Below are 113,562 nucleotides of genomic sequence, written 5' to 3'. Positions count from 1 at the left end.
GCAAAGCCGGTGCCCAGCAGGCTCATGATCAGGATGAACTCCTGCCCGCGCATGACTTCCTCGTTCAGCGGCAGCTTGCCGAAGGGGTGGTGGCCGCCGGTGATCAGCACGGCTACCGTCATGGCGACCAGGGCCACTCCCAGCGCCGACCAGGCGGGGTGGAAGCGGGTGGCCAGGTAAAGCAGCGAGGGCAGCAGGACAGCGGGGGTGACGGATACGCCCTGCAGGCTGCCGTTTTCGGCCGCAACCATGGCGGCGGCAACGGCCAGGGTAAAGACCAGCGCTACCAGATCGCCCTGCCGGTACTGGTAGCCGCAGCGGCTGGCGGGCTGGGCCAGGTAGAGCAGCAGGGGGGTCATGATCATATAGCCCAGCGCGTCGCCAAACCACCATACCCTGGTCATGCTGAGCAGGCCATTCTGGCTGACGCCCAGAGCATACAGGGTGAGCGCCCCCAGAGTGCCGCCAGCCAGTGCCGCCAGCACGGGGCCGGCCAGCATGAACTTGGCTAGGTCCTCTACCGTGCCCAACTGGGTGGACATACGGGCGCGGCGCATCAGCAGCCAGGCCAGGGTGGCCTCCAGCGTATCCACCAGGCCAAAGAAGAAGGATTGCTGCACGGGGTAGTAGGGCAGGTCGCCCAGCATTTCGGCAATGACGGCGAGCACGGCAAAGCGCAGATAGCCTTGGCCCTGGTAATACAGCAATACGGCCAGCAACACCGCATTGGGAGCCCAGATGATGCCCATGCCCTCAGGCGAGACGGTATACGCGCCACAAAAGCGGGCGGCGACGAAGTAAAGCAGGGGTAGCAGCAGGTAGGCGCCCAGGCCTGGGCGTGGCAGCTGCTGCTCGGTCATGGCTTTCCTCTCGCGATGCCGGCTGGGCCGGCGGGTGGGCGGGCATGCCATACATGCGGGGCGAGAACACCCGCGCATGGCATGACCATCCTATTGTAGAGAGGCGGCGCGGCCTTGCCATCCTGCAAATTAGGGATGGCGCCAGACCAGTTGGCCGTGGCAGGACTCGTTGAGTTGACGGACCAGCGCATCGGCCGCGCTGGCCGGGAGGCAAAATTGCATGTGTACCAGGCTGCCGTGCTCTACGCCCAGCAACTGCGCGCCAGCTACGCTGAGCTGGCGCCGCACATGGCCCTCCAGGGCGTAGGGTAGGCTGCAGTGCAGGCTGGTGAGGGTTTGCAAGGGGATGCGGGGGGCATCCAGCAAGGCTTGGGCGACGGCGTCGGTATACGCTCTTACCAGGCCACCGGCACCCAGCTTGACGCCGCCGTAGTAGCGCACCACGGTGGCCAGCACCCCTTCCAGATCCTGGTGGCGCAGCACATCAAGCATGGGGCGCCCGGCTGTGCCGCTGGGTTCACCGTCATCCACCGCAGCAGAATGCCCACTTGCCAGCAAGGCCCAGCAGACATGGGCCGCTGCTGGGTGGGCCTGCCGCAGGGCGGCTACGCGGGCCTGGGCGGCAGCGCGGTCGGCCATGGGTTCAACGCAACCGATAAAGCGGCTTTTCTTGATCAGCAGTTCGCTATGGCAAGGCCCGGTAAGGCAGTTGCTCATGCGCAGTGGGCGTTCCAGTCCTGTATGGCGGCCTTGCGGCTGCTGGCCTGGGCGCTGATGACATTGCAGTTGCCGTTGCGGCCGAACTTGGCACATTCCACCCACCAGCGATTGGAGCCGGCCTTCAATACTTCGCCTGGCGAGCCGCATTTCTTGCAGGGTTTGGGGGTGAGCGGGGTGGCATCGGTCATGGCAGGTCTCTCGGTACGGCAGGGGTGCGGGGCCGCGATGGTAGCGCTTACTGGCTGACTTCGGCTATCTGTGGTGCCAGCCACTGTGCCATGGTGCGGAACATCAGGTCGGGGTCTATCGGCTTGGTGATGGTGTCCTGCATGCCTTCGCGCAGGCAGCGCTCGCGTTCCTCCAGCAGGGCGTGGGCTGTCATGGCGATGACCGGCAAGCGGTTGTAGTGTGCGTCCCGCCGCAGGTTCAGCACGGCCTCGTGGCCATCCATCTCGGGCATCTGCAGGTCCATCAGTACCAGATGGTAGTAATCGGCCGGCTGGGCATGCAGCATGGCCAGTGCCTGGCGGCCATTCTGGGCTACCTCCACCGCATAGCCCTGGGCTTGCAGCAGCTCGACCGCAATCTGCTGGTTGATCTCGTTGTCTTCGGCCAGCAGCACCCGATAGCCGATACCTGGCTGGGCGGTGTCTACCGTGCTGGTGTCGCCAGGCGCGTGCAGCGCAAACAGGGGCAGCAGGGTGTTGAGCAGGCCGGCCTGGCTGATGGGCTTGGTCAGCACGGCATCCACCCCATGGCTGGCAGGCCGCTGCAGGGTGGATTCATGGCCGAAGGTCGTTACCAGTACGACCTTGGGCGGGTGGCGCAAACGGGCTGCCTGCAGCGCTTCGGCCAGCGCCACGCCATCCATGCCGGGCATATGCCAGTCGCACAGCACCAGGTCGTAGGGCGCGTGTGCATCGGCCAGCCTGATGCTGGCCAGGGCGGCCGCGCCGCTATCGGCGGTATCGGCACCGATGGAGAAATGCAGCAGCGCGTCGGCCAGTATCTCGCTGGCAGCACTGTTGTCATCTACCACCAGCGCGCTCTTACCCTGCAGGGTATCCAGCAGGCCGCGCAGGGTGGGCTGCGGGGTGACAGGCAGCTGGAAATCCACCGCGAAATGAAATGCCGACCCTACGCCGACATGGCTTTCCACCGAGATGTCGCCCCCCATCATGCTGACCAGCCGCTTGCTGATAGTCAGCCCCAGACCGGTGCCGCCGTACTTGCGGGTGGTGGAACCATCCGCCTGGGTAAATGGCTGGAACAGCGCGGCGACCTGTGCCTGGCTCATGCCTATGCCGCTGTCGCGCACGGTGAATTCCAGCCGTACCTGGCCGGTTTCCTCGCGCAGCAGCCGGCAATGCAGATCGATCTGGCCGTGTTCGGTGAATTTGATGGCGTTGTTGGCCAGATTGATCAGCACCTGACCCAGCCGCAGAGGGTCGCCTATCAGTTGGCGGGGGATATTGAGCGGCACATGGAACAGGTACTCCAGTCCCTTGTCCTGCGCTCGCTGGGCCGTCACGGTCGCTACATTGGCCAGCACCTCGTCGAGTGAGAACTCGATCCGCTCCATATCCAGCTTGCCGGCCTCGATCTTGGTGAAGTCCAGCACGTCGTTGATGATGGCCAACAAGGAGTTACCGGCTTTGTGGATCTTGCTGACATAGTCACGCTGCTTCGGTGTCAGTTCGGTCTTGAGCGCCAGATAGGCCATGCCGATGACGGCATTCATGGGTGTGCGTATCTCGTGGCTCATATTGGCCAGGAACTCGCTCTTAAGACGGGAGGCGTTTTCGGCCACCTGGGTGGCCTCACGCAGCGCATCGTAGGCCTGCTTGCGTTCGATGGCGCTGCTGATATGGTTTGCCACAAAGGACAGGACGTCGGCATCGGCGGCGTCATAGAGGTGGTCGGCCTCATAGCTCTGGATGGTCAGCACCCCGCCCAGGCTGCCGCGTATCTGCATGGGCACGCCCAGCCAGCTGTAGAAGGTCAGGTCGCCGGTGGCCTCGGTGATCTCGCCGGCCTGGCTCAGTGCCTGCATGCGGTCACGGTCTATCAGCTGCGGCGTGCCGCTGCGCAATACATATTCGGTCAGCCCGCGCCGCATGGGCACGTCGTATTCCTGCATGGTGTCGCCGTCGCGCTCGTCCACATAGTAGGGGAAGTTAAGCACGCCCTTGGCGGCGTCATACAGGCAGACATAGCAATTGCGGGCATACAGCAACTCACCCAGCAGGTGGTGTACGGCCTGCAGGAAGTCATAGAACGAATCCCCCGCCGTGGCGCGTTCGGCTATCTGGTAGAACACCCGGTTAAGGGTCTCGCCCTTGCGCCGCTCATGGGCTTCGCGCGCCAGTTCGCGGGTACGCTCGTCCACCAGCTGGTCCATCCACTGCTGGTGCATCACCCTCTCCAGCGCGACCGCCACATGGCTGGCCATCACGCCAAAGATTTCCTGGTCTTCCTTGCTGTAGTGATAGCCAGGTAGATAGGTCTGGGTCACCAGCGCGCCAATGACGCGATCATTGCTGCCACGCAGCGGCATGCCCATCCAGTGCTCGGCCACCTTGCCGTCGCCCCAGGGCTGTCCGGTGGCTGTGCGGTTGCGGTCTTCCTCGGCCGTCATCAGCAAGGGCTGGCCCTGGCGGATCACCCAGGCGGTGGGGCCGCTTTCGGCATCGCCCAGCCCCTCCCAGGCTTCGGGCTCCGGCGCCGGCTCGCACTGGTCCGAGAAGTAGGCATAGCGTATGCGTTCATTGGTCGGGTCGCACACCGCGATATAGCAGTTCTCCGCCATCATCAGGCTATTGAGCTGGCCATGCACCAGGGCGGCGAAACCAGCTAGGTCATGGCCGGCATTGGCCTGGCGGCTCACCGTGAGGATGGCCTGCTGGATGGCTTGCAGGCGTTGCAGCTGGCGCTTGAGATCGTCGTCGGAGGGCGGCATATCGGGATAGTGCCTTGCGGGTCAGATATACAGTGTGGCGCAGGGGAGCGTGTAACGAAAGCCCGGGAAGGGCGTAAATATGCCGGCTGGCCGACGAAGGTTCCGCATCAGCTGGCCAGGCGCAGGCCTGGCGCCAGATCGGCAGCATCCATGCGCAGTTCTATCAGCGCGGGCTTGCCGGTCTGGCGGCGATGAGCCAGTGCCTGAGACAGGGCAGGGCCGAACTGGGCCGTGGTTTCCACCACCAGGCCCAGGGCGCCAAAGCTCTCGGCATAGCGGGCAAAGTCCGGGTTGTGCAGCTGGGTGCCGTAGACGCGGCCGGGGAAGTGCTTCTCCTGGTGCATGCGTATGGTGCCGTACTGGCTGTTGTTGAACAGCAGCACGATAGGGGCGCCACCATATTGCAGTGCGGTCGCCAGCTCCTGCCCATTCATCAGGAAATCGCCGTCACCGGCAAACACCAGTACCGTGCGTTCGGGTGCCACGATGCTGGCCATCACGCCGGCGGGCAGGCCATAGCCCATGGCGCCTGAGGTCGGTGCCAGCTGGCAGCGGGCTTGTTCCTGGCTGCCATAGCGCCAGAAGCGATGGGCCCAGCTGGCAAAGTTACCGGCGCCGTTGCAGACCAGGGTGTCGGCTGGGAGCTGCTGGCGTGCTTCCATCACCACCTGCCATAAGTCCAGCCTGGCCTGCCTACCCAGATAGATGGGCGGTATGCCCTGCCAGGCTTCGTAGTCGGCCCGCGCCTCGGCGGCCCCGGCGGCATAGCCCGCATGGCGGCAGGGTATCAGTCGCAGCGCGGCGGCCATCTCGGCCATGCCGGCATTGATCATCAGCGCTGCCTGGTAGACCCGCCCCAGCTCCTCCACCCCGGCATGCACATGCACCAGCTGCTGGCTTGGGATGGGGATATCAAACAGGCTGTAGCCTGAGCTGGTCATTTCACCCAGGCGGGCACCCAGGCACAGCACCAGATCGGCCTGCCGCAGGCGCTCGGCCAGCCTGGGGTTGATGCCTATGCCGACATCGCCAGCATAGAGCGGGTGCTGGTTGTCGAACAGATCCTGAAAACGGAAGGCACAGGCCACCGGCAACTGCCAGGCCTCGGCAAACAGGCGCAGGTCGGTGCAAGCTTGGCGGCTCCAGCCCGAGCCGCCGACGATGACGATAGGCTGCCGGGCGGCCTCCAGCATGCGGGTGAGCTGCGCTAGTTGGGCCGCCGAAGGGCTGGCCTGCAGCGGCTGATGCGGGTGGGCATCAGCCACGTCGGTGCTGGCGGCCAGCATGTCCTCGGGCAGGGCCAGCACCACGGGGCCGGGCCGGCCTGAGGTAGCCAGCTGGAAGGCATGGGCAAGCATCTCGGGTACCCGCTCGGCCTGATCTATCTGGGCGACCCACTTGGCCATACTGCCGAACATGCGGCGGTAGTCGATCTCCTGGAAGGCCTCGCGTTCCACCACATCCTGCCCTACCTGGCCGACCAGCAGCACCAGCGGGGTGGAATCCTGCTGGGCCGTGTGTATGCCTATGGCTGCATTGGTAGCGCCCGGCCCGCGCGTCACCAGGCAGACACCGGGCTTGCCGGTGAGCTTGGCGTAGGCATCTGCCATGAAGGCGGCCCCGCCCTCATGCCGGGTGACGATGAACCGGAAGTCGGCATGGCGATAGAGACCATCCAGCACCGACAGATAGCTCTCGCCCGGCACCCCAAAAGCCAGGCTGACGCCCTGGCTCACCAGGGCATCGGCAACCAGATGGCCACCCAGGCGGGCTGTAGCCTGACTCACGGCGTCGCGGGGCAGGTAAGCAGGTTTTCCACCTGGGACAGGCGCGCGCGCTCCAGCGGTTCGGAGGCGGCGCGGGCGCCCAGCCGTTCGTCATTGGTGGGCCGGACGCTGAGCCGCACCAGACTGCCTTCCTCATAAAAAGCCAGCGTGGTGTGGCCGGAGGGGGGCGATTCAATCCGGTAGTCTATGCCCAGGTTGAGGCAGCGTATCTCTACCGACTTGTCGTCATCGGTGTAGACCACCAGGTTGATGTCAGAATGCGGCCCAGCCAGGCCGGACAGGACCGAACCGACCAGATAGGGCTTGAACTCGGTGAACAGCCGCATGGCCGAGAGGGCTTTCTTGCGTAGCTCGGTCACCACGTCGGCATGGTTGGGGGTGAACAGGCTGCGGTATTCGCGCAGGGCGGCCTCGATCTCGTCGTTGCCGGGCAGGTTCTTGCCCTCGGGTAAGCCCAGCCGTTTGATGGCCTTGCGCTTTGCCAGGGCAAAGTCGTCGATGTGCTCTTCGGCCATCAGACGGGCTGCGAGGTGGATGATCTGTTCGCGCGCGCCGCGCGGTGATCTGTCGTGGTGGCCCATGTCGTCCTCGCTGGCTTGGATGTGGCGTGCTTGTTGCCCGCCGCACATTGGGAACCGCCAAAACCGGCCAGGTTCCCTGGCCGTGTTTCACTGCCCCCTATGCGTTATATGGAGACAGGCCCCGGTTCGCAAGTGCTGCTTCCGGAGTTGGCGTATCGTAGCGCAGCCTTGCCTTGACTACTTGTCTTGCTGCCTACCGGTTGGAATACCACAAAGATGTTGCCAGAAATACGACAAACCAACGCTGTTGCCGATTTGCACTGGCTGCTGACCTCGCCCTCGCTATTGGCACCGGCTTGGCTGCCGGCCGATGCGCTCGCTGGCGATGCCGTCTTGGGTGAGGCCTGGTGGCGGGCGCTGGACAGGACGGCGCTGTTGCCAGGGCTGGCGGCCCTGCAAACGGTGGGCCAGGGCTACAGGCTGGGACGCTACGCCGAGGATCTGATGCGGCAGGCCTTGCTCCACCTGCCCGGCCACGACCTGCTGGCCAGCCAGTTGGCCGTGCGGGAAGCCGGCCGCAGCCTGGGCGAGTACGATTTCCTGCTACGCCCACCCACCGGGCGGGTATGGCATATTGAACTGGCGGTAAAGTTCTATCTGGCCCTGCCCGACCCGCAAGGCTTGTTCCTGGTGGGGCCGGGCCTGCACGATGCACTCAGCCTCAAGTTGGCACGCCTGCTGCACCACCAGTTGCAACTACCACATACGCCTGCCGGGCTGGCGGCGCTGCATGGTCTGGGGCCGGTCCAGGCCATGCCCTGGCTGCGTGGGCGCATGTTCTATCGCGAGCCTTCGTCACCCGCCCCCGCCATGCTGGCTGGCGACCACCTGCGTGGCTGGTGGCGCTGCTGGGGTGAGGCATGGCCGCAAACCCGGCCAGACAGCCTGTGGTGCTGCCTGCCCAAGCGCCTGTGGCTGGCGCCGCAGCTGGCCTATGGCGAAGCGCCAGATTTGGGTGCTGTACAGGCCCTGCTGGCACGACACTTTGCGGCCAGCGCCAGGCCGGTCATGGTGGCCGAGTATGCGCCCCTGGCGGCAGGCGGGCAGGAACTGGCTCGCGGCATGGTGCTGCCTGCAGGCTGGCCCGACGCTGATAGCTTGCGCCAGCTGCGCCGCAAGGTGGCGGAGACACCGGGCGCGGCCGCCTTGGGGTTATAAGAGCGGCTAACAAAACCCTTCTGGCGTAGTTGTGCGGGCTTGCCGTACCCACGTACTGTCAGCTGCGCGCGCCTGCGCTCGCACGCCTAGCCAGAACCGCTACGCTGGGTTTTGTTAGCCGCTCTAAGCATACGTTCATGGCGCATTGGCACCGGGTACGGATCGTGCGCGGAGGTTGCTGGGTGAGCGGTGCCGGGCGACGTAGCCTGGGACAATTTGCTGTGGCGGCTCGATGTCCACTCACCGCCCGACATGCCGCAAGGTGTACCATGCGCCCCCGCCATTAACGCTATAGTCCCTGGATATTGTCACCAGGGGTCGTCCCCGAGCCATGTCTGATATCGCGATTGCCTCCTCTCCTGCCATAGCCATCATCGGTGGCGGCCCTGCCGGCCTGATGGCGGCCGAGGTGCTGGTGCAGGCCGGCATGGCGGTGGATGTCTACGACGCCATGCCCTCGGTTGGCCGCAAGTTCCTGCTGGCCGGCGTGGGTGGCATGAACATTACCCACTCCGAACCCTTGGCGCCTTTTCTCAGCCGCTATGGCGAGCGGGAGCGCGAGCTGGGCCAGTTGCTGGCGGACTTCGGCCCCGACGCACTGTGCGACTGGATACATGGCTTGGGCATTGCCACCTTTGTGGGCAGCTCAGGGCGGGTCTTCCCCACTGATATGAAGGCTGCACCCCTGCTGCGCGCCTGGCTGCACCGGCTCAAGGGCATGGGCGTGCGCATCCATGTGCGGCACCGTTGGCTGGGGTGGACGGCGGATGGCAGCCTGCGGCTGGCTACGGCCGAAGGCGAAAAGCACTGCAAGGCCAGCGCCACCGTACTGGCCTTGGGCGGCGCCAGCTGGCCCAGGTTGGGGTCGGATGGTGCCTGGCAGCCAATGCTGGCAGCGCAGGGGGTGGATATTGCGCCGCTCAGACCGGCCAACTGCGGCTTTGAGGTGGCCTGGAGCGAGCATTTCCGGGAAAAATTCGCCGGCGCCCCACTGAAATCAGTGGTGCTGTCGTTTGCCGATGGCAGCGGCAAGGAATACCGCAAGCAAGGCGAGTTCGTGGTCAGCGATGCCGGGGTGGAGGGCAGCCTGATCTACGCCCATGCGGCCGCCTTGCGTGAAGAGGTGGCCAGGCAGGGGCATGCCACCATCCATATCGACCTGGCGCCAGGGCGTGATCTGGCGCGGGTGCGGGCCGAAGTGGCCCATCCAAGGGGCTCGCGTTCGCTGTCCAGCCATCTGCAGAGCAAGCTGGGTATCACCGGCGTCAAGGCCGGCCTGCTGCGCGAGTGTCTGAGCAAGGAGTCATTCAATGACCCCGTGCGTCTGGCAGAGGGCATCAAGGCCCTACCCATCACCCTGGGCGAGCCGCGCCCCTTGGCAGAGGCCATCAGCACGGCCGGTGGCGTGCGGTTCGAGGCCTTGGAGGGTGGCCTGATGCTGCGCCAACTGCCCGGTGTATTCTGTGCAGGCGAGATGCTGGATTGGGAGGCGCCCACCGGCGGCTACCTGCTCACCGCCTGCTTTGCCAGCGGCCGCAAGGCGGGGCAGGGGGTGCTCGATTGGTTGGCGCGAGTGCGCTGACCGGCCCTGCTGCCTGCAACATAATGCACGCACCTGTCCCTTGCCTTGCAGTCTGCCGCCATCGCCCCCATCTGGCTGGTTGATTCCCTCTAACGCCGAGCCCGCCATGCACCAACCCGTCGACCTCGCCAAGGCTTATCGCCTGCTCAACCATGGCCCTACCGTGCTGGTTTCCAGCGCGCACGGCGAGCGCCGCAATGTGATGGCAGCAGCCTGGAGCATGCCGCTGGATTTCTCGCCACCCAAGATTACGGTGGTCATAGACAAGCACACCCTGACTCGTGAGCTTGTCGAGGCGTCGGGAGAGTTCGTGCTCAATATCCCAGGCCGCAGTCTGGCTCAGGCCACCGTGGCGGTGGGCAACCAGAGCGGCAGGGAGCTGGACAAGTTTGCCGAATACCAGCTGGCGACCTTTGCCGGCAGCCAGGTTGCGGCACCGCTGCTGGCAGGCTGCGTGGGCTGGCTGGAGTGCAGGGTGATGGCCGAGCCGCATATCCAGCAGGCTTACGATCTGTTCATTGCCGAAGTGGTCGCCGCCTGGGCAGACCCGCGCGACTTCAGCCAGGGACATTGGCATTTCGCACCGGGCCGTGAGCGCTCCATCCACTATGTGGCTGGCGGCACCTTCTTTGAGACCGGGGAGGCATTCCAGGTGCCCATGCCTTGAGGTCACTGCCGGCAACTCCGTATGCCGTGCAATACGGTGTTGTTGCTGGCCTCGTGAGGGCGGGGTGTGCGGACTAAATCGGGGGAAGCCTGCTGTATCAGGCTGCATTGGCGCTTAGCGCCAGGATTTTCCTGGCGCCAGCACAACCTGATATCAACAGTGAATGACTTGAGTCCATAACTAGGCGCTTAGGGCTGGGCCGCCCGTATCTGCTTGACCACGCTGTCGGCCAGCGCATTCGGTACTGGGATGGTCAGGTGGTACTGGGCGATCTTCCACTGGCCCGCTTCCTTGCGCAGTACCCCAGTACCCCGGCAGCGGCCCAGGTTGGCATTGTCCAGCAGCTCGTCAAAGAAGGCGTGGCTGCCGTCCGGTGCCAGGCTGATATGCCGCTCGGCCTGGGTGTAGGTCCAGCCACGACCCTTGTCGAAATGCGGTTTGGCGTAGGCTTTGAACTGCGCCACCGTCCAGCGCTCGCTGGCATCGGTGCCGATAAATACGCCATCTGCGGTAAACAGCGCGAAATAAGGCTCGAACTGTGCCTTGGCGGCAGCGCCGTGAAAACGATCCAGTACGGCACCGACATCTGCACGGTCATCGGCATGGGCCAGCGGGGCAATCAGCATAAGCAGGGTCAGTAGCAAATGGCGCAGCGAGGGCATGGCAGTTATCCAGGGTGATCAGGCTCTTAAACGCGTAGCAGTACCATCTTCAGCGGGTGCTTGCCATCATGGCTGGGGAAGTCGCCTTCCGGGGTGATCCATTCCACCTCGCGCACCGTGCGGCCGGCCTTGGCGGCGCTACGTTGCAGCAGGTCCAGCCAGGCATCGGCATCCACCTGGGCTACATTGTTGCAGCAGATGAGGGTGCCGCCTTCGGCGGTGGCCAGCAGGGCAGGCTTGAAAACCGAGGAGTAGTCGTTGACCAGATCCACCACGCCGAACAGGCTCTTGGCATAGCGGGGCGGATCCAGGAATACCAGGTCGAACTGCTTGGCTTCCAATTTGGGGAAGGGGGGCATGCGCTTGCCGCGCACCATGGTGGGCTGTCCCAGGCCCGACAGCTGGCGCACGGCGGGGAAGACATCGCTCTGCACAAAACGGGGGCGTATGGGCAGGTTGTTCAGGCGGGCATTCTGCTTGCCCACGCGCAGGCTGGATTCAGCGAAGTCCACATTCACCACGTGGCTGGCGCCGGCCTTGGCGGCGGCGATGCCGATGCCGCAGGTGTAGGCAAACAGATTCAGCACAGACTTGCCCTCGGCCTCCTGCATCACCCGACGGCGGCCGGCGCGCATGTCCAGGAACAGCCAGGGGTCCTGGCCGCCATGACGAGCCTGCACATGGTAGCTCACGCCCAGCTCCTGGAACTCGCGCGGCAGCATGGCGGCTTCCAGTTCATCCTCGGGCAGGGGGTTGCCTATGCGCGAGTTGGCGCCGCTGCGATCGTTGTAGACCATGGCGAGACCGGGGCTGGCGTGCTCGTAGAAGTCCTCGATCTCGTCCAGCTGGGCTGGGCTCAGGCTGCTGTGGAAAGTCTGCACCAGCAGCAGGCTGCCATAGCGGTCTATGGTGAGGCCGGCTTCACCTTCCACGCTGCCATGGAACAGTCGGTAGGCATCGGTGGCTTCACCGTGCAGGCGGGCCAGCAGCTCGGTACGGGCATCAAAGGCGGCTTGCAGCAGCGGGGTCAGGGTGGTGCTGGACATGAATACTCCGGGTCAAGCGCTGATACGCCGCATGGCGGGCCAGACGCTTCAATTAGATCAATCGATCATTTTAACCTGTCCGGCGCGGCTAACCACTTAATAATGTGGCGGAATCTCATGCTGGGGGCCGCCCTTGCTGCCGTCGGGCGTGCGCATCTGGTCGTTCAGGCGGCGTAGTTCCTGTGCCAGCCACTCCATTTGCTGCTGCTGGCGGGCGACCACGCGGTTCAGCTCATCCAGCAGGTCGTCCTGCAACGCCAGGCGGATTTCCAGTTCGGTAATGCGATCTTCCATGACCTACTCGCTTTCAAAAGACGGGCGGAGCTTACCGATTTTTGCTTAGCCGCGTAGCATTCCGGTCTTGATAGGTGAAAAGCATCGTTATGACCGAGAAGTACGACATCCGCCCCGACCAGTCCGTTGAGTTGCTCAAGGCGCTGCACATCCTGACCCGCGACGGCAAGCTCAACCAGGACAGCCGGCGCAAGCTCAAGCAGGTCTACCACCTGTTCCACTTCATCGAGCCCCTGCTGCAGGCGGCGCTGGCCGTTCATCCCGATATCCGGCTGGTGGATCACGGTGCCGGCAAGTCCTATCTGGGTTTTATCCTGTACGACCTGTTCTTCAAGGCACAGGCGCCCGACGGCCTGATCTACGGCATCGAGACCCGCGACGAGCTGGTAAGCCGCTCGCGCGAGCTGGCCGACAAGGCGGGCTTCAAGGGCATGCGCTTTCTCAATCTGTCGGTGGCCGATTCGATCAGCTCCAGCGAGCTGCCTGAGCGCATAGACGTGGTGACGGCCCTGCACGCCTGCAATACCGCGACCGACGATGCCATCCGCTTTGCCCTGGCCAAGGGGGCGCAGAGCATCGTCCTGGTGCCTTGCTGCCAGGCCGAGGTGGCGGCTGCGCTGCGCAAGCACAAGGGCAGCATGCTGGCCAATCCGCTGACCGAGATATGGCGGCATCCCATCCACACCCGTGAGTTCGGCAGCCAGCTCACCAATGTATTGCGCTGCCTGCAGCTGGAGGCCCATGGCTACCAGGTGACGGTGACCGAGCTGGTGGGCTGGGAGCATTCGATGAAGAACGAACTGATCATTGCCCAATACCAGAACCGGCCGCGCAAGCAAGCCGCCCAGCGGCTCAACGCTGTGCTGGCCGAGGTGGGCCTGCAGGACATGCAGGAGCGCTTCTTCGTGCCGGCGCTGTAGCTGGGCAGGTGACGGTACCGCTACGGAGCGGGCAGGCTGCGGCCATGGTGCAGGCGGCTGATCTCCATCCGTCGCGGCTTTGGGCACTTTATCGCAGCAGTGGGCGAGTGGCCGGTCCGCACAGTAGAATGGTTAGCTCCTGACAAGCTCGGAAGCCGCCGCAATGAATGACGCACTGCGCGATACACTCGCCATCAACCCGCTGCTGCAAGATTGGCACACGCCCTATGGCCTGCCCCCGTTCGATCAGGTCAATGCCGGGCATTTCATTCCAGCCTTTGATCTGGCCATGCCGGCCCACTTGGCCGAACTGGATGCCATCGCCAGCCAGGCTGCGCCCGCCAGTTTCGACAATACCGTGGTGGCTTTCGACGCTGCAGGTCGTCTGCTCACTCGCATAGAGCTGCTGTTCGACAATCTTTCCTCCAGTGAGACCTCGCCGGCCCTGCAGGAGGTGGAATTGATCATGGCGCCGCGTATTGCGGCGCATAAGAACGCCATCTATATGCATGCCGCGCTGTTCAGCCGCATAGACGCGCTATACGGCCAGCGTGCCGAATTGGGCCTGGATAGCGAGCAGCTGCGCCTGCTGGAGCGCATCCACCTGGATTTCGTCCGTGCCGGCGCCAAACTGCCCGAGGACAAGCGCCAGCGCTATGGCGAGGTGATGGAGGCGCTGGCCGGCCTGTGCACCCGCTTTACCCAGAATGTGCTGGCCGACGAAGCCGGTTTCTCGCTGCAGCTCAAGGATGCCGCTGATCTGGCTGGCCTGCCGGATTTCTTGCTGGCGTCGGCCCAGGGCGCCGCCCGCCAACTGGGCCTGCCCGAAGGCAGCCATGCCATCACCCTGTCGCCTTCGCTGGCAGAACCCTTCCTGACGTTCTCCTCGCGCCGCGATCTGCGTGAGACTGTCTGGCGCGAACGGGTGGCCCGTGGCGCCCATGCCGGCGAGCACGATAATCGCCCCCTGGCCGCCCAGATCATGGTGCTACGGCAGGAGCAGGCTGCGCTGCATGGCTATGCTAGTTATGCCGACTATGAGCTGGTGGACCGCATGGCCGGCAAGCCGGCCGCCGTGCACGATCTACTGAGCCGCGCCTGGGAGCCAGCCAAACGCAAGGCTGAGCAGGACCGTCTGGCGCTGACCGAGATGGCCCGCTCGCTGGGTGAGCCGACCCCGATCGCAGCCTGGGACTGGCGCTATCTGGCGGAGAAGGTCAGGCAGCAGCGCTACGATCTGGACGATGCCGAGATCAAGCCCTACTTTGCGCTGGAGAACATGATCACCGCCATGTTCGACTGTGCCGGCAAATTGTTCGGCGTACGTTTCGTGGAACAGAAGGGCATACCGCTTTACCACGCCGATGCCCGCCTGTGGGAAGTGCGCGACCGCGCTGATCAACTGGTTGGCCTGTTCATTGGCGACAACTACGCACGGCCCAGCAAGCGCAGTGGCGCCTGGATGAGCATCTTCCGCAGCCAGAGCGGTATCGCTGGCGGCACACTGCCCATCGTCATCAACAACAACAACTTTGCCAAGGCCGATACCACGCTGCTGAGCGCGGATGACCTGCGTACCCTGTTCCATGAATTCGGCCACGGCCTGCATGGCCTGCTGTCGCAGGTGCGCTATGAGCATCTGGCCGGTACCCAGGTGCTAAGCGATTTTGTCGAGCTGCCCTCGCAGATATTCGAGAACTGGGCCGACGAAGAGTCCGTGCTCAAGCAGCATGCCCGGCACTACCAGACCGGCGAAGCCATTCCCGCCGCGCTGCTGCAGAAACTCAAGGCGGCACGCCAGTTCAACCAGGCCTGGGCCACCATCCAGTATGTCGCGCCGGCCCTGATAGACATGGCGCTGCATTCGCTGCCCAATGGCACCGAGGTGGACGTTGCCGCCTTCGAGGCCGAGCAATGCGCGGCGCTGGGGGTGCCCGAGGACATCGGCCTGCGCCACTACCTGTCGCATTTCCAGCACTTGTTTGCCGGCCCCGGCTATGCCGCTGGCTACTATGTCTACATGTGGGCCGAGGTGCTGGATGCCGATGGCTACGACGCCTTTGTCGAAGCCGGCGACCCCTTCCATGCCGAGACGGCGGAGCGGCTGTACCGCCATATCTACAGCGCAGGCAACAAGCAGGAGCCTGCCGCCGCCTACCGGGCCTTCCGCGGTCGCGACCCCAAGGTAGAGCCCATGCTGGCCAAGCGTGGCCTGATCTGATGATGCGGCCGGCCGATTACGCCCAGGCGCAGCTCGATTGCTACAACCAGCTCGACCTGGAAGGCTTTCTGGCCCTCTATGCCGATGATGTGGTGGTGCATGAGTTTCCCGCTACGCCGGTGCTGGAGGGCAAGGCTGCCCTGCGCGAACGCTATGGCCGCATCTTGTTCCCGGGTTCCACCGTGCATGCCGTGGTGACCCAGCGCATAGTGGTGGGCAATCGCGTCATCGACCATGAGCAGATCACTGGTCACCCCATCATGGGTGAGGCTGCGCTGGTGGTGATCTACCAGGTGGGGGCGCAGGGTATAGAGCGGGTCTGGTTCATGCGCTGAGAGGCTGGATTGCACTCAAGCCATAGCGGGGCGTGACGGACAGCGCAGACGCCAGGGCGACCCTGGCGCTGCCTGATACGGCGGCGCTCCCTTGATGGTATTGCCCATCCTCCGCCCTTGGTTAGTCCGGCGCCGGCGCACTACACTGGGCGGATAGGTTTGCCGTCGGGGAATGCCATGAACGCTGAATCACCCTTGCACAAGCTGCTGGCTGCCGTGCCGTTATTCCATGAGCTGACGCCTGACGAGCTGGCTACCTTTCTGAGCCATTGCCGGCAGGAGGAAGTGCCGGCCGGCTATGTGCTGATCGAACAGGGTGAGCGTGGCCGGCATCTCTATGCGGTGATGAGTGGCGGCCTCAAGGTCAGCCGCAAGGCGGGCGAGGCCGAGCCGGTGCAACTGGCGGTACTCCGGGCCGGCGATGTGTTCGGTGAGCTGGCCCTGGTGGATTTCGGCGAGCGCTCGGCTTCGGTGACCACGACCGAGCCCTGCCGCCTACTGCGTTTTGATCGACTGGACGTGGTCAAGCTGCCACCCATGCTGCTGGCCAAGCTGTACCGCAATGTGGGCACGCTGATGGCCGGCCGCCTGCGGGAGACCAACAGCCTAGTCAGCGTACTGCTGGCGGAGAAGGCACCTGCTGCGGTGGCGGCGGACGATGAGACTCAGGGCAGCGGCTTTGCACTGCCCCAGCAGCGCACAGTCATTCGTCGCTGAAACACCCGGCCTGCCACGGATAGGTCTACCTTATCGGCATGGACATGCAGGCATGGGAGGTGTGGCATGAAAACCGTTTTCCTGGGCGGAATGGCCCTGCTGGTACTGTGGCAGTCCGACGTGCAGGCGGCCAGCGTGGACAACGGCCGCCATGTGTTCGAGGGCAACTGCGCCGTGTGCCATGGCACACCGCCCGATAATCTGATACGGCCCAAGGTGATGATAGCGGCGGATAATCCCAACGCCATACGCAATGCCTTCAATATCCAGCCGCAGATGAGCTTTCTCAATGGTGCCTTCACCGACAGCGAATTGCGCGACATTGCCAAGTATCTTGCCAAGCCCACCACCACGGATTCCGATCGCTTGTTCGATTGGGGGCAGGCAACCTATCCCGAGCTGCTGAGTGGCGTACCGCTGGTTGGTACCGCACTGGGCTACTACTATCGGTATTATCCGATCACCAATGTCTATGTGGGCACGCAGAACCGTGACGTTTTTTTCTATGACCCCAGCCAGCCTGGCGACCCGCTCAACTTGGGCAGCATGGACAGCTTCCTGCTGCTGGCTGAGCCGGCGGGTTACTGAGGTTGGGCTTGCAAGCCTCACCTGCCTGTTGTTGACCCTGGCCTGGGTACCAGCCCGCGCCGCCGACACCGGTGTACCCGCGCCTGCGCTCCGGCTGCTGGATGGCCAGGGACGCCAGCATGATCTGGCGGGCTTGCGTGGCAAGGTGGTCTACCTGGATTTCTGGGCCTCCTGGTGCGGGCCCTGCCGTCAGTCCTTTCCCTGGATGAATCAGCTGCAGCAACGGCATGCCAAGGACGGCCTGGCGGTAGTAGCCGTCAATCTCGATACGGAAGCCAAGGATGCAGCGACCTTTCTGGCGCGCTACCCGGCCAGCTTCAGCGTGCTGTACGACGCCGCCGGCGCCAGTGCCAAGGCCTGGGGCGTCAAGGCCATGCCCAGCAGTTACCTGATCGATAGGCAGGGGGCCATTCGTAGCCGCCATATTGGTTTCCGCCCCAGCAGCGCCGCTGAACTCGACGCCCAAATCGCAGCCCTGCTGCAAACCCCCTGAGGACCTTGCATGCGTATCTGCCTGTTACTGAGCATGACCCTGCTGGCTGGCTGCGCCACCGTGCAGCCCTGGGAGAAAGGCCACCTGGCCAAGCCCATCATGGCATTTGACCCCGATCCGCTGACGGCACGCCAGCACAAGCAGATCTACACCAGCAAGGAAGCCGCCAGCGGCGGCCAGGGCGTGGGCACGGGGGGCTGTGGATGCAACTGACACCAGACCTGCAGACCGACCATGCCATCAGCCATCCGCTGGGCTTGTTGACGGCCGCAGCCCTGGCCCTGATGCCGGCCACAGCCCAGGCAGTGGCGCCACCTGATAGCACTAGCGTGACGGTGAGCTACCTCAGCTACCAGGATTACGATGCCCAGCGTGATCGCATGCAGGTGCATGCCCCGCAGCTGCACCTGCGTACTGCGCTGGGCGAGCGTTTTGGCCTGGAGATGGCGGCCACGGTGGAGACCATGTCGGGTGCTTCCCCGGAGTTCCACAATGCGCTCAGTGGTGCCTCCGGTAAGGGCATAGCCGACCGTCGGCGCGCTGCCGATGCCAAGCTCAGCCACTATTTCGACAGGGTGGTGCTGGGCTTGGGCCTGGCCTATTCGGATGAAGACGACTACCGCTCACGCGGAGCCGGCTTGGATGTGCAGTGGCTGAGCGAGGACCAGAACACCACCCTGGTGGCAGGGCTGGGTAGCAGCAGCGACCATATCAGTGCTACCGACCGGCCGCTGATACAGCAGCGGCGCCATGGCAAAGAGGCCATGCTGGGGCTGACCCAGGTGTTGTCGCCGGTGGCCATCGTGCAAAGCAATCTCACCTACAGCCGTGGCCATGGTTATTTTTCGGACTCCTACAAGGCGCTGGACCGACGGCCCGACAGCCGCCACCAGCTGGCCTGGCTAACCCGATACCGGCATTACCTGCCGGCTCTGCAGGCTGCCGTGCATCTGGACTACCGTTACTATCGCGACAGCTGGGGTGTCAGGGCGCACAGCCTGGAGACCAGCTGGTACCAGCCGGTAGGCGAGCGCTGGCTGTTGCAGCCCAGTCTGCGTTACCACAGCCAGGCTGCTGCCCGCTTCTACAGCGATCGTTTCCCGCCTGCACGCTTCAATACGCTGTATTCGGCCGACAGCCGGCTAGGCGCGTTGGGCGCCGTCACGGTGGGCCTCAAAGCCAGCTGGCACTACAGCGCGCAGACCACCGTGGCACTGCTGGCCGAGCACTACCAGCAGCGTGCCAGCTGGCATGCCGGCGGGCAGGGCAGCACCGCAATGATGCCGTTCAAGGCCAACTGGCTATCGCTGGGGGTGGGCCATCGCTTTGAGTGAAGCCGACGCCTGCCACCGCTTTATCTTCCGGGCCATGGCCTGTGACAACGAGCTGCAACTGGTGGGTGAGGCTGCTGCCGCTGCCCGTATGGCCGAGCAGGCCATGGCCGAGGTCCGCCGCATCGAGGCCAAGTACTCGCGCTACCGTGCCGACAGCGTGGTGGCGCGCATCAACGGCGGTGCCGGTGGCGAGCCGGTGGCCATAGATCTGGAGACCGAGCGCCTGCTGGACTATGCCCATGCAGCCTGGCTGCAAAGCAGCGGGCGATTCGATATCACCTCGGGTGTGCTCAGGCAGGTGTGGGATTTTCGTAGCGCCCGGCTGCCCAACGGGGCGCGGCTGGCCCAAGCATTGCAGCGCATAGGCTGGGACAGGGTGGAGCGCGGCCCCGGCTGGGTGCGCCTGCCCGAGGCCGGCATGGAACTGGATTTTGGTGGCTTCGGCAAGGAATATGCTGTCGATAGCGCCGCCGACCTTTGTCTGGCGGCGGGCTGGCGCCAGGGGCTGGTCAACCTGGGCGGCGATCTGCGGGTGTTGGGGCCGCAAGCCGATGGCAGGCCTTGGCGCATCGGCCTGCGACACCCGCGTGCGCCTGAGCAAGTCTTGGCAACCGTGCTGCTAAGCGAGGGCGGCCTGGCCAGCAGCGGCGATTATGAGCGCTACATGGATGTGGCAGGCCGCCGCTATTGCCATATTCTGGACCCGCATACCGGTTATCCCTCGCAGGGCTGGCAGGCGATCAGTGTGACAGCCGCGCGCTGTCTGCTGGCGGGTACGGTCAGTACGGTGGCCATGCTGCATGATGCTGCTGGCGGCCTGGATTGGCTGGAGCGCTGTGGCCAGCCCTATCTGGCCGTGGCGGGCGATGGCAGCGTGCATGATGGCTTTCCGGTGCGGCAGAATGTGCACGAAGGCCCCTCTAAACCGCTGCCAGCCACGCAAAGCTGAGACGGCCACCTTGTTTGGGTACTACACTACCGCTACAGATCCTCCATTGGGGACATCCATCACCTGCGGCTTCGCCGTGCGCTACCGCGATAATGCGGGCCGGCGGGCACTGCGCCAATTCTTAAGGAGTACGCTTACATGCGCCTGAACCGCACCCTGCTGCTAGGCTGCCTATCTGGTTTGTTGATGACGTCCACGGTATTGGCCGATGTGCTTGACCGGGTCAAGAGCAAGGGCGTGCTGACGGTAGGCGTGGTCATCGACCCGCCATTTGGCATCAAGAACAAGAATGGCACGCTCTCAGGCTACGACGTGGATTTCGCCATCGCCATTGCCAAGAAGCTGGGCGTCAAGCCGGTGATCCTGGAGCTGGACACGGATGAGCGTGTCAACGCCCTCAATACCAACAAGATCGACATCCTGACCGCCTACACCAAGACGGCCGAGCGGGAAAAGCAGGTCAGTTTCAGCTACGGCTATTTTGTGACCGGCCAGAAGTTCGTGGCCAAGCTGCGCAAGATACAGACGCTGGACGACGTCAAGTCCCTGTCGGTGGGCGCCATCCGCGACACTACCTCGGAGAAGCTGGCCAAGAAGGAACTGGCCGGCACCACCATCATCAGCTTCACCGATGTGGACGAGGCCTTTCGCTTCCTGCAGCAAGGCAAGATCGATGCCATCACCTATGACGAGCCCATCCTGGCCGCCAAGCTGTTTGCCATGCCAGGCAAGCAGCAGTATGAGATCAGCCCGGTATCACTCTCCACCAAGGCCTATGGCCTGGCAGTGGTCAAGGGAGAGAAGCGGCTGGTTGGGGTGATCAACGACACCCTGTCCGAGCTGGAAGACAGCGGCGAAGCCGCCCGTATTTTCGAGCGCTGGTTCGGCCCGACCTCCAGCGCGCCGCTGCAGCGCATATTCAAGATACAGAGCTGATCCAGTCACGCTGGGCCGGGATGGCGGGAGAGTGCCGGATTGCTTATCACAACGAGCTTGCCAGGTGCTAGACCGCCTAGTCTCTATTCGGTGGGTAAACCGCGAGGGTACCGTGCTGCGCCAGCAAATAGGTGTGCCACCGCCGACTCGGGATGAATTTGCGGCTGAGCTCATCCACCTCGTAGGCGCTCATGGGGCCAATGGCACCGCGTTCAAACGGTGCGTAGGCGAAGACATGGTTGGCCAAATCTGTTAACCAAGCGTGAACCTCGCTTTCCCAGGCAATCATGCCGGGGTCCGTGTTGTCGGGGTAAGCACCTACTGGATAGACTTGTCCAAGTGAGCCTATCGGTAGGCCGGCGTAAACCCAACTTCCAGCCTCATCATTTACGGTGTAGGTTGAGAAGGCTATTCGTGTGTCAGCAGCAGGAAGCTGAGCCACACCAAACCGGGCTAAGGGCTCGGTAGCGGTAGATACAGCCTGCTGATCGGGTTCTATATCGTTACGTGTATAAGGCCCAGTCAGCCGGGGCCATCGCCAGATGATCCCCTGTACTTCGGCAAATACGATGGTATTGGCTGGCCAATACATCAGCAGATCCAGACTGCCGCCGCACCATGCTTCCGGATGGGTGAAAATGGCTGAAGCGGGGGGCGATGGCATCAAGCAACCTGCTTCAACTTCTCGCCTTCCACCAGCACGGTATTCGTGCCATCGCTGAGCCACAGCTGACCATCCTGCAGGGTTGCCTGCAGCTGCATGCCGCGCTGATTCATGGCGGCCAATTCCGCCAGGGTTTCCGGGCTGATGCTGATCACGCTGAGATTGTCCAGTCGACCCAGCTTGCCCTCCATGCCTTTCCACCAGATATCGGCAGCACGGCCGCCGTAGCTGTAGACCCATACCTGATCGGCACGGCCGCAGGACTGGCGCAGCCTGCGCTCGTCCGGCTCGCCCAGGTCTATCCACAGTTCGATCTCGTCGGCATAGCTTTTCTGCCAGAGCGCGGGTTCGTCATTGTCGCTGGCGATATCACGGGTAAAGGTCAGCCGTTCGCTCGCGTGCAGCACAAACACGGCCAGGCGCAGCATCAGCCGCTCCAGTGTTTCGGATGGATGCTGAGCCAGGGTCAGGCTGTGGTTGGCGTAGTAGCCGCGATCCATGTCGCTGATGGAGATGTCGGCTTTATGTATGGTGGCCTTGAGTGCCATGGCAGGTATGCAGTCGATTTGAGAAAGGCGCGAGTTTAGCCCTAGTGGGTGCCAAAGTCGCAAAGCTGGCCCAGATATTTTGTACTGCCAGGCCGCTAGGCACTAGCCGGCAGCAGTAAGCGGCTTTGCTGCTGCATGGCGGGTATGGGCGCGGTGGCCGCCTGCATCGTAGGCATCAGATTGCGATGGAAGAACCCAATTCAATCAGATGCTTATGTTATGTATGCCTATGGCATAATGATATTGGCATGGTATTATCCGGTTTTCGGCAGCAGTCTGCTGCCAGCCACATTCATACGGCATGCCCTGTAAGGCAGGGGGCCGTACACAGAAGGATGACATCATGTTGAATACTGGAAACAAGCGTCGCGCTATGGTGATGGCCGGCTGGATGCTGTTGTCGCTGGCGGTGGAAGCGGCACCTGCAGCACCTGCACCGACGCCCGAGGCTGGCGTGGTAGTCATGCCCCTGACCCAACCCCCTCTCCGCGCCGATGCGGTATACCTGCCCGGCACCAAGCTGGCTGCCACGCTGCCTGCACCCGCCCCCAAGCTGGGTACCTGGTCCTACGAAGTGGAAGAGCTGGCGCGTACCCAAGGCTGCAAGGGCAGCGGCGCCTGGCTGACCGGCGGCGACAGCAGCGAACAGTACTATCGTATCCAGTGCGAGACCGGCACTGTGCTGCAGGCTACCTGCACGGCTTCCGGCCAGTGCTTGGTGGACTAACGACCACGCGGTTTACTGGGCGACTTGCCCTTGCCGCCACGTAGGTTGGGTTGCCTTGGCGGTGCAATACGGCCCACCGTGCCAGGGCCACCACCACCACGGGCATTGCCGCGAGGCGCCTGCAACTGGCGCTCCTCGGCCGTGGGATGGGGTACCAGATGCTGGCTGCCATTGCCTATCAGGTCAGCCCGTCCCATATTGCTCAGGGCTTCGCGCAGAATGGGCCAGTGCTTGGGATCGTGGTAGCGCAAAAAGGCCTTGTGCAGCTTGCGGCGGTAGGCATCGCGGACGATATCGACCTTTTCCGAGCTGCGGCTCAGCTTCTTCAGCGGATTGCGGCGGGTATGCCACATGGTGGTGGCCAGGGCCATCGGCGTGGGGGTAAAGGCCTGCACCTGGTCTGGGCGGAAGTTGTTCTTCTTCAGCCATAGCGCCAGGTTCAGCATGTCCTCATCGCTGGTGCCTGGGTGGGCGGCGATAAAGTAGGGGATCAGATACTGTTCCTTGCCAGCCTGCTTGCTGAAGCGATCAAACAGCTCGCGGAAGCGCTCGAAGGCATCCACCCCGGGCTTCATCATCTTGCTCAGCGCACCTTCCTCGGTATGCTCGGGCGCGATCTTGAGATAGCCGCTGACGTGATGGGTGACCAGCTCCTTGATGTACTCGGGCGAACGCACGGCAATGTCGTAGCGCAGGCCAGAGCCTATGGTGATCTTCTTCACCCCCGGTATGGCGCGTGCCTTGCGGTAGAGCTGTATCAGAGGTGCGTGATCGGTATTGAGGTTCTCGCAGATGCCCGGGTAGACGCAACTGAGGCGTCGGCAGGCCGATTCTATCTTGGTGTCCTTGCAGGCCAGCCGGTACATATTGGCGGTGGGGCCACCAATGTCGGTGATATGGCCTTTGAAGCCGCGGGTCTTGTCGCGAATTTCCTCGATCTCGGCCAGGATGGATTCTTCGGAGCGGCTCTGGATGATGCGGCCCTCGTGCTCGGTAATCGAACAGAAGGTGCAGCCGCCAAAGCAGCCGCGCATGATGTTGACCGAGAACCGTATCATCTCCCACGCCGGGATATGGGCGTTGCCATAGGCCGGATGCGGGTTGCGCGCATAGTAGAGGCCGTAGACGTGATCCATCTCCGGAGTGGTGAGGGGGATGGGAGGCGGATTGATCCAGACCTCGCGTTCACCATGCTGTTGCACCAGCGCGCGGGCATTGCCGGGGTTGGATTCCAGGTGCAGCACCCGGCTGGCGTGGGCGTAGAGTACTGGGTCGTGGGCCACTGCCTCGTAGGCCGGTATGCGCACCACGGTCTTGAGGCGGGCCTCCAGCTTGGCACGCACCCGCTCGGATTTGCTGACTATGCGTATGGCCTGGGTGCCCTCGGGCAGCACTTCGCCGGCAATCTGCTTGGGCTGTTCGGGCTCCATGGCATAGGGGTCGATGTGGGCGTCCACCCGGCCCGGGGTATCTACCGTGCTGGAATCTTCCTCGCGCCAGCTGGCGTCGGGCTTCCAGCCCAGTGGCGCCATGAAGGCGGTGCCGCGTATATCGCGCATGTCGCGCAGCTTCTCGCCTCGGCCTGCGCGCTGGGCGATCTCGACCAAGGCCCGTTCGGCGTTGCCGTAGAGCAGGATGTCGGCCTTGGCGTAGACCAGGGCGGACTGGCGTACCTTGTCGCTCCAGTAGTCATACTGGGCAATGCGGCGCAGGCTGGCCTCGATACCGCCTATCATGATCTGCACGCCGGGGTAGGCCTCGCGGCAGCGCTGTGAATAGATGGTGACGGCACGATCCGGGCGTTTGTCGGGCGCGCCGTGCGGCGTGTAGGCGTCGTCCGAGCGCGGCTTCTTGTCCGCCGTGTAGCGGTTGATCATCGAGTCCATATTGCCGGCAGTGACGCCAAAGAACAGCCTTGGCTTGCCCAGCGCCTTGAAGGCATCGGCCGAGTGCCAGTCCGGCTGGGCGATCACCCCTACCCGGAATCCCTGCTGCTCCAGCAGCCGGCCTATCAGCGCCATGCCGAAACTGGGATGGTCGATATAGCAATCGCCTGATACCAGGATGATGTCGCATTCGTCCCAGCCCAGCTCATCCATCTCGGCCCGGCTCATGGGCAGGAAGGGCGCAATGCGTCCCTGCGTGCCCCAGTAGCTGGGGTATTGATGGAGCGGAGTGGGTGTTGCGGTAACGGTCATTATGCGTAGTGCCGAGCTAGGTCAATCGACCATTGTCGCAGATTTGCGTATTTTTTTGAAAAACTTCTTTTTTTTCATCGAGATAGGGGTGCTTCGGTGTATGTGGTCCACATCAACGCGATTCGACTTTGCAACAGACACGACCAGTGGGCTGGGCATCTTGACAGCTTCAAGTGTAGTATCGCGCCCCGATCCAGTCGTGGGGCCGGGTTTTTATCTTAAACGCCAAATAAACCAATGACATAACGTCAAAGTCAGAGAGTGATTTTTCCTATGAAACGCCTATTTGTCCTAGCTGCCGCGCTGTTGTTGACTGCCTGCGCTACCCAAACTCCGGTCTATCAGCCGTCGATCGCCAATGTGCAAAAATTGAACGCCTTGCAGCCGCTTAAAGTGGGTGAATTCCGGGTTGCTGATCCCAAGCTCGACAGCATAGGTCTGCGTGGTTCATCCATGCGTTCGTCGGTGGGTAGCAACTACGGTGACTACATCAAGCAGGCGTTGGGCCAGGATCTGGCGCTGGCAAAGAAGCTGGAGCCCGCTGCTTCGACCGAGATCAGTGGCGAGTTGTTGGCACATGACATTGATATCTCCGGGTTCTCCACCGGCAATGGCAAGATCAAGGTCCAGTTTGTGGTCAAAAAGAACGCTCAGGAAGCCTTCCGCAAGCAGATATCCGCCGAGTCACAGTGGGAGTCGTCCTTTGTTGGTGCCGTGGCCATTCCTCGCGGCATAGAAAACTATGCGCTGCTGCTGCAGCGCCTGTTTGCCAACCTGTATGACGACGCTGATTTTATTGCTGCGACCAAATAAGGAGAGACCAAGCATGACCTTGTTTACCCGTACCAAGTCGTTGTTGATCGCGGGCCTGGGCCTGTTGCTGGGTGCCTGTGCCCACCCTATCGTCCTGGTGCCCAACGACGCTACTACCCTCCCTGCGGTCAGCAAGATCAACAAGCAGATCGCTTATGTGATTACCCCTGCACAGCGTACCTTGGAAGTCACCACGCCAGGCGGCGGCGGCGACAAGGTCCGTTACGTCCCCTACCGCGATCTGGAAGTACCTATCTACAAAGCATTGTCCGACGTGTTCCCCAAGGTGCAGGTAGCCGCTTCCGTTGAAGAGGCAAACAAGTTGGCGGGTGTGGATTACGTACTGGTGCCTACGCTGCAGACGACCTCCTCTTCGAACAGCGCCTTCACTTGGCCTCCTACGGACTTCTCGGTCACCATTTCGTCCAAAGTGGCCGATATCCATGGTCAAGCGGTGTGGGAGGGCAGCGTGACCGGCAATGGCCACGCCGAGTTCAGCGAGTTCAAGCGCGATTTTCCGCTGGCCGCCCGCCGTGCCTCGGCTGATGCACTGCAGAAGTTCCGTGCGCAGCTGGCCGCGGCGGCAGCGCTGCGTGATGGTGCGGCAATGCCTGTCGCCGCCGCTGTGCAGGTCAGCCCGCTGGCCGCCGAGACCCAGCAGCCGGTTGCTCCTGCTGCCGTAGCAGCGCCGGCACCTGCTGCTGTACTTGCTAAGCCAGTGGAAGCAGAGGCCGCGTCTGAACAGCAACTGGCCAACTTGGCCAAGCTGGAGGAGTCCAAGTTGCGCCAGGGGCCCGCGTCGTACGAAGTGGAGCAGATGGCCAAGGCGGCTGGTTGCGAAGGTAGTGGAGCCTGGGTGGTCAGCAGCGATGCATCGGGCGAGACCTACAAGGTCAGTTGCAAGACCGGCAAGCCTTACCTTGCTGCTTGTGCCAAAGGTAGCAACTGCTTGGCGCTATAAGGTATTCGACCGGCCCGTTTGAATGATAGGGTCGGTCTTTGGCTAGCCAGCAAGGGCGGACCAAGGTCCGCCCTTTTCTATGGCTGCGCCTACCTGCGACAGGGGTGTGATGCAAGTTCAGGCTGGGCGAATGGATGCGAGCTGCTTGGCAATAGCTGGGTACTCCAGCATATTGCGGGCTGGTCATCTACCTGTTCCTCAGAAATTCATGAGCCTGCATCTATCCCTCACGGCCGCCCGCAACCTTCATCTGGCAGCACAGGGCCTGCTAACGCCCAATCGGCGCAAGGCCAGCAAGGCGGATGTGCTGGCGGCCATCCAGCGCATGGCGTTGCTGCAGATTGATACCATCAATGTGGTGGCCCGCAGCCCCTATCTGGTGCTGTTCAGCCGGCTGGGGCAGTACGATCCGGCCTGGCTGGAGCAACTGCTGGCCGAAGGCCGGCTGTACGAATATTGGGCGCATGAAGCCTGCTTCGTGCCGACCGAGGATTACGGTCTGCTGCGCCACCGCATGCTGGATCCGGCCGGCATGGGCTGGAAATTCTCGGTGCGCTGGATGGAGACCCACAAGGCCGAGATTGAAGCCTTGCTGGCGCATATTGCGGCGCAGGGGCCGGTGCGCTCGGCTGATTTCGAACGCAAGGGGGGCGGCAAGGGTACGGGCTGGTGGGATTGGAAGCCGGAAAAGCGCCATCTCGAGGTGTTGTTCACTGCGGGCCGCTTGATGGTGGCAGAGCGGCGCAATTTCCAGCGGGTCTACGACCTGGCCGATCGGGTGCTCCCCGATTGGGACGACGCCCGCGACCTGCCTACGCCGGAGGCGGCACAGGCGCGCATGGTAAGCCGCAGCTGCCAGGCATTGGGCGTGGTCAAAGCCGGTTGGGTGGCCGATTACTACCGCTTGAAGCGCGGCAAATACGAGCAGGCCCTGCATGGCCTGGCCGACGCCGGGGAGCTGATTCCGGTGCGCTTGGAGGACAGCCGGCACGATGCCTATGTGCACCAAAGCCTTGCCCACCTGCTGGACGATGCCGTTGCCGGGCGCTTGCAATCCACGGTCACCACGCTGCTGTCGCCGTTCGACCCGGTGGTATGGGATCGCAAGCGGGCAGCAGAGTTGTTCGATTTCGACTACCGCATCGAGTGCTATACCCCGGCAGCCAAGCGCAAGTACGGCTATTTTGTGTTGCCCCTGCTCAGCCGGGGGCGGCTGGTGGGGCGTGTAGATGCCAAGGCCCATCGCAAGGACGGGGCGTTCGAGGTCAAGGCCTTGTTCATCGAACCTGGCGTGCGTATCAGCCAGCGCCTGCTGGGCGATATCGGTACGGCCTTGCAGCGATGCGCCACCTGGCATGGTACGCCCCGGGTACAGGTGCAGGATGCGCCCCTGGGCTTGGCAGAAGCATTGGGGGCCTGTATGGATACTCATCACTGATGGTGGGCGCTTCTCTGGCGCTCCCTGGCTGTATCCACACATCCCAACCTCACAGAAGCTTGAGTTATTGGTTTGTTCTGCCCAACACCGAGTACACCACCATGATACGTATTTACACAGGCCTGTCGGCCGCACTGCTGTCCATGGCCACCCAGGCCGCTACACTGGAGCTGGGCGTCGGTGCCAGCGCCATCAGCCTGCCGGACTACCGTGGTAGCGATGAGCAGCGTGCCTATCTGCTGCCGGTTCCCTATATCAGCTACCGCAGTGAGCATCTGGAGGTGTCGCGCACCGGTCTGCGGGGCAAGCTGGCGCTGAGCGAGCGGGCCGAGCTGGATCTCAGCTTCGGCGCTACGCCACCGGTGCGGGCAGGCCGCAACCAGGCTCGGCTGGGCATGCCGGAGCTGGACCCGATGCTGGAGGTTGGCCCCTCGCTGCGCTATCGACTGAGCGCCACGGATGCGGCTGTCCGTACTGAGTTGGTACTGCCGGTCAGAGCAGTCATCGGCTTTGACGACTGGCGTACCCGGCATCGCGGCAATCTGCTCAACCCCCGCCTGGCGGCCGACTGGAAGCTGGGGCAGGGTGACGAAGCCTGGAAGCTGGGCGGCTCACTCGGTGTGCTGGTGGGTGACCGCGATCTGCACCAGTATGTTTACGGGGTTGCACCGCAGTATGTTCGCCCGGGCCGCGCCGCTTATGATGCGCGCGGTGGCTACGGCGGTACGCAGCTGACCTTCAGTGCCAGCCGTGACCTGGGTGATTATTGGCTGGGGGCCTTTCTGCGCACCGATCACCTGGCTGGCGCCCGGTTTGCCGATAGCCCTTTAGTGCGCCGGGATAACAATGTCAGCGCGGGTATCACCTTGGTCTGGCGTTTCTATCGCCGCAACTGAGCCGGTGCCGACTGCTGCGCTGCACATTTGCAAGCGGCCAGTGGCCGGTTAGGATGCGGGATTCCAACCCGCACGAGCAGCACATGGCCAAGGACGAAAGCAAGCAGGCCGCATTGGCCCAGGCGCAGCAGTGGCTGCAGCAGCACCAGGTGAAATACCTGTTGGCGCAGTTTGTGGATATCCACGGTGCGGCCAAGACCAAGGTGGTTCCCGCCCGCCATCTGGACATGATCACCCATACCGGCGCCGGCTTCTCTGGCTATGCCATATGGGGAACCGGCATCGCCCGCAACGGCGGTGACTACTACGCTCGGGCCGATCTCGACACCCTGGCGCTGGTGCCCTGGCAGCCCGGTTATGCCCGGGTGGTAGGGGACGGCCATGTGCACGGCCAGCCGCATCCCCTGTGTTCGCGGGTGCTGCTCAAGCAACAGCTGGCCAGGCTGGCGGTACGTGGCTGGACACTCAACACTGGGCTGGAGCCGGAGTTCATCCTGCTGCGCCGGACTGCCGATGGCGACTACCGGCCGGCCGACGAGCTCGATGTGCTGGACAAGGCCAGCTATGACTACAAGGGCCTGTCGCGCGAGGCCAACCGGGTGTTCCTCGAACGGGTGACCGAAGCCATGGCAGCCGTTGGCGCTGACGTCTACCAAATAGACCACGAGGATGCGCCAGGACAGTACGAAATCAATTACGTCTATTCGGACGCGCTGACCAGCGCCGATCGCTATATCTACTTCAAGATGGCAGCCAGCCATGCGGCCGAGCAGTTGGGCATGCTGTGCAGCTTCATGCCCAAGCCGTTTGCCGACAGGGCCGGCTCAGGCCTGCATTTCCATCTTTCTATCGCTGATGCGACGGGCCGCAATCTGTTCGAGGATACGAGCGATCCGCAGGGGTATGGTCTCAGCTCACTGGGCTATCACTTCCTGGCCGGCATATTGCAGCATGCCCCGGCGCTCACCGCCATTTGTGCGCCCACCGTCAATAGCTACAAGCGGCTGGTGGTCGGCAACTCGCTGTCCGGCGCCACCTGGGCGCCAGCCTATGTGGCCTACGGCGACAATCGCACCGTGCTGGCACGCTGCCCGGGGGGACGCATAGAGTGGCGCCTGGCCGATGCTGGCGCCAACCCCTATCTGGTGACTGCCGCCCTGATTGCTGCCGGGCTGGACGGTATCAGCCGGCAGTTGCAGCCGGGCCGCAAGGTGGACGACGATCTGTATGAATACGATGAAGGCCAGCTCGAACGCGCGGGCATACGTCCTGTGCCGCAGAATCTGGGCGAGGCAGTCGCCGCCCTGGAGGCTGACCAGGTCATGCTGGAGGCGCTGGGGGCCGATTTTGTTGCCGAGTTCGCCAGGATCAAGCGCATGGAGTGGGTGGAGTACTCCCGCCATGTATCGGACTGGGAGCGTAAGCGCTATGCCGATTTCTTTTGAGGTAAGGCCCTATGCGGTATAGCAAGTACGGCCGTCAGGCTGGCAGGCCGGCGCTGGCCGTGGCATGGCTGCTGGCCACCAGCCTGGCTGCCCAGGCCGCCTGCCCCGATTACGATGGCCTGGCGGCTGCGCCAGCGGCGCCGCTGCCTGCCAAGCAGAGTTTCCGCCATGTGCGCAGCAGCGTGCTGGCCAGCGTGTATCGCCCCTGGCATATGGTGCACGACAGCCTGGTGGCGCAAGGCCAAGCGGCCACTGTGGTAGCCAAGTTCGACTACGACGCTGCGCTGCACAAGGATCTTGAGGACGAGCGTGTGCACGCCTACCTCTACGGTAGCGGCATGGCCGCCTGGGAATATCTGGGCAGCTGGCTGACGGACGACGATGGCAAGATCTCGATCGGTCTGGATGCCCGCCCGGTGGGGGAATACCGCTTACGCATGGTGGTGGAGGGCGATGGCTCGGTGGCAGAGGGCAACCTCAGTGTGGTGCAGCCAGGACGTGATGCGGTGCTGTTCGATGTGGATGGCACCTTGACGCTGAGCGACTTCGAGGCCTATGCCGATTACGCCGGCCTGGCCATGGCCGAGGCCTATGCACAGTCACCCCAGACTGTGCAGGCCTACCGGCAGAAGGGCTACCAGATCATCTACCTGACGGCACGCCCCTATTGGGTGACGCCCAAGGCCCGTAGCTGGTTTGCCAGCCACGGCCTGCTCGACGGACATTACCGCAGCAATGTCTACAGCAGTGGCCCTATCCCACCCAATACCGAGCAGCATAAGGCCGACTATGTGCGCTACCTGCGCGAGACGGTGGGGTTGAACATAGTGCGAGCCTACGGCAATGCGCTGACCGATATTGCCGCCTATGCCAGTGCCGGGCTGCCCAAGGCTGAAACCTGGATCATAGGCCCGCACGCAGGCAAGGAGCAGACCCGCGCGGTGGGCAAGGATTACCAGGCACACCACCGCACGGTGGTGGCGGCGACACCGCTGGCAGCCTGCAAGCGGTGATGCGCGACCTTAGAGCTTGTTCACGATTTTTCACCCTGTGGCGAGAAGATTGTGAACAGGCTCTAAGGTTTACCGAGCGCGACTAAGCCTGGCCGGATTTCGTCGCCACCCGCGCCCGTGCCGTGTGCAGTTTCTTGTAGCTGTCGAGCAGGCGCTGGTGCCGATCCAAGCCCTCCAGTTGCAGGCTCGTCGGCGTCAGGCCGTAGAAGCGTACGCTGCCGTCCACCGAGCCCAGCGCCGCGTCCATGCGCGCCGCGCCAAACATGCGGCGGAAATTGACCACGTAGTCGTCCAGTTCCAGCTCATCGTCCAGCAGCACTTCCAGCACGACATTGAGGGCCTGGTAGAACAGACCGCGCTCAACCGTGTTGTCGTTGTATTGCAGGAAGGCGCCCACCAGTTCCTGTGCCGCTTCAAACTGCTGCAAGGCGAGATGAATCAGCAGCTTCAACTCCAGCACAGTCAACTGGCCCCAGGCCGTATTCTCGTCGAACTCGATGCCGATCAAGGTGGCGATATCGCCGTATTCATCCAGTTCGTTGTTTTCCAGGCGCTCCAGCAGGTCGGCCAGGCTGGCATCATCCAGCTGATGCAGGTTCAGCACATCGGTGCGGAACAGTAGCGCCTTGTTGGTGTTGTCCCACACCAGGTCCTCTACCGGAAAAACTTCCGAATAGCCTGGCACCAGGATGCGGCAGGCTGTCGCACCCAGATGCTCGTACACTGCCATGTACACTTCCTGATCCATGTCTTCGAGTATGCCGAACAAGGTCGCGGCTTCCTCGGCATTGGAATCGTCTCCCTGGCCGGAGAAATCCCACTCCACAAAGGCGTAATCTGCCTTGGCGCTGAAAAAGCGCCAGGACACCACGCCACTGGAATCAATGAAGTGTTCCACAAAGTTGTTTGGCTCTGTCACCGCCTGGCTTTCGAAGGTGGGCTGAGGCAAGTCGTTCAGGCCTTCAAAGCTGCGCCCCTGTAGCAGTTCCGTCAGGCTGCGCTCCAGCGCTACCTCCAGGCTGGGGTGCGCGCCGAACGAAGCAAACACACCGCCGGTACGCGGGTTCATCAAGGTGACGCACATCACGGGATACACCCCGCCCAGCGAGGCATCCTTCACCAACACCGGAAAACCCTGCTCTTCCAGGCCCTGTATGCCGGCCACGATGCCGGGGTACTTTGCCAGCACGTCTTGCGGCACATCGGGCAGTGCGATTTCGCCTTCCAGAATTTCGCGTTTGACGGCCCGTTCAAAGATTTCCGACAGGCACTGTACCTGCGCTTCGGCCAGGGTATTGCCAGCGCTCATGCCATTGCTGCCGTACAGGTTCTCCACCAGATTGGAGGGGAAGTACACTACTTCGCCATCCGACTGCCGCACAAAGGGCAGGGAGCAGATACCGCGTTGCATATTGCCGGAGTTGGTGTCGTACAGATGCGTGCCAAGTAGCTCGCCATCGGGGTTGTAGACCGCCAGGCAGTGCTCATCGAGGATTTCAGCCGGTATTGCATCGTCAGGGCCTGGCTTGAACCAGCGCTCGTTCGGGTAATGCACGAAGGGGGCGTTGGCGATGTCCTGGCCCAGAAAGCTACTGGCATAGAAATGATTGCAGTTCAGCCGCTCGATGAACTCGCCCAGCGCCGATGCCAGTGCGCTGTCCTTGGTTGCGCCCTTGCCATTGGTAAAGCACATGGGCGAGTGTGCGTCGCGTATATGCAGCGACCAGACGCCAGGAACGATATTGCGCCAGGAAGCGATTTCAATCTTCATGCCCAGGTCGGCCAGAATGCCCGACATATTGGCAATGGTCTGTTCCAACGGCAGATCCTTGCCCGCGATATACGTGCGCGCCTCCGAAGCCGAATTGGGCATCAACAGCGCCTGGGCATTGGCATCGAGATTGTCCACCTCTTCAATCACGAACTCGGGCCCGGCTTGCACGACTTTTTTCACTGTGCAGCGTTCGATCGACCGCAAGATGCCCTGGCGGTCTTTGGCGGAGATATCTTCCGGTAACTCGACCTGTATCTTGAAAATCTGCTGGTAGCGGTTCTCCGGATCAACAATGTTGTTTTGTGACAGGCGGATGTTTTCGGTAGAGATATTGCGTGTGACGCAATACAGCTTGACGAAGTAAGCGGCGCACAAAGCCGAAGAGGCCAGGAAGTAGTCGAACGGGCCTGGCGCCGAGCCATCGCCCTTGTAGCGGATGGGCTGATCGGCCACCACCGTGAAATCATCGAATTTGGCTTCAAGGCGAAGCTTGTCGAGAAAGTTGACCTTAATTTCCATGAGAGAACTCCAAAATAGCGCCCCAAAGCCCCACTGCTACTGCCTGCCCACGACAGCGACTGGACGCCGTGGGCATTGCGCGCATTTCATGGAGGCCAGATGCCCCCAAGGCCGAGTGACGGGGGAGAGCCTGTTGTGAACTTGATTCGTTGCAAAGCCGAAGCCCATGCAGGTGAAGACTGGCTTCAGTGAGCCGCCCTCTCGAAGGGCGGGAACTTGATCAAGGGAGAGCCCGCTGATCCAGGCTGCGCTGATGTCCAGCGCCGGTGTCTTCCTGATGCCTGCTCAGTCTGCCACCACCCCTCCATGGCTTGAATCCATGGCCGGCGCTAGACATTCGATATGCGTAAGAAGCTGGGGGGGCGAAACTAGCCCGTATTTTTTCATGGTACTGTGATTCGGCGTGGATTGCACTTGCGGCATCACCCGATGGCCGGGCCAGAGTGGGCATGCAGTGTGGCTTTTGGGCACAGCCAGCAGCCGCACTTTGCTTGCCTTACGGTGTTGCGGATAGAGAAATTCTCCTTGTATATCAACGGTATGTGGCGTGACGGTTTTTCTCTTACACCTTGTGCGGCCTGGACGCCGCAATTTCTGGGTGTCGCGTTTTCAGGTCGTCTGCATTCAAGCGCTTGCTTTCATGCTCGCGTCATCTATCTTCTCCACACTCACCTGCTTCACCGCAAGGGTGAGACATTCAAATACAAACGGAGACACATCGATGACACGCCGCATATCGCTGGCCGTAGCGCTGGCCCTGGCGGGCAGCCTCACCGCCCAGGCCGCCTGCCCCGACTACACAACACCGCAGCAGGCGCCTGCCGCGCCCAAGCCGGCCAAGAAGAGCTTCCGCCATCTCGGCAGCAAGATACTGTCGGGACTCTACCAGCCCTGGCACATGGTGCATGACACGCTGGTGGCGCAAGGCCAGTCCGCCACCCTGGTGGGTAAGTTCGACTACGACGCCGTACTACACAAGGATCTGGAAGACGAGCGCGTGCATGTCTACCTCTACGGTACCGGCATGGCGGCCTGGGAATACCTGGGTAGCCAGATGACCAATAGCGACGGCAAGATCTTCGTCACCCTGGGCCCCCGGCCGGCCGGTGAATACAAGGTACGCATGGTGGTGGAGGGCGATGGTTCTGCCGTGGAAGGCTATCTGAGCGTGGTCGAGCCCGGCCGCGACACCGTGCTGTTCGATATCGACGGCACCCTCACCATCAACGATTTCGAGGCCTATGCCGACTACGCCGGCCTGAAGACCGCCGCTGCCTATTACTACGCCCCCGAGACGGTGCGGGCCTACCAGCAGAAGGGCTACCAGATCATCTATCTGACCGCCCGGCCCTACTGGGTGACGCGCGATGCCCGCGAATGGTTTGGCAAGCAAAGCCTGCTGGGCTGGCACTATCGCAGCAATCCCTATGGCGACGGCCCCATCCCGCCCAATACCGAGGAACACAAGACCAACTATGTGCGCTACCTGCGCGAGACAGTCGGCCTCAACATCGTCCGCGCCTATGGCAATGCCACTACCGATATTGCGGCTTATGCCAACGGCGGCATAGCCAAGGCCGAAACCTGGATCATAGGCCAGCATGCCGGCAAGGAGGGCACCCGCAGCGTTGGCGCAGACTACAGCTATCACTACAGCAGCGTGGTGGCGGCAACGCCGCCGGCGGCCTGCAGGCGCTAGGCAACCCCCGGGCAGCGGGCGTAAGCCCGTTGCCCAAGCGTCTGAATCAGGCGAGGGGAGCTTGGGTAATGTCGCGGCCTAGCAAGCGGCTACTCAATCTTGCCAGGCGTGCGTTGGCACGGCATTCCGACTCCAGCATGTTGTTCTGGTAGAGCGAGAGCCATCGCTGATCTGTTTCGTCGTAAAGTTGGTCGCGGACATAGCCTTCCTGATGGAAACCCGGTGACAGCGTGTTGCCCTGTGCCCTAGGGATGTCTTCCTAGACATAGGACACCAGTTTTTTTCAGCCGCGCATGGTTGAATGCCAGATCCAGTGTCAACAAGGCGGCTTCCAGCACCCATTCCAAGGCAGTGCGGGTGGTAACGGTCGCCTGCAACTGCTGTCCAAGCTGGGTTTCCAGGGCCTCCCTGGCGCCAGGAACCGACCAGGTACGACCCATGCGGCGGAGAAACGACCGGTCATTGAAGGCGCGCTGGATGAAATCGGCGCGACCACAGCAGAAGGGCCGCAGCTGTATATGGGGTCCGGTTATCACACTTGTCAGCGCGGTGTCGCTGGCGGCCAGTCCGCGCCGTACCAGTGGGCTGTCGTTACCCAGATACAGTGTCTGCGCAAACAATGGGCGAGCCCCGGCAGCGAAACCCAGGTCCATGCGCGCAATGGCCAGGGCCAGGCGAGCATCCAGGCTGTTTGGGTGTTGATCTGCTGCCTGCTTTAGCAGCTTGAGCCCTTGCTCATAAGATTTTGCCCCGAGCATTGCCTGGCACAGGTTGAGGGATGCCTCCAGGAAGCCGGGCGCCAACACCAGCGCGCTTTGCAGGCAATCTATGGCACCGGCGATGTCGGAAGTGGTCAGCAAGGCGCTGCAGAGAGTGTTCAGCAGGGCGGGCTGCGATCGCAGCAAGGGCCAGGTCAGGGCTTGCATATGCGCGATGGCTTCGCCATTGCGCATATGCTCGCTCAGTCGTGGTTTTGGGACCCCTGTCCGCGTGTGCTTTATGGAGTCAGAATGGCCTGAGTGGCTTGCATGCGTAGCGTGAAAGGCGCCCAGCCGCTAGGTGGATCCCATTCTCCGCTGCCTTCTAGTTGCTCCCCGACGATGGCATGAACCAATACACCATCGATACCTAGTGCCTGTAGGTGCCATGCCACCTGCCCCGCTGGGTTGATGCATAGCAGCGCTGTTGCGGAGGTGACCAGAAAAGCAAAAGGCGTGGTGGCGTCCGGAAAGTCGCTGGCGGGATACAGGTGACCAAAATACCCATCCAGCCCGATTTGGGATGTGGCGTGCGTGGCGGGATCAATGACAAATACACTTTGCCCGTAGCCTATGGCAACCAGACCATGCGAGGCATGGGTGGCAGAAAAACAGGTATGCCCTGCCGCCGCATCTATGTCGATGCGCAGTAGCGGCCTGCCCTGGTGTGTTATCCCTACCTGGGCCACAACAGCGCCCTGTGCTGACATGCTGCCCACGCGCAGTGCGGGTACGTGCTTCCAGTGGAGATCTTGCGGCTGAAGGAACAGGCTGTGCATGAGTAGGCCTTGTCGCATCGGTGGGTGCCCGTGATTCAGGCCGTGGTAACTGCCATCATGGCTCTACCTGCACCAGCAGCCTGTCCAGCAGGGTGTTGATCTGCTGTGCTTCATCCAGGCTCAGCCCGGTGGCGGCCAGCAGGGCAGGGGGGACGCTTTCGGCCCGTTGCCGAAGATCCTGGCCGGCAGGAGTCAGCATGATGCGGACCTCGCGTTCATTCTCGGCCCGCCGCTCGCGGCGTATCAGCCCCCCTTGCTCCAACCGCTTGAGCAGGGGTGTGAGGGTGCCCGAGTCCAGCAGCAAGCGCTGGCCCAGGGCCTTGACCGTCAGATCGTCACGCTCCCATAGCACCAGCATGGCCAGGTACTGCGGATAGGTCAGCCCCAGCTCGGCCAGCAGCGGCTGGTAGCAGCGGGTGACGGTGCGGGAGGCGGCATAGAGGCGGAAGCAGAGCTGGGCATCCAGCCTGAGCCAGTCGGGTTGCGCGGTCATGGTGTGTACTCGTTGGCAATGGCGGTAGGCCGGCATGATGCCGGCCTAAGCAGATTGCTTGTGATTCTATCGCCTTGGCGCCAGACCGGGCCGCCCTATCCTGGCGGTGCCCGGCCGGGCATTGGGGCATCAGGCTACCGTGATCTGCACATCCACATTGCCGCGGGTAGCGTGCGAGTAGGGGCAGATGTCGCGGTGGGCAATCTCGGCCAGCTCGGTGGCCACGGCACGATCAAGGCCGGGCAGCGACACCGTCAGGGCGGCGGTGATGCCAAAGCCGCCAGCGGCGCGAGGGCCGACGCCAACCTGGGCCGTTACCGAGGCCTGTTCGATCTTGATGCCTTTTTGGCGAGCCACGAAGCGGACGGCACCTTCGAAGCAAGCCGCATAGCCGGCGGCAAACAGTTGCTCGGGATTGGTGGCTGCGCCGCCGGGGCCGCCCATTTCACGGGGCAGGGCCAGCTTGGCCTGCAGTACGCCGTCGGACGATTCGATCTGGCCTTCACGGCCGCCGGTGGCAGTGGCTTGGGCGGTATAGAGCACTTGTACGGACATGGTGTTTTCCTTGCTGGGTTATCGATGGCACTGGGTGCCGCTTGGTGAGATGGAATATAGCTAGCAATTAAATTGTACACAATTTGATTGTAACTATCGTTCCGATAGCCATGGGGTAAAGCCTGTCTTGTGACCATGGCGCAAGGGAGGGCGCATCGTGCTTGCCTGGAGGGGGCACAGTGAAAACTGCCAAACCGTACGTTCAGGAAGGATTCAGCGCTGCGGCAGCAAACTGCGCTTCACAGGCAGCCACTGCGGCTGCATCAACGGAGGCAAGATCATGTTCAAACCGATTTCCATCCTGATACTGGCTGTGGCTTTGAGTGGCACGGCTGCGCTGGCTGACAACTCTTCCCGCGTGATCGTCGGCGGTGCCCTGGGCGGCGCAGCCGGGTCGGCCATCGGTTACGAGCTGGACGGCCGCAACGGCGCCATCGTAGGCGCTGCACTGGGTGGCGCCGTAGGGGCTGCAGTGGCACACCGCTCAGACCGCCGCGAAGTGGTGGTGCATCGCACCGAGTACCGCAATGTCTACCCGGTCCGATACTATGACGAGCCCCGCGTGGTGTACCGCCCCGTGCAGCAGGTGGTCTACGTGCCGGTAGAGCGGCACCGTGGTCATGGCAAGCATTGGAAGCACCATCGCCGGCACGGCCACGGCCATCATCACGGCCACCACGGTCGTTGAGCCAGACCGATTAAGCTGAGTTTGTCTTCTTCCAGCGCCTAAACTCGGGCGGCGCCACAAGGACACAAACATCAGCAGAGCCCGGTATCATTCGGGCTCGGCCCCGCCGCTTGCGGCGGGGCTTCTTTGTTTCTGGTCCCGCCATGCCCGTATCGAATCGCCCCCAACCGCTGGAACGCATCCTGCAATCGCAAGGCTTTGGTAGCCGTAAGACGGCCCGCGCCCTGGTGCAGGCCGGCCGCGTGGCCGTCAACGGTCAGCCCTGCCACCAGCCCGACGCCAGTTTTGCTACTGATGGCCTGCTGCTGACGGTGGACGAGCAGCCCTGGCCCTATCGCGAACGGCTCTACCTGGCGCTGTACAAGCCGGCCAACTACGAGTGCTCGCGCACGCCACAGCACCATGCCTCGGTGTTCAGCCTGCTGCCCGAGCATTTCATTGAGCGTGGGGTGCAGCCCATAGGCCGGCTGGATGCCGACACCACCGGCCTGCTGCTGCTGACCGATGACGGCCCCTACAATCATGCACTGGCCTCGCCCAAGCGGCACGTACCCAAGACCTACCAGGTCAGCCTCAAGCATGCGGCCGATACCTCGCTGGTGGCGGCTTTGCTGGCCGGCGTGCAGCTGCATGACGAGCCTGCCCCATTAGCCGCCCGGGCCTGCTGCCTGCTGGATGAACACCAGTTGCTGCTGACCCTGGACCAGGGCAAATACCATCAGGTCAAGCGCATGGTGGCGGCCGCCGGCAACCGGGTGGTGGCACTGCACCGCGTAGCCATGGGGGGCTTGCGGCTTGATGCGCCGCCCTTGCAGCAGCTTGCCGAGGGTGCATGGTGTGAGCTGGATGCTGACGGCCTGGCCTTGATCCAGTCGTATTAGCGGAGAGGCTGGACGCCGCTGCAGATTCCGCGCGGTCTGCCAGGGCAGGCTCTACAATCCAGATCGACATCGTTACGCGAGCGCCATCCCCATGAATCTGGAAAAAGTCATCTTCGGCTTCTTCATCGTTTTTGCCTTTACACTGAACTTCGGTTTTTTCGTGGGCGAGATCGATGTACCGCACCAGCATGATGTGTTCGAGCTGTTTGCGGCCATTGTGGTTAACCTGATCGCCACTGTGCTCAAGTTCGGCGACCGCACCCAGGTGGGGGCGGTTCACCTGGCCACCAGCCTGGTGGCAGACTTGCAGCTGATCGCAGCCGCCTGTATCTGGGGCTATGCCGTGTATGTCTCCGGCCATGGCATGACACCAGGGGTCATGTCCAGCGTGGTTTCCTTCTCGGGCGGTGCGCTGATGGCCAATCTGGTATCGGTGGTGTTGCTGATAGGCGAAACCCTGCAACTGCGGCGCTAGCGGCATGCCGAATATCTTCTTTCTGGTATTGCGGCGCATGCGGGCGCCGTTGATCACCCTGATCCTGATCTATGCGATTTCGGTATTGGGCCTGGTGCTGATACCGGGCGAGGATGGCAATGGCCAGCCTTACAGCATGGATTTCTTTCATGCCTTTTATTTCATCAGCTATACCGCCACCACCATCGGCTTTGGCGAGGTGCCCTATCCCTTTACCTACCTGCAGCGTATGTGGGTGGTGGTCTGCATCTACCTGAGCGTGATCGGCTGGGCCTATGGCCTGGGTACCCTGTTTTCCATACTGCAGGACAAGCGCTTCCAGCAGGCGGTGCTGCTGGCGCGATTCAGCGGCGCTGTTCGGCGGCTGGGCGAACCCTTCTATCTCGTTTGCGGCTACGGCCAGACCGGCCGGCGGCTGTGCCAGGTGCTGGAAGAGCGCGGTATCCGCTTTGTGGTGCTGGAACCGCGTGAAGAGCGGGTGACTGATGTGATGCTGGCCGACTATCGCTTTGACGTGCCGGCTTACTCTGGCGATGCCGGCAACCCACAGATGCTGCAGACGGCCGGCATACTGAACCCCCACTGCAAGGGTGTGCTGGCGCTGACGGGAGACGAGGAGGTCAACCTGGCCATTGCCATTGCTGCCTATGTGCTCAGGCCACAGCTATTGTCGGTATGCCGTGCCAAGAGCCAGGCGGTGGCCGAGAACATGGCCAGCTTTGGTGCCAACCACGTGGTCAATATGTTCGAGGCGGTGGGCCGGCGCTTTCGCATGGCGCTGCATGCACCCCAGGCCAGCCGCCTGTGGAGCGTGCTGTCGGCCTTTGCCGGCGACCCCCTGCCGCCCTTGAGCCAGCCGCCGCGCGGTCATTGGGTCGTGGTGGGCTACGGCCGTATGGGCCATGCCATCCGGGCCGCCTTACTGGCAGAGGGATCCAGCGTTACGGTGATCGATCTGAGCATCCCGGCCGATCTGCAGGCAGGGGAGTATGTGGTGGGCCTGGGCGTGGATGCCCATACCCTGACCCTGGCAGGGCTGGAACAGGCGGTGGGTGTGGTGGCCTGCACTGATCACGATGCCAACAACCTGTCTGCCGTTGCCACCGCCAGGCAGATACGGCCCTCGCTGTTTGTGGTGGCGCGCCAGAATGCCTCATCCAACCGGGTGTTGTTCGAGGCATTCAAGCCCGATGCCACAGCGGTGCGCAGCGAAGTGGTGGCGCAGGAATGCCTGCGCGCCATGGTGTCGCCCACCTTGGCGCGCTTTCTGGAGCTGATCCAGACCCGCAGCGAAGTCTGGGCCGGCGCTGTGCTACGCGAGATGGAGGCGCTGTGCGGCGATCGGGTGCCGGAGAGCTGGGTGCTGACCTTGAACGGGCAAAACCAGGCGGCCTGCTACGCGCTGCTGCTCAACCCGCAGCCCAGGCTGGTGTTGCGGCATCTGCTGCTGGATCCGCAGGAGCCCACCTTGCAGTTACCCTGCCTGCCCTTATTGCTGATACAGGGCGGCGAGGAAATCCTGCTGCCGCCGCCCGAGACTCCGTTGATGTTCGATGCGCGCATCCTGTTCATAGGTCGGGGCGAGGCCCATCGGGCGCAGGAGGCAGTTATCAACCAGTACCGGCTGATCGATTACGTCCGTACCGGTAAGGTACAGCCGCAGAGTTGGCTGTTTCGCTGGTGGGCGGCACGCCGTAGCCAGGGTATGGCAAATGGTGACGATTAGTCCTCGGCCAGGCGACCGCGTTGCTGGAATGCCTGCAAAGCAGCTCGTGCGCAGGTAATCAGCCTTGCCCATTCAGGCCGCGTAACTGCTGCTTGCTGGTCGATAATATTACGCGGTGTGACCTTGCAGAAAGCCTCGATCGCCATATGGGTTTGTTGGAGTAGTGTCCATTCTTCGGGCGTATAGCAAGAGATATTTGCTGCATCCTGCCAGAGGGTTTCATCAACCCATTCACCCCAGATATTGATCAGGCCGTTGATATCAAAGCCGGGCTGATAGCTAGGGTAGCCACACCACAATTCGAGACACTCCAACTGGCGATTGCGTACCCGATTCGCTACGAGGTCGTGGTCAACAGCCTGGGCGTGCGTCATGTCAACCGGCTTGATTGGGATTGGCCACAACCTGTATCTCTTCATCGAACACCTTGACCACGCTGCCGGCATAGACCTTGCGGGTCTTGCGGAACTCGATCTCGCCATCCACTTCGACCAGGCCTTCGGCCACGATCATCTTGGCCTGCCCGCCCGAATCGGCAATGGCCAGGAATTTGAGCAGGTTATGCAGTTCGATGTACTCGCCCTTGAGCTCGACGGTGTGCTGATTCATGGTTGCGGTCCTTGTTGCGCCTTGCGCAATCGTTTGGCAAAGACGGTCATCTCGCGGGCGGCCTGCATATCGCCGCGTGTAGTGGCCGTCGCTATGCCCTGTTGATAGGTCGCCAGTGCCTCCTGGGGCTGGCCGGCCTGCTCCAGTGCCTTGCCCAGGCCCTTGTAGGCGGCGGAGTAGGCCGGGTCGCGCACCAAGGCGTCGCGGTAGTAGCTGGCCGCCTGCGCGGCCTGCCCTGCCTTGAGGTATTCATTGCCCAGCGAAAAGCGCAGCAGGGCGCCATCGCGGGGGCCGTCCAGCAGTTTTTCCAGCTGGGCGATCATTTCTGTGCCGCCTGCCAGCGGGCAATGGCTGCCCTGATGGCGGGCAGGGCGGCCTGGGCTGCCCGCTCGCCTTCCAGTATGGCGTTGTGCTTCTGCTCGAAATCGGCCGAGCCTATGCTGCCTACCCTGGGCCGTATCACTACGTCAGCCCGGGCCAGCTCCTGTTCGCCCAGTTTCTGACCCATGATGATGATGGTCTGGTTCAGGATGGCGAACATGCCTTCATTGGTCTTGCCGTAATCCGCCTTGGTGGAGATATCCACTGCGATGACGATATCCGCCCCGAGCTCGCGGGCAGTATCCACCGGCACCGGGCTCACCAGGCCACCGTCCACAAAGCGCTTGCCGTTGACCAGCGTAGGCTGGAACACCCCAGGGATGCTGCACGATGCCCGCACCGCCTGGCCGGTATTGCCGCGCTTGAAGGCGACCCGGCGACCGGTATCGAGCTCGGTGGCGACTGCCGCAAAGGGCTTGACCATCTTGTCCAGGGTGCGGTTCTTCACCAGTTCGTTGACATACTCCTGCAGCTTCTCACCCTTGACCAGGCCACCGGAGCCCAGCGTCAGGTCACGCACGCGGGCTTCGTCCAGGGCGAATGATTGCTCCTGCAGGCTGAAACCATTCATCCCGCTGGCGTAGAGCGCTCCCACCACGCTACCAGCGCTGGTGCCGGATACGACGGCGGGTGTCAGGCCTTGCCCTTCCAGTGTCTTGATCACGCCGATATGGGCAAAGCCCTTGGCGGCACCGCCGCCGAGCGCAATACCGATGCGCGGCAGCTTGAGTGGCTTGGGGGGCACGGGCGCCGCCACGGCCGGCGGGGCGTCGGGCGTGGTGGTACAGGCAGCCAGGAGCAGGGGCAGGGCGAGCAGCAATGAGCGGCGTTGCATGAGATACCGGGATAGTGGGACGGGTTGAAGGCGCGATAGTAAGTCAGTCGAAGTCGGATGGCACGACCTTCATGACTTCTTCCAGTGTGGTCAGACCAGCGGCAATCTTCTGCGCGCCCGCCAGTTTGAGCGGTTTGAGCCCATCCTTGATGGCTTGTTCCTTGATCAGCCCCGGATGCGCCACAGATGCCACCAGGCGGCGCAGCTCATTGCTGATGCTCAGCATCTCGTACAGGCCTATCCGGCCCAGAAACCCGGTATTGCGGCACTCCAAACAGCCCACGGCCTTGTAGGCGGTCTTGGGCAGGGCGGCTTTCCAGGGGGCCACCAGCGCATTCCACTCGGCCTCCAGCGGTGTGCCGGGCTGTTTGCAATGGGGGCAGAGCGTGCGCACCAGGCGCTGGGCCATCACGCCCACCAGGGTGGAGCTGACGAGATAGGGCGGCACACCCAGTTCCAACAGGCGGGTCACGGCACTGGGGGCATCGTTGGTGTGCAGTGTGGAGAGCACCAGGTGGCCGGTCAGGGCAGCCTGTATGGCCATGTCGGCAGTCTCCCGGTCACGGATTTCACCGACCATGATGATGTCCGGATCCTGCCGCAACAGGGTACGCACGCCTTCGGCAAAGGTCAGGTCTATCATCGGCTGCACCTGCATCTGGTTGAAGCTGGTCTCTATCATTTCGATGGGGTCTTCCACCGTGCAGACATTGACTTCTTCGGTCGCCAGCTGCTTTAGCGTGGTGTAGAGCGTGGTGGTCTTGCCCGAGCCGGTGGGGCCGGTCACCAGCACAATGCCGTGCGGCTGGCGCACATAGCCCTGCCAGCGTTGCTGCTCGTCCGGGCCGAAGCCCAGGGCGGCGAAGTCCCGTACCAGGATGGCCGGGTCGAAGATACGCATCACCAGCTTCTCACCAAAGGCGGTGGGCATGGTTGATAGCCGCAGCTCGATTTCGCGGCCATCGGGGGTCTTGGTCTTGACCCGGCCATCCTGCGGCCGGCGTTTCTCCGCCAGGTCCATCCGGCCCAGCACCTTGATGCGCGAGATCAGTGCGTTCATCACGGTGGGTGGCACCTGGTAGACGGCATGCAGCAGGCCATCGATACGGAAGCGCACATGGCCGGCCTCGCGGCGGGGTTCCAGGTGGATATCCGAGGCACGCTGGGTAAAGGCGTACTGGAACAGCCAGTCCACCAGCGCCACGATATGGTGGTCGTTGGCATCGACATTGCCGGTGCGGCCCAGCTGTACCAACTGCTCGAAGTTGGCCAGGTTGTTCTGCGTGCCAGACTGCGCCACCGCCTGCTTGACGAAGCGCGACAGGTTGTAGAACTCGGGCAGGAAGCGGGCGATGTCCTCCGGGTTGGCCATCACCCGCTTGATTTCGCGCTTGAGTATGCGGCTCAGCTCGTCTTCCCAGTCCCGCACAAAGGGCTCGGCCGTGGCCAGGGTGGCGGAGGTGGCATCTACCGCAATAGGCAGGATGCCGTAGCGGCTGGCATAGCCGTGGCTCAGTACGCCTGAGACGCTGGCCACGTCGATCTTCAGTGGGTCGATATGGAACCAGGCCAGCCCCACCTTGGCACCCAGCCAGTGTCCCAGCCATTCCACGTCGATCAGCTCGTCGTTGATCTGGCTGCGCCAGCCCTGTGGCGCAATGGCATTGAAAGGGTGGGTCTTGCCGTGGGCCGAGGTACGGGCCGGTATCAGAAAGGCCGCCGCCGTACCGGCAGGAATATGCCCCTCTTCCGTCAAGGTATCGACCAGGGCCTTGATGGACAGGCGGTGGTCGCCATGGCCACGCACGGGAAAGAACTTTTTCATGGGCAGAAATCTCGCGGTTGTTCCGGCATTCAAGTCGGCTTCAGTCTAATTGTCGCTTATGCCAAACGAATTGTCGGCAGCAATATGAGGTGGTCGCCATGCCATAGGGTTGTTAGCTGTTGAAATTGTTGGGTGTGGGCACCTATCCTGCCGCCTACCTGGCTTAAAATCCCCCCATGACTGAACTGATACGCGCCGACATACTGCTCACCGAACTGGGCTTCGCCCCCTCTCGTACCGCTGCCCAAAGCTATATCGCCGGGGGGCGGGTACACCTGCTGGAGGCCGGGCGCCGCACCTTGGTCAGCAAGCCCAGCCAGAAGTTGCTGGCCGATGCCCAGCTGGAGGTGGTGCCCGACCCGGCCGACCGCTTTGTCTCGCGCGGTGGCCTCAAGCTGGCCGGCGCGCTGGCCGAGACCAGGCTGGACGTATCCGGTTGGCGCTGCCTGGATGTGGGCATCTCGACCGGCGGCTTCTGCGACTGCCTGCTGCAGGCAGGCGCCGCCGCCGTGGTAGGGGTGGATGTTGGCCACGGCCAGCTGCACCCGGAGCTGCAGGACGACCCGCGTGTCAGCCTGTTCGAGGGGGTCAACGCCCGTGCGCTGGATGCCGCCGAGCTATTGGCGGCCAATGGCGGACAGGCGTATGACCTGGTGGTGGCGGATCTATCCTTTATCTCGCTGACCCTGGTACTGCCTGCCGTGGCGCCGCTGGTGCGGCCGGGTGGCCGCCTGCTCTGGCTGGTCAAGCCGCAGTTCGAGGTCGGCCGCGAAGGCATTGCCAAGGGGGGCATCGTCCGTGATGCGTCATTGTATGAAGGCGTCAGACTCAAGGTGACCCAGGCGGTGCAGGATCAAGGGTTGAGGTTGGATGCCTGGCTGGACAGCCCCATTGCGGGCGGCGATGGCAATCGTGAGTTCTTCATGCTGCTGACCAAGCTCTGAGGGGAACAAGGCGGGAGACCGGCAGACCAAAGGGTATGGAAAAAGCGTTAGCAATGGCTTATAAATCAGCCGATAAGCTGGTAAAAAAGCGTACCCGCATTCGGTGACCCATCAGTCATGATGGGCCATGCCTTGCAGCGGTAGATATGCCACGGACGAGGAAGGAAGCCATGGCTGCCCGGAAAGTGCTTTATCTGGAAGACAATCCGCTCGATGCCCAGCTGGCAGGCAATGCCCTGCAGCGCCTGGGGGTGATGGTGGATCTTCATGTGGTGGAGACGGCGGATGACTATCGCGGTGCCTTGGCGCGTGAAGCCTACGACCTGGTGATCTCCGACAGCGGGGTACCCGGCTGCGAGGGGCATGAGTCACTCTGGCTGGCGCAGCAGATACAGCCCGGCGTGCCGTTTCTCTATTTCAGCGGCCACGCCGATCAACTGGCTGCCGAAGCAGGCCTGGATGCAGGCGCCCAGGATTTTATCGACAAGCGCGACCTGTGGCGGCTCAAGCACACGGTGCGCATGCTGCTTGAGCGCCCGGACGGCAATAGCGACACCGCCCTGCTGCATGACTACAGCCGCCGCCAGGCCCAGTTGATACAGGCGGTGAAGCAGCTGGGACGTGCCCGCTGCCTGGATGACATCGACCATGTGGTGCGTACCGTTACCCGCGAGCTGGTGCTGGCCGATGGCGCCACCTTTGTGCTGCGCGAGGGCGAACAGTGCTACTACCTGGCCGAGGATGCCATCAGCCCGCTATGGCAGGGCAGGCGTTTTCCCATGTCGGCCTGCGTCAGTGGCTGGGCCATGCAGCACAAGCAGCAGGTGGTCATACCCGATATTTATCTGGATGACCGGGTGCCTCATGCCGCCTATCGCCCCACCTTTGTCAAAAGCATGGTGATGACGCCGGTGCGCCAAACCGACCCCATCGCCGCCATCGGCACCTACTGGGCGCAACCCTGCCTGCCCAGCCACGACGAGCTGGCCCTGCTGCAAGACCTGGCGGACAGCGTGGCGCTGGCACTGGAGAATGTCACCAGCTACGATAGCCTGCAGCAAAAGCTGAACAACCGGGCAGACCAGCTCAGGGCCGTCAACCACGAGCTGGAGGCCTTCTCCTATTCTCTCTCCCACGATCTGCGTGCGCCGCTGCGTGCCATCAACGGCTTTGGCAATATTCTGCTGGAAGAACACCTGCAATCCTTGTCACCCGATGGCCGGCACTACCTGTTGCGCATCTGTGCCGAAGCGGCCCGCATGAACGATCAGATCGACGATCTGCACAAGCTGTTCCTGCTATCAAGCCAGCCGGTACGGCGCAGCACCGTCAACCTGAGTCTGATGGCCAGCGGTGTGATGGGCCGTCTGCGGCAGCAGGACGGTCGCCGTACCGCTGCCGTCAGTATCGCCCCCAACCTGACCGTCAGCGCCGACCATGGGCTGCTGATGATCGCGCTGGAGCACCTGCTGGGCAACGCCTGGAAGTACACCAACCGCAGCCCAGGCGCTGTGATCGAAGTGGGTGTGCAACCCAGCGCCCATGCCGATGAGGTGTTCTATGTGCGCGATAATGGCGTGGGTTTTGACAGCAGCAGGGCCAGCAAGCTGTTCAGCCCCTTTCAGCGCTACCACAGCGACCGCGAGTTCAATGGCACCGGCATAGGCCTCGCCATGGCGCAACGCATCGTCCACCTGCATGGTGGGCGGATATGGGCGGAGTCGGCCGAGGGTGAGGGGGCGTGTTTTTACTTTACCTTGCCGGTGGCGGATTAGGCGCGGGGCAAGACGTCTTGTCATGGATAGCCTGTCGGCGGTTGTTGGACAGCAGACAGTAGTCGGGTAGGCCCGCCATCAAGGCGGGTTTTTCATGCGTGGACGCGCTCAGCGATATCTCGGTGATACGTTTCGTGTATTGGACGTTATTTATGTCCAGGCATGGGTCAATTTCCGATAGAGCAAGCAGATGAGGGAAACTGCAGGCCATGCCGCCCTCGAACTGAGTCATCTACCACACCGCTACCACTATTTCCCCATCGCAACCACATTGATGTATATGACATATGCTAGGTTATGTCTCTGGCATAACCATGTGCCCTGTCATCTTAAGGATTTTCCATGCACGTTCCGCACGCGTATTTCAAGCTATTGCCTCTTGCAGCGATCTTTGCTTTGTTCAGTACAACGGCCTCTGCCAAGGACTGGCCTAGTGGATATTCCAAGTGCGCTGATGAAGCCGGCGTCTGCCAAGTGGGCGATCAGCCCAGGCTGGTGTCGTTTGGTGCTAGGGATCAATGGGTGGTCAAACCGCAGAAAGGCGTGGTGACCTGTGACAAGGCGACCTTTGGTAGCGACCCGCTACCGAACAAGATCAAGAAGTGTGCGCTGGGACCCTTAGTGACCACCACGCCGCCGCCAGGTGGTGGTAATACGGGCGATGCTAGCAACGAAGCCGCGCCTGCCACCGGCTGGGCCGGCTACGGTAAGGGGACGACAGGTGGCCGAGGGGCTGGCGCCACGTCTATCTACACCGTCAGCTCGGCCTGGCAGTTGCAGGAAGCGCTTAAGCGCAGCGGCACCCAGCCACGCATTATCAAGGTCTATGGCAACATAGATATGGCGTCGGCCGATAATGGCGGCAAGTTCAAGAGTGCTTCGGATCAGTCGGCGCGCAACGCCATCGTGCTGCCGTCCAACACAACCTTGATTGGCTTGGGAGAGTCGGCCCAGATACGCAATGGCCGTATCGTGATCAAGAATGTGGAAAACGTCATTGTCCGCAACCTGCAGATAGTGAATCCCTGCGATATCGCGCCGGTGTGGGATCCTAACGATGGTTCGTCAGGCAACTGGAACTCGGAATACGATGGACTGGTGGTGGAGGGCGCCCGCCATGTCTGGATAGACCACAACAGCTTTACGGATTTTCCTGATACAGATGACCGCGCACCGGTGGAGAAGGGCAAAATCAAACAATGCCACGACGGTGCGCTGGACGTGAAGAAGGCCGCTGATTACATCACCGTGTCCAACAACCTGTTCGAGCTGCACAGCAAGAATAACCTTGTGGGCTCGTCCGATTCAGCCAGTGAGGATGAAGGGCACCTGACGGTGACCTTCAATAATAACTACTTCCGCAACGTGTCCGAGCGTTCGCCCCGCGTGCGCTTTGGCAAGGTGCATCTGTATAACAATTATTATGAAGGCACCAAGGGCAAGGGCATCTACCCTCACAAGTACAGCATAGGGGTGGGCTACAAGGCCAAGATACTGTCGCAAAACAATGTATTCGACGTAGCTGGCGCGGCAGCCTGCAAGGATGTGATCATCAATCCGGGTTCGGCCAGCAAGACCGGGGCTATGACCGATAGTGGCTCCCTGTTGAATGGGTCGGTACTGAGCGTGGGCCCAGGCAAGGACTGCGCTTTCAATTCCGCCATAGGCTGGCAGGTGCCCTATGCGGTCCAACCGCTGCCGGCCAGCAGTGTGCGTGATTCGGTTAAGCGTAACGCAGGCGCAGGCAAGCTGCAGGTCCGTTGATGGTAGGGCGCCGGCCGTTGCGCGGCGCCCGGCTGGCCGACCGTTATCAGCCTCAGGCCGGGTCGGTCTTGCGCTCGCTATGTCCCAACGCTTTGTCTGGGGCGATGACGTCCCTCACCCTCTGCTTTAGTTCGGCGGCTTCAGGGAAGCCGCCATCTGCCTTGCGCTCCCATACTGTATGGCCGTTGGCGCGGATCTCAAAAACGCCGCCGGTACCCGGTTGCAGGGCCACTTCGCCCAGTTCCTGTTCAAATGTCGACAGCAGCTCCTGGGCCAACCAGGCGGCCCGCAATAGCCAGCGGCATTGGGTGCAGTAGTGGATCTCGATGCGGGGGGCTGGCATGGTGGGGTTTCCTGTTGCAATGCAGCAGGCACTATAGTCAATCCGGCAGGGCTCAGGGAAGATGGCCGTACACACCAGACTGCGCCGCGCAGAACTTTTGCGTTAGTCTTTGCCTCAATAGTGATTTCGGTCCATCCCGCCCTGGTGCGTCGCCCGTGGCGGAGCAACCTTGGGGGAACCACCCTGACAGCGACTCGCATGGAGCCTTGCCTATGACCCAGAACGCCTCGCTCGAATCCGCCCTGCAGCGCATTACTGCCACTCAGGATGCCACGCCAGATGCTATGGCAGACCTGATTGCCGCCATACGCCCCAGACGGGCTGACGATGGCGAATATGCCGTCAATGTCCTTCGCTCCCTGGCTTTTCTGCTGTCGCAGCGGCCGGAGTTCCGGCGTGGCTTGCGTGACTATCTGATGAGGCTGATTGGCACTCGCCGGCAGCTGCACCTCTATACCGACACCGGCATTCTCTCCAACGAGGGGGTGTGGAGTGCCTTTCGCCGCCGCTTGGGCGAGAAGCTGCTGCCGGGTGAATACCGAGATGGTTACCTGAAGGATGTGTTTGGCCAGGTGTTCGCCCGCAAGGACGACCACCTGTGGGTCGGTGCCGTGCCCGATGCAGTCTGGCTGGAAGTATGGCAGGCCATGCAGTTTGGCGAGGGTCAGCATGAGCGCGATGCCCGCAATACCCGGCTGGAGTTGCTGGAGGCAGCCCAGGTGCTGTCCTACCGTATCTCGGCGATTGGGCTGGAACCGGAACTGGTCCGTAATCACCCGGCCATTGAGCAGTTCGAGTCGCCCTTCCTGACCCAGAATGTGGCACTGCGCGATTATCTGGAGCGCTACAAGGCCTGCCTGGTAGACCCGACGGTGGCGCACGAGGATGACAGCCATGTACGCATCCTGCTGAGCCAGTGCGAGGAGATCATCGGCAAGCTGCGCAAGACGGCGGCACAGGAGGGGGTCAGCGTCAGCCTCACCTATCTGATGGTGCGGCTGCAGCAGCATCTGGCCCGATTGCGGCTGGTGTTGGATTTGCTGGCGCCCGAACAGGCGCAACAACTGCCCGAACGGGCGGTGCGCTTTTTCAAGGTGCTGGTGGAGGCAGATAACCGCAAGACCAGCCTGCGCGACCTGTTTGCCACCAATACCGATTTGCTGGCACTGCAGATTACCGAGCATGCCGGCCGCACTGGCGAGCATTACATCGCCAGCAATCGCAGCGAGTGGAAGGCCATGGCCAAGTCAGCCATGGGCGCCGGCCTGATCGTCGGCTTCATGGCATTGCTCAAGATACTGACGACCAAGCTCAAGCTGGCACCGTTGATCGAGGCCTTTGCCTTCAGCATGAATTACTCGCTGGGCTTCATGCTGGTGCATGTGCTGCATTTCACCATTGCCACCAAGCAACCCGCCATGACGGCCGCCCGCATTGCCGCCACCATCGAGCAGCATGGTGTCGGCGGCAAGAACCGGCTGGACGCCTTGGTGGATTTGATAGAGGCGGTGGCACGCACCCAGTTCGTGGCCATCCTGGGTAATGTGGGGGTGGCCATTCCCACTGCCTTTGCCATTGCCCTGACGGTCAAATATGGTCTGGGCGAGGTGTGGGTCACACCGGAAAAAGCCCTGTACCTGCTGCATGACCTCGACCCCATACGCAGCCTGGCGTTACCGCATGCGGCCATCGCCGGCTGTTGTCTGTTCCTGTCGGGTTTGATCTCGGGTTACTACGACAACAAGGCGGTCTACAACCGCATTCCCGAGCGTTTGCTGCAACTGCGCTGGCCACGCCGGCTGTTCGGTTTCCCCCGCTGGCAGCGCATCTGCACCTATATCGAGAACAATCTCGGCGCACTGGCCGGTAACTTTTTCTTCGGCATCATGCTGGGGTCCATGGGCACGCTGGGCTTCCTGCTGGGCTTGCCGCTCGATATCCGCCACATCACCTTCTCGTCTGCCTACCTGGCCTACGCGGCGGTAGCGCTGGATTTCCAGTTGGGGTGGCAGCTATGGACCATGTCCATCATCGGCATCGCCCTGATCGGCCTTACCAACCTGGCAGTGAGTTTCAGCCTGGCGTTGTTTGTGGCCCTGCGCTCGCGGCGCATCCGCTTTGTGGATGGCAGCACGCTGGTGCTGAAGCTGCTGCAACGTTTCCTGCGGTCGCCGCAGCGCTTCTTTATCGCACCCAAGGACGCACCGGTCATCACGGCGGTGCAGCCTACGCAGGCAGGCTAACCGGCGGGTTTAAAGGCGGGGTCGTCGCGCCGCAGCTCGGCTTCTATCAGGGCGTAGACGCGGTCGCGCAGGGCGGGTACGTCGGCCTCGGTCATGCCGGTCGTGGGGATGGGGGGCAGCCAGCGAAAGATCACCTTGCCCGGCTGGAACAGCAGGGTGTTGAGCTGCTGCACGCTGCGCATATTCAGTTGCACGAAGGGCTGGATGGGCGCCTGGGCGCCGATGGCAAAGCGGAAAGGGCCGTCGCGGAAGTCCTGCAAAGGGGTACTGCCGCGGTTACGGGTGCCCTCGGGGAAGATGAATACCGGCCAGCCCTGGCCCAATGCCTTGCTCAGCGCGGCCACGCTGCGTTGCCGGCTCTCGGCCGAATCGCGTGCCACCAGCACGGCAAAACTCTTGAACAGGAAGCCCAGCAGCGGAATACGGGCAAACTCCTGCTTGGCCAGCACTTTCACTGCACGGGCGCATGCCATCGCACAGATGGGCATGTCCAGCATATTGCAATGGTTGCCGATGATGACAGGTGCAGGCTGCCAGGCGGCCTGGCCCTCAATCTGCAGCCGTATGCCGGTCAGCCACGACCAGCAGCGCATGGAGATACGATTGGCGGCGTACATGACAGCCAGCCGACGGTGTTCATCCAGCAGCAAGGCTGGCAAGTAAAAGGGGATGACGGCAGCGACGCCGATCAGGAACAGCAGGCCAACATAAACGCTGTAGATCGCCTTGATGAAACGCATTGCGGCAACTCGTGGTGGAACCGGACGGCATTCTGCGGCTTTCTGCGCTCAATGAACAGCTGTTCACTATCACAGCCGCCAGACGGTGGTGGGCTGATCGGTGCAAGCAGGGGCCCCCTGGCGCCTGCTCAGGCGTTACCCCCATCGATGCCCTCCGCACAAGATAAGCTCGACAACGAGCGTCAGCGAGGCTCCCGCGCGGCGGTGCGGGCGGGGGGAGTGGAATCAATCAAGGGGAGAGCCTATGGGTTCAGGCTGCGCTGATGTTTAGCGCCAGGGTCCCCCTGGCGCCTGCTTCTCACGTCATCACCTATCTATGCCTTCCGCTCATGAAAGGCTCGACAACGAGCGTCAGCGAGGCTCCCGCGCGGCGGCGCGGGCGGGGGGTGTGGATTCAATCAAGGGGAGAGCCTATGGGTTCAGGCTGCGCTGATGTTTAGCGCCAGGGTCCCTCTGGCGCCTGCTTCTCACGTCATCACCCGTCGATGCCCTCAGCCCATGAAAGGCTCGACAAACCAAGCAATGACCGGGTTCATCACAGGCTCTCAAATCTTGCCGTCCAGCCCCAGTTGCAAATACAGCTCGCAGACGCCCGCAGGTACCGGCTCGCTGAAATGGAAGCCCTGCATCAGCTCCACCCCAAGGCCTTGCAGGAAGCGGGCCGCCTCCAGGGTCTCCACCCCTTCCACCACGACGTCCAGCCCCAGGGCGTGTGACATTTGTACGATGGCCTGCATGATGCGGCGTCCCGATTCATTGTTGAGTCGGGCGGTAAAGCTCAGATCCACCTTGAGTATGTCGATGGGCATATCGTGCAGCTGCGACAGCGAGGAATAGCCGGTGCCGAAGTCGTCGATGGCGATCTTGAAGCCGGACTCGTGCAGTTGCTTGAGATGGCGTGACTGCCGGGCCTGATCGGTCAGGGCGAGACTCTCGGTGATCTCGACGATGACATCGGCCGGCCGCAGCTTGAATTCCTCGACCGTCTTGATGAGGTTGCGGACAAAGCGCGGCGAGAACAGCAGGTTGCGCGAGACGTTGAGTGCCAATGGCTGCATAAAGCCCCGGTCACGCCAGCCGCGCAGCTTGGTCAGCGCCTGTACGGTGATCTGCTCGGACAACTCGCTGATCAGACCCAGCTTCTCGGCCATGGGGATGAACAACTGCGGGGTGATCCAGCCCACGCTGTCATCATGCCAGCGCGCCAGTGCCTCGATGGAGCTGACCTGGCCGGTGCGTGCATTGACGATGGGCTGGTAGAACACCTGCAACTCATTGCCCAGCACCGCGTGGTTAAGGCGGGTCTGGATGGCCATGTGCTCGCGGCCTATGCTCTTCAGGTGCACGATGTCGCCATAGAACTGCACATTGTTACGGCCCATGGACTTGGCGTGGTACATGGTGCTGTCGGCTACCCGCAGCAGGGCCTCGGCGCTTTCTGCATTGTCGGGGTAGACCGCCATGCCGATGGAGATGGTAGGGCGGGTCTCTATGCCTTCCAGCACGATGCCCTGGCGGGCAATCTCGCGCAGGCGCTCGGCCACCTGGCTGAGGGTGGCCAGGTCGGGCAGGTCGGGCAGCATGACGATGAACTCATCGCCGCCCCAGCGAGCCAGCACATCTTCCTCGCGGAGCACCGAGCGTATCTGCCTGGCCAGGGTGGCCAGCACCTGGTCGCCGGCCTGGTGGCCAAAGGCGTCGTTGATCTGCTTGAAATGATCCAGGTCGATAAAGCCCAGCGCCACCCGGCCGCCGCTGCGCTTGGCGCGGGCCAGGGCCTGGTGCAGCAGGTCGTCCAGCAGTACCCGGTTGGGCAGGCCGGTCAGGCCGTCATACAGCGCCAGCTGGCGGATATGTTCCTCGCTCAGATGGGCGGCGGTGACATCGCGCAGCACGCCGCGCAGGCCGTGGCTCTGGCCATCGGCGCCCCAATTGGGCAGCAAGCGGGCTTCCAGCCACAGCGGCTCGGCGCCGTCGCGCAGCAAGCGGAAGCGCACTGACAGCGGTTCTCCCTGGCTTAGCACTTGGTTGTAGGCGTGCAGCAGGGGAGGGTGGTCGTTGCCGTCCACAAAGTCGGTCAGCATCTGCTCCAGGTCTTCGCGGCTGGCATTGTTGCGGCCACGCAGGGTGCTCCAGGCGGCAGAGAGGCGGGTCAGCCGGCCTTCCTGGGTCAGCTCGATCACAGCCTCTTCCAGTTGGTCCAGCGTGTCTATCATGGCGCGGCGACGCGCCTCCTCGCGCATCAGCTCGGTCACGTCGCGTATCAGCGCCACCGCATTGCGGCGGCCGCCATCCTCGCTGGGCACGGCCTGCAACCGGCCTATGCAGTAGATCACGCCCTCCAGCCTGGGCAGGGTGAATTCGAATTGCTCGCGGGCTTCGCTGGCCAGTGCACGCGGCAGGGCTTGGCCCAAGGCCCAGGCCATGTCCTGCGGAAAGGCCATGTCCAGCGGCAGGCCGATCAGGCTGGCGCTGGGCAGGGCCGGGTGGTGCGACCAGACGTTTACCACGATGCCATCAGCACTGAGTTCGAACACCATGTCTTCGGTGGCGCCCACCAGGGTCGCCAGCCGCAGTGCGTTGACGCCCATGCGCTGTTCAGCTTGTTGCCTGACCAGAGCCAAGGCCAGGTAGTTGGCCAGGGTGGCCAGAAAACGCGGCTCGCCCGATACGCGGCGGCGGGGCTGCTCCAGGTAGGCCAGGGCCAGAAAGCCGATCAGCTCGCCGGCATCCAGCAGTGGCACGCATAGCAGGTATTGCACGCCCGCTGGCCCCAGCATGACCTGGGTGGCCGGCAGTAACTCGCTGGCGCGACGCTCCAGCATCAGGCCGGCCGAGAGGGTCTCATGCAGATCGCGATAGAGGCGGTAATCGAGCCGGTTCAGCGATTCGGCCACGGCACGCGGTAGCACGATCTTGCCGCGCCAGGCACCCGCATTGTCGGCTCGCATGCTGCCTGCACCATGCCGGTACAGCGCTGCGGCATCAGCATCGGCGGCCCGGGCAATGGCCGCCAAGGCGCGCTCCAGTGCATCGGGGCTGGCATCGTTGATCAACTGTCCGGCAGCATCCAGTGCCTCGAGGTAGTCACGGGTGGTATTGCCTTGCGCGGGCGTAGCGTCGTCGAGATCGCGACGGGCATTCATGGGGTATCTCCTGCCCTCTGCGGGGCGAACAGCCATCTTACTCCCGAAATGACGTCAACATGTCAGCTGGCGCACACGGTTATTTTGCCGCCTGCCTTGTTCGCTGCCTAATTCCGTCGCCGGCGATGGGTGTTGGTGTCATCGAATAAACCAAGGCCATGATTTTATTCGCTATTCGTGCCGCTGCCTGTGCGGGTGGCGGTGGTGGTCCAGGCAGTCGGCACGGCTGATGCCCCACGCGACCAGCCACATGTCTTACCCGCATAGACTAAATCTACTACGCCTACCCCGGTCGCTACCGGCACCTGCCCAGCCCGGATGGCAGTGCCGGGCATCGCTGCCAGCTGCAAGGGCGGACACCGCCTGAGCGCAAAAAAGCCCGCCTACAGGCGGGCCTCTTTGGCCTGACCAGGCGCTCACTCGCTGCTCTCTGCCTGCGCCGCCAGCTGCTCCGGTGTCATCACCGTCTCGGCATGGCCGCACTCCTTCTGCGGACAGACTTTTTCCAGGCCGCGCCGCTTGGTGGTCTTCAGCGTCAACACCGGCCACTGGCACTTGGGGCAGGTCTCGGCGATGGGCGGATTCCAGGTGGCGTAGGTGCACTTGGGGTAGGTATTGCAACTATAGAACAGCTTGCCATAGCGCGACTTGCGTTCGATCAGCATGCCGGTGTTGCAGACAGGGCAGGTGACGCCGGTGTCCTTGGGTTTTTCCAGCGGCTCGATATGCTTGCACTTGGGGTAGTTGGCGCAGCCGATAAACTTGCCGTAGCGGCCGGACTTGACGATCAACTGACCGCCGTCATCGGGGCAGACGCGGTCTTCGATGACCTGCACCTGCTCCTCGGCCTTCTGCTCGGCCGTCTCGTTCATGTCGCGGGTGTAGTCGCACTCGGGGTAGCCGGTGCAGCCCACAAAGCGCCCACGCTTGCCCAGCCGCACGGTGAGCTGCTTGCTGCACTTGGGGCAGGCTTCATCCAGAGCCTCATGCGTGACTTCGCTGCGCTTGAGTGACTTCTTTTCTTCCACCTGCTGCGAGAAGCCGGTCCAGAACTCCTCCATCACCGGTATCCAGTCACGCTCGCCGTTTGAGATCTCATCGAGCTTGTCTTCGAGCTTGGAGGTGAACTGGTAATCGACGTACTGACCGAAATGGTCGGTCAGGAACTTGTTCACTACCTCGCCGGTATCGGTCGGCAGGAAGCGCTTCTTGTCCAGGTTGACGTACTCGCGATCCTTCAGCGTCTTGATGATGGAGGCGTAGGTGGAGGGGCGGCCTATGCCGAACTCTTCCAGCGCCTTCACCAGCGAGGCTTCCGAGTAACGGGGCGGTGGCTGGGTAAAGTGCTGCTCGCCGTAGAGCTTGTCTACCGGCAGGTCTTCACCGGCTTCCAGTACCGGCAGCTTGGCGTTGTCCTCATCCTCGGCGTCATCCACGTCTTCCTCGTAGACGGCAAGGAAGCCGGCAAACACCAGCACCTGGCCGCTGGCGCGGAAGATGGCCTCACCCATGGCGATATCCACACTGGTGGTATCGAACTTGGCGGGCGACATCTGGCTGGCCAGGGTGCGCTTCCAGATCATTTCATACAGCTTGAACTGCTCGGCTGACAGATAGGCCTTGACCGAAGCAGGCGTGCGCAGGATGGAGGTCGGCCGTATGGCTTCGTGCGCCTCCTGGGCATTCTTGGACTTGTTCTTGTAGACCACCGGGCTGGCCGGTAGCGACTCGGCATCGAACTGGCTGCCTATGTACTCGCGTATCTCGGCCACCGCTTCGTTGGCCAGGGCCACCGAGTCGGTACGCATATAGGTAATCAGACCGGCGGTGCCGTCACCCAGGGCAATACCTTCGTACAGCTGCTGGGCCGTGCGCATGGTGCGGTCGGTAGTCATGCCCAGCTTGCGCACCGCCTCCTGCTGCATGGTGGAGGTCGTGAAGGGCGCCGTGGGGTTGCGGCTCTTGCGCTTCTTTTCCACATTGCTGACGCTGGCCGGCTTGCCTGCCAGGGCGGCCAATATCTCGGCCTGGGTGGCCTCGTCCGGCACATCGAACTGTTCCAGCTTCTTGCCGCGCCATTCGTGCAGGCGGGCACCGAACTTGGTCTTGCCCTTGTGGCTGTCCAGATGGACCGACCAGTATTCCTGGGCAGTAAATGCCCGTATCTCGTTCTCGCGCTCGCAGATCAGGCGCAGCGCCGGGCTCTGCACGCGGCCGGCAGAGAGGCCGGAACGGACCTTGCGCCACAGCAGCGGCGACAGGTTGAAGCCCACCAGATAGTCCAGCGCGCTGCGTGCCTGCTGGGCATTCACCAGATGGCTGTCCACATCACGCGGGTTGGCCACGGCGGCCTTGACGGCGGTTTCGGTGATTTCGTGGAACACCACGCGCTTCACCAGTTTCTTGTCCAGAGCCTTCTTGCCGTTGAGTATCTCCAGCAGGTGCCAGGAGATGGCCTCGCCTTCGCGGTCCGGGTCAGTTGCCAGATAGACGTTCTTGGCGGCTTTGGCTGCGGTGACGATGGCGTCAACGTGCTTGGCGTTCTTGGCGATGACCTGGTACTTCATGGCAAAACCATGGTCCACATCGACCGAGCCATCCTTGCGCACCAGGCCGCGGACATGGCCGTACGACGCCAGGATTTCAAAATCGCTACCGAGGTACTTCTTCAGCGTTTTCGCCTTGGAGGGCGATTCGACGATCAACAGATTATCAGCCATGCGGGCTCCGCAAGAGGCGGTGAGTTGGAGTGCGTACAGCCCGGCTTGGCAAGCGGGCTGCAACGCGATATCTAGGGGTAATGTAGGTGCGGCAGCAGGAAAAGCCAATCCTGCCAGCGCATTGGACTAATGCATCTGACCGTCAGACTCGGCGAACAGCAGCTCTTCAATCAGCAGATTGGCGAGATCATCGCCCTGCCGCCAGAGCACCATCAGTGCCACACGCTTGACCGCTTCGGCATCGATGGACTGCGCGTTGCTCTGCATCAGCCGGTCTATCAGCTGTTCGCGTTTGCCCGCACTGAGGGCACCCGAACTCGACAGGTAGTGAAAAAACGCCTGCGCCTCTACGGTCAGGCGGCTTTCTTCCCTGGGGTGCAGCACGCGTGCCATGGCGATGCTGCGTTCATCAAGCAAGGCATAGGGGGCATTGTCGAGTTCATCGAACTCGCTCAGCCAGTCCAGTGCCTCACCAATTTCCTCGTCGTCAAAGCCCGCAGCCGACAACTGTTTGGCCAAGGTGCTGCGGTCCGGGCAGTTGTCCAGCGAGAAATATTGTTCGAAGAGAAAGGCGAGTACGTCGAACACGGGAGACCTCTGGTATTGCGGGTAACGGTTACATTCAGGCCAAGCGTTGATAGCGGCCTCCGGGTAGTTTGGCGACCTGTCCTGTCAACTCCAGCGTCAACAGCATCGCGTAGACCCGGTCGGGCGTCAAGTTGGCGCGCATGACCAGGCTGTCAATATCGAGGGGATCATGGCCCAAAGCCGCCAGCAAGCTGGCTTCTGCCGCATCGGCCGGTGCTGCCGGGTTTTTTGCCGTTGGTCGTAAAACAGTGGGTGCCGGCGCTGCCCCCAGCTCTTCCAAGATGTCGGCGGCGGTTTCCACCAGCTTGGCGCCGTGCTTGATCAGCTGATGGCAGCCCTTGGACAAGGTCGAATGGATGGAGCCGGGAATGGCGAACACCTCGCGCCCCTGTTCGGCAGCTTCGCGGGCGGTAATCAAAGAACCGCTCTGCAAGGCTGCCTCCACCACCAGCACGCCACGGGCCAGGCCGGAGATGATGCGGTTGCGGCGGGGGAAGTTGCCTGCACGGCCAGGCGTGCCCAGCGCGAACTCGGAGAGGATGAGGCCCTCCGCCGCGATCTGGTGTGCCAGCGCATGGTTGCGGGCTGGGTAGACGATATCCAGCCCGGTGCCGACCACGGCGATGGTGCTGCCGGGGCCGCTGAGCCCGCCACGATGGGCGGCGGTGTCGATGCCCAAGGCCAGGCCCGAGACGATGCACCAGCCGCGTTGCGACAGGTCACGGCTGAAGGCTTCGGCGTTCTGCACGCCCTGGGGGGTGGCATTGCGGCTGCCCACCACGCCCAGGCTGGCGCTGCCCAGCAGCCCGACCTGGCCCTTGGCATATAGCACGGGAGGCGGATCGCTGATTTCCAGCAGGCTGGACGGATAGTCGCTGTCGGCCAGGGTCAGCAGGCGGTTTTCGGGGGTGTCGAGCCAGGCCAGCGAGCGGGCCAGTTGCTCAGGGTCTGGCCCCTGCTTCAGCGCCTGTGCCAGCTTGTCGGGCACATGCCGCGCCAGGCTGGCCTGGCTGGCGGCCAATACCTGGGCTGGCGTACCAAAGGCGGCCAGCAGCCGGCAGGTATGCGCCGGGCCCATGCCGGGCGTCAGGCTGAGCCGTAACCAGTCTTCGCTATCGGTGTCCCGCATGGTCGCCTCCCCGGCGCCGCGGCACTGTCTCGTGCCGTCGTACTGCATTGGTATGGCAGCCTGGCGCCTGCCTGGCGCCAGCGATCTGCTTGGGCACAAACAACAGCGCGACCGGTTAGGTCGCGCCATGTTGTCCGGCTTTGCCGCAAAACTACGGGATCAGGGCTTGCGCACCACGTCCAGCAGGTTGAGCGGACGGGTGCCGTTCAGGGCCAGGCCGTACGACACCTTGGGGAAGACGCGATAGATAAAGACATAACCATTGCGTTCCGCCGGGGTCATCATGCCCTTCTCGGCCTTGCTGGCGGCCTTGATCGGGCGTGGTGCCTTGTAGGCGTTGAGTACGTGGCCCAGCTCCAGGCCGTCACGTTCGCCACGGTTGATCACCACCGTGGTGTACGGGCCGGCATCATTCACGCCACCGACGGTGGAGATGATCTTGCCCTCCACATCGCGGGTGGGGATATGCGGCACGTAATTGGGATAGGCCATGCGGGGCTTGGGGATCAGGCGATCGCCAAGCGCCAGTTCCCTGGCGACCTTGGTGACGCTGATGGTGCTGACGTCAGCCACCTGACGCGTCACGGCATCGCCCACATACAGCACTTCGTAGCCCAGCACTTCCTTGGTGTCGGGGTCGCGCAACAGCTTGCCGCCGTTGAATACCTGCCACTGGTCGCCAGGGTTGCCGGTAACGCCGACGGCATAGGCCGTGTCGCCCGTGGTCAGGGTAACCCGGTCATCGGCGTTCTGCGCAATGCGGGGCGCCTGCAGGAACTCGCTTTCCTCGACCACCAGCGGCTGGGTCAGGAAGGGCACAATGGCGCTAGTGGGGATGGGGGGCGACGACATATTGTCGAACTGGGTGACCCGCACCTTGGGGTTCAGCTTGTCGCGGCTGCGACGGGCATCGTTGGCGTCGTTGCCCAGCAGGCGCAGGCGCGGGTTGCCGCTGCTCATGTCGAGCACGATCACGTCACCGGGGTAAATCCAGTGCGGATCCTTGATTTCGTCCTTGTTCATGTTCCAGATTTCTGGCCACTTCCAAGGGTGTTTGAGAAACTTCCCGGAGATGTCCCAGAGGGTATCGCCCTTGACCACGACATAGCGGTCTGGGGCATTTTCCTGCAGGGTCAGCTCATCGGCCGCAGCCGGCAAGATCGCTGCCAGCGTTATAATGACGGCTGGAGCGATACGGGAAATGAGTTTGGCGCGGATACTGGACGGGCGCATGACTGGCTTCCTTGTTTGGTCGGGGCCTGGACGCTGATGGCAACGTGGCATAATGCCACTAAGTATATGCTAAGGTCATTTAAAACCAATTGCTCAAATTCTGCATCCAAATAGATAGGCTAGCAAGAAAATATGGCGATCCTGAATATCCTGCATTATCCGGACGCGCGTTTGCATAAGGTTGCAACGCCGGTTGAAAAAGTCGATGACGATATTCGTCGATTAATCGATGACATGGCCGAGACCATGTATGAAGCCCCTGGCATCGGCCTAGCGGCCACCCAGGTGGACGTGCATAAACGGGTGGTGGTCATTGATGTGAGCGAGGATAAAAGCGGTTTGCTGGCTTTGATCAACCCGCGCATAGTCAGTGCCGATGGCTACACGGTTTTTGAAGAAGGCTGCCTGTCGGTGCCCGGTATCTATGAAGAGGTGGAGCGGGCCGAGCATGTGGTGGTCGAGGCGCTGGACCGCGATGGCAAGCCCTTCAAGCTGGAAGCAGAGGGCCTGTTGGCTATCTGCATACAGCATGAAATGGATCATCTGGAGGGTAGGGTTTTTGTGGAAAAACTCTCCCGTCTGAAGCAAACCCGCATTTTGTCGCGCCTGAAAAAGAACCAGCGCAAGACACTCTAAAGCGATCTGGCAAGCGCGGTATTAGGCGCCCTTGCCGGTTTTGGCGGTGTGGTATTTGTGCTGGCCTGCGGTGGCTTGGCCTGGTGCCGCGCTGGCCGATATGGGCATTTTCTCTCCTGGCCAGGGCGCCGTGCGTTGCGCGCCACATTGCCCTGGCACCTTGTCATCTGCGCCTGCAGATAGAGTAGAACCGATGAAGCTGATTTTTGCCGGCACACCTGAATTTGCCGCTACCGCCATGCAGGCCCTGATCGATGCGGGCCACGAGATCGTGCTGGTATTGACCCAGCCTGACAGGCCGGCTGGAAGAGGTATGAAATTGCTGGCTTCGCCGGTCAAGCAACTGGCCGAGCGCCATGGCTTGCCGGTCTACCAACCCGAGAAGCTGCGTACTGCCGAGCAGCAGGCGCCGGTGGCGGCGATGGCGGCCGATGTCATGGTGGTCGCGGCCTACGGCATCATCCTGCCGCAGGTGGTGCTGGATATGCCCAGGCTGGGTTGCCTCAACATCCATGGTTCGCTGCTGCCACGCTGGCGCGGCGCAGCGCCCATACAGCGAGCCATCGAAGCGGGTGATCCGCTTACCGGCATCACCATCATGCAGATGGATGCCGGTCTTGACACCGGTGGCATGCTCAGTTGCCACCCGGTTGCGATCGCAGCCACCGATACCACCCGTAGCCTGCATGACAAACTGGCGCTTTGCGGTGCTGAGGCCATCGTCGCGGCCCTGGTCGACCTGCCCGCACTGCAGGCGGCGGTGGTACCGCAACCGGTAGAAGGCGTGACCTATGCCGAGAAGATACGCAAGGAGGAGGCCGCGCTGGATTGGCAGCTGCCGGCCGAACTGCTGGCCCGCCGCGTGCGGGCCTTCGATCCCTTCCCCGGCACCACCGCCCGCCACGGCGAGGAACTGATCAAATGCTGGGCGGCCCAGGCAGAAGCGGGTGGCGGTGTACCCGGCACGGTGCTGCAGATAGGCGCCGACGGTGTGCGGGTCGCCACAGGCCAGGGCGTGTTGTGCCTGACTGAATTGCAGCGTCCTGGCGGCAAGCGTCTGCCAGTGCGGGATTTCCTGGCGGCGGGCAAGCTGGCCGTCGGCGATGTGCTGGGCTGATGCCCGTGCTCGGCGCCGTTTGATCGTTACCGCATCACCTTACTCATAGAAGCTTTGCCATGTTCCTGACTCAACGCCTGGCCAGCGAGGCGGTTGCCGCCGTCCTGGCCGGCCGCAACCTGACCGATGTGCTGGCCCGCCAGCGCCAGCGCAGCCCCGAGCTGGAGCCGCGCCAGCGTGCGGCCATCCAGGATATCGCCTACACCACCCTGCGCCATTACGGCGAGGTGGATTTTGTACTGGGGCGCTTGCTCAAGCGGCCGGATACCGACCCTGCCGTCCGTGCCTTGCTGGCAACCGGCATCAGCCAACTGGCTTGGGGCCGTAGCGCCCCCCACGCGGTGGTGGATCATGCCGTCAAGGTGGCTACCCAGCTCAACGGGGGCTACGCCAAGGGCATGGTCAATGCTGTGCTGCGCAACTTCCTTCGGCAGAAGGACGCCTTGCTGGCCGCTGCCGGCCAGGATGACAAGGCCCGCTGGAACCATCCGGCATGGTGGGTGGCGGCCATGCGCACAGCCTATCCGCAGGATTGGCAGGCGGTGCTGACAGCCAACAACCTGCATCCGCCGATGAGCTTGCGGGTCAATCGCCGGCAGCAGCAGCGCGATACCTATCTGGCCAGCCTGAGGGCTGCGGGCATGGCTGCAGAGGGGGATGGCGAGGCAGGCATACGCCTGCAGGAGCCGGTGCCGGTCGACAAGCTGCCCGGTTTCTTCGAGGGCGTATGCTCGGTGCAGGATATCGGTGCGCAGTGGGCCGCTCCCCTGCTGGATGTGGCCGATGGCATGCGGGTGCTGGATGCCTGTTGTGCCCCCGGGGGCAAGACTGGCCATCTGCTGGAGCTGGCTGCGCTGGACCTGACGGGGCTGGATGTTGATGAGGCCAGGCTCAAGCGGGTGCAGTCCAACCTCGACCGGCTGGGCCTCAAGGCCAGGCTGGTGGTGGGCGATGCGGCCCAGCCTGCCGGGTGGTGGGACGGCCAGCAGTTTGACCGCATCCTGGCCGATGTGCCGTGTTCGGCCTCGGGGGTGGCAAGGCGCCATGCCGACATCAAATGGCTGCGTCGGCCCGACGATTTTGCGCAATTCGCCACGCAGCAGGCCGCCATGCTGGAAGCTTTATGGGGATGTCTCAAACCGGGTGGTAAACTGCTTTATGTAACCTGCTCGGTGTTTCCGCAGGAAAACGAACAACATGTCGCTGATTTCCTGACGCGCCACCCCGACGCACGGCGGCTGTCCCTGCTACCAGGCATGCCGGAAAGCGGGCAACTGCTGCCTAACGAACGCCACGATGGCTTTTTCTACACCCTGCTTGCCAAGGACTAACATACAGCGCCTGCTGCTGCAGCTTTGTGCCCTGTTGTGCTGCCTGCCGCTATGGGCCGGTGGCATAGCGCTGGAGTCCTATCATGGGGTGGAGCAGGAGGGGCGGCTCAGCATTGATGCCCGCTTCCTGGTCAGCCTCGATGCCATGCATGAAAATGCCTTGCTATCCGGGGTGCCGCTAACCTTTGCGGTCGAGTTCACGCTCACCAAGCCCCGCTGGTACTGGGCCTGGCGGCGGGTGGCCGATTGGTTTGACCCTACCGCGCGCATTGAATACCGCCTGTCCTACCATGGCCTCACCCGCAGCTACCGGGTGGGTGTGGGCACGCTCTACCGCAGCTACGATACCCTGGATGGCGCCTTGCGCAGCCTGGGCGTGGTGCGCGACTGGATGGTGGCTGAGCGCGGGTCGGTGACCAAGAAGCTCGACAGCCGCTTTGCCGGCCACCTGACAATGCGGCTGGATACCGACAAGCTGCCCAAGCCCCTGCAACTGGGTTTGCTGGGCGATGCCGAGTGGAAGCTGAACTCCGAGCAGACTACAGTCGAGTTCGAAGAGGCCCAATAGCCATGCCCATGCGTAATACCCTCATTCTGCTGGGTTCCTTGGCAGTGATCCTGCTGTTCATGCTGGCCACGTCCATCGGCAACTCCACCGTGTTCGGCCGCTACTATGAGCCGCTGCTGGCGCTGAACATCCTGATGGTGGTGGGTCTGGTGGCATTGGTGGGCACCCGCCTGATGCGGTTGCGCAAGCAGGTGAGGGCGCGCCAGTTCGGCTCCCGCCTGGCCTGGCGATTGACCCTGATGTTTGCCATGGTGGCGGTCCTGCCTGGCGCCCTGGTCTATATGCTGTCGGTGCAGTTCCTCACCAAGTCCATCGAGACCTGGTTCGACGTCAATGTGGATACCGCCCTGGATAGCGGCCTCAACCTGGGCAACCAGGTGCTCAATTACTCGCTGGACGACCTGATGAAGAAGGCCGAGGTGATGGCGGGGCAGTTGTCCGATGAGTACGACGCCGAGGCATTGGGGACGCTGACGCGCCTGCGCGAAACCACCAATGTGCAGGAAGCCAGCCTGTTTGATGGCCGCGGCAAGGTGATCGCCCATGTGGGTGATGAGTATGCCAACCCGGTGCCGCTGGTGCCTGACCGCAATATGCTCAAGCAGGTGCAGGCGCAGCTGCCTTACCGGGCGCTGGAGACTACGCCTGACTACGGCCTCAGCCTGCGGGTCATCGTACCGGTCAATCCCAACTATGCCAGCCAGAGCAGCTTTGGTACCGAAACCCGCGCCCTGCAGCTGATACAGCCTGTGCCCAAGCAACTGGCCAGTGATGCCGAGAAGGTAGAGGAGATGCGCAATGCCTACAAGCTGCTGGCACTCTCCCGCACTGCGCTGAAGCAGAGCTTCGGCCTGACCCTGACCCTGGCCCTGCTGCTGGCCTTGCTCAGTGCCGTGGTGCTGGGCATGTATCTGTCGGAGAAGCTGGCGGCGCCGCTGACGGTGCTGGCGGCGGGTACCCGCGCAGTCGCGCAGGGGGATTATTCTCAGGTGCAGCCCGTGGTCAGCCAGGACGAGCTGGGGACGCTTACCCACAGTTTCAACCGCATGACCCGGCAGTTGTCGGAGGCACGCGATCAGGTGGAGCAGAAGCAGCAGGAGACAGCCTCTGCCAAGGCTTACCTGGAAACCGTGCTGGGCAGCCTGACGGCTGGGGTGCTGACCTTCGATGAAAAGTGGCGACTGCGGGCCGCCAATGTCAGCGCGGGCCAGATACTGCATGCCGATATCGACCGGCTGGACGTACTCAAGCTGACGGACTGGCTGGAGGACTACCCCCACCTGGGCAGTTTTGCCGAGGGGGTGATACAGGCCTTCAATGCTTCGCAGCAGGATTGGCACCGTCAGCTGGAGGTCGGCTTTGATGGCAGTACCCGCATGTTGCTGGTGCATGGCGCTCGCCTCCATGGCGAGGTTGACCAGGGTGGGGCGGTGGTGGTGTTCGACGATGTCACCGATTTGCTGCGCGCCCAGCGCGATGCCGCCTGGGGCGAGGTGGCCAAGCGCCTGGCGCATGAGATACGTAATCCGCTGACCCCCATACAGCTTGCTGCCGAGCGATTGGAGCATAAACTGGCCGATAAGCTCGATGATGCCAGCCGTGATGTGCTGACCCGCTCCACCACCACCATCGTGGCGCAGGTGGGGGCGCTCAAGCGCATGGTGGATGAGTTCCGCGAATATGCCCGGCAGCCTTCGGCCGAACTGGCGCCAGTAAACCTGGCCAAGCTGCTGGATGAGGTGCTGGTGCTGTATGAAACGGCGCCAATAGAGCGTAGCCAGGTGGGTGAAGGGGGATTGTGGGTGGTGGCCGACATCACCCAGTTGCGCCAGGTTGTGCACAATCTTCTGAAGAATGCACAGGAGGCTGTGGCGGGCGATATGCTCGGCTGCATCAAACTGCGCACCGAAAGACGCGAGAAAACGGTACGATTGTCGGTAGAAGACAACGGTTCTGGCTTCAGTGATGCTATTCTACAACGCATATTTGAGCCATATGCGACAACCAAGCTCAAGGGAACCGGGCTGGGACTCGCTGTGGTGAAAAAAATCATCGATGAGCATCACGGTCAGATCGTGGCCTATAACGTGGAGCCGCATGGCGCCTGCGTCAGGATAGACTTACCGATTGCGGATCAAATGCAGGTGGGCCGGAATCAAGCCGGCCCGGCAGAGCAAGGGGAGAAAACGAGTGGGTAGTAACGATATTCTGATCGTCGATGACGAGATCGGTATCCGGGAGTTGCTGTCGGAGATCCTGCAGGACGAAGGCTACCGGGTCGTGGTAGCGGAGAATGCAGCCCAGGCTCGGCAACTGCGCAATCAGGGCCGACCGGCGCTGGTGCTGCTGGATATCTGGATGCCGGACACCGATGGGGTGACGCTGCTCAAGGAATGGGGCAGCAATGGTCAGTTGACCATGCCGGTGGTGATGATGTCTGGCCATGCCACCATCGATACCGCAGTCGAAGCCACCCGTATCGGGGCTTTTGACTTCCTGGAAAAACCCATAGGCCTGCAAAAACTGCTGGCGACGGTGAAGCGTGCGCTCAAGCACGGCGAAGTGCAGCCCAAGGTGGCTGAGAACTCGCTGGCGGCATTGGGCAAGAGCCCGCTGATCCTGATCCTGAAAAAGCAGCTGGACCAGGCACAGAACCTTTCCTACCCCTTGCTGCTGACGGGAGAGCCCGGCAGCGGCTTTGTCGCCTGTGCCCGTTATCTCAGTGTGGCCACCGCGCCCTTTGTGGCGCCGGATAGCCAGGATGCCCTGGTGGAGTCGGGGGCGGATCTGGTGACCAGGGCGGCCAATGGCACGCTGTTCCTGCGCGATATCGGCCATTACGAGCGCAAGGCACAGGGAGCGTTGGTGGCCTTGCTGCCCAAGCTGGATAAGCACAATGTCAGGCTGATCTGCGCAACCAGCCGCAGCCTGCCGGAGCTGATAGACCGGTTTGACCCGGCGCTGTTCACCTATCTGTCGCAGATCGTGGTGCCTTTGCCGGCGCTGCGCGAGCATAGGGATGATATCCCTGAGCTGGCCGAGCATATCCTGGCCAGCGTGGTGGAATCGAACAAGACAGGCCCGCGCCGGTTTGCCTCGTCGGCGCTTAATGCCCTGCGCCAGCATGACTGGCCGGGTAACCACGAGCAGCTGCACAACATCGTCAAGAGCCTGGCGCTGACCTCGGCCGAGGTGGACATCGATGCCACGCCGGTCAACCGGGTGCTGTCGCAGTTCTCGCCGCCGCGTGCACAGTCGGTGGCCATGAGCGGCCCGCAGTTCAATTTCGACCAGCCGCTGCGCGAAGCGCGCGACGAGTTCGAGCGTGCCTATTTCGACCACCATATCGGCCTGGAAGGCGGCAATATGAGCCGGGTGGCCGACAAGGTGGGGCTGGAGCGTACCCACCTGTACCGCAAGCTCAAGCAGTTGGGCGTGCAGGTGATCAAGCGTCCGCGTCCTTGATTTGATGTGGGTGGGTGCGTGCATCCACCCCGCTGCCGAGCAGGGCATGAATTCAAGTCATGGCTGGGCAGGCGCTAGGGGAACCCTGGCGCTAGTCGCCTGCGCAGCCTGAGCCGGCCGAATCTCCCTTGATTGAATCCATCCATCGGCGCTAAGACGGTATCCACATTGCGGTGGGTGAAGGGCGCCTCGCCGCCGCTGGCTATCATTTTGAATGGGCTTCAGGGCCTGTTGTAGACTCAAGTCATTGATGGGTGAAGGACTGGGCCGGCGCCAGGGTAGCCCAAATCACTGGGCACTCTCCGGGTCGGTTCTGCATCTTTCTCCGTTGGCGCCTGTCTTCGGTGGGCTTGGGTTTTTCAATGGCATAGCTTCATAACCGGCTGCGGTACGTCATCATGCTACTTCCCGTCCTGGCTGTTGCCCTGGGGGCCGCCTTGGGTGCGCTGGCGCGCTGGGGGCTGACCAACTGGCTCAGCACCCTGTCGAGCAATCTGTCCGTGGGTACATTGGCCTCCAACCTGGTGGGGGGCTATCTGGTCGGCATCGCCGTCAGCTATTTTGCCCAGCACCCCGGCCTTGCACCGGAATGGCGCCTGTTTGTCATCACCGGCTTTCTCGGTGGCCTGACCACCTTCTCTTCCTATTCGGCTGAAGTGGTCGACATGATGCTGCGCGGACAGTTCGGCTGGGCGCTATCCACTGCGGCCAGCCACCTGTTCGGCTCATTTTTCATGACCGCTTTCGGCATCTATACGGTGTTGTTTTTTTACCGCCGCTGAAATTTTGTCTTGTACATGACTTGTGGGATTCAATACCCCATACAAGGATTACCCAGATAGGGTAAGTCTATATCTGGCGCGCTTGGCCAGTGCCTCGTGCTTGTGTCATGTACAAGACGATACGGTTAAAAATCGCTTACATCCGTGTTGCGTAGACAAGTCATGGCCTACCGTTCGTCGGCTTGATGACGTTGGCATTTTGATTCCGCCCATTCCATCTACTACTACCCAGTAGGTCTACAAGAAAAAAGGCCGCCTGGGGATGCACTCCACCGGGATGCCGAGGGTGCTGTCACACCACCTGTTGCCAGGGGGTGGCAGATGCCCGGTGACCGGTGCGTACACACCCGGCCACATCTCTCCCCTGCTGATTGCAGTTTGCACCTGAACCGGTTGCCCTGATGTGTGCAGCACGGCCCAGTAGATTCCGCCTGCCCGCGTGCCGGGCGGGCACCAGGACGGTACATCCACCCTCCCAAGGGGTGGTTGCCAGCAACGTAGCGCCTTACCTATCGGCAAGGTGCACGGGGGACCTGTTGGCCGACTATCGACGGCAAACAGGTCAGTTTTTGGGGAATGGTCCCCATGGAAACTGAGTAGAGGAAACAAAAATAATGGAGCAAGCGTTTAACGCAGTAGCCCGTCCCGTTCTCCTGTCCATGCTGGTTGCCGGTGCCCTTAGCGCCATGGCTGCTGAGCGTGTTGAACTGGAGGGTTTCACATCCGAGCGTATGTCCGCTACTGCCAGTACTGGCAGTGACAAGACCATACATAGCATGCTGGGCCTCAGTGACAGCGAGTTGCGGGTGCAACGCAGCCAAAGCTACGCCAATGGCAATGTGGTCACCCGCTACCAGCAGTTCCACCAGGGCGTGCCCGTCTGGGGTGAGGCCGTGGTCGAACAGCGCAAGGCCGGCCAGGCCGCCCCGCAGTTGTCGGGCGCCATGCTCAAGAGCCTGGCCAACGATCTGCCCAGCGCCAAGCCGGTGTTCAGCGGTAACCAGGTGATCTCGCAAGCCAAGAATGCAGCACGCATCTATGGCCCCACTGAGAACGACCAGTCCACCCTGTTTGTGAAGATGGACAAGAACAATGTGGCACGCCTGGTCTACCTGGTGTCGTTCATGGTCCATGACGCCAAGAAGCCCAGCCGTCCCCACTTCCTGATCGACGCCAATACTGGCGCGGTGGTGGAGCGCTGGGAAGGCCTGAACCACCGTGACGCGACCGGCCCTGGCGGCAACACCAAGACCGGCCAGTATGAATATGGCACCGACTTTGGCCCCCTGGTGGTGACCGATGACTGCAAGATGAACAGCGGCAACGTCATCACGGTCAACCTCAACCATGGCACCAGTGGCAGCACCCCCTACCAGTTCACCTGCCCTCGCAATACGGTGAAGCAGATCAATGGCGCCTACTCGCCCTTGAACGATGCCCACTACTTCGGCAACGTCGTGTTCAATATGTACCAGGCCTGGTTCAACTTGCGCCCCATCAGCCAGACCCTGCAGATGCGGGTGCATTACAGCAACAACTACCAGAATGCCTTCTGGGATGGCACTGCCATGACCTTCGGTGATGGCGGCAGCACCTTCTACCCGTTGGTGTCGCTCGATGTTTCGGCTCACGAAGTCAGCCATGGCTTTACCGAGCAGAACTCCGGGCTGGTGTATTCGGGCCGCTCCGGCGGTATGAACGAAGCCTTCTCTGACATGGCTGGCGAGGCTGCCGAATACTTCATGAAGGGCACCAACGACTGGAAGGTCGGCGCAGAAATCTTCAAAGCCAGCGGCGCATTGCGCTATATGGACAATCCGCCGCAGGACGGCCGTTCCATTGGCCACGCCAATGACTTCACCAGCGGTATGGACGTCCACTACTCCAGCGGGGTCTACAACAAGGCCTTCTACCTGCTTGCCACCAAGGCCGGCTGGAATACCCGCAAGGCCTTCGAGGTGATGGTGGATGCCAACCGCCTGCACTGGACCGCGAACAGCACCTGGGATCAGGGCGCTTGCGGTGTGGAAAAGGCGGCAGAGTCGCGCGGCTACTCCAAGGCTGATGTGACTTCGGCCTTCGCGTCCGTTGGCGTGTCGTGCAGCGGCGGTACCCAGCCACCGACTGGCACCGTGCTGCAGAAGGGTGTGCCGGTAACAGGTCTGTCTGGTGCACGCAGCGCCAAGCTCAACTACACCATGGTGATACCGGCTGGCGCCAGGAACCTGTCCTTCGTCATGTCGGGCGGTACGGGTGATGCTGACATCTACATCAAGTTCGGCTCGGCTCCGACCACCACCTCGTATGACTTCCGTCCCTATCGGAGCGGTAACAACGAGACGGTGAACATCGCCACGCCGAAGACCGGTACCTACTACGTCATGATCAACGGCTACTCGGCCTTCAGCGGCGTCTCGCTGGTTGCCAACCATCAGTAAGCCGTTCTTGAACCCCGCACCGCAAGGTGCGGGGTTTTTCCATGAGTGACCGAACAGCCAGAGCCATCTGCCAGATGGACCAAGGAGTAACACCATGCAAAAGAAGATCATGCCGTTGCTGTTGGCGGGCCTGTGCCTGACGGCCTGGGCCGATAGCGCCCCCAGCGGCAAGAAGGTTTGGATTACGGTGGGCGATGCGGCCTATGTACAGCTGAAGAAGCTGGCGCCACAGGTGATGGCCGGCGAGAGCCGCGTCCAGCCGGCCAGTGCCGGCCTGGGCCGGGCCGTAGGGCTGGAGCGCGCCTATGCCGTAGAAGTGGATGAAGGCCTGCTGGGTGGCTTGAGCGAAGCCGTACACCATGAGCTGCGCCGTTGCGGCGGCTATATGGCCCATCCCAGCCGCGCCGCTGCCATCGCTGCACTGCAGCCGCCACCCGCTGTGGCCATGGCCAGCCGCCCCAGCTATGTGATCGACAACCAGACCACGGTCAACCCGCTGCTGCCGCAGCTGCAGGACAGCAATATCGCGGGCACCATCAATGACCTGGCCGCCTTCACCAATCGCTACTACACCACCAGCCACGGTGTGGCAGCTTCCAACTGGCTGCTGCAACGCTGGCAGCAACTGGCAGCCGGCCGCAGCGATGTGACCGTGGAGCAGTTCAGCCATGCCAGCTGGCCGCAGAAGTCGGTGATCCTGACCATCCGGGGTACCGACAACGGCAGCGAAGTCGTGGTGCTGGGCGGCCACCTGGATTCCACCGTGGGCAGCACCGGTGAAAACACCCGTGCACCCGGCGCCGACGATGATGCCTCCGGTATCGCCAGCCTCACCGAGGCCGCCCGGGTGATGATCAGTAGCGGCTACAAGCCACGCCGCACCATCAAGTTCATGGGCTATGCGGCAGAAGAGGTCGGCCTGCGCGGTTCGCAGGAGATCGCCAGGAAGTTCAAGACCGACAACGTCAATGTGGTGGGCGTCATGCAGCTGGACATGACCAACTACAAGGGCTCGGTCAACGACATCTATATCTATACCGACTACACCGACAGCCAGCAGAACACCTTTATTGGCAACCTGGTCACCACCTACCTGCCCACGCTGAAGCTGGGCTACGACAAGTGTGGCTATGGCTGTTCGGACCATGCCTCCTGGACTGGCCAGGGTTTTGCCGCCTCCTTGCCGTTCGAGGCGACCTTCAGCCAGTCCAATCCGCGCATTCACACGGCCAACGATACCTATGCCAATATGGGCAACCAGGCGCAGCATGCGCTCAAGTTCGCCAGGCTGGCTGCCGCCTTTGCGGTGGAACTGGGTAGCGATGGTCCGTCCGACCCGGTTCCTGGCGATACTGTGGAGAACTTCTCCGGCACACTGGCCAGGGGCCAGAAGGCCAACTACGGTCCGTTCAAGGTGGCCGGTGGCACGACCTTCAAGGCCGACCTTACCGGCACTGGTGACGCCGACCTGTATGTGCGCAAGGGTGCTGCGCCCACCACCAGCAGCTACGACTGCCGGCCTTACAAGTCCGGTTCGGCCGAGAGCTGCAGTGTGGCGGTCACGGCCAATGGCGACGTTTATGTCATGGTGAACGGCTATGCGGCATCGACCTTCAATCTGAAGGTGACGTATCGGGCCCAGCAGTAAGAGGGCTTCGCCAACCTGGCGCAGATGCTGGGAAGCAAGTAGGACGGGGCAGTTAGTGCCCCGTTTTACTTTGTCTAGATGGCGTGACCGGTGGTTGCATCGCCGCGCTGCAGGCGGCCCAGTTGCTGCTGTCGCGGCGCAAAGGCTGCCAGCAAGGCTGCCAGTAAGGCTTCGGCTTTATTGCTGTTGTCGGCGCCGAAGTTGCAAACATATACGTCCAGCGTCACACCGCTACGCTCCGGCCAGGTATGCAGGGCCAGATGCGACTCGGCCAGCAGCACCACGCCGGTGATGCCGCCTGGGCCAGCCTCGCTGGCGGGGAATTGATGCCAGCAGGCGGATACTGCCTTGAGGCCGGCCAGCTCGACCTGGCTCAGGCATAGCTGCTGCAGCGCGACTTCGTCGGTCAGCAGGGAGGGCTGCTGGCAGTCATACAGGTCGGCAGTGAGATGCAGGCCGTTCATGCGAATTCATCCTTGTGCTCCAGCAACCAGCGCGCTGCGCGCACGCCCCAGTAATGGGCTTCCTCGGCCAGCGAAAAGCCGCTGAGATCACTGTGTGCCAGCATGATACGGCCTTGTGGCTGCCGCAGGCGCGGCAGGACATCACTGCTGAACAGGCTGGGGGTGGGGCGCAGCATGGCGTGGCCCCAGCGCCAGACATCGAGTTGCTCGGTCAGGCCCGGCAGGTCGGGGTGCACACGCCCCAGTTCGGCCAGAATGCTGCGCGCCCAGTATGCGTGGGGGGCGGTCTGCAGCAGCTTGCGGCCGGCGGCAGGCGTGGCCTCGGTGAGTGGGCGATAGTAGCTCAGGACACAGCCCTGATCATGCAGCTGCAGGGATTGATGGTTGGCCACCACATAGCCCAGCCCGGCAGCGCCATACAGGACATTGTCCCAGCATAGCGGCTGTTGCCCCCGCTCGGCGGGTGGGGCACGCAAGCTCAGGTTGGCGACCAGCCAGGGCGCATAGCTCAGTTGCGCCATGGCGGTTTGCCAGGGCGGCGGCAAGCTGGGCATGACATGGGCTAGAAAGCCGGTCGGTGCGGCCCACACCAGCTTGTCGGCCAGGTAGCGCACACTGCGATTTTCCTGCGCCAGATAGACCAGCACGCTGCAGCCCTGCGCCGTCTGTTCGATCTGCCAGGCCATGGCATTGGGCTGTAGCGCATCACCCAAGCCCTGGGCCATGCGTCGTGTCAGCCAGCTATTGCCCTCAGGCCAGGTCAGTACGTCGTCGCTGTCGGCATTGCTGGCCTGGCCGTGCCGGCCGGCGTGGTAGTGCAGGCCGGCCCAGGCCGAGGTCTGGCGATAATCGGTACCGTAATCGTCGCGGCAACCGTAGTTTACCCACCAGTGCAGGCTGGGCGCATCGTAGCCTTGCTGCTGCAGCCAGTCGGCCATGCTGATGCCGGCCAGCGCAGCGGTAGGCGAGCCGCCGCGTGCGCTGGGTGTGGCAAATGCAGGACGACCGCGGCCGTCCAGGGTGGCTTTCAGGCTGGCTATTTGCTCGATGAAACGCTGTTGTTGATGGCGCTCGACCTGGGCAATACCGAACTGCGGCAGCAGGCCCTCCTGCCAGGCGCCGTGGATATGCAGGCGCTCTTGCGGGGCGAAACATAGATAGCGCTCCTCATACTCCGGCCGCAAGGCGTGCGGGTCGCCCTTGAGCGCACCGAATTCGGCCAGCATCAAGCGCAGCTCGGGTGCCTCTGGCCCCGGCAATGGCAGGTAGTGGGCGCCCCAGGGGTAGGCCGATATGGGGTTGCTGCCACTCCGGGCATTACCGCCAGCTTCGTTTTCCAGTTCCAGCACGGCGAAACTGGCATGGCCCTGGCGCTTGAGCCACCAGCCGCAGCTGAGGCCGGCCATGCCGCCACCTATTATCAGGGCTTCCACCTTGCGGGTTTCGCTGGCAGCAGGAAAGCCAGTGCCGTCACGCAGCCTGTGCCCCAGCGCCTGCGATGGTCCCAGCAACTGTCCAGGCGGCAGGCCGGATGGGGGCGTGCGGCTGCAGCCAGCCAGCCCCAGGCTGCCAGCTGCTAGCGAGCCGGCCCGCAGGAAATCCCGCCGCTTCATCGCTGCACCTGCTTCCACTCCTGCTCGAAGGTACGCACCAGCAGCTGGTTGTTGAGGCGGTTGACCTCGGCCGGGGTGCGGGCCATGTCGGGAGGAAAGTTGAACAGGCCAGGTACGGTATCGGCGTTGATAAAGCGCAGGCCGGTGGGTAGCCGTTGGGGTGGGGTGTAGGGCTCGCGACCCGCCAGGATGAAACCCCACTCGCCGAAGCTGGGAACCAGGGCGTGGTAGGGGCGGGTCTGCAGGCCCACGCTCTCTATCGTCTGCACCACGGTCCAGTAGCTTTGCCGCGCATACAGGGGCGATGTGGATTGCACCACCATGCGGCCGCGTGCACCCAAGGCCCGCTCCGCCATGCGATAGAAGGTGTTGGTATAGAGTTTGCCGACGGCGAAATTGGTCGGATCGGGGAAATCCACCACGATAAAGTCGTAGGCATTGGCCTGGCTTTCCAGCCAGCGGAAGGCATCGGTGTTGATGATACGTACCCGTGGCGAGTTGAGCGCATCCCCATTCAACTCCCGCAGCGCGGGATGTTGCTTGAACAGGGCGGGCATGGCGGGGTCCAGCTCCACCAGGGTGACGGATTCCACCTGCGGATAGCGCAGGATCTCGCGTATGGCCAGGCCATCGCCACCGCCCAGTACCAGTACACGTTTGGCCCAGGGCAGGCTGGCCAGGCCAGGATGGATCAGCGCCTCGTGGTAGCGATATTCATCGCGGGCGCTGAACTGCAGATTGTTGTTGAGAAACAGGCGCACGTCGTCGCGCCAGCGGGTCAGTACGATACGCTGGTAGGGGGTGCTTTCGGCCAGCACGATACGGTCTTCATACAAGGCCGTTTCGGCAATGCTGCTGAGCCTGTCGGCGGCGGCAAAGCCGGCCACGATCAGCACCAGGGCAGATCCACCCTGCAGCCAGAGCACCCGGCGGCTGACCAGTTCATGACGGAACAGCCAGGTGGTCCATAGGGCCACCAGCACATTGAGCAGGCCAAACAGCAGGGCCGTGCGTACCATGCCCAGCTTGGGGGCCAGCCAAAGCGGAAACAGCAGGGAGACGGCCAGTGCGCCCAGATAGTCGATGCTCAGCACCCGCGAGACCAGATCCTTGAACTGCAGGCGATGCTCCAGCAGGCGCATCACCAAGGGAATCTCCAGCCCCACCAGCATCCCGATGACAAAGACCAGCAGGTAGAGTAGCAGCAGGAAAGGGCCGCTCAGCCAGGTGAAGGCAAAGAAAAGGGCGGCCGCCGAAAAGCCGCCCAGCAAGCCCACAGCCAGTTCGATGCGGATAAAACTGCCGATCAGATCGCGCTGGAAATAGCGCGACAGCCAGGAGCCCACACCCATGGCCGATAGGTAGACACCGATGACGGTGGAGAACTGGGTGACGGAATCGCCGACCAGGTAGCTGGACAGCGCAGCCGCGACCAGCTCGTAGGCCAGCCCGCAGGCGGCGACGACAAAAACGGAGAACAGCAGGGCGTAGGGCATGGCTTAGGGGTATAGGCGAAGGGAGGCTGCGGTGTGGCATACGACAGCCGGGCGTGCGCTATCGTCGGAAGGTGACGGCGTTCAACTCCTTGCAATGACGGGTCAGGGCGGGGCTATGCCTGGGGTTGCGGCATGGCACCTGCATGCCTGTCGCTCGGTGGCGGGGCTGGCCGCTGCCTCGGGCGGCCTGGCACGCAACAGGCTGTCCCTGGGCACGGCTGCCGACACCGTACCGCTGGTGTGTGTTGCCAGGGCTTAATGGATGGCGGAGGCAACAATGATGGCAATGCCCAGGCACATGGCGGCTACCACGGTAGCCAGGGCTTGGTTGCGCTCCTCCACCAGATTCTTCCATAGGTCGTAGGGTGTGATCTTGTCGATGATGATAAAGGCCACCCAGAACACGGCCACGCCGAGCAGGGAATAGACCAGGGAGGCCAGTACGTAATCGAGCTTGAGTATATCCATGGGTGTGACTCCACTTATTTATGATAAAGCCGGCCGCCGGCTGAGACCGACCCGCTGCGTTCACGCGTCTCGGTGTCGTCGCCGAACAGCGGCTGTCCTTTGTACTGCCCGTAGCCGAATAATGCGGTGGCCAGGCTGGCGGCCACCAGATACATGCGAAACATGATGCTTTCCTGTGCTAGCGGGTCAGAAGTAACGGTTGTATCTGTCCCGGCGTCTCAACCATCCCCAGTACGCCCATGGTATCGCCAGCAGAGCGAGGAGCATGAGCCAGGCACTGCTCCAGATTGTTACACCTTTCAACAGTCGAATAGCCGGGCTGGCGTTCCAGTAGTGATCGGAGCGATGGACCATGTCTGGAGCGTGCGTTAATCATCGTCCGCTTGCCCCGATGCGTAGTCACTCTGTGCCCAGCGCTGGGATTCGAAGCTATGGCTGCGGAACCAGGCAAGCAGGGGAGCAACCAAGAGCAGCAGCAACAGCATCCAGAAATTGCTCCAGATCGGGACATCGCGCACCAGCTGGATACGGTTGCTCAGTTCGGGTTTGCCTGGCTCGGTTTCGACTTCCACTTCCAGTACATAGTCGCCAGCAGGCACATCGCTGATCAAGGCCTCATCGTCGCTGCTGCCTTCGCTCCAGCTGCCGTCCGAGTCGCTGCCATGGTAGTAGCTGACTTCGCGGCCCAGGCGGAAAGTCTCGCCGGTCTTGCTGTTGACCAGGGAGATATCCGAGTACAGCCAACGGTTATCGAGGTTGGCATCCTGCTTGATCACCAGATTCCGCTCGCCTTCAATACGTATGGGCGGCGTAGTCAGGTTGGCTTTGGCCTCACCCAGCGGCAAGTCCAACTGCCCTTGCCAGACGGGTTTCTCCCAAGCGCGGGTGACAAAGACAAACTGCAGTAGCAGCGCCAGTGCGGCAAAGCCGGCAAAGCCCGCCCAGTAGCGGCCGCTGCCGCTGCTGGGGGCGGGCTGGTTGGGCGCTATCCCTACCGGCTCCGGCAAGGGTCTGGCGGGTTTGAAGGCGGCGGCGACTTCTGCCACCGGTAGGTATTCCGACATCGTCCAGCTGAGTTCCTGCTTGGTCCATTCGGCCGAGAGCAGGTAGGGCGGGCTGATATAGTCATCCACCGAACTGGTTTCGCCTACCCGCACCTTCCAGGTGAATTCCCCCAGCACCTGGATGACCTCGGCCTGGCAGCGCTGGAAATGCTTGTAGTCGCGATCCAGAAAGCGGGCGATGGGCTGGGCGCCCGGTTTGAGCGCGGGTTGGCGCGTCACCGGCTTGGCCAGGTTCCAATGGCCGTCGGACTCCGTCAGCCAGACATAGCCGACTTCGGTCGAGTGCAGCAGGTATTCGTCCCAGTAGTAGCTGAGGCCATCGATGCGGGTGCTGCGGCGCAGATAGCCGATGACGGTATAACGGCGACCTCGCAGCCTGCCCTGTGCGCCCATTGCCAGCTTGGGCTGGTATGTGAACGGGTGGCTCTTGCTGATAATGGCCAGATTGGCATCTTTAGGATCGACCACCGCGCCACAATGGCCACAGCCAACGGCACGAATGTCCGGCCCGCTGGCAGACAGTGGCGCACCGCAACTGCTGCACTTGAAGGCGCGAGCCTGGGTGCGGGTGGGTTTGGGCGTGTCGGTGGGGGCGGCAGGGTCGATCAACTCGTCCAGTGTTGCCACATGGCCCAGGTAGACCTTGGGTGGGGATTCGCTGTAATCAAGGCTGGCAAAGCCCGTCTCCGAGCGCAGATCCACCGCTGGCGCCTCATAGCCCGGTGTTGCCTGGAACGGCAGCTCACCCTCGGCAGCCACACAGTGGGCCAGCTCGATATTGCTGACGGTATAGGCGTTGCCCCCCAGCTTGGCAGTCATGCCTGGCTTGAACGCGGTCAATTCGGGCAGCAGGGTCTTGATTGTCTGCTCAAACGTCACATAGCAAAGACCGGATCCCTCGGAGACCCAGCCCAGGCGGCCGTCATCAAAGCGGGCGTACCATTCGTTCCAGTAGCCGTGCTCATACTTGAGCTGCAAGCGGCCTATCAGTTCGAAGCCGACGGTGCGGTATTTGCCGCGAAACCGTAGTTTGAAAGGGCTGCGATCCTCGGCCAGTTCGGCCATCTTGCCCAGGTTTTCCAGGTCGGCATCGTGGCGCACCAGGGTGCTGCGGCAAAAGCCGCAGACCGCCATGATGGAGGCTGCAGAATGGAACTCAACTTGAGCACCGCAAGAAGGACAGGGAGCTACGCGCATGGTCGTCGGAGCCTAGCACAGCAGTCTATGGAAGCAAGCCCCGCCGCCATTTGGCGGGGTTGGTGGCGGCGGGGCCGGCTGGGGCTATCACTTATAATATGTGATTGGCATGCTGTTTTTGCGTATGATTCCGCTGCGGGATTGGTAGTAAAAACACTGCATTTATTTGCCATACCGGTTATCAATAACGTCATTCGTCCCGGCCTCCTTATTACTCATCCCATGCAATCCGAACAAGCCCTGCAAAGCACCTTGCGCCTATTGATGTCTGTGCCACTGACCTTGCGTAGCAATGTCAGCGTGTTCCATCAGGGCAAGGTCAGCAATTTCTCGCTCGAAGTCTCGCGCTCTGCCGAGGGGGGCTTATCGGTGGTTGAACTGTGTCCCGACGGCGAACTGCTCACCGGCAGGGTGGTGGCTGGCCCCGGTGAGGTCAGCGCCCTTGATGAACATGCGCTGTCTGCCGCCATGGGGGCCTTGTGGATGCAGAGCCAGGATGACGATCCACCACTCAGCGAGGTGACTTCGGTGCGCGCCACCAGTTTGCTGCTGGCGACGGAGGGGCCAAATCCCTTCAGGGTGGTGCAGTCCTGGTACTACCGGGTGGTGGATGGTCTGGGCCCGCTCGATGTCTGGGATGCCGACCATGCCTTGCGTAGCCGCGAGGTCAGACTGCCCGCGGCCGACAGCTTCCGTGGCCTGGTGCTGGCGCTGCAGGCAGAAGCCAACCGCATGGGCTAGCGCCGTACGCTCTCGCCGCGCAGCTCCACCAGCCGCTTTTTGTCGGCTTCGGCGCGGTTCTTCACTTCTTCGATCTCCAGATTGCGTGCGGCAATGCTGGCATTGATCTTGGCCACTTCGGCCTGGCGTTCCGTCAAATCCGTCATCAGATCGTTGGGCACCTTCTTCTTGGCCTTGGTCAGCTTGTCGATCTGTGTCTGAAAGCTGTTGACGCGCTTGGTGGCCGCCTCCAGCCGCAGGCGGTCAGACTGTATATTGGCCTGCAGCTGTTCCAGATTGCGGTCACGTATGGCGTCGATTTCGCTGGTCTTGCTGAAGCTGTTGACCAGAGCATTGTCGCGGCGGCGTGCTTCCAGTGCCTTGCGTTCTTCTTCCCGCAGCTTGGCCAGCTCGGCATTGCGGGCGGCCTGCTGCTCGGGTGTCAGTATGCCCTCGGTCTGGCGTATGGGCATGCCTTGCTTGTTCAGCTCGGTCATGCCCCGCTTGTTTTGCTGCATGGGGGGCTTGTCGCTGTACTGCACCTTGCCGTTTTCATCTACCCACTTGTAAAGCGTTTCGCCAGCATGGGCGGTGAGCGCCATGGCGATCAGGGGCAGTATGAGCAGACGGTGGTGAGACATGACGGTTTTCCTCAGGCCACGCCAAATTCGGCGCGATAACGCTCAACCGCTTGCAAATTGCGTTCCAGCTCCGGTTGACCGTTCAAAAAAGCGATCAGATCGGTCAGATTGGCGATGGCCACCACGGGTATGCCGTAGCGTGCCGTGACCTCCTGTACCGCCGATTGCGTACCTTGTCCGCGCTCCTGCCTATCCAGCGCAATCAGCACGCCAGCAGGCTCTGCGCCCTGCGCACGGATCAGTTCCACCGACTCCCGCACCGAGGTGCCGGCCGAGATGACATCGTCGATGATCATGACCCGGCCCTTGAGCGGCGCACCGATCAGGGTGCCGCCTTCGCCGTGGTCCTTGGCTTCCTTGCGATTGAAACAAAACGGCACATTCCGACCTTTTTCGGCAAGTGCGACTGCCGTGGTGGCGGCCAGGGAGATGCCCTTGTAGGCCGGACCGAACAGCATGTCGAAGCTCACGCCCGAGGCGATGGCCGCGTCGGCGTAGAAATCAGCCAGGCGGCCGATGCTGGCGCCGTCGTGAAACAGCCCTGCGTTGAAGAAGTAGGGCGACAGTCGGCCGGCCTTGGTCTGGAACTCGCCGAAGCGCAGCACATTCTGCTGGACGGCGAAGGCAATGAAATCGGTGCGTGACATGCTCATGAAAACAAGTGGCTATGCGGGGTTCAAGGATTTATAGCATATCATTCCGTTTCCTTATCTGCCCTGCCGGTCATCATCCATGCGAATAATTTCCGCCAACCTCAATGGCATCCGCTCCGCAGCCAACAAAGGCTTCTTCGATTGGCTGCCCCAGACCGGGGCGGACGTGGTGTGCCTGCAGGAACTCAAGGCGCAATTGCCGGATATGAGCGAGGCCATGCTGGCCCCGGCCGGCTACCACGGTTTTTTCCATCCTGCCGAGAAAAAAGGCTACAGCGGCGTGGGTATCTACAGCCGCAAGCAGCCCGATGCCGTCATCGAGGGCCTGGGCATACCTGATATCGACATGGAGGGACGCTACCTGCGCGCCGATTTCGGCCCGCTGTCGGTCATCTCGCTTTATCTACCCTCAGGTTCCAGCGGCGAGGAGCGCCAGACCATCAAGTTCGCCTTCCTGGAGCGCTTCCTGCCCCATATGCGGCAGATGCTGGCAGAAGGGCGGGAGATTGTGGTGTGCGGCGACTGGAACATCGCCCACCAGCCCATCGATCTGAAAAACTGGAAGGGCAATCTGAAGAATTCCGGTTTCCTGCCTGAGGAGCGTGCCTGGCTGACCGAGCTGCTGGGCTTGGGCTGGGTGGATGTGTGGCGCACTCTTTACCCGGAGGCACCGGGCTACACCTGGTGGAGCAATCGTGGCCAGGCCTACGCCAAGGATGTCGGTTGGCGCATCGACTACCAGATCACCACGCCGGGCCTGGCGCAGCGTGCGCTCAGCGCCAGCATCTACAAGGAGATCAAATTCTCCGATCATGCGCCCCTGATCATGGACTACACGGGCGAGCTGTAAGCGATGACGCTCTCCAACTATCTGTCGGTTTTCGGCAATCGCCGGGTTGCCATCGTCCTGCTGCTGGGCTTTGCCTCCGGGTTGCCGCTGGCGCTCACTGCAGCCAGCCTGCAGGCCTGGCTGACGGTATCGGGGGTGGATATCACGACCATAGGCTGGTTCACCCTGGTGGGCCTGCCCTATACCTTCAAGTTTCTCTGGTCACCCCTGCTTGATCGCTTTGAGCCCACTTGGCTGGGGCGGCGGCGTGGTTGGTTGGTGCTGACCCAGTTAGCGCTGGCAGTCGCCATTTTCGCCATGTCGCTGCTGGACCCGGTGGCCTCGGCTGGCTGGCTGGCGGTCTTCGGTGTGATCGTGGCGTTTCTATCGGCCAGCCAGGACGTGGTGTTCGATGCCTACCGCACCGAGCTGCTGCAGGAGGATGAGCGCGGCGCAGGGGCGGCCGTGACCACCCTGGGCTATCGCCTGGCCATGCTGACCTCGGGGGCCCTGGCGCTGATCATTGCCGAGAAGTTCCTGGGCTGGAACAACACCTACAAGCTGATGGCGGCCTTGATGGGCGGCATGGCGCTGGTGACCTTGTTCGGCCCCAGGCTGGCGTTGCCGGAAGGCCCAAGAAGCCCCGCCGGGCAGGAGCTGAAGGGTTTCCTGGCCATGCTGGCCGGCGCCTTGCTCGGTTATTGGCTGGCCTCGCGCGGGTTGGCCCTGCTGGGCGTGCCGACCGACAGCAAGGGCTGGGCGCTGTTCTACCTGGTGGCAGAGGTCACCGCCGGTGGCGTGCTGGCCTTGTGGCTGGCACGGCAAATGGGCTTTCCGGCGCTGCTGGGGCCGCTGGATGAGTTCATCTCGCGCAAGGGCGCGTGGGCCATCCTGGCGCTGATCATTTTCTACAAGCTGGGCGATGCCTTTGCCGGCAGCCTGACCACGGCCTTTCTGCTGCGCGGCATGGGTTTTAGCCAGACCGCCGTGGGCGAGGTCAACAAGGTCTTTGGCCTGCTGGCCACCTTGGTCGGCGCCGTGCTGGGCGGCTTGTGGATGGTCAAGCTTGGCCTGTGGCGTGCCCTTATGCTGTTCGGCGCCCTGCAGGCGGTCTCCAACCTGATGTATTGGTGGCTATCGATCTCGGGCCAGCATCCCTATGTGTTCCAGATCATGGTGGCGGCCGTGGGGGTGGAGAACCTCTGTGGCGGCATGGGTACGGCCGCGTTTGTCGCCCTGCTGATGACGCTTTGCAACGCCCGCTACACAGCCACCCAGTTTGCCCTGCTGTCGGCGCTGGCCGCCTTTGGCCGGGTCTATGTCGGCCCGGCATCGGGGGTGTTGGTGGATCAGCTCGGCTGGAGTACCTTCTTTGTCTACACCGTGGTGGCGGCGCTACCCGGCCTGCTGCTGCTGTGGTGGCTACGGCCGCGTATCGATGCCTTGCACTCACCCAGCAATCAGTCGCCGCAGGCACTAGACTGATTGAGTACCAACCCAAGTCAGGAAGCACTCACCATGGAAGCCATTGTCAGCCTCAACGGCGGCCACGCCCGCATAGCCTTGTCCGGCGACTTTACCTTTGAGGCGCATCGGCCCTTCAAGGATGCCAGCCAGCAGGTCATGGCCAATCTGGATATCGCCTCGCTGGAGATTGACTTTGATGGCGTGGACTACATGGATAGTGCGGCGCTGGGCATGCTGCTACTGCTGAGGGAGCGGCTGGGACAAAGCCCGATACGCCTGACCAATACCCGTGGCACGGTACGCGCCGTACTGGACGTCGCCAACTTCGGCCGTCTGTTCGAGTTGGATTGAGCCCGCCTGGGTAAGCCCTGCCCAGGGGCATGCCACCACCATGTCCACTCCGCTTGGCCTGTCGCCCGCACTAGCGTGCGCAGGCCATGTCTGCTTTCTCGCGCCCATCATGAAAACCCTACTCTATCTGCACGGCTTCAACAGCAGCCCCGCCTCCATCAAGGCGCAACAAACTGTGGCCTGGCTGGCCGAGCGCAATCTGGGTCAGCATTTCCATTGCCCGGCACTGCACTATTCACCGGCCAGAGCAGCCAGCCAGATTGCCAGCTGGTTGGCTGACCGCAACCCGGCGGACGTGACGTGCGTGGGTAGCTCGCTGGGTGGGTTTTACGCCACCTGGGTGGCTGAGCGCTATGGCTGCAGGGCGGTGCTGATCAACCCGGCAGTGCGCCCGCATACCTTGCTGGATGGTTTGCTGGGGCCGCAGCGTAATCTCTACACCGGCGAGGAATACCTGCTGACCACCGACCATATGGCCGAGCTGGTGACGCTGCTGCCCACCCGTCTGACCCCAGCGCGCTACTGGCTGTTGGTGGAGACCGGTGACGAAACACTCGACTACCGTCAGGCAGTGGACTACTACGCCGGTGCACGCCAGACCGTGTTCGACGGGGGCGACCATGGCTTCCAGCACTGGCAGGCCATGCTGCCTGAGGTGCTGGCCTACGCCGGCATCGACCCGTCTGCCACGGAGCCATAAAAAACGCCCGGCTAACCGGGCGTTGGCTGAGGGCAGTCAGCTTACTGCGCTGAGGCGGTCTTCTTCTGCTCTTCGGCCTTCTTTGCTTCGGCAGCTTTCTTGGCCGCATTGGCAAAGTCACCGGCCCAGGCTTGTACCAGCTTCTCAGGATCGACATAGCGCTTGATGGCGGCGTTCACCTGCTCCAGCGTGGTGGCCTTGAGCTTGGCTTCGGCATCGGCGGTAAAGGCCATGGTGCGCTTCAGGTAGAGCTGGCCCACCAGTGCGCCGGCCAGGCGTGCATCCTGGGTGCGGCCCATGGTGGCTTCCTGCAGCAGGCCGCTCTTGGCGTCGCTCAGTTCCTGTTCGGTCACGCCTTCCTTCACCAGCTTGGCGATCTCCTCGGCGACGCCATTCTTCAGCTTGTCGAGGTTCTGCGGTGCATAGATGGCATACATGCCCAGCGAGGCATCATCATCCAGGCTAGGTACGCTTAGCCAACTGCCGGCACCGTAGCTGATACCTTCCTTTTGGCGCAGCCTGTCCATCAGCCGGTTCTTCAACGCACCGCCACCCAGCACGCGGGTGGCCAGTTGCAGGGCTTGCAGATCGGGCGAGGTATCGGCCAGCTTCAGCGGCAGGCTGGCGATATAGGCGGCATTGGCCTTGTCCGGGGTTTCCAGCGTCAATGCTGCCGGCTTGGTGACCACAAACGGCATTTCCACGCGCTGGTAGGCAGCCTTCGCCTTCCAGTCGCCAAACAGCTGCTTCAACTGGGCTTCGGCTTCGGCCTTGTCAAAGTCGCCCACCAGAGCCAGCTGGCCATTCTGCGCACCATAGAAGCGGCTGTAGAAAGCCTTGGCATCGGCCAGCTTGGCAGTCTTGTAGCTGGCGATGGCTTCGTCGAAGCTCATGCTGGCACGCACATCACCCTTGGGGTAGTTGTTGCCATGCTTTTCCACGGCCTTCTGTGCCACCGCCTCAGGTTGGCGCATCTGCTCTTCCAGCCCAGTGATGGACTCGGTACGCAGGCTTTCGAACTCGGCGGCTGGGAAGGTGGGGCTGCGCAGCACGTCACGGATCACGGCCAGCAGTTCAGGCAGCTTGTCGCGGCGGGTTTCGAAGCCCACGCGCACCTGGGTGGCGTTGGCCGAGACACTCAGCTTGGCCTTCAGTTCTTCCAGCTTGTCGGCCAGCTCCTGGCGGCTCAGCTTGCCGGCGCCGCGTTGCAGCATGGCGCCAGCCAGCTCGGCATTGGTGCTTTGGCCGAACAGGCTCTTCTCGTCACCCATGCGCAGGGTAATGCTGCCATTCACCGTATTGCCACGGGTTTTCTTGGGCAGCAGGGCGACCTGCATGCCGTTGCCCAGCGTCAAGCGGGTGGTGCGGCTCTCGATATTGGCCGGGCTGGGGTCGAAGCTTTCGCCCTCGGCCATGGCGGCCTTACCCTTGTAGCCTTCCACCAGCTTTTGCACATCAGGTGCGCCAGGGATGGCGGCGCGCTGCGGCTTGTCGGTCGGTACGAATTGGCCCAGGGTGCGGTTCGATTCGCGCAGATAGTTCTCGGCTACGCGCTGTACATCGGCCACGGTAGCGGCTTCGATCTGGTCGCGTTGCAGGAAGAACAGGCGCCAGTCGCCCTTGGCGATTTCCTCGGACAGCGCTACGCCAAAGGCGACCGGATCGGACATCGCCTTTTCATAGCCATTGAGCAGGGCGGTCTTGGCACGCTTGAGCTCGGCTTCGGTGATAGGCTGCTTGGCCACGTTCTCCAGTTCGGCCAGGATGATCTTGCGGGCTTCCTCGCGCGATTGGGTCTTGTTCAGATCAGCCACGAACAGGGTGTAGCCGGGCTCCTTCAACGAGAAGGGATAGGCCCAGACGCCGGCAGCCTTTTTCTTCTCGACCAGGGCCTTGTGCAGGCGGCCAGTCGGGGTATCGCCCATGATTTGCGCCAGCAGGCTCATGGCGGCGGCATCGGGGTGGGCGCCGGGCGCCATATGGTAGAGCGCGGCCACGATCTGGGTGTCACCCACGCGGGTGATGGTCAGCTCTCGGGCGCCATCCTGTTGCGGGTCCAGCGTGTAGGTGTCCTGCAGCTTGCGGGCCGGCTTGGGGATACTGCCGAAGTGCTGGGCGATCTTGGCCAGGGTCTTGGCTTCGTCGAACTTGCCGGTCACTGTCAGGGTGGCGTTATCCGGCTGATAGTAGTTGCGATAGAAGGCCTGCAGATTTTCGATCTTGACGTTTTCCACGTCGGTGCGGGCGCCGATGGTGCTCTTGCCGTAGTTGTGCCATTGATAGGCGCTGGCGGCCATCTGCTGCATCAGGATGCGGGTGGGGTTGTTCTCGCCGCTTTCCATTTCGTTGCGTACGACCGAGAACTCTGATTCCAGATCGCTGCGGGCGATGAAGCTGTTAACCATGCGGTCGGCTTCCATCCTGAGCGCCCAATCCAGGTTGTCTTCGCTGGCGGCGAAGGTTTCGTAGTAATTGGTGCGGTCGTACCAGGTGGTGCCGTTGTAGCGCATGCCACGCTTGGCAAAGTTCTCGACGATGCTCTTGCCCGGCAGGCTGGGGGTGCCCTTGAACACCAGATGCTCCAGCAGGTGGGCCATGCCGGTTTCACCGTAGTTCTCGTGCCGGCTACCGACCAGATAGGTGATGTTGACCGTGGTGGTGGGCTTGGATGCATCGGGCGCCAGCAACACGCGCAGGCCGTTGGCCAGGCGGTATTCGGTTATCCCCTCGACCGAGCTGAGCTTGGTGGGGGCGGCGGCCGGCGCCTGCGCTGCGGGCGTGCCGGCAGGGGGGGCTGCCGGGGCGTCAGCGGCCGCAGTCGGCAGGGCAAAGCCCAGCGACAGGGCGAGGGCGAGACTTAAGGGGGTGAAACGCATGCTTGCTCCTTTGTAGGTTTGGCCAGAACCGGTTCTGGGTGCAGTTGGTAGCCGGGGAGCGATCCTACTGCTTTCGGTTGCAGTGGGATGCCTTTAGGTGACGAAATACGAAAAATCGAGGATGAGCTGCAGCGCGCCTCCTCGGCGTCTGTCAGCAACCTATGTCGCTGAAAAGTATTAACGCATTCAAAAGGATAGCGAGCGCCAGTGAGGGTGGGCGGCCTTGTTCAGCCGGGCTCCGCCATGGCGCGCAAGGTACTGCCGGTGGCCCGGCAGATGCGCCACTCCGGCATGACCGTGGCCCCCAGGGCCCGGTAGAAATCCAGTGCCGGGGTGTTCCAGTCCAGCACGGCCCACTCAAAGCGGCCGCAATCACGTGCCACGGCACGCTGGGCTACCTCGCGGAACAAGGCTTCGCCTATGCCGTTGCGGCGATACTCGGGCAGTACGAACAGGTCTTCCAGGTACAGCCCAGGCTTGGCCAGGAAGGTGGAATAGTTGTGGAAATACAAGGCAAACCCTACCGGGTGCTGCTTGCCGTTGCGCTGCACTTCGGCAATCAAGGCTTCTATATAAGGGCGCGGCCCCCACAGGTGCTGGTGCAACTGCTCTGGTGTGCCGGTGCATTGATGGGTGAGCTTTTCATAAGCGGCCAGCTCACGCACCAGTTCGTACAGGGCCGGGGCATCGCCTGGCTGGGCGTCGCGTACGCTGAAAACCTGCTTCATACCGCCGCTCCTTCCAGTTGCTGGCGCAGTGCCTCGGGCAAGGGTTTGGCTGTGCCGGCGGCGTAGTCGCACCAGACGATCACTGCCTCGGCTTCCGCCGCGATCTGGTCAGGCGCGTCATCGCGCATGATGCGGTGACCCAGGGTAAAGCTGCTGTTGCCCAGTTTTTTCAGGTAGATCTCCAGCCGGATATTGCATGGGTAGACCAGCGGCACCTTGAACTGGCAACTGGTGGCCGCCAGGATGGGGCCATCGCCTGCATCCAGCCTGACGCCCCAGCCCCGTTGATCCAGCCAGCGCACCCGTGCTTCCTCGCAAAACCGGAAGTACAGTGTGTTGTTCAGATGGCCCAGGGCATCCATGTCGCCCCAACGCATGGGGAAAACTTCGGTCGCGAGCAAGGTGGGTGTGGTCATGTCTATCGGCCTGTCGGGTAGCAACCCATAGATTATCCGGCATGGCAGGTTTGATAAACCCTGTGCTACCGGCAAGGGGTGGCCTTATGCAGGTTGCAGTTATCTGCATGTGCGGCGTTTTGTACACAGAATGGCGAATTGGCAACATCCCCCGGCGCCAATTCAGCAGCGCGTCAGCGGCTGCTGCAAGCAGGGCGATATGGAGATGGGCGACGTCAACAAACCCGACAGCATCCCTATCGCCTGGTTGGTGATGGGGGAGCGCCATGTCGTGCCGCAAACCGTGTGCCTGCCTATGCCCTACGGTAGTGTGGAGGGTGGGTATCCATCCCTTGCTGGCCTAGCACCCTTGCCTGCAATCGCTGGTTGAACGGCATGTTGACGCGTCGCGACGGCACTCGCGATCCACGGTTGCGCTGCACCGAGGCGATCAACGGTGCAGCATTCTTCGTACCGTCATGCGCGTTACCGGGTCAGTGGGCGTAGAATCGCGTTTTTTTTGCACGCTCGAGATATATTCATGCCCACGTTGATCTGCGGCTCCGTCGCTTACGACACCATTATGGTCTTCCCCGACCGCTTCAAGCACCACATCCTGCCGGACAAGGTGCACATGCTGTCGGTGTCCTTCCTGGTGCCCGAGATGCGCCGCGAGTTTGGCGGCTGTGCTGGCAATATCGCCTATAACCTGCACCTGCTGGGCGGCGAACCCATCATCATGGCTACCGTGGGGCAGGACTTTGCACCCTATGCCGACCGCCTCAAGTCGCTGGGCCTGCGGCAGGATTGCGTGCGGGTGATACCCGACCAGTTCACGCCCCAGTGCTTTATCACCACCGACCTGGACGACAACCAGATCACCGCCTTCCATCCAGGCGCCATGAGCGAATCGCATAACAACCGCTTCGATCACGTGGACGGTATTCGCCTTGCCATCATCGGCCCCGATGGCCGCGACGGCATGCTGGCCCACGCGCGTGAGCTCAAGGCTGCCGGCATTCCCTTCATCTTCGATCCGGGCCAGGGCCTGCCCCTGCTGTCGGGCGAGGAGTTGTTGGCCTGCTCGCTGGCGGCCGACTACGTCACCCTGAACGATTACGAAGCCGCCATGCTGGAAGAAAAAACCGGCAAATCCATCGCCGAGCTCGCCGGCATGGTCAAGGCATTGATCGTGACCCGTGGCGGCGAAGGCTCCACCATCTACGCCGATGGCCGTGAAATCATCATCCCGGCGGCACCTGCGGCTTCGTTGCAGGATCCGACCGGCTGTGGCGATGCCTATCGCGCAGGCCTGCTGTTTGGTATCGAACGGGGCTGGGACTGGGAGACCACCGGTCGCCTGGCCTCCCTGCTGGGCGCCATCAAGATCGCCTCGCGCGGTGCGCAGAACCACACGTTCAGCCGCAGCAGCCTGTCGGCAGACTACCGTACTGCCTTCGGCAGCGAGCTGCCGAACTGGTAGGCCTGGCCGGACACTGCCCAAATAAAACGCCACCTTAGCCGGTGGCGTTTTATTTGGTGGGCTCTTAGAGTTGGGCGCGCAGCTCTATCAGCACCGGGGCTGTGTCTGGCCGGAGGCCACGCCACAGATAGAACGCCTCGGCTGCCTGCGCCACCAGCATGCCCAGTCCGTCCAGTCGTTGCTGCACCCCTGCCGCCCGGGCCTGAGCCAGAAAAGGGGTTTCCTGCGTGCCATACATCATGTCGTAAGCCACGGGCCCGGTTTGCCACAGGCTGGCGGGTAAGGGTAGGCTGGCGCCGGCTAGGCTGGCGGAGGTGGCATTGATGACTAGGTCGAACGACTGACCATCCAAACCCGCCAGCCCCATGCCAGCGACCTCGCCCAGCTCGGCAAAATGCCCAGCCAGCGCCACGGCCTTGTCGGCGCTGCGGTTGGCTATGCACAGGCTGGCCGGTTCCTCGTCCAGCAGGGGCGCAATCACCCCACGTGCCGCACCGCCCGCCCCCAGCAGCAGAATGCGCTTGCCGGCCAGCGTGGTGTGCAGCAACAGGTCGGCCACCAGCCCGGCACCGTCGGTGTTGTCGCCTACTACGCCCTCATCATCCAGCCATAGGGTATTGACCGCGCCAGCCAGTTCGGCCCGGTCGCTCAGCAGGTTGGCAAAGCGGAAGGCCTCTTCCTTGAACGGCACGGTGACATTGCAGCCGCTGCCACCCATAGCCAGAAATTGTGCTGCCGTATCGACAAAACCATCCAGCGGCGCCTCCAGCCGCTCGTACACCAGCTTCTGGCCGGTCTGGCGAGCAAAGGCGGCGTGGATCAAGGGCGATTTGCTATGGGCAACAGGGTTGCCGATGACGGCGTAGCGGTCGGTCATGTCAGTAGTCGGGCGTGAGGATGAGATGGGCGATCCCCGCCGCCGCGAGGCTGGCCTGGCGGAGCGGGCAAAAATCGGGTCGGTGCTCGTACCCGTGGTCGCGGGTAGGTGCTTATCGGTGCTGCGTGCTATCAGACGCGGGCGTCAGCCCTGCGACCAGGGCAGGCCGCGGGCTTTCCAGCCATTGACTTGGCCACGCTGGCCGGCATCGTTACGGTCGCCCTCAAAGCCTTCCAGCACGTTGTAGCACTCGCTATAGCCATTGGCCGCGGCCAGGGCGGCGGCCTCGTGTGAGCGGCCACCAGTACGGCACAGGAACAGCAGGGCATCCTCGGTATCCACCTGGTTTTTCAACTGTTCCATGAAGTTGGGATTGGCCGCCATGCCGGGCCAGCTCTTCCACTCTATCTTTACCGCATGCAGCGGTGTGCCTACAAACTGCCATTCGGCGCTGGTGCGTACATCCACCAGCTTGCAGGTGGGCAGGGTGCTCAGCAGCGTATGGGCCTCTTCCGGTGTCAGCGCGCCGGAGTAGGGCAGCTTCATTTCCTCTGCCCGGCTATGGGCACGTTGCAGGATTTCATTGGTCAGGCTCATGGTGTTCTCCGCCGACGGCTATGTGTGAAAGATTCAGATTTCAATTATGGCAGCTAAGCGCCTGTTATGGACTCAAGTCATTGATGGTCGGTGACACCTGAGCGGGCGCTTCGGGGGGGAGGGCGATAGTTGTCAGCGCAGCTTGAACCGACAGACTCTCTGCTGAGTTCATGCGGCGATTGAAGCGGCCTGGAAAGTGCCGAGCCCGCCCTGGGGCGCGCCGAGATGGCAATGCGAACTTGGCGGCGGTTGGCTGGTCTGTGCTGGGCCCAGCTACCTGTCTTGGTGGGTTGTTCGGCCACGGAGGCCGCGTTCATGCGGCGTCTTGGGTAGCAGTACAGATAGGGCGCACAGTACGGACGCACCATTTCAGTGCGATTGTGTTTGTGCTGCATTAATATGGTGCGTGAAGTGGTATCAACACGCCCCTGAATGGCGCATGGCAGGGGTTTGCAGCCTGTGGCATGCTTCCTGCTAATTAGTCGCCGGACGCGCGCCGCCATGAGGCAAGGCGAGCGACAAGGCTCTACAATCGGATTCCCTGCCGGCCTGCGTGCCGGTTTCCCAGTTTCTCATCAGGAGTTATGCAAATGGCGGTCGCCGACGTACTCAAGCAAATCCAAGAAAACGATATCCGTTTCGTCGATCTGCGCTTTACCGACACCAAGGGTAAGGAACAGCATGTTTCCGTGCCGTCGCATGTGGTCGATGAAGAGTGGTTCGAGCGCGGCCATGCTTTTGATGGCTCCTCGATTGCCGGCTGGAAGGGCATCCAGGCTTCGGACATGCTGCTGATTCCGGATCCGTCCTCGGCCGCCATCGACCCGTTCTACGACGAACCGACTCTGTTCATCACCTGTGACGTGATCGATCCGACCGATGGCAAGGGCTATGACCGCGACCCGCGTTCCATCGCCAAGCGTGGCGAGGCCTACCTGAAGGCTTCCGGTCTGGGCGATACCGCCTTCTTCGGCCCGGAACCCGAATTCTTCATCTTCGACAGCGTTACCTGGGGCACCGACATGTCGGGCACCCACGTCAAGATCCGCTCCGAAGAAGCTGCCTGGTCCTCCAGCGAGGCCTATGAAGCCGGTAACACCGGCCACCGTCCTGGCGTCAAGGGTGGTTACTTCCCCGTGGCACCGGTCGACAGCTTCCAGGACATCCGCTCGGCCATGTGCCTGGCGCTGGAAGAACTGGGCATTCCGGTTGAAGTGCATCACCATGAAGTGGCTACCGCTGGCCAGAACGAAATCGGCACCAAGTTCAGCACCCTGGTGCAACGCGCCGATTGGACCCAGCGCCTGAAGTATGTGGTCCACAACGTGGCCCACCAGTACGGCAAGACCGCCACCTTCATGCCCAAGCCCATCGTTGGCGACAACGGCAGCGGCATGCACGTGCACCAGTCGATCTGGAAAGACGGCAAGAACCTGTTTGCAGGTAACGGCTACGCCGGCCTGTCGGAATTCGCCCTGTACTACATTGGCGGTATCATCAAGCACGCCAAGGCACTGAACGCCATCACCAACCCCGGCACCAACTCCTACAAGCGCCTGGTGCCCGGCTACGAAGCACCGGTGATGCTGGCCTACTCTGCCAAGAACCGCTCGGCTTCCATCCGTATTCCTTATGTGGCTAGCGACAAGGCACGCCGTATCGAAGCCCGCTTCCCCGATCCTCTCGCCAACCCCTACCTGGCCTTCACCGCCCTGATGATGGCCGGCCTGGATGGCGTGCAGAACAAGATCCACCCCGGCGACCCGGCTGACAAGAACCTGTACGACCTGCCGCCCGAAGAAGACAAGCTGGTTCCCAAGGTCTGCCACAGCCTTGAGCAAGCCCTGGAAGCGCTGGACAAGGACCGCGAGTTCCTGACCCGTGGCGGCGTCTTCTCCAATGACTGGATCGATGCCTACATCGAACTGAAGATGGAAGAAGTCACCAAGTTCCGCATGACCACCCACCCGGTGGAATTCGATATGTACTATTCGCTGTAATCTGGCGGGCCTGCCCGCAGGCCTGCTGTAGTCCAGAAAACCCGCATGGCCTTTGGCGATGCGGGTTTTCTGTTACTGGGGTGGGTTGGTATTGTTTCGCCCTGTCTGGCGCTTTGCTCTCTATGTGGTGTTTCGCAGCACTTGGAAAACCGGCTACGCCGTCTGATGTGCATTGTGAGATTTTTGCGTTTAGATTTGGATGAGAAGCCGGGGCCACCCTTTAGGACGTTAGATAATGGATGATTTTAGTATCCAGGTATTACGTCTGGTCAAAGCCTTGTATGGAGCTGTTTCGCCAAACTTCAGGATGGTCATGTTGAGTTCTGAAAATGGGCGGTGGCAGCTTACCTTTGTATTGGAGCGCGAGGATGCGGAAGACCGCGAAGAAATTTATGATGTTGTGGATGAGTTCGAGGCGCTTCAGGAGAAAGGAATTGGTTACGACTTACATGTGCTTGTAAGCGGGGAGTTGTTGGTATACCCAAAAGTGCCAGCGTGGGTTGTATATCGTCGTCGCGAATAACCTGAGCTTGCCTTTTGAAAGTGACGCTACTAATGAAAACCGGATGACACCCAACGCTGACAAGATCCGACACCTACGGTCGCAGATCCCTGTGTTTGCCTGCAAGCCCGGCTGCCATGATTGCTGTGGCCCGGTATTGGCCTCGACCGAGGAGATGGCCCGTCTTCCCCGCAAGAGCCGGCAGGCCCGTGAGGCTGCGTTGACGGATCTTCGCTGTCCGCACCTGGGTGAAAACGGCTGTACTGTCTATCACGAGCGCCCCCTGGTCTGCCGCTTGTTTGGCACCACACCCAGGCTGGCCTGCCCGAATGGCTGCAAGCCCGCAGCGCCGATAGACCCGGCGGTGGCGCAGGAGATTTTCCTGTTCTTCAAGGAAACCCGGCACGTGCTGGTCTGAGTGCTTGGAGGGGGGGCCGATCCTGCGTGAACTGGTGTGGGAGTTGCGGCCAGACGGTACCCGGATACACAGGGGAGGCGCTACAGGGAGCCAGGTGGCTTGCCATCCCCCGCTACATATGGATACTTACGCATCCCGTTGTTGATATCACAAGGAAGACCATGAAACCGCTAGTCTCCCGCATGGAGTCTTTCATCTTCGCCAGCCGCTGGCTGCAGGCGCCGCTTTATCTGGGCCTGATCGTGGCGCAGGGCGTTTATGTCTACAAGTTCGTGCGTGAACTGATCCATCTGGTGGCAGATGCGCCCACCATGACCGAAACCCAGATCATGCTGATCGTGCTGGGACTGATCGATGTCGTGATGATCGCCAACCTGCTGATCATGGTGGTGATCGGTGGCTACGAGACCTTTGTATCCAAGATTGATGGCCTTGTGTCGCATGAAGACCGGCCCGAGTGGCTGTCCCATGTGAATGCCGGGGTGCTTAAGACCAAGCTGGCACTGGCGCTGATCAGCATCTCGTCGATACACTTGCTTAAGACCTTTATCAGTGCTTCGGATATGGGCGCGCCTACCAGCACGGTCTCGGAGCAGGGGGTGATGTGGCAGGTCATCATACACTGCACCTTCCTGCTATCTGCGCTGGTGATGGCCTGGACCGACAAGCTGATGCAGGGCAAGCACTGACCGTTCGGAGCGGCAGGGGCGTTGGCGCCAAGCGGTGCCGCCCAGATGAGAAGCAAGCAGCAGGTTTTGTTGGCCATGCGGCAAGCTAAGCAAGACACAGGGGGCATCGCCCCCTGTTTTTTTGCCATGCAAGCCTGCCTGACCTGCTGGCTTACTGTATCCGGAAGCCCTGTGCGCCCCCTGTGGGGTACTTGAAGTAGATCAGGCCATCTGGGCCATTCCACCAGGGGTCGTTCCGGTGTTCGGGCGGGATGCCGCCTATGGGGCTGAGTACCTCGTAGGAGGGAATCAGCAGGTAGCTGATGCCGGCCAGTTTGGCGGTGACGGTGCCATTGAGGTTGTCGATCAGGGTCATCGCCGGGTCGAGATCCTTGAAGGTGACGGCCAGCTGCGACAGGTTGAAAAAGTGCGGAAACAGTAGCTGGTCGGCGCCAGGGGTGCGGAAGATCAATACGCCGTCGGGGGATTGGTCCAGCCCCACTGAGGTGCTGCCGTTGGGCGTGGTGACCAGATTGGGTTTCATCAGTACGGTGCGGCCACCGTTGTTGACTTCCAGCGAGGCGTCCTCAGTGAGCACCACGGTGCCGTTGTAGGCTGTCTGTATGGCCTGGGAGAACTGGCTGAGGTTGCTGATGGTGCGGCTTACCTTGACGTAGACGCCGTTGCGACTGACCTCGAAGTGCCCGTCATCGGCCAGGGTGATGCCATCCGGCCGGCTGGGATCAACCAGTACATCGCCATAGGGCATGACGTGGAGCGGGGCATTGTCCAGTATCAGGGGGAGCTGGCCGAAGCCACCCTGTATGTTCTGGCTCATGGTGGTGCGCGAGCCGATGAAGTCGAACAGTGCCACCATCAGGTTCTTGTTGGGGTCGGCACGTTCCGATGGCTGCCCCAGGTAGGGCACCTTGCCGCGCGAGGTGGTATTGGCCGGTAGCGACAGCGCCATGGCATCGCCCACGATGCCGGTCTGGGTGCCGCTGATGGAGCCGATGCGGAGGTTGGTGAACTGGCCCAGTACATTCATGGTAGCCACTTCGTTCTTGTACACCGTGCTGGCGGCATCGGTAGTGGCGACGGTGGAGGCGCCAGAGGCGAGACGTGTTGTCATGCGCCCGCTGCTGACTGCCAGGAGGGCGGTGCCATCCTGGTTCTTGCGTATGGTGACGTTGAGGGCACTGTTGCTGGTTGAGGTCAGCAGCAGTTGCTTGGCGGTGCTGCCCAGGCCCAGCTGCACGCTGGCGACGGCGGCGGGTATGCCTGAGTAGCTGACGGTGGCCTCGCCAGTCGCGATCTCGAACAGTGGGTTGCTGGGTATGGTGTCGATGGTGAAGGACTTGGTGACCAGCAGCACATCGCTGTTGACCGGCTTGACCGAGACGCTGATGCCGCCGAACAGGAACTGCGCGGTGCCGCCGTTCTTGACCAGCAAGCCGCTGTTGGCCGGTACGCTGGGTTTGACGGCAATCTGGCCGGTGACTGAGCTGGGAATGATAGCGACGCCGTTGGCGCTGAGGGTGATGGCTGGGTCTGGGGTGGCAAAGGCCACCGCCAGATTGGGCAGGCTGGCGACCGTGATGCCGCTGGGTACCGGCGCCAGGGGGGCGGTGGTCACGCTGAAATTGGCATCGACGCCGCCTATGCGGATGCCGCCGCTGACTGCCGTATTGGCGGTGGTGGCACTGGTCAGTTGCACCTTGATCTGGTCGCCATTGCTGACCGACAGCGGCGTGCCTGGGGCGCAGGTGCTGAAGGCCGGGAAGGTACCGGTTGCGGCAGGGGCGATGGCGCACTGCAGCGTGGCGTCCGAGCCACTGATGACGCTGACGGTGGCCGACAGGCTGAGCCCAATGATGGTGACGGCATTGGACTCCACCTTGCTGTTCAGCAAGGCGTTGGTGACCGCGTCGAAGACCAGGCTGCTGGGCGAGTTGGTGGCGGTGAAGACAGCATTGGCCGAGCTCAGCATGGTATTGCCGGCCAGGTCGCGCAGATTGGTATTGGCGGCCACGGTGAGGGTATTGCCGGTGGCCATGGCTGCCAGCGATGGCACCGTCAGTGTGACGTCCAGGCCGTTGCTGGCCAGTACAGCGGCGCTGGGGGCGCCGGTGATGGCAGAGATGGCGCCAGTGCCGGTCAGGGTGTAATTGCTGGCCGTCTCGGCCTGCGTCTTGGTCAGCTTCTCGTTGAAGCTGAGCCTGACGTGGGTGGCATCCACCAGTGCGAGCGTGCTGCTGAGGGTAGGAGGAGTCGTGTCGGTACTTGGTGCAGGGCTGGCGGCGGCCTCGGTGATGGTGGTGGCGGCCAGGGTATTGCCGGCCAGGTCGGTAAAGCCGCTGGCCAGCGCGACTTTCAGGTGGCCGGTGATATCGCTGTTGGTGAGATAGCTTGCTGTACTTGCGGGATCGGCTGTGGCCAGGGTCAGCGTCACCACGCCAGCCGAGGCCTGGCTGGCACTGGCCAGGGTGTAGGTGATGCTGCTGGCGTTATTGGTCAGGGTGTACTTGCTGGTATCGGTTACGGCTGCCGTAGCCGCCAAGGGCTCGCTGAAGGTCAGGACCACAGAATGGGGCTGGCTGCTGTTGATGGCGCGTATGCCAGCTGCCGGCAGGGTGGGGGCGGTACTGTCCGTGGTGGCCGTGGCGCCGGCCTCGGTCACCGTGGTTGCGGCCAGGGCATTGCCGGCCAGGTCGGTCAGGCCGCTGGCCAGGGTAACCTTGATATGGCCGGTGATGTCGGCGTTGGTGATATAGGTGGCGGTATTGGCGGGGTTGGCGGTTGCCAGGGTGAGTGTCACCACGGTGGCCGAGGTGCGCGCAGCGCTGGCAATGCTGTAGGTGACGCTGCTGCTGTTATTGCTGACGGTGTAATTGCTGGCCGTGGTCAGCGCGGCGTTGTTGGTCATGTCCTCGCTGAAAGTCAGGGTGATGGTATTGGGCCGGACGCTGTTGTTGACCGCGATGTTGGCGGCCGGCAAGGTCGGTGCCGTGGTATCGATCACCACATTGCTGGTGGCCAGCGAGCCTGCGGCCCCCGGTGTGGCTAGGGTCAGGCTCGCGGCATTGCTGTCTGATACGGTGGTAATGGTGGAGCCGAGTGGCAGGGTCAGCGCCGTGGTGGCGGTGTAATCCAGCGTGGCGGCGGTCTGGCCTGCTGCAATCGTGTAGGTGCAGGCCATGGTGACGCTATTGCTCGCGGTGGCGCAGATGGCCACGGGCGAGCCGGTGGCATTCAGCGCCAGCTCGGGGGCGCCGACGACATTGACAGCCTCGTTGAAGGTGACGGTGATACTGAGATTCTGGCTGAGGCCATAGCGGCCTGTGGTGGCGCTGACACCGGTGACAGTGGCCGCAGCGAACGCAAGGGCAGGAAAAAGCGCAAGCAAGACCAGCCTGAGAGCCGACTTCAATAGGGATGCGGGGCGCAATTGAACTCGGTGCATCATGGACAATCCTCGAACAGGTTCGTAGATTGTTTATAGCCTAGATCAAGCCAGTCTTCCGAACGGTATGAGCGGCTAACAAAACCCAGCGTAGCGGTTCTGGCTAGGCGTGGGAGCGATGACAGTACGTGGGTACGGCAAGCTCGCACAACAACGCCAGAAGGGTTTTGTTAGCGGCTCTAAGTGACTGACGGTGCACGGGACATGCCATATGGCACAGTCCGGGTTCAATTGCGCTGGTTGGCGCGCAGCGGGGGCGCCGCTGCGTTTACTTGCCCAGGATGAGGGTTTCGCTGCCGGTCTTTTGCGCGGTCGAGGGGCGACCGTCCTTGCCGCGGGTTTCTTCCGAGCGTGTCCATTCAACCGTGATGGTGGCGCCTGGGCGCAAGCTACGGGCCTTGAACAGGAAGGCATTATTGGCCGACAGACCGCCACCCAAATGTGCTTCGGTCAATAAGCGGCCATCGACCTTGATCAGCAACTGCTGCAGGTAGTTGATGGGAATCAGTTTGCCGGTCTTGGGGTCGGCACGCTGGCCGTCCTCGCTGGGGCCGGTGGCGCGTACTTCGATTTCCGTTATATCCTTCAGCAGCTTGGCCGCAATACGGATGCTCATGATGGGTCGGCCTTTTTGCGCTTGCTGCGGGGGGTAGAGCTGGTCCAGGGCATTTCAGCGACCTTCACTTCCTTGGTGACGCTGTATATCTTGCCGCCAGCCCGCACCACGGCGCGCAGTGTGCCGGTGCCAGACAACCTGATGTGGGTGGTGATGTCGGGCTCCAGGTCTGGCGAGATATTGAATTGCGCCAGGACCGGCTTTAATTCGGTGTCCGCCAGCAGGGTGATCTGGTCGGTTGAAGGCAAGGTGGACATCACCCTGACAACCACCCGATCACCGTCCTCGACGATTTCTGCCACATCCAGCAAAATGCGAGGCCCGGGCAAGGCCGTGCCGGCTTGCAGCAAACCTAGCGCTGCCTGGCTGGTAGGGGCGTTGAACAGTGCCTGTGGCCATTCTCCAGCCATGGCTTTGATGGGCTTCAGTGCCAGTGCAGCCCAGGCGATGGGCATGGCGACAAGGCCGCGAACAAGGTTGCGTCGTGTTACTTTTTTTTCCATGGGGCGGGATATTACTCGAGGCGTTCGTAGTCTACGTATGCCTCTTGGAAATTATCACAGTTTAAATGTGGGTGAACTCTTTTAGATGAATCAGCTTAATTGTGTCCCGCTACTGGCGCCCCTGGGGCAGCTACTGCTCGAACGTGAATTGGTCACTGCGGCCGATCTGGAGCGGGCACTCTCCCTACAGGGACGCATGGGCACCCGAATTGGTTCCACGCTGGTGCGTCTGGGGGCGATCTCCGAGGATATGCTGCTGCCGGTGCTGGCCGAGCAGCTCTGCCTGCCGCTGCTGGGTGAAGAGGCCTTGCCTGCGCGTGCCGCTGATTACCGCAATGCCATCGAGCAGACCGGCCTGAGCGTGCCTTGGTTTGCCGACAACGGGGTCTTGCTGTGGGAGGGGGCGGAAGGTGTGTTCCACTGCGCCAGCCGCAACCCTATCGACACCAACTTGCAGGAGCTGGTGGCCGTTGCCCTGCCTGGGCGGGCGCTGAGTTGGCATTTTGCCCGCAGCCGCGATGTCGAGCGGCTCTGTAAGCTTTATGCCTCGCCCGACGATACGGGCTATTCCGACGATGTCGCCCATCTGCGCGAGCTGGCAGAAGAGGCACCGGTCATTGAGCTGGTCAATAATCTGCTGGCAGGTGCTGCGGATGAACGGGCTTCGGATATTCACGTCGAGCCCGAGGAGCACGCCTTTCTGGTGCGCTACCGTATTGACGGGGTATTGCAGACGCGGGCTGAGTTCCCACGCGAGCGCTTTGATGCCGTGGCCTCCCGTATCAAGCTGATCTCCGGCCTGGATATCGGTGAGCGCCGTTTGCCGCAGGATGGCCGTATCACGGTGCGCGCGGCCGGTGTCGAGATGGATGTGCGGGTATCGGTGATACCGCAGGTACATGGCGAGTCCATCGTGATGCGTCTGCTGCCCAAGGAGCGCAAGGATTTCAACCTGGCCAAGCTGGGTATGGAGGCCGACCATCTACAAGCCTTTGAGCGCTGGGCCAAGGAGCCGCATGGCATTGTGCTGGTGACCGGCCCCACGGGCTCGGGTAAGTCAACCAGCCTGTATGCAGCACTGGCAGTGGCCAATGATCGCCATAGCAAGATCATTACGGTGGAAGACCCGGTTGAATACAATATGCCGGGCATTACCCAGATACAGACCCACGCCGAGATAGGCTATACCTTTGGCCAGGCGTTGCGCGCCATTTTGCGGCATGACCCCGACATCATCATGATTGGTGAAATCCGCGACCTGGAAACGGCGCAGATTGCCGTGCAGTCGGCGCTGACCGGCCATATGGTGTTCTCCACCCTGCACACCAATGATGCGATCTCGACGTTTACCCGCTTGACCGATATGGGGGTGGAGCCCTTCCTGGTCGCCTCGTCGGTCCGTGCGGTAGAGGCCCAGCGACTGGTTCGGCGGTTGTGTGAGAAGTGTTCCACGCCTGCCGCGCCACCTGCCGCCCTGGCTGATCTGCTGGCCAGCCTGAAGCAGCAGTTCCCGACCCTGTTCCAGACCGCGCCCAATTTCCGCGAAGCTCAGGGTTGTAGCCATTGTGGCCATACTGGCTACCGTGGCCGGGTAGGCATATACGAGTTTGTTGAGGTTTCGACGCGTATCCAGAGCGCCATCATGCAGCGCCTGCCGGCCCATGAGCTGGTCGCCATGGCACGCGAAGATGGCTACCGCAATCTGCGCGAGGACGGCTTGGTCAAGGCATGGCGTGGCCAGACCAGCGTGGATGAGGTGATGCGGGTGACAGGTCTCTCCGGCGAGGGAGAGGTTTGATGCGCTTCAAGTACGAGGCCATCAACAAGGAGGGCAAGGTTATCAAGGGCGAGCTGGATGCGGCCCTGGAGAGCGACGCCTATCGCCTGTTGGTGTCGCAGGGCATGCAGCCTGTAGAGATCAAGGCACTGTCGTCTACCGGTGTCGTGGCCTCAGGTAAGCGCCAGGTCCGTTTCTCCCGATCGCCCAGTACCCGCGATAAGGCGGTGGTGGTGCGCGAACTGGCGACCTTGCTGGGCGCCGGGGTGCCGCTGGCTGAGGCAGTCCAGTCCATGGCGGATGCCCATGCCGAAGATTTCTTTGGCGATATCTTCAAGGCCATGCATACCCGCTTGCGGGCGGGCGATGCCTTGTCGGTTGCCATGGCCAGCGTCAAGCTGGAACTGCCCGGCTATCTTTATCAGTTGGTGGCGGCAGGCGAGTTGACCGGGCGTTTGGCGGCCAGCCTCACGGCGGCTGCCAACCAGATGGAGTATGAGGAAGGCTTGCGGCAGGAGATACGCAATGCCTTGATCTATCCTGCGGTGCTGGTGTTCTCCGGTATTGCCGCGACCTTGCTGATCTTCATCATTGTGGTGCCCAAGTTTGCCGGCATGCTGCGCAACACCAAGGCTGACATCCCCGAGATATCGCTATGGGTGCTGAAGGCGGGCCTGTTCGTCAAAACCAATCTGAGCTGGGTGGGTCTGTTGGCGGCCGTCGTGTTCTTTGCCGGCTGGGTGGCGTTGTCCAGCCCCGAGCGCCGGCGTAAGTTATTCGAGTTTGCGGCGGGCCTGCCCTTGATGGGCGGCTGGCTGGTTGATGGCGAGATCGGCCGCTGGTCATCCATGCTGGGGGTGCTGCTGGAAAATCGTGTGCCCATAGTCCGTGCCATGGAACTTGCCGAGAGCGGCGTGGCGCTGAGTTCCTTGCGGCACAAGCTGGAGCTGGCGGTTCGGGATCTACGGGCGGGCAAGAAGCTGGCCGATGCGCTGGCCAGCCACCAGGCAGTCAATCCCATGGGTTTGAACCTGATCAGGGTGGGGGAGTTGTCGGGCGAGCTGCCGGCCATGCTGCGCACCTTGGCGGGACTGTACGAAACCAGTAGCCGGGCCCGCATGAAACGTTTTGTCATCCTGCTGGAGCCCATCACCATCCTGGTCATTGGTGCGGTTATCGGCTTCATCATGGTGGCCATCATGCTTGCGATCACCAGCATGTCTAATTTTGCAAGATAGTCTTTATGGCGGCATCCCTGTTTGCTGGGCAGGTGAGCCGCATTTGAATCGGGTGAGTAAATGAAGCACAGGAAAAAAATGCAGGGTTTCACCCTGGTGGAACTGTTGGTGGTGCTGGTCATCATCGGTTTGCTGGCAGGATTGATCGGCCCCAGGGTGCTGGGACACGTCGATACCTCCAAGGTCACGACCGCCGAAGCCCAGGTCAAGATGCTCAAGGGCTCGCTGGAGACCATGCGGCTCGATATCAATCGCTTCCCCAATGCCAGCGAGGGCATTGAGCTGCTGGTGACGGCGCCTACTGACGAGAAGCTGCGCAACAAATGGCGCGGCCCTTATCTGGATGAAGTGACTGTGCCGCTGGACCCATGGGGCAATGCTTATCAGTATTCGTTGCCGGGCTCGTCCGGTCGGCCTTACGCCTTGTACTCGTTCGGTGCCGATGGTGTGCCTGGCGGCGAAGGTGGCGACGCCGACATCGGCATGTTGCCGTAATTGATCGGCGGCGTGCATAAGCGGGTGGCGCGAGTGGGCCATTGCCTGAGCCGGATTTCTGCTGGTGATGTTGGCCGGGTGCAGGCGCGGCCTATTCTGCGGGCTGGGCTGGGCTTTACCCTGGTGGAGCTGCTGGTGGTGCTGTGCGTGGTGGGCTTGCTCAGCGGCATGGTGTTCCCCAATATCAAGCGCTATTCCGAAGGGTTGGCTTTTCGCTTTGATCGGGCCAGGGTGCTGCATAGCCTGGACTCGCTGTCTGAGCGTGTTTATCGGGCCGGTGCAGGCATCAAGCTGGCAACGCCGGAATCGGCTGACATGCTCTACAAGGATGGCGCACCAGTGCTGGCTTTGCCGCCGGATTGGCAGCTGACGATCCTTACCCCGGTGATCATGGAGTTCAATGGTCTTTGTGGTGGCGGTAGCCTGCAACTGACGGCACCAGACGGTACGGTTTCGCAGATACGACTGAAGGCGCCCGATTGCCGCGCCGAGGTGGTGGAATGAGTCGCCTGGTCAGGCAGCAGGGCTTCTCCCTGCTGGAGGCCATCGTCGCGCTGGTGATTGTCTCTACTGTGGGGATGCTGGCCATCGCCTGGATCAACAGTAGCTTTGATGCCCAGTTTCGCCTCAAGGAACAGTATCGCAAGCAGGTCGCCATGGCGGATGCTATCGAGTTCACCCGCTCCATCAATCCGGCAATTCGCCCCTTTGGCAAGGCTCCCTTGAGGGCGTTCAGGCTGGAGTGGGAATCCAAGCCGATTGCCGGGCCGCTGGACGGCAGTTCCTATCCGCGAGGCTCCAGTTCGTTCGCGATTTCCGTGCACAAGGTGGACGTCACGGTGTATCGGGATGCCAGGCAGCCCTGGTTCACCTTTACGGTCAACCAGGTGGGTTACAAGCGGACCAAGGACTACACGGAGGCATTCGGAGGCAATGGCTGATCTTCACCTTGCGCTGGCACCGGTACGCCCAGCCTCTCCGCATCCGCCCATCGTGGTTGGCTCGCTGCGCCAGCGAGGCTTTACCCTGGTCGAGATACTGGTGGTGATGGTGATCACCTCGCTGGTGACCGGCTTGCTGTTTCAATCCATGGCCATGATCAACCGAGCACAGCAGGGTTTCGATGCCCAGTTGGCAGAGATGGGGCGGGGTGGCGTGCGGGCAGAGTGGTATCGCCAATTGGTTGGCGGCCTGGTGCCGGATTACAACGACGGCAAAGACAAGTTTACTGGCGGTGCCATGCGCTTGTCTGGCCTGACCACCATGCCATTGTCGCCACGCTATGGTGCGCCCCAGGCCTTCTCACTGGTCTTGCGGCCCGATGGCGGGGAGATGACGCTGGTGTACAGGGCGGAGGAGACCCAAGCGGATTTCGAGGTGTATCGCTGGCCTGCGTTGAAGGCGACATTTCGCTATCAGGATGTGGATGGTTCGGAATATGACAGTTGGCCGCCTGTGAGTGCATTGAAGCCGGCGCAGCTGCCAAGCGCCATCACCATACAGTCGGTTGGCGAGGATGCCATCAGCTGGGTTGCCGTGCCCCGAGGCGATTTGCAGGATGAGCAAAAGCCTACGCTACCCTTTGGAGGTATCTAATGCGATACCGGCAGCGTCGCCAGCGCGGCTACATTCTGGTGCTGACCCTGTGGATGATGGCGGCTTTTATGATCGCCGCTGCTTACTTTGCCCGCAGTGTCGATGAGGCCAGGCTGTTGTTGGAGGCGGCCGAGCAGAACAATCGCGAACGCATTGTGCTGATGGATGCCGAGGCGGACATCATGTTCCGGCTGGGTGTGGCGCGCATCACAGGGCATGGTCTGGGTGAGGGCGCGGATCTGATGGCCATGGACTCCCGCTATTACCAGGGTAGTGGGGTACAGATTGCCTTGCAGGATGAGCGTGGCTTGCTGCGCCTCAATCGGTTGGAGCGAGAGCAGTTTTCGCGTTTGTTGGGTGTATTCGGGGTGCCCTCACGCGACAGGAATATTCTGCTGGATAGGCTGGCTGACTATAAGGATGCGGACGAATACCGGCATCTGAATGGGGCAGAGCTGCCGGAATACAAGGCGGCTGGCCTGCCTGGGCCGCCTAACCGGGAGCTGCGCAATCCTTATGAGCTCAAGAGTGTGCTGGGCTGGTCTGCCTATACGGCGCTGTGGGAGGATGGACGCTTTATTGAGCTTTTGTCCACCAGCGACCAGGTAGCGCTCAATCCCAATACGGCACCTTGGGAAGTGCTGGCCACCTTGCCGGGTGTGACCGAGGAGGCGGCGAAGGCGGTGATTACCCGGCGCGAAATGCAGCCGATTGCCCACGGCGCGGATTTTTCCGCAATCACCGGTGTCCCAGAGGAACAGCTGCTGTTCAAACTGATCTACCTTCCCGCCGATGAAGTCGCCGTCAATCTGCATGTGCCCGGTGCATCCTGGATTGTAAGGTACAATGTAAGGTTGACGCCGAACGGGCGGTTGATGCCGTGGCAGTTGCGAAACTACATGCGCTTGCCGCTTCCACCTGGACATGTGTTGATAAATGAAACCAAGTTTCCTCCGCTTCCGCCGAGGCCCGCTGCAGCGGCGCTCGTCCCCGTTAATCCGCTGTCAGAGAGCGGGTTGTGAGGTCGTCCGAGCGGGTTTTAGATGGGCCAAGCCTGCTGCGGTGGTTTCTCGTGCAGCCTGTCGTTTCCACTGTTTTGACCTGAAAGATATCCCCCGCCGTCGCCGTTCTGCAGCTTTGAAGTTGCGGCTGGATCAGTTCAATCCTTATGCCCAGGCGGGTTTTGCCATAGTCTGGCAAGGGGATCGCGCCTTGGTCTGGTACTGGGACGCGGCTTGGATGGATGGGCTTTGTGCAGAGCGGCCCTTACTGCGCAATGCCATCGTCTATCCGGAGTCCTTGTTCGGGGCGGTGCCTGCCGATGGCGCCGTCCTGCTACAGCGCCAGGAAGGGGTGGAGGGGCAGTTTTGGGTGAACGGCGCCCTGCTGTCCTCTCGCTGGTGGCCGGAGTCGCCGGCCTTGTCGGCCTGGAATCTGTTCCTGCGCGACAACGGCGCAGCACCCGTTGCCGCGCTGCCTGCGCTGATCAAGACAACGCTGGACAGTGCAGTCTGGGGCGAGCCCTCGGCGATTGATCCTTTGCTGGGTACCTACGATCTGCTGGAAACCGTTGCTTACGCAGGCTCCGCCCTCTTGCTGCTTGGTGCAGCCGTTTGGTACCAGGCGCGCATCTCTGGCATTGAAGCGCAGACCAAGATATTGAAGCAGCGCATCGCCCAGAGCCAGAAGTCCGGTAGCAAAAGCGTTGACCTGGAGGCGATGCGGGTAATGCATGCCGATATGGAACGCGTGGCCCGAGAGTGGTCCAAGCCCTCCAATCTTGCGCTGATGAATGCGCTGGGCAAGGCTTTGCCGACCGATAGTGTCACCTTGATCGACTGGGATTATCAGGCAGGCAAGTTGCGCATGGTGTTGTCCAGCAAGGAGACGCGATTCCCTACGGAAGACGTGTTGCAGCGCATAGAAAACCTGGGTTTGTTCGAAAATATTCGCAGTGTGGCTGATGCCAATGCCAGAGGATTGACATTGTCGCTGGATGTGAAAGGTGCGGTTGTGAAGGAGGATGAGCTTGAATCTTGATCTCTTGCTCCGCCGTTTACGTGAAAACCGGCGCGATCGCATGGCCCTGGCGCTGATCATAGGCATACTGGCACTGTCGCAGGTGCTGGATCTGCTCGACCAAGAGCGGGCCGCGCTGGTCGACTACAAAAAAACCATGCTCAAGGTCAAGAGCCTGTCTGCAGGCGCAGAGGTTGCCCCCTGGGTGAACCAGGAGCGTGCCTTGAATGCGCTCAATCTGGAGGTCGAGGCGCGTACCTGGCAGGACGCATCCTATGCCCTGGCAGAGGCACATATGCAGGACTGGCTTGAGAAGCAGATGTTGGCTGCCGGGGTCTCAGGGCTGAACATCGTCATGGCAGAGGACCAGAGCCGGGACAACGAAGTGCCAGGCTATTGGCGGGTGGGCGCCAAGGTGGAGTTCAAGTTCACTGTGGACACCCTGCAGCAGGCGCTGGCTCGCCTCTCCATGGGTAAGCCCATGCTGGTAATTGATGGGCTCACCATTCAACGCAGCAATAGCAAGGTCACGCTGGTAGTGAATACCTTGGTGCGCAAAGCACCTGCCGTTCAAGAAAATGGGAAGAATACCTAAATGAAGTATCGCATCGCGTTGTTGACGATCGCGCTACTCGTCGGCTGGACTGCCTGGGTTTGGAAGCAGCCTGTCAAGTTACCGCCTCCGCCTGCCTTGCACACGCAGGCGCCGCCTCCACTCCCGGCTATCCCCGCGCTACCTGATGTGGAGGCACAGGCCAAGAGCCTGAAGGATAGCCGTCTGCTTGGTGAGGGAGAGGCTGCTGTGGAGGCTGCGCCACTGACGCCCCCAAACTGGCGGATCGTGGGGGTGTCGAATGTGTCGGGTGAGTGGGTGCTGTACCTACGCATAGATGGCAGGCAGGTGGAAACGCTTCGTGTTGGGGATGTGTTGCCCGGTGGGCACCAAATCATTGCGATCGAGTCGGATCGGATTGGCGTCCAGGTTGGGCGTCATGCCCGCGCTTTGAGGATTTTTAGAGAATGAGTGCTGTATTGAAACCGAGCCTGTCTTACGCGGTCATTGCTACCTTGCTTGCAGGTTGTGCTACGCCTCCCCCCATGGTGCCTGCTTCGGCAGTCATTGTGCGAGACGGCAGCGAGGCCAGCGCTGCATCACTGGCCGCTGCGGCTAAAAAGCCGACGATCGCACGCGATACCCCCAAGGCCTTGCCTGATAGCCCGACAAGCAATCAAAAAGGTGGTCCGGCCAAGCCCAAGGTGGACGAGAAGGCCGACATCAGCCTGACCTTCGATCAGATGCCGCTGCCTACGTTTGTTCAGGCGGTGTATGGGTCCATCCTGAAATCCAATTTCAGCATGGACCCCCAAATTGCATCGCGCCAGGATCTGGTGACCTTGCGCACCTCCAAGCCGCAGACCCCATCGGAAGTCGCAGACACGGCGCGCCTGGTGCTCAAGGGCTATGGCGTGGCCGTGAACGACATGGGTGGTGGCTTCCTGCGAATCGCACCCGATAGCAACCAGAATGCCTATCTGCCGCAAATACGCCGTGGCCGTGCATTGCCTGATACGCCGCTGCCCCTGCGGCCCGTGTTTTATTGGGTGGAAATGTCCACGGTGCGAGGCGGCGAGATCATGTCCTGGCTGCGCACGCTATATGGCAGCCGCCTGCAGATCAACGAGGATGCACCGCGCAATGCCATCATGCTGAGCGGCCAGTCCGAGGATGTGTCCGCTGCGCTGGAGGTGATACGTATCCTGGATCAGCCCACCATGAAGGGGCGCAACAGCATCAAGATATCGCCCGAGTTCTGGGCTGTGGACGATTTTGCCAAGCGCTTGTCCGAGGTGCTGCAGAACGAGGGCTACGGCGTGGGTATCGGGGTGTCGACCTCAACACCGATTTCCATCCTGCCCATCAATGGCATTGGGTCGCTGCTGGTATTTGGTAGCGATGCCAAGACCTTGGAGCATGTCGCCAAATGGGCTGCCTATCTGGATTCATCTCAGAATAGTCGCAGCGGCGCGGGCTACTTTATTTACAACGTCAAGCATGCCGATGCACAGGCGATTGCGCAGACTCTACAGTCCATCATCGCCGGCGGTGCAGCTGCGGCCGGTGGCAAGACTGCCGGTGCGCGCGTGGTGGTGAGCGCACCTACCAACAGCTTGATACTGCAGGGCAGCGCTGAAGAATACACGCAGTGGTTGAATCTGCTTAAAGACCTGGACAGGCCCGTGAAAACGGCACTGATCGAGGTGACTGTGGCAGAAGTGAAGCTGGCGGATAAGTTCAGCCTGGGAGTGGAGTGGGAGTGGTCGCGCCCTGCAGCAGGTGCTGCGGCAGGCATTTCCGGAACCGCCCTAATCAACGCCACCGCAAAGTCCTCGGGCGTAACAGCTAACTTTGTTACGGATCTGGCGAGGCTGAAAGGGAATCTCAGTGCCTTGGCCAGTGCCAATCGGGCGACCTTGTTATTTACCCCGCGTATCATGGCGCGCAACGGCGAATCAGCAACTATCCAAGTGGGCCAGGAAGTGCCCATTATTACCAGCCAGCAGAGTGATTCAAATACCAATACCAATAATGGCGGCCCCTTGCAGACGGTGCAGTACCGTACCTCTGGCGTCGTGCTCAAGGTACGCCCCGTGATTCACGCTGGCGGCAGGGTAGAGCTGGAAATCAGCCAGGAGGTCAGCAGCCCGACTGCGACCGATACCGGTGTGAGCAGCAGCCCGACCTTCAGCACCAAGCGAGTGGACACCAAACTATCGATACGGGATGGCGCCACCGTGCTGATAGGGGGGCTGATTGAGCAGCGGGGCACCGACAACAATGCGGGTGTCCCCTTCCTGAAAGATCTGCCCTTGGTGGGCCAATTGTTTGGCCGCACCCAGAAGGACGATGACCGTACCGAGTTGCTGGTGCTGATCACCCCCTATATCTTGAATGACGACTACGAAACCGAAGCGATCAGCGATGCGCTGAGGGCCCAAACCAAGGATGGCTGGGGGCGCGCTACATCCGATGGCTTGTCTGTCATGCCCAAACGGCCCGCAACCCCGCCTGCTATGGAAGCTCCCCAGGCCATGATCCCCGCGGCTCCCACCCCGGTTGTGGCTGAGCCCGCCGAGCCAGTACCAGCGACCAGCTTGAGTGATGGCAGCAAGGCAGATGAGACGACTGCTGTTGAAACGCCCAGAGCAGAAACGCCTGTGCCGATGCAAGAGGCAGCCGGTGTCAATGATGCGGCTCGTCCTGTAGCCGCTCCTGCTGCTCCTGTACCAGTAGCGCCCAAGGCGGCCGCACCTGCCGCCGCACCTAAAGCTGGGGCGCCAAGAGAAACGGTAGTGACCGATAAGGCCTTGCTGGATGAAATACTGCGGGCTGCCAAGGGGCAGGGCAAGTAGTGAATATTAAGATTGGCTGTGGTGTAAATGTTGCAGCCATTGATGGTAAGGGTGGCGGATTGGTTATCGGCAATGTGGCGGGGGTTTTCTTTGGAAAGCTATGTAAGCCCATGATTATGCTGCTGCTTTTCGGGTTTTTTGGCTGATGTGTCATATTGCCAGACAGAAGCCCCGAAAGCCGCGCCGCTGCTGGGAGTTATGGCGTTGACACCCTTCTCCCCTTTGCTATACTGCGCCTGTCTTTCGAAAGACATTACCTAGTTATTAGTCCCACGCCGATCAATCTGGAAGGAAGATCACTGTGAAAACAAAGAATCAAATGATTAAGGCTGCTGTAGCTCTCGCCTTCGCTGGCGTTGCTGCCTCTGCCTTCGCAGTTACCAGCTCGACTGGTAGCCTGACTGCGACCACTGGCGCAACCGTCAAGGTCGCTACCCACATGTTCGGCACCAGCTCCGACGATACCCTGATCCAGCTCAGCAACGTCAACATGAATCTGGATCCGGTTACCGTCGCTGCTGCTCAGCTGGTTACTGTCAAGTACACTCTGGACAAGGGTGCTGTGTTCGGTGAAGCAGTGCGCATTAACGCTGCTGAGGCCAATGGTGGCGCCAATAATGGTACCAACTCGGCAGTTAGCTCGACTAACAATGCCTTCGGTGTTGCTACCGACGCTCTTGTACTTTCCACGCCAGTGGCTGGTCAAGCTTTCTTCGTCTACAACGGCGCTCGGTACACGAACCCTGTCAAGTTGTCGGGCGGTGAGATCGGTGATAACACCGTCACTATCCAATTGACACTGCAAGCCGTTGCTAACATCCCTGGTACGGATGGCGTTGCGGGTTCTGACTTTAAGTTTGGTGCAATCAAGGTTAAGCTGTTGAAGACTGCCGGCTTCGCAACTCCCGGTACCAAGGTTTCGTTGGGTCAGGAGTTCCGTGCTACCACCGCTTCCGCGAATGGTATTCAGACTACGACTGCTGTGCCTATGTTGGAATCCAAGGAAGCCTTGACTGCGACGGTTGTTGGCAATGCCATGATCGATGCGACCACCAACGGTGTTAACAACTTTGCCGTTCCTAGCACTCCGCTGTACATTCAGGTTGGTGATCAGCGTAAGTCCTTCACCCAGACCGCGGCATCGTTCACCGATGCGAACCGTACTGCTGTGATCGGCCAAGTTACGCTGAATCTGGTGGCTGGCGTGAACAAGGAAGATGGCGCTGCTTACGACTTTAACGGTTCGGATGACATCAAGCTGACCTTGAGTGGTGCTGAGGCTGGCAAACTGAAGTCCTTCGTGGGTGCTGTTGCTACCGGCGCGGGTATCTGGCTGTCGGCTGACCCGCTCGAGTGCGAAGCTGGTGACTCGGCCCCAACCGCTTCGGCTGCTGGCCTGCGTTACCTGGCTGCGGTGAATGATACCGCTGGTACCATCACCATCGCCATCAACTCGGGTTCGGTTGCTTCCAACACCACCCAGGCTACTTCTACCTACAATGTTTGTGTCCGTTCCAACGGTACTGACGCTGTGGAAGAAGTGAAGGATCTGGGCTGGAAGCCTTCGTACGAAGTCAACTGGTTCAACCCGCGTTACATCAAGCGCAATGTTGAAGACAAGACCCTGGCTCCGCTGATCAACAACGGTACCACCCTGGCTGTGCCGCTGGTCTACAAGACCGACACTATTGCTGCTGGCTACCAAACCTTCGTTCGTATCCAGAACACTTCGGCCACTGCTGGCCGCGTGACCGTCCAGTGCTTCCGTAACAAGGGCAAGGGTTACGAGTTCGACGGTGGTACGCCTGAAGTGGACAGCGTCGTGAAGACTGCTACCCTGCTGAACCTGCTGGGTGCTTACCAGTCGACCGTGCTGGCCGGTAACAAGGTGGTTGAGGCCTGTAACTTCGATGCTCAAGCTGGCAACCAAGACTTCCACTACGTGCGCGTGACCGGCGAATTCCCGACGATGGATGTCGTGCAATTCTCCTTCGCACCGAATGGCACTGTGACCCAGCTGCACACCCACGACTTCAACACCCGTCAGTAATATTTGACGTTAGTTGAGATCTGAAAACGGGGGCTTCGGCCCCCGTTTTTTATTGTCGTAACAGAATG

The 113,562-nt window shown here is 61.9% G+C and carries 105 protein-coding genes (1 of these 105 only partly in view); 61 read left to right on the top strand and 44 right to left on the bottom strand.

The genetic code is table 11. The features are described 5' to 3' along the window. From QWZ03_RS15480 to QWZ03_RS15455, 6 genes are all read right to left on the bottom strand, one after another. Positions 1-860, bottom strand: the 5' portion of a protein-coding gene (locus QWZ03_RS15480) for a sensor domain-containing diguanylate cyclase (RefSeq protein WP_290333541.1). It extends 592 nt beyond the left edge of the window; only the first 860 of its 1,452 coding nucleotides appear in the window; the start codon lies at positions 858-860; its stop codon lies off the left edge, out of view. Between the two features lie 129 nt (positions 861-989). Beyond that, complete coding sequence (locus QWZ03_RS15475; RefSeq protein WP_290333540.1) at positions 990-1,577, bottom strand: IMPACT family protein; 588 nt, start codon at positions 1,575-1,577, stop codon at positions 990-992. Continuing rightward, positions 1,574-1,768, bottom strand: a complete 195-nt coding sequence (locus QWZ03_RS15470) for a Lar family restriction alleviation protein (protein ID WP_284195184.1) — start codon at positions 1,766-1,768, stop codon at positions 1,574-1,576. Before QWZ03_RS15470 ends, QWZ03_RS15475 begins: the two co-directional genes overlap by 4 nt. 47 nt (positions 1,769-1,815) lie before the next feature. Then, positions 1,816-4,539, bottom strand: a complete 2,724-nt coding sequence (locus QWZ03_RS15465) for a response regulator (RefSeq protein ID WP_290333539.1) — start codon at positions 4,537-4,539, stop codon at positions 1,816-1,818. A 107-nt stretch (positions 4,540-4,646) separates the two neighbouring features. Further along, entirely contained in the window at positions 4,647-6,326 is a 1,680-nt protein-coding gene (locus QWZ03_RS15460) for a thiamine pyrophosphate-binding protein (RefSeq protein ID WP_290333538.1), read from the bottom strand. After that, complete coding sequence (locus tag QWZ03_RS15455; RefSeq protein ID WP_290333537.1) at positions 6,323-6,907, bottom strand: nucleotidyltransferase family protein; 585 nt, start codon at positions 6,905-6,907, stop codon at positions 6,323-6,325. The genes QWZ03_RS15460 and QWZ03_RS15455 overlap by 4 nt, the downstream gene beginning before the upstream one ends. Before the next feature lie 216 nt (positions 6,908-7,123). Between QWZ03_RS15455 and QWZ03_RS15450 the strand changes: the two genes are divergently transcribed. From QWZ03_RS15450 to QWZ03_RS15440, 3 genes are all read left to right on the top strand, one after another. Beyond that, a complete protein-coding gene (locus QWZ03_RS15450) occupies positions 7,124-8,065 on the top strand; it encodes a DUF1853 family protein (protein ID WP_290333536.1) in 942 nt (313 codons plus the stop codon). Positions 8,066-8,396: 331 nt separating this feature from the next. After that, positions 8,397-9,647: a TIGR03862 family flavoprotein gene (locus QWZ03_RS15445; RefSeq protein ID WP_290333535.1), complete on the top strand. Its 1,251-nt coding sequence runs from the start codon at positions 8,397-8,399 to the stop codon at positions 9,645-9,647. 106 nt (positions 9,648-9,753) lie between these two features. Next, a complete protein-coding gene (locus QWZ03_RS15440; protein WP_290333534.1) occupies positions 9,754-10,314 on the top strand; it encodes a flavin reductase family protein in 561 nt (186 codons plus the stop codon). Positions 10,315-10,502: 188 nt separating this feature from the next. Here QWZ03_RS15440 and QWZ03_RS15435 read toward each other — a convergent pair whose 3' ends face one another. The 3 genes from QWZ03_RS15435 to QWZ03_RS15425 all read right to left on the bottom strand — a co-directional run bounded on the left by QWZ03_RS15435 (position 10,503) and on the right by QWZ03_RS15425 (position 12,316). After that, on the bottom strand, positions 10,503-10,976 hold the full coding sequence (locus QWZ03_RS15435) for a nuclear transport factor 2 family protein (RefSeq protein WP_290333533.1): 474 nt from the start codon (positions 10,974-10,976) through the stop codon (positions 10,503-10,505). Between the two features lie 26 nt (positions 10,977-11,002). After that, positions 11,003-12,022 carry a class I SAM-dependent rRNA methyltransferase gene (locus tag QWZ03_RS15430; RefSeq protein WP_290333532.1) on the bottom strand — a complete coding sequence of 340 codons (1,020 nt, stop codon included), beginning with the start codon at positions 12,020-12,022 and terminating at the stop codon, positions 11,003-11,005. Positions 12,023-12,118: 96 nt separating this feature from the next. After that, a complete protein-coding gene (locus QWZ03_RS15425) occupies positions 12,119-12,316 on the bottom strand; it encodes a SlyX family protein (RefSeq protein ID WP_284195175.1) in 198 nt (65 codons plus the stop codon). An 89-nt stretch (positions 12,317-12,405) separates the two neighbouring features. Between QWZ03_RS15425 and QWZ03_RS15420 the strand changes: the two genes are divergently transcribed. The 10 genes from QWZ03_RS15420 to QWZ03_RS15375 all read left to right on the top strand — a co-directional run bounded on the left by QWZ03_RS15420 (position 12,406) and on the right by QWZ03_RS15375 (position 20,809). Continuing rightward, positions 12,406-13,236 (top strand): class I SAM-dependent methyltransferase, encoded by an 831-nt coding sequence (locus QWZ03_RS15420; protein ID WP_284195786.1) that lies wholly within the window; start codon positions 12,406-12,408, stop codon positions 13,234-13,236. Between the two features lie 163 nt (positions 13,237-13,399). Then, positions 13,400-15,457, top strand: a complete 2,058-nt coding sequence (locus QWZ03_RS15415) for a M3 family metallopeptidase (protein WP_290333531.1) — start codon at positions 13,400-13,402, stop codon at positions 15,455-15,457. Continuing rightward, entirely contained in the window at positions 15,457-15,792 is a 336-nt protein-coding gene (locus QWZ03_RS15410) for a nuclear transport factor 2 family protein (RefSeq protein ID WP_290333530.1), read from the top strand. The genes QWZ03_RS15415 and QWZ03_RS15410 overlap by 1 nt, the downstream gene beginning before the upstream one ends. A 177-nt stretch (positions 15,793-15,969) precedes the next feature. Next, positions 15,970-16,509 carry a cyclic nucleotide-binding domain-containing protein gene (locus QWZ03_RS15405; RefSeq protein ID WP_290333529.1) on the top strand — a complete coding sequence of 180 codons (540 nt, stop codon included), beginning with the start codon at positions 15,970-15,972 and terminating at the stop codon, positions 16,507-16,509. Positions 16,510-16,575: 66 nt separating this feature from the next. Next, a complete protein-coding gene (locus QWZ03_RS15400; RefSeq protein ID WP_290333528.1) occupies positions 16,576-17,097 on the top strand; it encodes a c-type cytochrome in 522 nt (173 codons plus the stop codon). 28 nt (positions 17,098-17,125) lie between these two features. After that, complete coding sequence (locus QWZ03_RS15395; protein WP_290333527.1) at positions 17,126-17,590, top strand: TlpA family protein disulfide reductase; 465 nt, start codon at positions 17,126-17,128, stop codon at positions 17,588-17,590. A 9-nt stretch (positions 17,591-17,599) separates the two neighbouring features. Continuing rightward, positions 17,600-17,803, top strand: a complete 204-nt coding sequence (locus QWZ03_RS15390) for a DUF4266 domain-containing protein (RefSeq protein ID WP_284195169.1) — start codon at positions 17,600-17,602, stop codon at positions 17,801-17,803. Further along, on the top strand, positions 17,794-18,924 hold the full coding sequence (locus QWZ03_RS15385; RefSeq protein WP_290333526.1) for a DUF3570 domain-containing protein: 1,131 nt from the start codon (positions 17,794-17,796) through the stop codon (positions 18,922-18,924). Before QWZ03_RS15390 ends, QWZ03_RS15385 begins: the two co-directional genes overlap by 10 nt. Continuing rightward, positions 18,917-19,873, top strand: a complete 957-nt coding sequence (locus QWZ03_RS15380; RefSeq protein WP_290333525.1) for an FAD:protein FMN transferase — start codon at positions 18,917-18,919, stop codon at positions 19,871-19,873. The genes QWZ03_RS15385 and QWZ03_RS15380 overlap by 8 nt, the downstream gene beginning before the upstream one ends. A 138-nt stretch (positions 19,874-20,011) precedes the next feature. Then, positions 20,012-20,809, top strand: coding sequence for a transporter substrate-binding domain-containing protein (locus tag QWZ03_RS15375; protein WP_284195166.1), 798 nt, complete (start codon positions 20,012-20,014; stop codon positions 20,807-20,809). A 76-nt stretch (positions 20,810-20,885) separates the two neighbouring features. Here QWZ03_RS15375 and QWZ03_RS15370 read toward each other — a convergent pair whose 3' ends face one another. After that, complete coding sequence (locus QWZ03_RS15370) at positions 20,886-21,473, bottom strand: hypothetical protein (protein ID WP_290333524.1); 588 nt, start codon at positions 21,471-21,473, stop codon at positions 20,886-20,888. Further along, positions 21,473-22,021, bottom strand: coding sequence for a YaeQ family protein (locus QWZ03_RS15365; RefSeq protein WP_290333523.1), 549 nt, complete (start codon positions 22,019-22,021; stop codon positions 21,473-21,475). The genes QWZ03_RS15370 and QWZ03_RS15365 overlap by 1 nt, the downstream gene beginning before the upstream one ends. A gap of 343 nt (positions 22,022-22,364) precedes the next feature. On the opposite strand from QWZ03_RS15365, the gene QWZ03_RS15360 reads away from it, so the two are divergent. Further along, on the top strand, positions 22,365-22,748 hold the full coding sequence (locus QWZ03_RS15360; RefSeq protein ID WP_290333522.1) for a hypothetical protein: 384 nt from the start codon (positions 22,365-22,367) through the stop codon (positions 22,746-22,748). On the opposite strand, the gene QWZ03_RS15355 is transcribed toward QWZ03_RS15360, so the two are convergent. Then, positions 22,745-24,946 carry a YgiQ family radical SAM protein gene (locus QWZ03_RS15355; RefSeq protein ID WP_308447574.1) on the bottom strand — a complete coding sequence of 734 codons (2,202 nt, stop codon included), beginning with the start codon at positions 24,944-24,946 and terminating at the stop codon, positions 22,745-22,747. The genes QWZ03_RS15360 and QWZ03_RS15355 overlap by 4 nt on opposite strands. A 273-nt stretch (positions 24,947-25,219) precedes the next feature. Here QWZ03_RS15355 and QWZ03_RS15350 point away from each other — a divergent pair, with 273 nt between their 5' ends. The 6 genes from QWZ03_RS15350 to QWZ03_RS15325 all read left to right on the top strand — a co-directional run bounded on the left by QWZ03_RS15350 (position 25,220) and on the right by QWZ03_RS15325 (position 31,512). Beyond that, on the top strand, positions 25,220-25,759 hold the full coding sequence (locus QWZ03_RS15350; RefSeq protein ID WP_290333521.1) for a hypothetical protein: 540 nt from the start codon (positions 25,220-25,222) through the stop codon (positions 25,757-25,759). Between the two features lie 13 nt (positions 25,760-25,772). Then, positions 25,773-26,720, top strand: coding sequence for a hypothetical protein (locus QWZ03_RS15345; RefSeq protein ID WP_290333520.1), 948 nt, complete (start codon positions 25,773-25,775; stop codon positions 26,718-26,720). Positions 26,721-26,928: 208 nt separating this feature from the next. Further along, positions 26,929-28,158 (top strand): winged helix-turn-helix domain-containing protein, encoded by a 1,230-nt coding sequence (locus QWZ03_RS15340; RefSeq protein WP_290333519.1) that lies wholly within the window; start codon positions 26,929-26,931, stop codon positions 28,156-28,158. A gap of 101 nt (positions 28,159-28,259) precedes the next feature. Beyond that, a complete protein-coding gene (locus QWZ03_RS15335) occupies positions 28,260-29,054 on the top strand; it encodes a MipA/OmpV family protein (RefSeq protein WP_290333518.1) in 795 nt (264 codons plus the stop codon). A gap of 83 nt (positions 29,055-29,137) precedes the next feature. Next, positions 29,138-30,499 carry a type III glutamate--ammonia ligase gene (gene glnT, locus QWZ03_RS15330; protein ID WP_290333517.1) on the top strand — a complete coding sequence of 454 codons (1,362 nt, stop codon included), beginning with the start codon at positions 29,138-29,140 and terminating at the stop codon, positions 30,497-30,499. Positions 30,500-30,510: 11 nt separating this feature from the next. Continuing rightward, positions 30,511-31,512, top strand: coding sequence for a lipin/Ned1/Smp2 family protein (locus QWZ03_RS15325; protein ID WP_290333516.1), 1,002 nt, complete (start codon positions 30,511-30,513; stop codon positions 31,510-31,512). Positions 31,513-31,594: 82 nt separating this feature from the next. On the opposite strand, the gene QWZ03_RS15320 is transcribed toward QWZ03_RS15325, so the two are convergent. Continuing rightward, a complete protein-coding gene (locus QWZ03_RS15320; RefSeq protein WP_290333515.1) occupies positions 31,595-33,805 on the bottom strand; it encodes an OsmC domain/YcaO domain-containing protein in 2,211 nt (736 codons plus the stop codon). A gap of 721 nt (positions 33,806-34,526) precedes the next feature. Between QWZ03_RS15320 and QWZ03_RS15315 the strand changes: the two genes are divergently transcribed. Further along, positions 34,527-35,504 carry a lipin/Ned1/Smp2 family protein gene (locus QWZ03_RS15315; protein WP_290333514.1) on the top strand — a complete coding sequence of 326 codons (978 nt, stop codon included), beginning with the start codon at positions 34,527-34,529 and terminating at the stop codon, positions 35,502-35,504. Between the two features lie 245 nt (positions 35,505-35,749). Here the strand turns inward: QWZ03_RS15315 and QWZ03_RS15310 are convergent, their stop codons facing one another. The 3 genes from QWZ03_RS15310 to QWZ03_RS15300 all read right to left on the bottom strand — a co-directional run bounded on the left by QWZ03_RS15310 (position 35,750) and on the right by QWZ03_RS15300 (position 38,089). Next, positions 35,750-36,457 carry a tetratricopeptide repeat protein gene (locus QWZ03_RS15310; protein WP_290333513.1) on the bottom strand — a complete coding sequence of 236 codons (708 nt, stop codon included), beginning with the start codon at positions 36,455-36,457 and terminating at the stop codon, positions 35,750-35,752. 639 nt (positions 36,458-37,096) lie between these two features. Next, the gene (locus QWZ03_RS15305; RefSeq protein ID WP_290333512.1) at positions 37,097-37,534 is read right to left on the bottom strand and encodes a MarR family winged helix-turn-helix transcriptional regulator; all 438 of its coding nucleotides are present in this window, start codon (positions 37,532-37,534) and stop codon (positions 37,097-37,099) included. A 129-nt stretch (positions 37,535-37,663) separates the two neighbouring features. Then, positions 37,664-38,089, bottom strand: coding sequence for an organic hydroperoxide resistance protein (locus tag QWZ03_RS15300; protein WP_284195154.1), 426 nt, complete (start codon positions 38,087-38,089; stop codon positions 37,664-37,666). A gap of 280 nt (positions 38,090-38,369) precedes the next feature. Here QWZ03_RS15300 and QWZ03_RS15295 point away from each other — a divergent pair, with 280 nt between their 5' ends. The 4 genes from QWZ03_RS15295 (at position 38,370) to QWZ03_RS15280 (ending at position 41,859) form a co-directional block, all read left to right on the top strand. Continuing rightward, positions 38,370-38,777: a YMGG-like glycine zipper-containing protein gene (locus QWZ03_RS15295; RefSeq protein WP_284195153.1), complete on the top strand. Its 408-nt coding sequence runs from the start codon at positions 38,370-38,372 to the stop codon at positions 38,775-38,777. 143 nt (positions 38,778-38,920) lie between these two features. Then, positions 38,921-39,658, top strand: coding sequence for a pseudouridine synthase (locus tag QWZ03_RS15290; RefSeq protein ID WP_290333511.1), 738 nt, complete (start codon positions 38,921-38,923; stop codon positions 39,656-39,658). Between the two features lie 91 nt (positions 39,659-39,749). After that, a complete protein-coding gene (locus tag QWZ03_RS15285) occupies positions 39,750-40,133 on the top strand; it encodes a DUF6394 family protein (RefSeq protein WP_290333510.1) in 384 nt (127 codons plus the stop codon). 4 nt (positions 40,134-40,137) lie between these two features. Next, on the top strand, positions 40,138-41,859 hold the full coding sequence (locus QWZ03_RS15280) for a potassium channel family protein (RefSeq protein WP_290333509.1): 1,722 nt from the start codon (positions 40,138-40,140) through the stop codon (positions 41,857-41,859). Here QWZ03_RS15280 and QWZ03_RS15275 read toward each other — a convergent pair. Genes QWZ03_RS15275 through tfpB form a run of 5 tightly spaced genes read right to left on the bottom strand, consistent with a single transcriptional unit; the run spans position 41,856 to position 45,509 of the window. Further along, entirely contained in the window at positions 41,856-42,233 is a 378-nt protein-coding gene (locus QWZ03_RS15275) for a hypothetical protein (RefSeq protein WP_290333508.1), read from the bottom strand. The genes QWZ03_RS15280 and QWZ03_RS15275 overlap by 4 nt on opposite strands. A 1-nt stretch (position 42,234) precedes the next feature. Then, positions 42,235-42,468 carry an RNA-binding S4 domain-containing protein gene (locus tag QWZ03_RS15270; protein WP_290333507.1) on the bottom strand — a complete coding sequence of 78 codons (234 nt, stop codon included), beginning with the start codon at positions 42,466-42,468 and terminating at the stop codon, positions 42,235-42,237. Continuing rightward, positions 42,465-42,791 carry a tetratricopeptide repeat protein gene (locus QWZ03_RS15265; RefSeq protein ID WP_290333506.1) on the bottom strand — a complete coding sequence of 109 codons (327 nt, stop codon included), beginning with the start codon at positions 42,789-42,791 and terminating at the stop codon, positions 42,465-42,467. Before QWZ03_RS15265 ends, QWZ03_RS15270 begins: the two co-directional genes overlap by 4 nt. Next, positions 42,788-43,684: a patatin-like phospholipase family protein gene (locus QWZ03_RS15260; protein WP_290333505.1), complete on the bottom strand. Its 897-nt coding sequence runs from the start codon at positions 43,682-43,684 to the stop codon at positions 42,788-42,790. The genes QWZ03_RS15265 and QWZ03_RS15260 overlap by 4 nt, the downstream gene beginning before the upstream one ends. A gap of 43 nt (positions 43,685-43,727) precedes the next feature. Further along, on the bottom strand, positions 43,728-45,509 hold the full coding sequence (gene tfpB / locus QWZ03_RS15255) for a type IV pilus assembly ATPase TfpB (RefSeq protein WP_284195145.1): 1,782 nt from the start codon (positions 45,507-45,509) through the stop codon (positions 43,728-43,730). Positions 45,510-45,685: 176 nt separating this feature from the next. Between tfpB and QWZ03_RS15250 the strand changes: the two genes are divergently transcribed. The 3 genes from QWZ03_RS15250 (at position 45,686) to QWZ03_RS15240 (ending at position 49,992) form a co-directional block, all read left to right on the top strand. Continuing rightward, entirely contained in the window at positions 45,686-46,453 is a 768-nt protein-coding gene (locus QWZ03_RS15250) for a TlyA family RNA methyltransferase (protein ID WP_290333503.1), read from the top strand. 170 nt (positions 46,454-46,623) lie between these two features. Then, positions 46,624-48,228, top strand: coding sequence for an ATP-binding protein (locus QWZ03_RS15245; RefSeq protein ID WP_290333502.1), 1,605 nt, complete (start codon positions 46,624-46,626; stop codon positions 48,226-48,228). Between the two features lie 342 nt (positions 48,229-48,570). Beyond that, positions 48,571-49,992 (top strand): pectate lyase family protein, encoded by a 1,422-nt coding sequence (locus tag QWZ03_RS15240; RefSeq protein ID WP_290333501.1) that lies wholly within the window; start codon positions 48,571-48,573, stop codon positions 49,990-49,992. Between the two features lie 52 nt (positions 49,993-50,044). Here the strand turns inward: QWZ03_RS15240 and QWZ03_RS15235 are convergent, their stop codons facing one another. Further along, positions 50,045-50,335, bottom strand: a complete 291-nt coding sequence (locus QWZ03_RS15235) for an Rdx family protein (protein ID WP_290333500.1) — start codon at positions 50,333-50,335, stop codon at positions 50,045-50,047. 212 nt (positions 50,336-50,547) lie between these two features. Here QWZ03_RS15235 and QWZ03_RS15230 point away from each other — a divergent pair, with 212 nt between their 5' ends. Beyond that, on the top strand, positions 50,548-52,578 hold the full coding sequence (locus QWZ03_RS15230; RefSeq protein ID WP_290333499.1) for a site-specific recombinase: 2,031 nt from the start codon (positions 50,548-50,550) through the stop codon (positions 52,576-52,578). Here QWZ03_RS15230 and QWZ03_RS15225 read toward each other — a convergent pair. From QWZ03_RS15225 to QWZ03_RS15200, 6 genes are all read right to left on the bottom strand, one after another. Beyond that, entirely contained in the window at positions 52,575-53,318 is a 744-nt protein-coding gene (locus QWZ03_RS15225; protein ID WP_290333497.1) for a lysophospholipid acyltransferase family protein, read from the bottom strand. The two genes, QWZ03_RS15230 and QWZ03_RS15225, sit on opposite strands and share 4 nt — an antisense overlap. Positions 53,319-53,863: 545 nt before the next feature. After that, positions 53,864-56,464, bottom strand: coding sequence for a bifunctional diguanylate cyclase/phosphodiesterase (locus QWZ03_RS15220; RefSeq protein ID WP_284195138.1), 2,601 nt, complete (start codon positions 56,462-56,464; stop codon positions 53,864-53,866). 416 nt (positions 56,465-56,880) lie between these two features. Further along, complete coding sequence (topA, locus tag QWZ03_RS15215; protein WP_284195137.1) at positions 56,881-59,184, bottom strand: type I DNA topoisomerase; 2,304 nt, start codon at positions 59,182-59,184, stop codon at positions 56,881-56,883. Between the two features lie 126 nt (positions 59,185-59,310). After that, on the bottom strand, positions 59,311-59,772 hold the full coding sequence (locus tag QWZ03_RS15210) for a Smg family protein (RefSeq protein ID WP_284195136.1): 462 nt from the start codon (positions 59,770-59,772) through the stop codon (positions 59,311-59,313). A 34-nt stretch (positions 59,773-59,806) separates the two neighbouring features. Then, positions 59,807-60,901, bottom strand: coding sequence for a DNA-processing protein DprA (dprA, locus tag QWZ03_RS15205; RefSeq protein ID WP_290333496.1), 1,095 nt, complete (start codon positions 60,899-60,901; stop codon positions 59,807-59,809). A gap of 159 nt (positions 60,902-61,060) precedes the next feature. Beyond that, positions 61,061-62,134 (bottom strand): LysM peptidoglycan-binding domain-containing protein, encoded by a 1,074-nt coding sequence (locus QWZ03_RS15200; protein WP_290333495.1) that lies wholly within the window; start codon positions 62,132-62,134, stop codon positions 61,061-61,063. 132 nt (positions 62,135-62,266) lie between these two features. On the opposite strand from QWZ03_RS15200, the gene def reads away from it, so the two are divergent. The 9 genes from def (at position 62,267) to QWZ03_RS15150 (ending at position 74,119) form a co-directional block, all read left to right on the top strand. After that, positions 62,267-62,770 (top strand): peptide deformylase, encoded by a 504-nt coding sequence (def, locus tag QWZ03_RS15195; protein WP_284195133.1) that lies wholly within the window; start codon positions 62,267-62,269, stop codon positions 62,768-62,770. A 193-nt stretch (positions 62,771-62,963) separates the two neighbouring features. Further along, complete coding sequence (gene fmt / locus QWZ03_RS15190) at positions 62,964-63,887, top strand: methionyl-tRNA formyltransferase (RefSeq protein WP_290333493.1); 924 nt, start codon at positions 62,964-62,966, stop codon at positions 63,885-63,887. Between the two features lie 59 nt (positions 63,888-63,946). Next, the gene (rsmB, locus tag QWZ03_RS15185) at positions 63,947-65,218 is read left to right on the top strand and encodes a 16S rRNA (cytosine(967)-C(5))-methyltransferase RsmB (RefSeq protein WP_290333492.1); all 1,272 of its coding nucleotides are present in this window, start codon (positions 63,947-63,949) and stop codon (positions 65,216-65,218) included. Continuing rightward, the gene (locus QWZ03_RS15180) at positions 65,205-65,786 is read left to right on the top strand and encodes a DUF4390 domain-containing protein (protein WP_290333491.1); all 582 of its coding nucleotides are present in this window, start codon (positions 65,205-65,207) and stop codon (positions 65,784-65,786) included. The genes rsmB and QWZ03_RS15180 overlap by 14 nt, the downstream gene beginning before the upstream one ends. A gap of 8 nt (positions 65,787-65,794) precedes the next feature. Next, a complete protein-coding gene (locus tag QWZ03_RS15175) occupies positions 65,795-67,984 on the top strand; it encodes a sensor histidine kinase (RefSeq protein WP_290333490.1) in 2,190 nt (729 codons plus the stop codon). Next, on the top strand, positions 67,977-69,251 hold the full coding sequence (locus tag QWZ03_RS20920) for a sigma-54-dependent transcriptional regulator (protein WP_308446979.1): 1,275 nt from the start codon (positions 67,977-67,979) through the stop codon (positions 69,249-69,251). Before QWZ03_RS15175 ends, QWZ03_RS20920 begins: the two co-directional genes overlap by 8 nt. A gap of 398 nt (positions 69,252-69,649) precedes the next feature. Continuing rightward, positions 69,650-70,033: a fluoride efflux transporter CrcB gene (crcB, locus tag QWZ03_RS15160; protein WP_290333489.1), complete on the top strand. Its 384-nt coding sequence runs from the start codon at positions 69,650-69,652 to the stop codon at positions 70,031-70,033. Positions 70,034-70,647: 614 nt separating this feature from the next. Continuing rightward, a complete protein-coding gene (locus QWZ03_RS15155; RefSeq protein WP_290333487.1) occupies positions 70,648-72,471 on the top strand; it encodes a M4 family metallopeptidase in 1,824 nt (607 codons plus the stop codon). A 94-nt stretch (positions 72,472-72,565) separates the two neighbouring features. Further along, complete coding sequence (locus QWZ03_RS15150; protein ID WP_290333486.1) at positions 72,566-74,119, top strand: M28 family metallopeptidase; 1,554 nt, start codon at positions 72,566-72,568, stop codon at positions 74,117-74,119. Between the two features lie 74 nt (positions 74,120-74,193). Here QWZ03_RS15150 and speD read toward each other — a convergent pair whose 3' ends face one another. The 6 genes from speD to QWZ03_RS15120 form a co-directional block, all read right to left on the bottom strand. Continuing rightward, the gene (gene speD, locus QWZ03_RS15145; RefSeq protein ID WP_290333485.1) at positions 74,194-74,583 is read right to left on the bottom strand and encodes an adenosylmethionine decarboxylase; all 390 of its coding nucleotides are present in this window, start codon (positions 74,581-74,583) and stop codon (positions 74,194-74,196) included. Then, the gene (locus tag QWZ03_RS15140; RefSeq protein ID WP_290333484.1) at positions 74,580-76,196 is read right to left on the bottom strand and encodes an NAD(P)-binding protein; all 1,617 of its coding nucleotides are present in this window, start codon (positions 76,194-76,196) and stop codon (positions 74,580-74,582) included. The genes speD and QWZ03_RS15140 overlap by 4 nt, the downstream gene beginning before the upstream one ends. Further along, positions 76,193-77,692, bottom strand: coding sequence for a polyamine aminopropyltransferase (locus QWZ03_RS15135; RefSeq protein WP_290333483.1), 1,500 nt, complete (start codon positions 77,690-77,692; stop codon positions 76,193-76,195). The genes QWZ03_RS15140 and QWZ03_RS15135 overlap by 4 nt, the downstream gene beginning before the upstream one ends. Positions 77,693-77,947: 255 nt before the next feature. Further along, positions 77,948-78,160 (bottom strand): DUF350 domain-containing protein, encoded by a 213-nt coding sequence (locus tag QWZ03_RS15130; protein WP_290333482.1) that lies wholly within the window; start codon positions 78,158-78,160, stop codon positions 77,948-77,950. Between the two features lie 14 nt (positions 78,161-78,174). Next, on the bottom strand, positions 78,175-78,324 hold the full coding sequence (locus QWZ03_RS15125) for a hypothetical protein (protein ID WP_290333481.1): 150 nt from the start codon (positions 78,322-78,324) through the stop codon (positions 78,175-78,177). A gap of 204 nt (positions 78,325-78,528) precedes the next feature. Continuing rightward, entirely contained in the window at positions 78,529-80,358 is a 1,830-nt protein-coding gene (locus QWZ03_RS15120; protein ID WP_290333480.1) for a DUF4178 domain-containing protein, read from the bottom strand. Between the two features lie 285 nt (positions 80,359-80,643). Here QWZ03_RS15120 and QWZ03_RS15115 point away from each other — a divergent pair, with 285 nt between their 5' ends. Beyond that, positions 80,644-81,162 carry a hypothetical protein gene (locus tag QWZ03_RS15115; protein WP_290333479.1) on the top strand — a complete coding sequence of 173 codons (519 nt, stop codon included), beginning with the start codon at positions 80,644-80,646 and terminating at the stop codon, positions 81,160-81,162. On the opposite strand, the gene QWZ03_RS15110 is transcribed toward QWZ03_RS15115, so the two are convergent. Then, the gene (locus tag QWZ03_RS15110; RefSeq protein WP_284195118.1) at positions 81,159-81,782 is read right to left on the bottom strand and encodes a DUF4124 domain-containing protein; all 624 of its coding nucleotides are present in this window, start codon (positions 81,780-81,782) and stop codon (positions 81,159-81,161) included. The genes QWZ03_RS15115 and QWZ03_RS15110 overlap by 4 nt on opposite strands. Before the next feature lie 11 nt (positions 81,783-81,793). Next, entirely contained in the window at positions 81,794-82,435 is a 642-nt protein-coding gene (gene pyrE / locus QWZ03_RS15105) for an orotate phosphoribosyltransferase (RefSeq protein WP_284195117.1), read from the bottom strand. A gap of 79 nt (positions 82,436-82,514) precedes the next feature. Here pyrE and QWZ03_RS15100 point away from each other — a divergent pair, with 79 nt between their 5' ends. The 4 genes from QWZ03_RS15100 to QWZ03_RS15085 all read left to right on the top strand — a co-directional run bounded on the left by QWZ03_RS15100 (position 82,515) and on the right by QWZ03_RS15085 (position 85,782). Then, the gene (locus QWZ03_RS15100; protein WP_290333478.1) at positions 82,515-83,285 is read left to right on the top strand and encodes an exodeoxyribonuclease III; all 771 of its coding nucleotides are present in this window, start codon (positions 82,515-82,517) and stop codon (positions 83,283-83,285) included. Positions 83,286-83,288: 3 nt separating this feature from the next. Beyond that, positions 83,289-84,749: an AmpG family muropeptide MFS transporter gene (locus QWZ03_RS15095; RefSeq protein WP_290333477.1), complete on the top strand. Its 1,461-nt coding sequence runs from the start codon at positions 83,289-83,291 to the stop codon at positions 84,747-84,749. Positions 84,750-84,782: 33 nt separating this feature from the next. Then, positions 84,783-85,082 carry an STAS domain-containing protein gene (locus QWZ03_RS15090; RefSeq protein WP_284195114.1) on the top strand — a complete coding sequence of 100 codons (300 nt, stop codon included), beginning with the start codon at positions 84,783-84,785 and terminating at the stop codon, positions 85,080-85,082. Positions 85,083-85,191: 109 nt separating this feature from the next. Then, positions 85,192-85,782, top strand: a complete 591-nt coding sequence (locus QWZ03_RS15085) for a YqiA/YcfP family alpha/beta fold hydrolase (RefSeq protein ID WP_290333476.1) — start codon at positions 85,192-85,194, stop codon at positions 85,780-85,782. Positions 85,783-85,823: 41 nt separating this feature from the next. On the opposite strand, the gene QWZ03_RS15080 is transcribed toward QWZ03_RS15085, so the two are convergent. The 3 genes from QWZ03_RS15080 to QWZ03_RS15070 all read right to left on the bottom strand — a co-directional run bounded on the left by QWZ03_RS15080 (position 85,824) and on the right by QWZ03_RS15070 (position 89,802). Further along, the gene (locus QWZ03_RS15080) at positions 85,824-88,658 is read right to left on the bottom strand and encodes a M16 family metallopeptidase (protein WP_290333475.1); all 2,835 of its coding nucleotides are present in this window, start codon (positions 88,656-88,658) and stop codon (positions 85,824-85,826) included. Between the two features lie 227 nt (positions 88,659-88,885). Further along, entirely contained in the window at positions 88,886-89,386 is a 501-nt protein-coding gene (locus QWZ03_RS15075; protein ID WP_284195111.1) for a GNAT family N-acetyltransferase, read from the bottom strand. Beyond that, positions 89,383-89,802: an acyl-CoA thioesterase gene (locus tag QWZ03_RS15070; RefSeq protein ID WP_284195110.1), complete on the bottom strand. Its 420-nt coding sequence runs from the start codon at positions 89,800-89,802 to the stop codon at positions 89,383-89,385. The genes QWZ03_RS15075 and QWZ03_RS15070 overlap by 4 nt, the downstream gene beginning before the upstream one ends. A 31-nt stretch (positions 89,803-89,833) precedes the next feature. Between QWZ03_RS15070 and QWZ03_RS21025 the strand changes: the two genes are divergently transcribed. Further along, a complete protein-coding gene (locus QWZ03_RS21025) occupies positions 89,834-90,172 on the top strand; it encodes a Dyp-type peroxidase (protein ID WP_373322442.1) in 339 nt (112 codons plus the stop codon). A gap of 150 nt (positions 90,173-90,322) precedes the next feature. Next, positions 90,323-91,264, top strand: a complete 942-nt coding sequence (locus tag QWZ03_RS15065; protein WP_284195109.1) for a carbohydrate kinase family protein — start codon at positions 90,323-90,325, stop codon at positions 91,262-91,264. A 64-nt stretch (positions 91,265-91,328) separates the two neighbouring features. Here QWZ03_RS15065 and aroE read toward each other — a convergent pair whose 3' ends face one another. Both aroE and QWZ03_RS15055 read right to left on the bottom strand, forming a co-directional pair. After that, positions 91,329-92,141: a shikimate dehydrogenase gene (gene aroE, locus QWZ03_RS15060; protein ID WP_308447573.1), complete on the bottom strand. Its 813-nt coding sequence runs from the start codon at positions 92,139-92,141 to the stop codon at positions 91,329-91,331. 144 nt (positions 92,142-92,285) lie between these two features. Further along, on the bottom strand, positions 92,286-92,738 hold the full coding sequence (locus QWZ03_RS15055; protein WP_290333474.1) for a rhodanese-like domain-containing protein: 453 nt from the start codon (positions 92,736-92,738) through the stop codon (positions 92,286-92,288). Between the two features lie 590 nt (positions 92,739-93,328). Between QWZ03_RS15055 and glnA the strand changes: the two genes are divergently transcribed. The 4 genes from glnA to QWZ03_RS15035 all read left to right on the top strand — a co-directional run bounded on the left by glnA (position 93,329) and on the right by QWZ03_RS15035 (position 96,347). Further along, positions 93,329-94,738, top strand: a complete 1,410-nt coding sequence (gene glnA, locus QWZ03_RS15050) for a glutamate--ammonia ligase (RefSeq protein ID WP_308447572.1) — start codon at positions 93,329-93,331, stop codon at positions 94,736-94,738. Between the two features lie 235 nt (positions 94,739-94,973). Continuing rightward, positions 94,974-95,261: a MafI2 family immunity protein gene (locus tag QWZ03_RS15045; RefSeq protein ID WP_290333472.1), complete on the top strand. Its 288-nt coding sequence runs from the start codon at positions 94,974-94,976 to the stop codon at positions 95,259-95,261. Positions 95,262-95,304: 43 nt separating this feature from the next. Further along, positions 95,305-95,658, top strand: coding sequence for a YkgJ family cysteine cluster protein (locus tag QWZ03_RS15040; protein ID WP_290333471.1), 354 nt, complete (start codon positions 95,305-95,307; stop codon positions 95,656-95,658). Positions 95,659-95,819: 161 nt separating this feature from the next. Continuing rightward, complete coding sequence (locus QWZ03_RS15035) at positions 95,820-96,347, top strand: TIGR00645 family protein (protein WP_284195102.1); 528 nt, start codon at positions 95,820-95,822, stop codon at positions 96,345-96,347. 151 nt (positions 96,348-96,498) lie between these two features. On the opposite strand, the gene QWZ03_RS15030 is transcribed toward QWZ03_RS15035, so the two are convergent. The 3 genes from QWZ03_RS15030 to QWZ03_RS15020 all read right to left on the bottom strand — a co-directional run bounded on the left by QWZ03_RS15030 (position 96,499) and on the right by QWZ03_RS15020 (position 100,908). Continuing rightward, positions 96,499-99,792 (bottom strand): beta strand repeat-containing protein, encoded by a 3,294-nt coding sequence (locus QWZ03_RS15030; protein WP_290333470.1) that lies wholly within the window; start codon positions 99,790-99,792, stop codon positions 96,499-96,501. 265 nt (positions 99,793-100,057) lie between these two features. After that, positions 100,058-100,405 carry a thiosulfate oxidation carrier complex protein SoxZ gene (locus tag QWZ03_RS15025; RefSeq protein ID WP_290333469.1) on the bottom strand — a complete coding sequence of 116 codons (348 nt, stop codon included), beginning with the start codon at positions 100,403-100,405 and terminating at the stop codon, positions 100,058-100,060. Further along, a complete protein-coding gene (locus tag QWZ03_RS15020) occupies positions 100,402-100,908 on the bottom strand; it encodes a thiosulfate oxidation carrier protein SoxY (RefSeq protein ID WP_290333468.1) in 507 nt (168 codons plus the stop codon). The genes QWZ03_RS15025 and QWZ03_RS15020 overlap by 4 nt, the downstream gene beginning before the upstream one ends. Positions 100,909-100,993: 85 nt before the next feature. Between QWZ03_RS15020 and QWZ03_RS15015 the strand changes: the two genes are divergently transcribed. The 12 genes from QWZ03_RS15015 to QWZ03_RS14960 all read left to right on the top strand — a co-directional run bounded on the left by QWZ03_RS15015 (position 100,994) and on the right by QWZ03_RS14960 (position 113,494). Next, positions 100,994-102,706 carry a GspE/PulE family protein gene (locus QWZ03_RS15015; RefSeq protein ID WP_290333467.1) on the top strand — a complete coding sequence of 571 codons (1,713 nt, stop codon included), beginning with the start codon at positions 100,994-100,996 and terminating at the stop codon, positions 102,704-102,706. After that, positions 102,706-103,923 (top strand): type II secretion system F family protein, encoded by a 1,218-nt coding sequence (locus tag QWZ03_RS15010; RefSeq protein ID WP_290333466.1) that lies wholly within the window; start codon positions 102,706-102,708, stop codon positions 103,921-103,923. The genes QWZ03_RS15015 and QWZ03_RS15010 overlap by 1 nt, the downstream gene beginning before the upstream one ends. 78 nt (positions 103,924-104,001) lie before the next feature. Beyond that, a complete protein-coding gene (gspG, locus tag QWZ03_RS15005) occupies positions 104,002-104,418 on the top strand; it encodes a type II secretion system major pseudopilin GspG (protein ID WP_290333464.1) in 417 nt (138 codons plus the stop codon). A 12-nt stretch (positions 104,419-104,430) separates the two neighbouring features. After that, positions 104,431-104,922: a prepilin-type N-terminal cleavage/methylation domain-containing protein gene (locus QWZ03_RS15000; protein ID WP_290333463.1), complete on the top strand. Its 492-nt coding sequence runs from the start codon at positions 104,431-104,433 to the stop codon at positions 104,920-104,922. Then, positions 104,919-105,359 carry a PulJ/GspJ family protein gene (locus tag QWZ03_RS14995; RefSeq protein ID WP_290333462.1) on the top strand — a complete coding sequence of 147 codons (441 nt, stop codon included), beginning with the start codon at positions 104,919-104,921 and terminating at the stop codon, positions 105,357-105,359. Before QWZ03_RS15000 ends, QWZ03_RS14995 begins: the two co-directional genes overlap by 4 nt. Then, entirely contained in the window at positions 105,352-106,014 is a 663-nt protein-coding gene (locus QWZ03_RS14990) for a PulJ/GspJ family protein (protein WP_290333461.1), read from the top strand. The genes QWZ03_RS14995 and QWZ03_RS14990 overlap by 8 nt, the downstream gene beginning before the upstream one ends. Continuing rightward, positions 106,014-107,036, top strand: a complete 1,023-nt coding sequence (locus QWZ03_RS14985) for a type II secretion system minor pseudopilin (RefSeq protein WP_284195092.1) — start codon at positions 106,014-106,016, stop codon at positions 107,034-107,036. The genes QWZ03_RS14990 and QWZ03_RS14985 overlap by 1 nt, the downstream gene beginning before the upstream one ends. 121 nt (positions 107,037-107,157) lie before the next feature. After that, positions 107,158-108,054: a PilN family protein gene (locus QWZ03_RS14980; protein WP_290333460.1), complete on the top strand. Its 897-nt coding sequence runs from the start codon at positions 107,158-107,160 to the stop codon at positions 108,052-108,054. Then, complete coding sequence (locus tag QWZ03_RS14975) at positions 108,044-108,628, top strand: GspMb/PilO family protein (RefSeq protein ID WP_290333459.1); 585 nt, start codon at positions 108,044-108,046, stop codon at positions 108,626-108,628. Before QWZ03_RS14980 ends, QWZ03_RS14975 begins: the two co-directional genes overlap by 11 nt. A gap of 425 nt (positions 108,629-109,053) precedes the next feature. Beyond that, entirely contained in the window at positions 109,054-111,444 is a 2,391-nt protein-coding gene (locus QWZ03_RS14970; RefSeq protein WP_290333458.1) for a secretin GspD/PilQ domain-containing protein, read from the top strand. Then, a complete protein-coding gene (locus tag QWZ03_RS14965) occupies positions 111,444-111,590 on the top strand; it encodes a hypothetical protein (RefSeq protein WP_290333456.1) in 147 nt (48 codons plus the stop codon). Before QWZ03_RS14970 ends, QWZ03_RS14965 begins: the two co-directional genes overlap by 1 nt. A gap of 155 nt (positions 111,591-111,745) precedes the next feature. Then, positions 111,746-113,494: a hypothetical protein gene (locus QWZ03_RS14960; RefSeq protein WP_290333455.1), complete on the top strand. Its 1,749-nt coding sequence runs from the start codon at positions 111,746-111,748 to the stop codon at positions 113,492-113,494. Positions 113,495-113,562 lie beyond the last annotated feature (68 nt).

The sequence above is a fragment of the Chitinimonas viridis genome (assembly GCF_030409555.1).
In the GTDB taxonomy this organism is placed as follows: Bacteria; Pseudomonadota; Gammaproteobacteria; order Burkholderiales; family Chitinimonadaceae; genus Chitinimonas; species Chitinimonas viridis.
This window is presented reverse-complemented; position numbering and strand designations above follow the sequence as displayed.

Coding starts and splice junctions, on each gene's coding strand:
- QWZ03_RS15300 (WP_284195154.1), bottom strand. CDS start 38,089: ATGTCCGTACAAGTGCTCTATACCGCCCAAGCCACTGCCACCGGCGGC.
- QWZ03_RS15010 (WP_290333466.1), top strand. CDS start 102,706: ATGCGCTTCAAGTACGAGGCCATCAACAAGGAGGGCAAGGTTATCAAG.
- QWZ03_RS15410 (WP_290333530.1), top strand. CDS start 15,457: ATGATGCGGCCGGCCGATTACGCCCAGGCGCAGCTCGATTGCTACAAC.
- QWZ03_RS14995 (WP_290333462.1), top strand. CDS start 104,919: ATGAGTCGCCTGGTCAGGCAGCAGGGCTTCTCCCTGCTGGAGGCCATC.
- rsmB (WP_290333492.1), top strand. CDS start 63,947: ATGTTCCTGACTCAACGCCTGGCCAGCGAGGCGGTTGCCGCCGTCCTG.
- QWZ03_RS15150 (WP_290333486.1), top strand. CDS start 72,566: ATGCAAAAGAAGATCATGCCGTTGCTGTTGGCGGGCCTGTGCCTGACG.
- QWZ03_RS15260 (WP_290333505.1), bottom strand. CDS start 43,684: ATGCAACGCCGCTCATTGCTGCTCGCCCTGCCCCTGCTCCTGGCTGCC.
- QWZ03_RS15475 (WP_290333540.1), bottom strand. CDS start 1,577: ATGAGCAACTGCCTTACCGGGCCTTGCCATAGCGAACTGCTGATCAAG.
- QWZ03_RS15245 (WP_290333502.1), top strand. CDS start 46,624: ATGGCTGCCCGGAAAGTGCTTTATCTGGAAGACAATCCGCTCGATGCC.
- QWZ03_RS15090 (WP_284195114.1), top strand. CDS start 84,783: ATGGAAGCCATTGTCAGCCTCAACGGCGGCCACGCCCGCATAGCCTTG.
- QWZ03_RS15115 (WP_290333479.1), top strand. CDS start 80,644: ATGCAATCCGAACAAGCCCTGCAAAGCACCTTGCGCCTATTGATGTCT.
- QWZ03_RS15240 (WP_290333501.1), top strand. CDS start 48,571: ATGCACGTTCCGCACGCGTATTTCAAGCTATTGCCTCTTGCAGCGATC.
- QWZ03_RS15015 (WP_290333467.1), top strand. CDS start 100,994: ATGAATCAGCTTAATTGTGTCCCGCTACTGGCGCCCCTGGGGCAGCTA.
- QWZ03_RS15025 (WP_290333469.1), bottom strand. CDS start 100,405: ATGAGCATCCGTATTGCGGCCAAGCTGCTGAAGGATATAACGGAAATC.
- QWZ03_RS15305 (WP_290333512.1), bottom strand. CDS start 37,534: ATGACCGCGCAACCCGACTGGCTCAGGCTGGATGCCCAGCTCTGCTTC.
- QWZ03_RS15040 (WP_290333471.1), top strand. CDS start 95,305: ATGACACCCAACGCTGACAAGATCCGACACCTACGGTCGCAGATCCCT.
- QWZ03_RS15250 (WP_290333503.1), top strand. CDS start 45,686: ATGACTGAACTGATACGCGCCGACATACTGCTCACCGAACTGGGCTTC.
- QWZ03_RS15085 (WP_290333476.1), top strand. CDS start 85,192: ATGAAAACCCTACTCTATCTGCACGGCTTCAACAGCAGCCCCGCCTCC.
- gspG (WP_290333464.1), top strand. CDS start 104,002: ATGCAGGGTTTCACCCTGGTGGAACTGTTGGTGGTGCTGGTCATCATC.
- QWZ03_RS15020 (WP_290333468.1), bottom strand. CDS start 100,908: ATGGAAAAAAAAGTAACACGACGCAACCTTGTTCGCGGCCTTGTCGCC.
- tfpB (WP_284195145.1), bottom strand. CDS start 45,509: ATGAAAAAGTTCTTTCCCGTGCGTGGCCATGGCGACCACCGCCTGTCC.
- QWZ03_RS15075 (WP_284195111.1), bottom strand. CDS start 89,386: ATGAAGCAGGTTTTCAGCGTACGCGACGCCCAGCCAGGCGATGCCCCG.
- QWZ03_RS15265 (WP_290333506.1), bottom strand. CDS start 42,791: ATGATCGCCCAGCTGGAAAAACTGCTGGACGGCCCCCGCGATGGCGCC.
- QWZ03_RS15110 (WP_284195118.1), bottom strand. CDS start 81,782: ATGTCTCACCACCGTCTGCTCATACTGCCCCTGATCGCCATGGCGCTC.
- QWZ03_RS15315 (WP_290333514.1), top strand. CDS start 34,527: ATGACACGCCGCATATCGCTGGCCGTAGCGCTGGCCCTGGCGGGCAGC.
- dprA (WP_290333496.1), bottom strand. CDS start 60,901: ATGCGGGACACCGATAGCGAAGACTGGTTACGGCTCAGCCTGACGCCC.
- fmt (WP_290333493.1), top strand. CDS start 62,964: ATGAAGCTGATTTTTGCCGGCACACCTGAATTTGCCGCTACCGCCATG.
- QWZ03_RS15350 (WP_290333521.1), top strand. CDS start 25,220: ATGAAACGCCTATTTGTCCTAGCTGCCGCGCTGTTGTTGACTGCCTGC.
- QWZ03_RS15310 (WP_290333513.1), bottom strand. CDS start 36,457: ATGCGCAATGGCGAAGCCATCGCGCATATGCAAGCCCTGACCTGGCCC.
- QWZ03_RS15065 (WP_284195109.1), top strand. CDS start 90,323: ATGCCCACGTTGATCTGCGGCTCCGTCGCTTACGACACCATTATGGTC.
- QWZ03_RS15095 (WP_290333477.1), top strand. CDS start 83,289: ATGACGCTCTCCAACTATCTGTCGGTTTTCGGCAATCGCCGGGTTGCC.
- QWZ03_RS15400 (WP_290333528.1), top strand. CDS start 16,576: ATGAAAACCGTTTTCCTGGGCGGAATGGCCCTGCTGGTACTGTGGCAG.
- QWZ03_RS15275 (WP_290333508.1), bottom strand. CDS start 42,233: ATGACGCACGCCCAGGCTGTTGACCACGACCTCGTAGCGAATCGGGTA.
- QWZ03_RS15270 (WP_290333507.1), bottom strand. CDS start 42,468: ATGAATCAGCACACCGTCGAGCTCAAGGGCGAGTACATCGAACTGCAT.
- def (WP_284195133.1), top strand. CDS start 62,267: ATGGCGATCCTGAATATCCTGCATTATCCGGACGCGCGTTTGCATAAG.
- QWZ03_RS15405 (WP_290333529.1), top strand. CDS start 15,970: ATGAACGCTGAATCACCCTTGCACAAGCTGCTGGCTGCCGTGCCGTTA.
- QWZ03_RS15135 (WP_290333483.1), bottom strand. CDS start 77,692: ATGCCCTACGCCCTGCTGTTCTCCGTTTTTGTCGTCGCCGCCTGCGGG.
- QWZ03_RS15320 (WP_290333515.1), bottom strand. CDS start 33,805: ATGGAAATTAAGGTCAACTTTCTCGACAAGCTTCGCCTTGAAGCCAAA.
- QWZ03_RS15130 (WP_290333482.1), bottom strand. CDS start 78,160: ATGGATATACTCAAGCTCGATTACGTACTGGCCTCCCTGGTCTATTCC.
- QWZ03_RS15230 (WP_290333499.1), top strand. CDS start 50,548: ATGACCCAGAACGCCTCGCTCGAATCCGCCCTGCAGCGCATTACTGCC.
- QWZ03_RS15070 (WP_284195110.1), bottom strand. CDS start 89,802: ATGACCACACCCACCTTGCTCGCGACCGAAGTTTTCCCCATGCGTTGG.
- QWZ03_RS15425 (WP_284195175.1), bottom strand. CDS start 12,316: ATGGAAGATCGCATTACCGAACTGGAAATCCGCCTGGCGTTGCAGGAC.
- QWZ03_RS15420 (WP_284195786.1), top strand. CDS start 12,406: ATGACCGAGAAGTACGACATCCGCCCCGACCAGTCCGTTGAGTTGCTC.
- QWZ03_RS15365 (WP_290333523.1), bottom strand. CDS start 22,021: ATGGCACTCAAGGCCACCATACATAAAGCCGACATCTCCATCAGCGAC.
- QWZ03_RS15430 (WP_290333532.1), bottom strand. CDS start 12,022: ATGTCCAGCACCACCCTGACCCCGCTGCTGCAAGCCGCCTTTGATGCC.
- topA (WP_284195137.1), bottom strand. CDS start 59,184: ATGGCTGATAATCTGTTGATCGTCGAATCGCCCTCCAAGGCGAAAACG.
- glnT (WP_290333517.1), top strand. CDS start 29,138: ATGGCCAAGGACGAAAGCAAGCAGGCCGCATTGGCCCAGGCGCAGCAG.
- QWZ03_RS15045 (WP_290333472.1), top strand. CDS start 94,974: ATGGATGATTTTAGTATCCAGGTATTACGTCTGGTCAAAGCCTTGTAT.
- QWZ03_RS15140 (WP_290333484.1), bottom strand. CDS start 76,196: ATGAAGCGGCGGGATTTCCTGCGGGCCGGCTCGCTAGCAGCTGGCAGC.
- QWZ03_RS15360 (WP_290333522.1), top strand. CDS start 22,365: ATGTTGAATACTGGAAACAAGCGTCGCGCTATGGTGATGGCCGGCTGG.
- QWZ03_RS15335 (WP_290333518.1), top strand. CDS start 28,260: ATGATACGTATTTACACAGGCCTGTCGGCCGCACTGCTGTCCATGGCC.
- QWZ03_RS15340 (WP_290333519.1), top strand. CDS start 26,929: ATGAGCCTGCATCTATCCCTCACGGCCGCCCGCAACCTTCATCTGGCA.
- QWZ03_RS15345 (WP_290333520.1), top strand. CDS start 25,773: ATGACCTTGTTTACCCGTACCAAGTCGTTGTTGATCGCGGGCCTGGGC.
- QWZ03_RS14970 (WP_290333458.1), top strand. CDS start 109,054: ATGAGTGCTGTATTGAAACCGAGCCTGTCTTACGCGGTCATTGCTACC.
- QWZ03_RS15455 (WP_290333537.1), bottom strand. CDS start 6,907: ATGGGCCACCACGACAGATCACCGCGCGGCGCGCGCGAACAGATCATC.
- speD (WP_290333485.1), bottom strand. CDS start 74,583: ATGAACGGCCTGCATCTCACTGCCGACCTGTATGACTGCCAGCAGCCC.
- QWZ03_RS15290 (WP_290333511.1), top strand. CDS start 38,921: ATGCCCGTATCGAATCGCCCCCAACCGCTGGAACGCATCCTGCAATCG.
- QWZ03_RS15155 (WP_290333487.1), top strand. CDS start 70,648: ATGGAGCAAGCGTTTAACGCAGTAGCCCGTCCCGTTCTCCTGTCCATG.
- QWZ03_RS15450 (WP_290333536.1), top strand. CDS start 7,124: ATGTTGCCAGAAATACGACAAACCAACGCTGTTGCCGATTTGCACTGG.
- QWZ03_RS15440 (WP_290333534.1), top strand. CDS start 9,754: ATGCACCAACCCGTCGACCTCGCCAAGGCTTATCGCCTGCTCAACCAT.
- QWZ03_RS15235 (WP_290333500.1), bottom strand. CDS start 50,335: ATGCCAGCCCCCCGCATCGAGATCCACTACTGCACCCAATGCCGCTGG.
- QWZ03_RS15080 (WP_290333475.1), bottom strand. CDS start 88,658: ATGCGTTTCACCCCCTTAAGTCTCGCCCTCGCCCTGTCGCTGGGCTTT.
- QWZ03_RS15200 (WP_290333495.1), bottom strand. CDS start 62,134: ATGCGCCCGTCCAGTATCCGCGCCAAACTCATTTCCCGTATCGCTCCA.
- aroE (WP_308447573.1), bottom strand. CDS start 92,141: ATGACCGACCGCTACGCCGTCATCGGCAACCCTGTTGCCCATAGCAAA.
- QWZ03_RS15030 (WP_290333470.1), bottom strand. CDS start 99,792: ATGATGCACCGAGTTCAATTGCGCCCCGCATCCCTATTGAAGTCGGCT.
- QWZ03_RS15370 (WP_290333524.1), bottom strand. CDS start 21,473: ATGCCATCGCCCCCCGCTTCAGCCATTTTCACCCATCCGGAAGCATGG.
- QWZ03_RS14985 (WP_284195092.1), top strand. CDS start 106,014: ATGCGATACCGGCAGCGTCGCCAGCGCGGCTACATTCTGGTGCTGACC.
- QWZ03_RS15035 (WP_284195102.1), top strand. CDS start 95,820: ATGAAACCGCTAGTCTCCCGCATGGAGTCTTTCATCTTCGCCAGCCGC.
- QWZ03_RS15220 (WP_284195138.1), bottom strand. CDS start 56,464: ATGAATGCCCGTCGCGATCTCGACGACGCTACGCCCGCGCAAGGCAAT.
- crcB (WP_290333489.1), top strand. CDS start 69,650: ATGCTACTTCCCGTCCTGGCTGTTGCCCTGGGGGCCGCCTTGGGTGCG.
- QWZ03_RS15280 (WP_290333509.1), top strand. CDS start 40,138: ATGCCGAATATCTTCTTTCTGGTATTGCGGCGCATGCGGGCGCCGTTG.
- QWZ03_RS15470 (WP_284195184.1), bottom strand. CDS start 1,768: ATGACCGATGCCACCCCGCTCACCCCCAAACCCTGCAAGAAATGCGGC.
- QWZ03_RS15445 (WP_290333535.1), top strand. CDS start 8,397: ATGTCTGATATCGCGATTGCCTCCTCTCCTGCCATAGCCATCATCGGT.
- QWZ03_RS15295 (WP_284195153.1), top strand. CDS start 38,370: ATGTTCAAACCGATTTCCATCCTGATACTGGCTGTGGCTTTGAGTGGC.
- QWZ03_RS15100 (WP_290333478.1), top strand. CDS start 82,515: ATGCGAATAATTTCCGCCAACCTCAATGGCATCCGCTCCGCAGCCAAC.
- QWZ03_RS15285 (WP_290333510.1), top strand. CDS start 39,750: ATGAATCTGGAAAAAGTCATCTTCGGCTTCTTCATCGTTTTTGCCTTT.
- QWZ03_RS15415 (WP_290333531.1), top strand. CDS start 13,400: ATGAATGACGCACTGCGCGATACACTCGCCATCAACCCGCTGCTGCAA.
- QWZ03_RS15435 (WP_290333533.1), bottom strand. CDS start 10,976: ATGCCCTCGCTGCGCCATTTGCTACTGACCCTGCTTATGCTGATTGCC.
- QWZ03_RS15385 (WP_290333526.1), top strand. CDS start 17,794: ATGCAACTGACACCAGACCTGCAGACCGACCATGCCATCAGCCATCCG.
- QWZ03_RS15325 (WP_290333516.1), top strand. CDS start 30,511: ATGCGGTATAGCAAGTACGGCCGTCAGGCTGGCAGGCCGGCGCTGGCC.
- QWZ03_RS14990 (WP_290333461.1), top strand. CDS start 105,352: ATGGCTGATCTTCACCTTGCGCTGGCACCGGTACGCCCAGCCTCTCCG.
- QWZ03_RS15375 (WP_284195166.1), top strand. CDS start 20,012: ATGCGCCTGAACCGCACCCTGCTGCTAGGCTGCCTATCTGGTTTGTTG.
- QWZ03_RS15390 (WP_284195169.1), top strand. CDS start 17,600: ATGCGTATCTGCCTGTTACTGAGCATGACCCTGCTGGCTGGCTGCGCC.
- QWZ03_RS15125 (WP_290333481.1), bottom strand. CDS start 78,324: ATGTTTCGCATGTATCTGGTGGCCGCCAGCCTGGCCACCGCATTATTC.
- QWZ03_RS15355 (WP_308447574.1), bottom strand. CDS start 24,946: ATGACCGTTACCGCAACACCCACTCCGCTCCATCAATACCCCAGCTAC.
- QWZ03_RS15465 (WP_290333539.1), bottom strand. CDS start 4,539: ATGCCGCCCTCCGACGACGATCTCAAGCGCCAGCTGCAACGCCTGCAA.
- QWZ03_RS15120 (WP_290333480.1), bottom strand. CDS start 80,358: ATGGCGGTCTGCGGCTTTTGCCGCAGCACCCTGGTGCGCCACGATGCC.
- QWZ03_RS15055 (WP_290333474.1), bottom strand. CDS start 92,738: ATGAGCCTGACCAATGAAATCCTGCAACGTGCCCATAGCCGGGCAGAG.
- pyrE (WP_284195117.1), bottom strand. CDS start 82,435: ATGAGCATGTCACGCACCGATTTCATTGCCTTCGCCGTCCAGCAGAAT.
- QWZ03_RS15225 (WP_290333497.1), bottom strand. CDS start 53,318: ATGCGTTTCATCAAGGCGATCTACAGCGTTTATGTTGGCCTGCTGTTC.
- glnA (WP_308447572.1), top strand. CDS start 93,329: ATGGCGGTCGCCGACGTACTCAAGCAAATCCAAGAAAACGATATCCGT.
- QWZ03_RS15175 (WP_290333490.1), top strand. CDS start 65,795: ATGCGTAATACCCTCATTCTGCTGGGTTCCTTGGCAGTGATCCTGCTG.